We start from the raw sequence: 114,316 nt of genomic DNA on the forward strand, positions 1-114,316 counted from the left end.
GATGGCCTTCATCTCCTACATCAGCCGCTTTTATGGCCGGCTGGACTCGATGAGCCGCATTGTCTCGGTGACCGAAAAGTCGGCATCAGCGGCCAAACGCATTTTTGACATTCTGGACCATGTCTCCAGCGTGCCGGAGCCGACTCAGCCGGTGAAACTGACGCATGTGCAAGGCCGCATCGACATCACCGACGTGAGCTTCCGCTACGGCAACCGCGAGGTCAACAAAGGCATCAACCTGACGATCAACCCCGGTGAAATGATTGGCCTGGTCGGTCACAGCGGCTCTGGCAAAAGCACCCTGGTGAACCTGATCTGCCGTTTTTACGACGTGTCCGAAGGTTCGATCAAGGTCGACGGTGTCGATGTGCGCGCCTTGCCGGTGGCCGACTACCGGCGACACATCGGGCTGGTGTTACAGGAGCCCTTCCTGTTTTTTGGCACGATTGCCGAGAACATCGCCTACGGCAAACCCCATGCCACCCGGGCCGAAATCATTGCCGCCGCGCGCGCCGCGCACGCCCATGAGTTCATCTTGCGCCTGGCACAAGGTTACGACTCGATGGTGGGTGAACGCGGCCAAGGCCTTTCAGGCGGGGAACGCCAGCGCATCTCGATTGCCCGAGCGTTGCTGATCGACCCGCGCATCCTGATCCTGGACGAAGCCACCTCCTCGGTCGACTCTGAGACCGAGAAGGAGATCCAGAACGCGCTGGAAAACCTGGTCAAGGGCCGCACCACCATCGCGATTGCGCACCGGCTCTCGACCCTGCACCGCGCCGACCGTCTGGTGGTGCTGGACCGTGGCCAGGTGGTCGAGGTCGGCACCCACGACGCCCTGATGGCAGCACAAGGCGCCTACTTCAACCTGTACGAAGCGCAGGCACGCAACATGGATGTCGACATGGATGACCGCTCGCAAGTCCGCTTGAACGACAGGAAAAACGACAAATGACCACCAGCCCCCCTTTTACCCTGGTCCGCAACCCTTTTGGGCGGCTGACTCTGACGACCTCTGTTGGTGAGGTCGTCGAAGCTGTGGTGCCTGTGCGTGCGTTTCCGATCCAGTCACCCGAGGTCGGTATTTCGCTGGTGCACACCGATGGCCACGAGGTGGCCTGGATTGAGCAACTGGCCGATGTGCCCGAACCCGCACAAAGCCTGATCCGCGAGGAGCTGCAACTCCGCGAGTTCATGCCCACCATCCTGAGCATCGAGAGCGTCACGAGTTTTTCCCCCCCCTGCACCTGGCGCGTCAAGACCGACCGTGGCAACACCAGTTTTGTGCTGCGGGGTGACGAAGACATCCGCCGTGTCGGCCCCAGCATGTTGCTGGTCACCGATTCACACGGCATCCAGTTCCTGATCCGTGATGCCAGCGACCTGGGCCGCGACAGCCGCAAGATCCTGGACCGGTTCTTGTAGGCAAGAATGTGCCTGATCGCCTGGCACTGGCAGCCTGACAGCCCCAACAAGCTGCTGCTGGTGGCCAACCGTGACGAGTTTTACGCCCGCCCCACTGCCGCGCTGCACTGGTGGGAAGACGCGGACATCCTGGCCGGGCGCGATCTACAAGCCGGTGGTACCTGGCTCGGGGTCAGCCGCTCGGGCCGACTGGCCGCGCTGACCAACCACCGCGACCCGGCCCAACAACGCGCTGACGCCCCCTCACGCGGTGAACTCGTCAGCGCTTTTTTGCGCAGTGATCTCAGCGCCGAGGCTTATCTGAGCGAACTGCGTCCACACGCCAACAACTACAACCCGTTCAACCTGCTGGTCTACGATGGCAGCCATTTGATGGGATTGGAGAGCCGCCACGCCCGGGTGCTGGCCCTGCTGACAGGTGTGGGCGCGGTGTCCAACGCCGATTTTCAGACACCCTGGCCCAAGCTGTACGGTTTGACCAAGGGCCTGCAACACCAACTCACACAAGGCCAAACCAGCGACGCCGCTTTGCTGGCACTTCTGCAAGACCGGCGCACCGCTGACGACGCCGATTTGCCCACCACCGGTGTGCCACTGCCGCTGGAGCGCGCCCTGTCCGCCGCTTTTGTGGCCCTGCCCGACTACGGTACGCGCGCTTGCAGTGTGGTGCGTCTGGGCGTCGACCACGTCGACTTCACCGAACAGGGTTTTGACGCCAAGGGGCCACTCCAGGCGCGACACCTGCGAGCGAAACTCGCACCCAGAGTCTGATAACAAATGTGGCTCCAGCCCTTATTCAATAAGCCCAAGTCGCTACAACGTCTGTAGTATGTCGGCCATATCCATCAACCTTGTCCTGTTGCTGCTGTGCCTGAGTGCCGCGATGCTGCTGCGCCCATGGCAGCTGTTGAAAGGTGCCACCCGCTTGACACCAATGCTCGCGGCACTCACCCTGCTGCCCTGGTTGTGGGCATTACCCAGCCTGCACCAGATGCCGCTGCAGTTGCAGGGCTCGGGCGCCTGCCTGCTGGTGCTGATGCTGGGTTGGCCGTTGGCGGTGCCGGTCTTGTGTGCTGTGGGTGTGCTGGCCGCCCTGATTTCACCGATGGGCTGGGACACCGCGCTGGACCTGACCGTCTGGCTGGGCCTGGTGCCTGCCACGCTGGCCTTGGGTCTGGGCTTGGCCGTGCGCCGCTGGATCGGGCACCATCTGTTTGTCTACATTCTGGGGCGGGGCTTTCTGGGCACGGTGGTGTGTATGTTTACCGCCGGTGTGCTGGGCCAGTGGGCAGGTCACAGCCTGCCGGGGGTGGACAACGACCTGAGTCTGGTGGCGCATTGGCTCATTGCCTGGGGTGACGCGTTTTTGACCGGCCTGGTCACCGCGATCCTGGTCGCTTACAAACCCGATTGGCTGGCCACTTGGTCGGACCAGCTGTACCTGAAAAAGCCGTGACACACACGACGCTGCGTTTTTTCAAGGAAAATCGGCACCTAGCCCTTTGATACACGGCACTGTTAGCTACTTTATTCATAGTATTTTCCATTCCATGACCTCCACCGAATTTGCTCCCGGCCTGCGCATCGCAGGTATCACACCGCCGCTGCGCCTGTCCGACTACAAGCTCATCGCTTTTGACATGGACTCGACCCTGATCAACATCGAGTGTGTCGACGAAATTGCCGAAGCGGTGGGCCGCAAGGCTGAGGTGGCCGCCATCACCGAGGCCGCCATGCAAGGCCACATCAGCGACTACAAGGAGAGCCTGCGCCAGCGCGTGGCCCTGCTCCAAGGTGTGACGCTGGCCCAGATGGACCAGATTTACCACGACCGTCTGCGTCTGAACCCCGGCGCGGCCGAGCTGGTGGCCGCCTGCAAGGCCGCCGGGTTAAAAGTGCTGCTGGTCTCGGGCGGCTTCACCCATTTCACCGACCGCATCCGCGACCGCCTGGGCATCGACTTCACACGTGCCAACCAGCTGGAGGTGGCCAACGGTGCCCTCACCGGTCGTATGGTGGACCAGGCCTGGGGCGACATCTGCGACGGCGCCGAAAAACGCACCATGCTGTTACACACCTGCGCCCAGCTGGGCATCAACCCGAGCCAGGCGATTGCCATGGGCGACGGTGCCAACGACCTGCCGATGATGGGTGTGGCCGGCCTGTCGGTGGCTTACCACGCCAAACCCGCCGTGCGCGAGCAGGCCAAGGTCTCCATCGAATCCGGCGGGTTGGATAGGCTGCTGGCGCTGATGCAGGCTTAAACGCGGCTTGCCGAGCAGCCTCAACGTGGCAGTCGGCTGAAAAAGTCCCACATCACCGCATTGGCCGAGATGGCTTGAGAGGGCTGCTCGTCACCACGCGTCTTGTGCCCTCCGGGCCAGGCATGCCCACCGGTATCGGTCACACACAGCTGCACCTGGGCGCCGCCCTGGCACGGTGCATAAGACTCACACAGGGCACCGGCCTGGTCCAGCACCCGCTTCGGTACCGGGCTGCAGCCATTGAGCTGGGTCCACTTGGCCATCGTGTTGGGCGCCGAGCTGTAGTCGGCTTCGGCTGACCTGTTGACCGCAGCGGGCCCGGCACCGCCATGGAACAAGACATGGTCATCGTTTTTGGCATGGACGTGCAATACCGACACCGGTTTGCCCGGCTGGCATAAGCGGGTGTTGTCGGTGCCCGCCACAGCGGCAATCGCGCTGAACACATCGGGCGCCTCACAGGCCAGCCGGTAGGCCATCATGGCACCGTTCGACATGCCGGTGGCGTACACAAGGCGTGGATCTATCGGCAGCTGGGCGCTGATCTGGCTGACCATCTGGCGGATGAAGCCAACGTCGTCCACCTGCCCGTCACGGGCCGCACCACAGCAGTTGCCAGCATTCCAGGTCGCCAGTTTGCCACCCGCAAACCGACTGTACCCGTTGGGGAACGCCACCACAAAACCGTCACGTTCAGACGCACTGATCAGCCCGTAACGGCTGTCGTCTGCCTGGAACTCCATGTTGCCACCACCACCATGCATCGCCACCAGCAGCGGCACCGGCTGGCCTGCCAGACCACGTTGCGGCACATGCACCAGATAACTGCGCGACAAGCCCTGATGCACCAGGCTCAGGCGGTAGTCACCCGGCTGGGTGATGCTGGTCGTGTTGGGCGGCGCAGGAACGCGCTCGGTCTGGCGTTGCTGCAGCCGCTCTTTGAGGCGTTGGCGTAGCGGGCCGTCCTGTGCCACGGCGGATGAGGGCAACAACACACTGGCACAGAGCAACCAGAGCATCAGCTTGAGCGGCGACAGCTTGGGCGGGCAGCAAAACATGGGCAAACCTCCACAGTGGCATAAAAGCCGCGTTCTGCCCATCACCTGCTGACAGATGGCCCTGTTTTGAGCGGCTTTACCTCAGATTCACACGCACTTGATGCAACTTCAAACCCGGCTTGGACAATCCATCACAAGACCTCTTTACCAAGCCAACACACAAGGATACATCATGACTCTGAACGCACAACGCCCTTGGATCACCCCGCTGGTGACCGGCATTTTTCTGCTCATGGCTGTCACGGGCAGCCTGATGTTTTTCCACATGGACATTGGCCTCAACAAAACCGCGCACGAATGGCTGGGCTGGGCCATGGTGGTGGGGGTATTGTTGCACGTGGCACTGAACATCAACGCCTTCAAGCGGCACCTGGCCAACACCACTGGCCGCTGGGTGCTGGGCGCCAGTGCATTGGTGCTGGCAATCAGCTTTGTGCCGCTGGGGGGCGCGGCTGGCGGCAAACCGCCCTTTGTGGCGCCGGTGCAGGCCCTGGCCAGAAGCTCCTTGAGCACGGTGGCCGACGTGGCGGGCATCCCCGTGACAGAGCTGCGCGCCCGCCTGACGGCCGCCGGTGTGGCCAGCCAGAGTGACGAACAAAGCATCCAGGACCTGGTGGGCAAGGACATGGGTCAGCAGATGCGTATCCTGGGCCAGGTGTTCGCCAGCAACACCAACGGGGCCGCGCGTTGACTTGATACATCTCAATGTGTCTTGGCGGCATAACTTCTATGCTTGCGGCAGGCCTTGCGCAAGCATTTAAAATCCCGTCCTTTTAATACAACCGTAGACCACTCAACATGACCCATGTCGTCACCGAAGCCTGTATCAAGTGCAAATACACCGATTGCGTCGACGTGTGCCCCGTGGACTGTTTCCGCGAAGGCCCGAATTTTTTGACGATCGACCCGGACGAGTGCATCGACTGCGCTGTCTGCATCCCGGAATGCCCGGTCAACGCCATCTACGCCGAAGAAGATGTGCCCAAAGACCAGCGCCACATGACTCAGCTCAACGCCGAGCTGGCCCAGTTGCCCAGCTGGAAAACCATCACCAAGCGCAAGTCGCCGCTGCCCGAAGCCGAAGAGTGGAAAGACAAAACCGGCAAACTCTCCGAGCTGCAACGCTGATTTTTCACGTCTGACACCCCACCGTGATCGAAACCGACGCACTGGTCATCGGCGCCGGACCCGTTGGTTTGTTCACGGTGTTTCAGCTGGGGCTGCAAGGCCTCCAGGCCCAGGTGGTGGACGTGCTCGACGCGCCGGGTGGCCAATGTGCCGCGCTGTACCCGGACAAACCCATTTACGACATACCCGGTGTGCCGGTGTGCAGCGGGCGTGAGCTGACGCAGAACCTGCTGCGGCAAATCGCACCGTTTTCACCCGGTTATCACTGGGACCAGCTGGTCAGCTCGCTGGCGCCACAGGCCGATGGCGGCTGGCTGGTGAGCACCGAGCGCAACAATCAACCTTGCCAGCAGTTCCTGGCACGCACCGTGGTGGTGGCAGCTGGCGTGGGTGCGTTTGTGCCCAAAGAACTCAAGCTCGATGGTCTCGGCGCGTTTCTGGGCCAGCAGCTGTTCTACAAATCACCGCCGCCCGAGCTGGTCAGCGGCAAAGACATCGTGATAGTGGGTGGTGAAGACGAGGCCGTGGCCCAGGCTGTCCATCTGGCCCAAGCTGGCCAGGTCCGCAGCATCACCCTGGTCTACCGGCGTGAGGTCTTGCAGGCCAGCGAAGCCGCCCTGGCTGAATTTGCCGCATTACGCGATGCCGGTCGCATCCACTTTCAAGCCGGCCAAATCACCGGTATCCAGACTGACACCCAGCGACTGACGGGTGTGACGGTCAGCACCCCGGACGACCAGACCCTGAACCTGCCGTTGGACCTGTTGCTGGTGTTCCAGGGCATCAGCCCCAAACTTGGCCCGGTTGCGCAGTGGGGCCTGGCCATGGAGCGCAAACAGCTCACGGTGGACACCGCCACCTTTGCCACCAGTGCGCCAGGCATTTTTGCGGTGGGGGATGTGATCACCTACCCGGGCAAAAAGAAGCTGATCGTCTGCGGTTTCCATGAGGCCACCTTGGCCGCGTTTGGAGCGGCCGCGCTGGTCCACCCGGAGGCTTCGACGGTGCTGCAGTACACCACCAGCAGCGCGCTGTTGCAGCAGCGGCTTGGGGTTTTGCCAGCGCCCTGAGAAAGGCTCGGGCCTCACCCAGCTTGATGCCCAACACCCTCGAGCCAACACAGCGGCCCTTGGCCAGATTTATCACTTTTGATAGCTATCCACCCAGATACCATAAGGGCCAGAGGCCAATTTTGCATCTAACATGTGATGTCAGCCAGGTGCACGCTCACGCAGGCTAGAATCCGCCACGCGCCAGTCACCTGGCGCACACGCTAGGGGTGTTGGCCCGCAGTACACGCTGTGGGCCGACTGAGAGAGTCCCTTTGAACCTGATTGAGGTAATCCTCGCGCAGGGAAGCTGGTCCAAGCACGGGGGTTGCCGCCTTCTCAGACAACGTTTACCCGTCACGATCGACGCTGACCTGCCAACTTTTTGCATGGAGCAAACGGATGGCAAACACACACATTTCACCCAACCCGGCGTCGAATTCGGCGCTCTCACCCATCGCCGCCAGCGAGCGGGTTTTCAGCTGGCGCGACCACACCGCCCTGTGGTTCAGCCTGGGTGTGGGCCTGCTGGTGATGCAGATTGGCGCCTACCTGGTGCCCGCCGTGGGCAGCCGCGACGCGGCGGTGGCGATTGTGCTGGGCTCGCTGGTCGGCGCCGGCCTGCTGGCCTGGACCGCGCGGCTGGGCTGCAGCACCGGTCTGTCGAGTGCGGGCCTGATGCACGCCAGCTTTGGCAGCCAGTTTGCGCGCCTGCCGGTGCTCTTGAACATGGTGCAACTGATCGGCTGGACCACCTTTGAGCTGGTGATCATGCGCGACGGCACCCGCGCGATCAGCCTGCAATCTTTTGGGTTGGACCTGGGTGGCACTTCAGGCCTGCTTGTCAGCACCCTGCTCTGGGGCGGCGTGCTGATAGCGCTGCTGGCGGGGTCCATGACCCGGCTGGTACGCCAACTCATCAGCCGCATCGCCCTGCCGCTGGTGATTGCCTCGCTGCTGTGGCTGACCTGGCAATTTGGCAGCCAATTGCAGGCGCAGGGGCTGGCAGCGTTTTGGGCACGCCAAGGGGATGGCAGCATGGGCCTGCTCTCGGCGATGGACCTGGTGATTGCGATGCCGGTGTCCTGGTTGCCGCTGGTGGCCGACTACGCGCGCCACGGCAAAAACGGCCGCAGTGCGATGAGTGGCACCTGGCTCGGTTATGCGCTGGCCAACATCTGGTGTTACGCCCTGGGTGTGATGGTGGTGAGTGTGGCGCAGCCGGGCACCGACCTGGTCACCGCGTTGCTACTGGCACAAGGTGGTTTGCTGGCCCTGAGCCTGATTCTGGTGGACGAAATCGACAACGCCTATGGCGATGTGTACTCCGCTTCGGTGTCGGGCCAAAGCCTGCGCGGCAGCTGGAGCATCCGGCAGTGGGGCCTGGGTCTGGCCGTGGTGTGTACCGCACTGGCGCTGGTGTTGCCGATGCACAGTCTGGAGCCGTTTTTGCTGCTGCTCAGCTCGGTGTTTGTGCCGCTGTATGGGGTGATTCTGGGGCGGCTGGCGCTGGGTACACCCAGCCTGGCCGTCTCCAACAAAGCCGTGGACTGGATGGCCGCTGGCCTGTGGTTGCTGGGCATCACTTGTTACCACCTGTTGGCCAACTACGCGCCGCAATGGGGTTCTGCCCTGCCCACGCTGGCCCTGACCTTCACCCTGGCCTGGCTGACGCGCCCAGCTGCCGCTGCCTTGCGTGAGGTGCACGCATGAACATCACCATTCTTGGTGCCGGCCTGATGGGTCGGCTGCTGACGTGTTCACTGGCACGCGCAGGCCACACTGTGACGGTGTTTGAGGAACGCGCGGCCGATTCGCGCGGTGCGGCAGCCTTTGCCGCTGCCGCCATGTTGGCGCCACTGGCCGAGTCGGCCGTGGCCGAGGACGAGGTGGTGCGCCTGGGCCAACACAGCCTGACGCGTTGGCCCGAGCTGATTGCCGCGCTCGACACCCCGGTGTTTTTCCAACGCGAAGGCACACTGGTGGTCTGGCACCGCCAGGACGCGCCGGATGCGCAACGTTTTGGCCAGCTGCTGGCCGCCACTGGCTCACGCCTGCCCGAGCTGCCGCAGCCACAAACGCTGGACTCTGCAGCGCTAGAGTCGCTGGAGCCCGGCATGGGCAGCCGTTTTGCCCACGGCCTGTACCTGCCCGGTGAAGGCCAGCTCGACAACCACCAGCTGGTGGATGCGCTGCTGTTTCAGATGCTGCGCCTGGGTGTGGACTTGCACTGGGCCAGCCCGCGTAGCCCGCTGGACTTTGAGCCCGGCCAGGTCGATCAGCCTGACTGGCTGCTCGATTGCCGTGGCCTGGGGGCGCAGCCGCAGTGGCCTGAGTTACGCGGTGTGCGTGGTGAGATCGTCACCTTGCACGCACCCCAGGTGCGCCTGTCGCGTCCGACCCGGCTGATCCACCCGCGTTACCCGATCTACATCGCGCCCAAGCAAGAGGGCTACTTTTTGGTCGGCGCCACCGAGATCGAGTCGGACGACACCTCACCGATGAGTCTGCGATCAGCACTCGAGCTGCTCAGCGCCGCCTACACCGTGGACAGCGGTTTTGGCGAGGCCCGCATTGTGGAGCTGGTGGCGCAGTGCCGCCCCGCCCTGCCCAACAACCTGCCCACGGTGCGCTGGCTCGGCCCACGCAGCTTGCAGGTCAACGGCTTGTACCGCCACGGCTATTTGATCGCCCCTGCGATGCACGACGTGGTGCTGGAGCTGATGGCCAGCGGCAGCTCGCCCCTGGCACAAGGCCTGGGTTTGGCACTGGAGGCCGCGCCATGAAGGTGTTCCTCAACCAACAAGCGTGTGAGTTGCCCGAAGGGGCCACGCTGGCCCAGGCGGTGGCGATCAGCCAGTTAACACCGCCTTTTGCGGCCGCGCTAAACCGGCAATTTGTGCCCAACACCCAGTATGCACAGACCCCGCTCCAAGAGGGTGACCAGATTGAATTGATCGCCCCAGTGGTGGGCGGCTGAACCCATCGTTAACCCCATGAACACAAATCACATGTCCCCTGACACCCCACCGAGCGACCCGCTGGTCTTGTACGGCGAGTCATTCGCCAGCCGCCTGATGCTGGGCACCGCGCGTTACCCCTCTCCCGGCATCTTGCAGGCGGCCGTCAAACGCGCCCAGCCTGCCATGTTGACCGCCTCACTGCGTCGGCAAAACCTGGACAGCAGCAACAGCCCCAACCGCTTCTGGCAACTGCTGGCCGAGCTGGGTGTGCCGGTGTTGCCCAATACCGCCGGTTGCCACACGGTGGCTGAGTTAATCACCACCGCGCAGATGGCGCGTGAGGTGTTCAACACGCCCTGGCTCAAGCTTGAACTCATTGGCGACGACTACACGCTGCAGCCCGACACCCTGAACATGGTCGACGCCGCCCGCCAGTTGATCCAGGACGGCTTCAAGGTGCTGCCCTACTGCACCGACGACCTGGTGCTGTGCCAGCGGCTGGTGGATGTGGGTTGCCAAGCCCTGATGCCCTGGGCCGCACCGATTGGCACCGGCAAAGGCCCGATCAACCCCTACGCCTTGCAGACCCTGCGCGCACGCCTGCAGGTGCCAATGATTGTGGACGCGGGCCTGGGCCGGCCGTCCCACGCGGCGCAGGTGATGGAATGGGGTTTTGACGGCGTCTTGCTCAACACCGCTGTGGCGCTGGCCAACGACCCGGTGCGTATGGCCGGTGCCTTTGCCGCCGCCACCCAGGCCGGGCGTGATGCTTTTCTGGCCGGCACCATGGCCGAAAAAGCCTCCGCCGAGCCCAGCACGCCGGTGCTGGGCACACCGTTCTGGCACCAGGCTTGAACCCTCACCATGACCAACACCGCGACAAACATGGCGCAAGCCATTCTCAGCGCCCATGCCGCGTTGGCACTTGGAACTCCCAAAACTTCCAAGACTTTTGAGCCTCCAGCCCTTATCAATCAAGGGCTAACAGCTATCAAAGATGAGGCAAGCACCGAGGTTTACCAAGCCGCGCACCTAGCCAGTTTGGCGCTGAACTTTGACGAGGCCGACGCCGATGTGATTGCCAGCGCCTGGCAGGCCCAAACGCGACGCACCGGCCAGTTTGACGCCAACCAGTGGCCCACCGAGCCCGAGGACTTTGGCCTGCGCCACCGGTCAGACGCCGAAGCATTTGCCCCCTGTCCGCAGCAACTGGGCCTGTACGCGGTGTTGCCCGACGCAGCCTGGGTCGGGCGTTTGGCGCGCGCCGGGGTGCCCACGGTGCAGCTGCGCTTCAAGTCCGACGATGTCCAGGCCATCCGCCATGAGGTGCGTGCGGCGGTCGAGGCCGTGCGCGGCACCCAGGCCCTGCTGTTCATCAACGACCATTGGCAAGCCGCCATCGAGGCCGGAGCTTACGGTGTGCACCTGGGCCAGGAAGACCTGGACAGCCTGAGCGAGGCCGACCTGGGTTCCATCCGCCGCGCTGGGTTGCGCCTGGGCATCAGCAGCCACGGGTATGCCGAGATGCTGCGCGCCGCCCACTATGGCCCCAGCTACATCGCGATGGGTGCGGTGTTTGCCACCACCCTCAAACGCATGGCCACCCCACCGCAAGGTCTGGCGCGGTTGCAGGTCTACACCCGTTTGCTGCGCCACTACCCCACGGTGGCGATTGGTGGCATTGACCTGGATCACCTGGGCGCGGTGCTGGCGTGTGGGGTTGGCTCTGTGGGTGTGGTGCGGGCACTGGTGGCGGCAGACCTGCCCGAAACGGCGGTGCGCGCGTTTCAAGCCGCCTGGGAGCAGTCGCTCAGCCGGGTTCCCAAGGGTTAAGGATCAACACGCCGCACGATTCAAAATCGGCGACGTTGCGGGTGACCACGGTCAAACCATGGACCAGTGCCGTGGCGGCAATCAGGCTGTCCATGGCCGGGCGAGGGTCTGGGACATGCAGGGCTGCGCTGCGTTTGGCCACAGCCGCATCCACAGGCAGGATGCGGCCCGCAAAGGCTGGCAAAACATGGCTCTCGAACCAGACGCGAAACATGGCACCCTGGGGTGGGTCGCGGCGCTCAGCCAGCAGCACGCCCATCTCCAGTTCTTGCACGGTGATTGCCGACAAGTACAGGTCTGTGGCGTCCACGCTGTCGGCCCAACGTGCCACGTTGGGATCAGCGCGGCCAAGGCGGACTTTGCGCAGTTCAGACACCACGTTGGTGTCAAGAATGAACATCAGGACAAGTCCGCAGGTCGGGCAAGATCAGGCAGGCGAGGTATCTCAAAATCAAGCTCCTCGCTGCCCGGCATCGCCAGCAAGTCGGCGATCTTCGACTGGCTGGCGGTAAGGCGCTGGTAGAGCGCCATGCTCATCAACACATGGGCTGGCCTGCCCCGGTCTGTGATAAACACCGGCCCCTTGTTGGCAGCCCGCTTGGCCTCACTTGCGGCCTGGTTGAACTCTCGGCTTGACAGGGTCGTGATGGTCATATCCGCACCTCACTTAAAAAATATGTAGAAATGTTACTACATACTCAAAAACCAAGGCAGCGTCAGGGGCGCGGATTAACCCGCATCACCACCGGCGCAAAGCCGTGGTTCAGTGGGCCGCTGCCTTGGCCGGTTTTGACGGTGGCCCCGGCTGCCATGGCTTGGCGCACAAATGCTCTGGCCTGTTGCACCGCGTCTGGCAGGGTGTGGCCCAGGGCAAGATGGGCGGCCACGGCGCTCGACAAGGTGCAACCCGTGCCGTGGGTGTTGGGGCTGTGGATGCGGGGGCCGTGCATCCAGATCGGCTCGGCGCCCGATGCCAGCAGCAGGTCCACCACCTCTTCACCGGGCAAATGGCCGCCTTTGAGCAACACCGCCCGCGCACCCTGGCCCAGCAGCAGCTGGGCGGCGGGCAACATGTCTTGCACACTGCTGAGCGGCTTACCAACCAGCAAACCGGCCTCGTCCAGGTTGGGGGTGATCAGCGCCACACGGGCAAACAGCTCGGCCACCAGCACATGGATGGCCTCAGCGTCGATCAGCACCGCGCCGCTGGTGGCCACCATCACCGGGTCAAACACCACATGCGGCGGCTGGTGTTTGTCCAGCGCCTGGGCCACGGTGCGCACAATGTCAGGCGCGTGCAACATGCCGATCTTGACCGCGTCCACGCCAATGTCTTCGATCACCGCGTCGATCTGGTCACGCAGAATCTGCGGCGGCACACCGTGGATGCTGCGCACCCCACGGGTGTTTTGTGCGGTGAGTGCGGTGATCGCCGTCATGCCAAAACAGCCCAAGGCGGCAAAAGTCTTCAAGTCCGCCTGGATGCCCGCGCCGCCGCCGCTGTCCGAACCCGCAATCGACAACACATGCGGGTAGCGCTGATTCAGTTCAAAAGTCATAACAAACTGTCCTTATGCCACAAGGGCTAGAGGCTAAAAAGGCTTACAAGATATGAGAAACCTGGGCGCTGTCTGTTAGATCAAAACAGCGCCCGAAAAGCCCGCGCCGCCGCTGCCGGGTCATCCGCTGAACACAGCGCACTGACCACCGCCAGCCCGTTGGCCCCGGCGGCCAACACCTCGGCCGCATTGCTCAGATGGATGCCACCAATGGCCACCAGTGGCAATTGGGTCACAGCCCGCACGGCAGACAAACCAGCCAGCCCCCAGGGCGGCGCGGTGTCACTTTTGGTGGGGGTCGGGAACACCGGGCTGACACCCAGGTAATCCACTGGCAAGCTGGCTGCGCGATGCACATCGTCCAGTGTTTCGACCGACAGGCCAATAAACACCTGCGCTGGCAGCAGCTGGCGCGCCAACCCAACGGGCATGTCCGACTGGCCCAGGTGCACCCCCTGCGCGCCGCAGGCCAGCGCCACGTCAATGCGGTCATTGATCACCAGCGGCACACCCAAAGGCGTCAACAAATCGTTGAGAGCACAAGCCAACGCCACAAAGTCGCGCGTGTTACTGGTCTTTTCACGCAGCTGCACACAGGTGGCACCGCCCTGCACCGCCGCCATCACCACGTCCGTCAGGTTTCGACCGCGTAGCGCCTGCTGGTCGGTCACCAGATACAGCCGCACCAGATCGGCCACGGCTGCCCGGTCTGGGCGCGCAACATCGCTACTGAAAGCAGAGTGCATGGCTCAGGCAGAGATTGGGCTACAGGCCATTTTGAGCACAGACTCAAAGGTCACCCGGTCCAGCAGCTGCAACTGGTCCAGCAAAGCGATTTGCAGACTACCCACGCCCAAGCCCTGGGCCTGCACCTGCTGTGTAGCTACCTGCCCCACCACACCCAGGTACGCCATGGCCGACACCGTGGCGCGCCAGGCATCGGGCTGCACCGCACAAAACGCCCCCACCAGCGCGGTGGCAGAACAGCCCACACCGGTGATACGCGTCATCCACTCATGGCCGTTGGCCAAGCTGATGTGGCGGCCACTGGCGTCCAGCACATGGTCCACCTCACCACTGACGCACACCACACCGCCGGTACTCTTTGCCAGGTCGCGTGCGGCTTGCAGGGCGTCGCTGACGGCAGCGCCGCTGTCTACCCCGCGCGTCTGCACCGCCACACCTGCCACACTCATGATCTCAGACGCATTGCCACGAATCACCGACGGGCTGGCCTGGGCCAGCAAGGCCGCGATGCTCTGGTTACGATAGCTGGTAGCCCCCGCACCCACTGGGTCCAGCACGGTTTTGATGCCACGCTGTGCGGCAATGGCCAGCGCCTGGCGCATGCTCTCGATCCAATAGGGCTCGAGCGTGCCGATGTTGAGCACCAGCGCCTGCGCAATGGCCGCCATGTCGCGCACCTCTTCGTGCGCGTGCGCCATCACCGGCGAGGCGCCCATGGCCAGAAGGAAGTTGGCGTTGTAGTTCATCACCACCAGGTTGGTGATGGAATGCACCAGCGGGCGCTGCGTGCGCACAGCGAGCACGTCGGCCCAGATGTCAGAAGGTGTTAAAGCGTTGGAAGAAGTCGTCATGGCCGTCACAGGTTAAAGACCCGAAGTCGCACGACGCTAAGCAAGTTTTTGACGCTTTCCTACGCTGGCACGACCCAGATCAGGTGATGGGTCAGTTCAGCACTGACCCTAAGAGTATTTCTCAGCCACCCCAACCGGGCGGCACCTCTAGCGGGGGGGATTATGACGGATGCGGAAGTGCGGTCCAAGGAAAAGCGCTCAGCTACATTACGACAAGTATCGATTCTTCATTCTTTTGCCCTGACCGTCATGACATCATCAATACTTGAGGTGGACCCTTCGCTTTCAGAAGACACTGTCTTGTACCGAACGCTTGATTTTTTCGGAGCTGCGGCCATTGTTCGAAACAAACAGCTAATGTTCTCACGGGCGGACACCTTCTCGGACAAGAACGAGGGTATTGACCGACTATTGGTTCAACTTGAAGCAGCAAAACCGGCCAGTGGTTGCGGTATGGGTTGGCACGACGGATACACCGCGCGTACACATCATGAGCAAATCAAGCAAAGCCACTTCATCAGCTGTTGGAGCCGTAACCCGGAGTCCGTCGCAATGTGGTCACTTTATTCCCCCGACTACTGCTCCGTCAGAGTTTCCACCACAATTTCGAAACTGCGACGCCCAATCGAAGAACTTCTTGAAAAATACAGCATTTCTCGCCTCTCCGAGAGAAATTTGAATCAAAGAGTATTAGTGTCGTCCGCTGGCTACATCGCACCAGTTGAATATGCTTCACTGCAATGGATTGCCCAAAAAATTACTAGGCGAGCAAAGGCACACCGTCGTATAGCCGAGCGATACTCCCGAAAAGGAAAATCTTTACCACTATTCAATGACGTTGATCCTCGTTACTACCAGCGAGAACAACAGCGCCGCTTTAGCGAACTTAGAACTACCTGCCGACTAAAGGACAAGAGTTTTGAACACGAGGATGAAGTCAGATTATTCGTTCGACTGGGGGAGGAGGTTTGTTCAACGTCAGTACTTGAAGATCAAGCATATTTAGATCCGAATCACAAATACCATTTAGTACTAAAGGAAGACCTTAAAGCTTGGGGCTTCGTTAAGCTGGGAAAATTGCCGCTCCGAGAATTTGCACCGTGTTCCGAAGACTTAGTTGAAACGGTTGCAATTGATCCACGTTGCCCACCGCATAAAGCAGACTTCATGCGCCGATGGTTTCAGAATTATGGAGTTCGTATTGTGGAATCGGCATGTTTTGGGTATCTGCCTGATTCATTCGAGGTATATCCAGAATGGTGATAGTTCGCCACCGAATCATTCAACACGAACTGGCCCGATGAAGCCGCCCAGCAAGCTACTTCATCCATTAAAGTCACTCCGCCGCCACCGGCTCCAACACCCGCCAAACCGTTTTCCCCTTGCTGTCTTTGTCGATCTGTTTCAGCACGGTTTCGTGGGCGGCCAGTTCCTGTTCGTTGGCGCTCAGCACCGGCAGGTTGAACACCCGCAGGTCCATCAGCGGGGAGCCGTTGCCCGACGCCTCGTTGGCCGAGCTGTCATCCATCAGCAACACGTCCTGACCGCGGGTCAGGTTGATGAACACGTCGGCCAGCAGTTCGGCGTCCAGCAGCGCGCCGTGCAAGGTTCGGCCCGAGTTGTCGACTTCGAGGCGGTCACACAGGGCGTCGAGTGAGTTGCGTTTGCCCGGGTACAGCTCCTTGGCCATGACCAGGGTGTCGGTCACGCTGGCGACGATCTCGCGCACCTTGGGGTGGCCGAGCTTGCCAAACTCCATGTCCAGAAAACCCAGGTCAAACGGCGCGTTGTGGATGATCACCTCGGCACCGCTCAGGTAGGCCAGCAGGTCGTCGGCAATTTCCTCGAACTTGGGCTTGTCCTTGAGGAACTCGGTGGTGATGCCGTGCACCTTGAGCGCTTCTTCGTGGCTGTCACGCCCCGGGTTCACATAGATGTGGCGGTTGTTGCCGGTGAGTTTGCGGTTGACCATCTCCACACAGCCGATTTCGATGATGCGGTCGCCGTTGTCGGCAGACAGGCCAGTGGTTTCGGTGTCGAGGAAGATTTGGCGCATAGGTTCGGATCAAAAAAAGGAGTCTAACTCTCTAAGACTGCCGCCAGTCAATCTGCCAAAGGAGGCTAGCAGCGTGCGTTGGGTGTCTGACGCAGCGGCATCAAGGAGGAGGCTTAAGGCGCAGCCGCAAGCCGGGGGACAGTCGCGGAGTCAGATACCCAGCGTGCGCTGCGGGCTAAACCAAGATGCTAATCAAGGCCCCGCCAAACCTCAGTGGTTTTCCTTGGCGTGGTTGATCGAATACTTGGGTATCTCAATCACCACGTCTTTTTGCGCCAGGATCGCCTGGCAGCTCAGGCGCGATTGGGGTTGCAGGCCCCAGGCGCGGTCCAGCAGGTCGTCCTCTTCTTCTTCGGACGGTGCCAGCGACTCAAAGCCCTCGCGCACCACTACATGGCAGGTGGTGCAGGCACAACTCATCTCACAGGCGTGTTCGATGTTGATGTGGTTTTCCAGCAGCGCCTCGCAGATCGAGGTGCCAGCCGGAGCAGTCACCTCGGCGCCTTGTGGGCAGTATTCGGCGTGGGGCAGGATCTTGATGATGGGCATGGTGGCGGCAGTTCAAAAAGGGAGATTCGGCTCAGACGGTGGCGATGTTTTTGCCAGAGAGCGCGTTCTGGATGCCCCGGTTCATGCGCAGGGCGGCAAAAGCTTCGGTGCCCTTGGCCAGCATCGCGGTGATGGCTTCGATGGCGGGCGCGTCGTCCAGATCACAGGCGGCACGCACCTGGCGCATCAGCTGTTCGATCTCGGCACGCTGGGCCCCGGTCAACAGGTCACCATCGGCGGCCAGGGCACTTTGGGCGGCCAGGATCATGCGGTCGGCATCGACGCGGGCTTCGACAATCGCACGCACATACATGTCGCGCTCGGCCGAGGCAAAACTGTCTTGCAACATGCGGGTGATCAACTCGTCACCCAGGCCGTAAGACGGCTTGACGGTGATGTGGGCTTCGACCCCGCTGGTCTGCTCCAGCGCAGACACACTCAGCAAGCCATCGGCATCGACGGTGAAGGTGACACGGATACGCGCCGCACCGGCGGTCATCGGCGGGATGCCGCGCAGGGTGAAACGTGCCAGGCTGCGGCAATCAGACACCAGGTCGCGTTCACCCTGCACCACATGCAGAGCCAGCGCGGTTTGGCCGTCGACATAAGTGGTGAAGTCCTGCGCCTTGGCAGTGGGAATGGTTTCGTTGCGCAGCACAATGCGCTCGACCAGGCCCCCCATGGTCTCAACCCCCAGGCTCAGCGGGATCACGTCGAGCAGCAGCAAGTCACCACCGGGGTTGTTGCCAGCCAGCTGGTTGGCCTGGATGGCGGCGCCAAGCGCCACCACTTCGTCGGGGTTCAGGTTGTTGAGCGGCGGCTGGCCAAAGAACTCGCCCACGGCTTGCTGGATCTGTGGCATGCGGGTGGAGCCACCGACCATAACCACACCTTTGACCTCGTCAGCGCTGAGTTTGGCGTCACGCAGCACCTTGCGCACCGCACTCAGGGTGCGTGCGGTGAGTGCGCTGGTGGCGGCATCAAACTCAGCACGTGTCACGTTAAATGTGACCTGAGCCCCCGTCAATACAGCGCTGAATGTGACGGAATCTGTAGCAGTGAGGGCCTCTTTGCAGGCGCGGGCAGCGGCCTTGAGGGCGGCTTTGTCAGCCGGGCTGCGGCTGTTGGTGCTGCCGAAGTTGGCACACGTGCTGGCACATTGGGGCTCGGCGCCCAAATTGCTGCACACATTGGCCACACTGCCCGACTGCGCCGCCAGCTGGGCCAGCACCCAGTCGGCCAGGGCGTGGTCGTAATCGTCGCCACCCAGGGCCGAGTCGCCGCCGGTGGCCACCACCTCAAACACACCTTGTGTCAGACGCAGGATCGAGATGTCAAAGGTGCCGCCACCCAGGTCGTAAATCGCGTAAACGCCTTCGCTGGCGTTGTCCAGCCCGTAGGCAATGGCCGCTGCGGTGGGTTCGTTGATCAGGCGCAGCACGTTGATGCCGGCCAGTTGCGCGGCGTCTTTGGTGGCCTGGCGCTGGGCGTCGTCAAAGTACGCGGGCACGGTGATCACCGCGCCAAACAGGTCGGTATTGAAGGTGTCTTCAGCGCGGTAACGCAGGGTGGCCAGAATCTCGCCACTGACTTCGACCGGCGACTTCTCACCGTGGGCCGTCATCAGGCCCAGCATGCCGGGGTGGTCGACAAACTGGTACGGCAGTTTGGCGGCCAGCGCCACGTCCTTGAAGCCACGGCCCATGAAACGTTTGACCGAGCTGATGGTATTGACCGGATCATCCACCCCCGCTTGCAGCGCATCCCAACCAATCTGACGACCGCCACCAGCCAGGTAACGCACCACCGAGGGCAGGATCACCCGGCCCTGGTCGTCGGGCAGGCATTCGGCCACACCGTGGCGCACCGAGGCCACCAGCGAATGGGTGGTGCCCAGGTCAATGCCCACGGCAATACGGCGTTGGTGTGGGTCAGGCGTCTGGCCTGGTTCAGAGATTTGGAGTAACGCCATGGTGTCTAGAGGGTGACAGGCCGCGTGACGGCCTGGGGAAACTTAAAGTTCAAGTTGGTCAAGCCGCTTGTCCACATCGGCCGCAAAACGCTCAACAAACATCAGCGCCCGGACCTGGCCCACGGCCTCGGTGTAAGCCTGCTGCTGGTCGATCAGCTGCTCTATTTTTTGCAGCACCTCACGGCTGGCTTGCTGGACCTGCTGGCTGATTTGCTCAAGATCGTCGGCACCTTCGGCCTCGTCCAGCGCTTCGCGCCAGGCCATCTGCTGCATCAGGAACGCAGGCGGCATGGCGGTGTTGTTTTCGGCATTGACCGGGGCACCGTGCAGCTCACACAGGTAGGCCGCGCGTTTGAGCGGGTCTTTCAGGCGCTGGTAGGCCTCGTTGATACGCACCGACCACTGCATGGCGATGCGCTGGGCGGCAGCGCCCTGGTCCGCAAACTTGTCGGGGTGGGCCTGACGCTGCAGGTCTTTCCAGCGCGCATCGATCTGCGTTTTGTCCTGGGCAAAAGTCTGCGCCAGGCCAAACAGCTCAAAGTCGTTGGATTGAAGAGATTTCAATTGAAACAGCCCTTTTCGTGATGGAAAGCGTAGCGAGCAGCTGTCAGGCTAGGCGCACGGAGCGCAGAAACCGGAACGTACTTTCGGTACGTGAGGATTTCGAGCACCGAGCAACGACGCATGGCAACTGCGCAGTAGCTTTAAACACGAAAAGACTCGCCGCATCCGCAACGGTCTCTCTCATTCGGGTTGTTGAACTTGAAACCTTCGTTCAAGCCTTCACGCGCAAAGTCGAGTTCGGTGCCATCGAGGTACACATAACTCTTGGGGTCGATCATGATCTTGACGCCGGGTGCGTCGAGCACCATGTCGTCCTCCCCCACGGAGTCCACATATTCCAGCGTGTAGGCCATGCCTGAGCAGCCGGTGGTTTTGACACCCAGGCGCACACCCACCCCCTGGCCACGCTTGGTCAGGTAGCGGGCAAGCTGCGCGAGCGCCTTGTCAGTGAGCGTAATTGCCATGATGTCTTAAGAGGTCTGTTCAGGCTGACACCGCTGCCGGGTCAGGCCGGGTATCGCCAGGAAGAATTAAGCCGCTTGTGTTTCTGTGTGTTTTTGGCGGTAGTCATTGACGGCCGCCTTGATGGCGTCTTCCGCCAGAATCGAACAGTGGATTTTGACAGGTGGCAGGGCCAATTCTTCGGCAATCTCGCTATTTTTCAGCGCAGCGGCCTGGTCCAGCGTTTTGCCCTTGACCCATTCGGTGACCAGGGAGCTTGACGCGATGGCCGAACCACAGCCGTAGGTCTTGAAACGTGCGTCTTCGATCACGCCGGTTTCGGCATTGACCTTGATCTGCAACTTCATCACATCACCACAAGCCGGTGCACCGACCATGCCGGTGCCCACCGAGTCATCACCCTTGTCAAACGAGCCAACATTGCGGGGGTTTTCGTAGTGGTCGACTACTTTTTCAGAATATGCCATGGTGTTTCTCCTTCAAATCTGTTTCAAAAACGCGGCCTAAACCAGAGATGCCGTGGAACCGGCTTTGCCGGGCCGCTTGCATCGCCCCTTAAGGGGGAGGCGGCGCCAGCCGACACAGGGGTGCTCTTTTTTAATGAGCGGCCCACTGGATGGTGCTGATATCGATGCCTTCTTTGTACATGTCCCACAAGGGGCTGAGTTCGCGCAGCTTGGCCACATTGACTTTGATGGTCTCCACCGCAAAGTCGATGTCGGCCTCGGTGGTCCAGCGGCCAATCGTCATGCGCAGGCTGCTGTGGGCCAGTTCGTCGCTGCGGCCCAGGGCACGCAGCACATAACTGGGTTCCAGGCTGGCCGAGGTACAGGCCGAACCGCTTGACACGGCCAGGCCCTTGATGCCCATGATCAGCGACTCACCTTCGACGTAGTTGAAGCTCATGTTCAGGTTGTGCGGCACACGCTGGGTCAGGTGGCCGTTGATGAACACCTGTTCAATACCTTGCAGCCCCGCGAGCATGCGGTCATGCAGCGCCTGAATACGGGCGTTTTCGACCGCCATTTCTTCCTTGGCGATGCGGTAAGCCTCCCCCATACCGACGATCTGGTGCGTGGGCAAAGTGCCTGAGCGCATGCCGCGTTCATGGCCACCGCCGTGCATCTGCGCTTCGATGCGGATGCGTGGTTTGCGACGCACAAACAGGGCACCAATGCCTTTGGGGCCATAGGTCTTGTGGGAGGTCAGGCTCATCAAGTCGACCGGCATCTGGCTGATGTCAAAGGCCACACGGCCGGTGGCCTGGGCCGCGTCCACATGGAACACCACACCCTTGCTGCGGCAAATGGCGCCGATGGCGGCGATGTCCTGGATCACACCAATCTCGTTGTTGACAAACATCACGCTGGCCAGGATGGTGTCGGGGCGAATGGCGGCGGTGAAGGCATCCAGATTGACCAGACCATCGGACTGGACGTCGAGGTAAGTCACTTCAAAACCTTGGCGCTCCAGCTCGCGGCAGGTGTCCAGCACCGCCTTGTGCTCGGTTTTCACCGTGATGATGTGTTTGCCCTTGGTCTGGTAGAAGTGCGCCGCACCTTTGAGGGCCAGGTTGTTGGATTCGGTGGCACCCGAGGTCCAGACGATCTCGCGCGGGTCGGCACCAATCAGCGCGGCCACATGGCCACGGGCTTGTTCAACGGCGGCTTCGGCCTCCCAGCCCCAGGCGTGGCTACGCGAGGCCGGGTTACCAAAATGCTCACGCAGCCAGGGGATCATCGCGTCAACCACCCGCTGGTCGCAGGGGTTGGTGGCGCTGTAGTCCATATAAATCGGGAAATGTGGGGTGCTGTCCATGGGTGACTCTCTTTCAGGTTGAAGAGACAACTTACATTTTTGAGAAGGCGTTGCCCAGGGCAAACACCGAATTGGGCGCGTTGACGCGCATCGGCTTGATCACCGGCAGGCTGGAGATAGCGCGTTTGAGCGAGGGTTTTTCTTCCATCTGGAAACCCTTGGCCAACTGGTCGTCCACCAGTTTTTGCAGGCTGACCGAGTCCAGAAACTCAACCATCTTGACGTTGAGCGAGTCCCACAAATCATGGGTCATACAACGGTGGCCTTCACCCAGGCAGTTGCTTTTGCCGCCGCACTGGGTGGCATCCATGGGCTCGTCGACTGAGCTGATGATCTCGGCCACGGTGATGTTGTTGGCGGGTTTGGCCAATGTGTAACCACCGCCGGGGCCGCGGGTGGACTCCACCAGAGCATGGCGGCGCAGCTTGCCAAACAGCTGCTCCAGATACGACAGGGAAATTTGTTGGCGCTGGCTGATGGCCGCCAGGGTGACCGGTCCGTTGGCCTGACGCAGGCCCAGATCAATCATCGCGGTGACCGCAAAACGGCCTTTGGTGGTGAGACGCATGGCAAACTCCTGACATTCGGTTGAAAACCAGCCGACTGGGTTGTCGACTAACGGAGTCAAGTATAGCAAAAACCCAGCGCCGCAGTCGGATAAGTAGACTGAATGGTAATTTAATAAGGTTATTCCGCAACCCAGTGCAACTTTAATAGCAACTAGCCCTTGTGATAAAAGGGCCGGAAGCTAATTTGGCACTTATTTGCCTGCAGGCACCAGCAGCGCGATGTTGTCGCTGCCCGGGGCGCCAAAGGCCTGTTCTTTCAGAATCGCCAGCTGGTCGCGCACCCGCGCCGCCTTTTCGAACTCCAGATTGCGGGCGTGTTCCATCATGAGTTTTTCCAGGCGTTTGATCTCGCGTGAGATGTCTTTTTCGCTCATCTCTTCGACCTGGGCACGCTGCATCGCATCGCGCTCGAGCTTCTCGGCCTCTTTGCCCGCCTTTTCACTGTAGACGCCGTCGATCAGGTCGCGGATCTGTTTAACGATCGAGCGTGGTGTGATGCCGTTCTTGAGGTTGTGCGCCACCTGTTTGGCGCGGCGGCGCTGGGTTTCACCGATGGCGCGTTCCATCGAGTCGGTAATCTTGTCGGCGTACAAAATCGCCCTGCCCTCCAGATTACGCGCGGCGCGGCCAATAGTCTGGATCAGCGAGCGCTCGGAGCGCAAAAACCCCTCCTTGTCAGCATCCAGAATCGCCACCAGCGAGACCTCGGGGATGTCCAGGCCTTCGCGCAGCAGGTTGATACCCACCAGCACATCAAATGCGCCCAGGCGCAGATCTCGCAAAATTTCAACCCGCTCCACGGTGTCGATGTCGCTGTGTAAATAACGCACCTTGACGCCGTTGTCGCTCAAATAGTCGGTGAGCTGCTCGGCCATGCGTTTGGTCAGCGTGGTGATCAGCACCCGCTCGTTTTTCTCGACACGGATGCGAATCTCTTGCAACACATCGTCGACCTGGCTGGTGGCCGGGCGCACTTCCACCTCGGGGTCCACCAGACCGGTCGGGCGCACCAGTTGCTCCACCACCTTGCCTGCGTGGTCTTTTTCCCACTGCGCGGGGGTGGCCGAGACAAAAATCGCCTGGCGCATACGTGTCTCAAACTCTTCAAACTTGAGCGGCCGGTTATCCAGCGCACTCGGTAGTCGAAAGCCGTACTCCACCAGCGTGGTCTTGCGCGAACGGTCGCCGTTGAACATGCCGCCAAACTGGCCAATCAGCACATGGGATTCGTCCAGGAACATCACCGCGTCTTTGGGCAGGTAATCGGTCAAGGTGGCAGGCGGCTCACCGGGGGCTGCGCCACTCAAATGCCGGGAGTAGTTTTCAATGCCCTTGCAGTGGCCGACCTCGGACAACATTTCCAGGTCGAAGCGGGTGCGCTGCTCCAGCCGCTGAGCCTCGACCAGCTTGCCCTGTGAAACAAACTCTTTGATGCGGTCCGACAGTTCAATTTTGATCGCTTCCACCGCCGACAACACCTGCTCCCGGGGCGTGACGTAATGGCTGCTGGGGTAAACCGTGAAGCGCGGGATTTTCTGGCGGATGCGCCCAGTGAGCGGGTCAAACAGCTGCAACGACTCAATCTCGTCGTCAAACAGCTCGACGCGGATCGCCATCTCGGAATGTTCGGCCGGAAAAATGTCGATGGTGTCACCACGCACCCGAAACGCACCCCGGCTGAAGTCCATGTCGTTGCGCTGGTACTGCATACGCACCAGCTGGGCAATCATGTCGCGCTGGCCCATTTTGTCGCCTGCGCGCAGTGTCATCACCATCTTGTGGTACGCCTCGGGCTGGCCAATGCCGTAGATAGCCGAGACGGTGGCAACGATCACCACGTCGCGCCGCTCCAGCACACTCTTGGTACAGCTCAGACGCATTTGCTCGATGTGTTCGTTGATCGCCGAGTCTTTTTCAATGAACAGGTCACGCTGCGGCACATAGGCCTCGGGCTGGTAGTAGTCGTAATAACTGACGAAATACTCCACCGCGTTTTTCGGAAAAAACTCGCGAAACTCGCTGTACAGCTGCGCTGCCAGGGTTTTGTTCGGCGCAAACACAATCGCCGGGCGCCCAAGCCGGGCAATCACATTGGCCATGGTGAAGGTTTTGCCCGAGCCGGTCACACCCAGCAGGGTCTGGAACACCTCACCGTCTTCTACGCCTTCGACCAGCTGGTTGATGGCCTCGGGTTGGTCACCAGCGGGTGGGTATGGCTGGTACAGCTCAAACGGTGAACCAGGAAAACTGACAAACTGCCCGCTGCGCGCGGGCTCGGCATCGTCAGGGGAAACCAGGTTCAGCGGGCTCGGTGCGGACATCTTGGGGTTTTCACTCGGTCAAACAACAGACGGCCATGTTATCCAATCCCGATCACCGGCCTGGGTTAGCAGCTCGCCGGACATCAAACAACCAGGGTTTTGGTCAGCCATACCCCTGATAACAACATGTGTTTGATCTGGCAAAAACACCCTCCTTTTTGGGCTTGGCGTAGGGTGCGAGTTCATCAATGAGCATGGTGTTCATTGGTTTCCCATCCCTTTCAGCGAGGTGTTTATGCGCTCTGACCTGAACGAATTTCTGACCAAGTACCTAGCCGTCGTGGGGGCTGCGGTGATGGTGGTGGGTTTTGTGGCTTTTGTGGTTACCGCCTACGATGAAGATCGCGTGGACAAGCTGCCCACAGCCCTGCAGAACACCAACACACAGACCAGCAGCGCAGGGTCCTGAGCCGCTGCACGGCAGTTGGTAGCGCGGCAGCGGGCCGCGTGACATTTTTGGGGTTCTCAGTGGGGCCACTGGGCTGTTGGGTCAGTTGATGGAGGCTAGGTGCGCAAAAAGCAGCTTGGGGCGCCTCACCTTGTCAGTAAAATGCTTGGCTGGCCGGTCACTGGCTGACCGCGTCACCTCACCCCACTCCACAGGACTTTTCCATGTCACTCTTTTCCGCTGTCGAAATGGCCCCCCGCGATCCAATTCTGGGTCTCAACGAGCAATTCAACGCCGATACCAACCCCGCCAAGGTCAACCTGGGTGTGGGTGTCTACTTTGATGACAACGGCAAGCTGCCGCTGCTGCAATGTGTGCAGGCCTTTGAGAAAACCATGATGGACAAACCCACCGCACGTGGTTACCTGCCCATCGACGGTATTGCTGCTTATGACGCAGCGGTCAAAAGCCTGGTGTTTGGCACCGACAGCGAGCCCGTCAAGAGTGGCCGTGTGGCCACCATCCAGGCCCTGGGCGGCACCGGTGGCCTGAAGATTGGCGCTGACTTCCTGAAGAAACTCAACCCCACGGCCAAGGTGCTGATCTCTGACCCGAGCTGGGAAAACCACCGCGCCTTGTTCACCAACGCTGGTTTCACGGTGGAAAGTTACCGCTACTACGACGCCACCACGCGTGGTCTGAACTTTGCTGGCATGCTGGCCGACCTGAACGCTGCCGCCGCTGGCACCGTGGTCGTGTTGCACGCCTGCTGCCACAACCCGACCGGCTACGACATCACCGCAGCCCAATGGGACGAGGTGATTGCGGTGGTCAAGGCCAAGAGCTTGACCCCATTCCTGGACATGGCTTACCAAGGTTTTGGCTACGGCATTGCCGAAGACGGCGCGGTGATTGGCAAGTTTGTCGATGCGGGCCTGGACTTCTTTGTCTCGACGTCTTTCAGCAAGAGCTTCAGCCTGTATGGCGAACGTGTGGGCGCCCTGTCGGTGTTGTGCGCCAACAAGGAAGAAGCCAGCCGCGTGCTGAGCCAGCTCAAGATCGTGATCCGCACCAACTACAGCAACCCGCCTACCCATGGCGGCGCGATTGTGGCCGGTGTGCTGGGCAACCCCGAGTTGCGCGCCCTGTGGGAAGCTGAACTCGGCGAGATGCGCGTGCGCATCAAAGCCATGCGCCAGAAACTGGTCGATGGTCTCAAAGCCGCCGGTGTCAAGCAAGACATGAGCTTCATCACGCAGCAAATCGGCATGTTCAGCTACTCTGGCCTGAGCAAGGACCAGATGGTGCGCCTGCGCAGCGAGTTTGGTGTGTACGGCACCGACACCGGTCGCATGTGTGTGGCCGCGCTCAACAGCAAAAACATCGACTACGTCTGCGCCAGCATCGCCAAAGTGGTCTGATTCACACATTTAAGTAACAAATCGCTGCCTAGCCCTTATGCATTAAGGGCAGGCAGCTATTTTTTTATGAGTCAACAACTGCCATGACCAGTCTCAACATCGTCGGCGCAGGCCGTGTGGGCCAGACGCTGGGGCGGCTGTGGGCAACCACTGGTGTGTTCCAGATCCAGGGCGTGCTGGCCCGCTCGATGGCCAGCGCACAACAGGCGCGGGACTTCATTGGCGCAGGCCAGCCAGTTGCCGACCTGGGCACCTTGCCGCCCGCAGATGTCTGGATGTTGTCGGTGCCCGACAGCCAGATCACGCCGGTGGCCCGGGCTTTGGCGGCCCTGGACAAGCCCCCTGCCCTGGTGTGCCATTGCAGCGGCGCGCTGGGCTCGTCAGAACTGGCGCCACTGGGCCAACTCGGCTGGCAATTTGCAAGTGCCCACCCCTTGCTGAGTTTTGCCCAGCCCGAACGGGCGCTGGCCCAATTTGGCGGCACACCGTGTGCGCTGGAGGGCGACACGACCGCACTGGCCGTGCTGGAGGATGCCTTCAGCCGGATCGGTGGGCATTGTTTTACCCTGGCGCCACAAGACAAACTGCTCTACCACGCTGGTGCGGTGTTGGCCACCAACTTCTTGCCGGTGCTGCAAGACCTGGCCGAACAACTGTGGCAACACAGCGGCATGCCCGAAGACCTGGCGCAGCAGATGCGCCGCACCCTGCTGCAAAACGCGGTCAACAACATCGTGGCACTGGGCCCGCAGGCGGCACTGACCGGCCCAGCCGCCCGTGGTGACACGGCCCTGGTGGCCCGGCAACAGCAGGCGCTGGTGGACTGGCAGCCGCAGGTCGGTGAGGCTTATGCGGCCCTGAGCCAGCTGGCAACCCGGCTGGCCCGGCGTTCAACCCCCTGAACAGGCTGGACAAACACAGCCCGACATGCTGGGTGGCCTTTCTTTGACCGCTTGGTGATTCAACCGATGTACTTTTTGGCCAGCCCTGCTATATTGCACTGCAACATAAATTAACCCAAAGGTGACGCCGTGCTCTACAAACTTTATGAAACCCAGCGCTCGCTGATGGAGCCACTGACCGACCTGGCCGCATCGGCTGCCAAGCTGTACGCCAACCCGCGCTCGATCTGGGGCATGCACCCGATGTCGCAACGCATTTCTGCGGGTTATGACCTCTTGCACCGCCTGGGCAAGGACTATGAAAAGCCGGAGTTTGGGTTGCGCACCGCCGATGTGGACGGTGTGGACGTGGCGATCCATGAACGGGTTGAGCTCAAAAAACCATTCTGCGAGCTGCGCCGATTCAAACGCTTCACCGACGACCAGGCCACGCTGACCAAACTCAAGGACCAGCCTGCGGTGCTGATTGTGGCGCCGCTGTCTGGCCACTACGCCACCTTGCTGCGTGACACGGTGAAAACCATGCTCAAGGACCACAAGGTCTACATCACCGACTGGACCAACGCACGCCTGGTGCCACTGTCTGAGGGGGACTTCCACCTCGACGACTACGTCAACTATGTGCAGGAGTTCATCCGCCACCTGCAGGCCCGTTACGGCAACTGCCATGTGATGAGTGTCTGCCAGCCGACCGTGCCGGTGCTCGCAGCGGTGTCGCTGATGGCCAGCCGGGGTGAACTCACGCCTTTGAGCATGGTCATGATGGGTGGCCCGATTGATGCCAGCAAGTCACCGACCAAGGTCAACAACCTAGCGATGAACAAGCCACTGAGCTGGTTCGAGAACCATGTGATCTACCGTGTGCCCAGCCGCTTTCCTGGCGCCGGGCGCAAGGTTTACCCGGGCTTTCTGCAGCATTCGGGTTTTGTCGCGATGAACCCGAGCAACCACGCCCGTAGCCACTACGACTATTTTCAAGACCTGATCAAGGGCGACCGCTCCAGCGCCGAAACCCACCGCAAGTTCTACGACGAGTACAACGCGGTGCTCGACATGGACGCGCACTACTACCTGCAAAACATCCAGACCGTGTTTCAGGACCTCAAGCTGGTCAACGGCACCTGGGATGTACGGGGTGTGGACGGTCAGATCGAACATGTGCGCCCGCAGGACATCACCAAGACCGCGCTGCTCAGTGTGGAAGGTGAACTCGACGACATTTCCGGCTCAGGCCAGACCGAGGCGGTGCACGGCATCTGCAGCGGTGTGCCCAAAAGCATGCAGGAACACTACGAGGTCGAAGGCGCCGGCCACTACGGCATTTTTGCCGGGCGGCGCTGGCGCGAAATGGTCTACCCGATGGTCAAGTCCTTTATCCTGCGTTACCAGCCACCGGTGGTGAGCAGTGTGCTCGCGCTGACCGCCAGCCCTGCTGTGACGGCATCGCCTCTGGCACCCGCCAGCGTCGCACCTGCAGTGCTTGTGGCTGCCACTGCGCCCCAAAAAGCAGACGCAGCAACGACTGTCGCACCAACATCCGCCCCCAAACCAGCGGCCAAGGCCAAAACCGTCAAAGCCAAACCTGCCGCACCCGTCGCCAAAACACCGGCTGCCGACGTGCCACCAGTTGCAAGCAAACCCGCTGCCCGAAAAAAGGCAATACCCCGTACCGCATGACCCCTCTGGCACAAGACATTCTGGCGGCCCTGCCGCAAACCCAATGCACCCGCTGTGGCTACCCTGACTGCGCCGCCTACGCGCAGGCGGTGGCCAACAACGAGGCCGACATCAACCAGTGCCCCCCGGGTGGCCAGGAGGGCGTAGCGCGCCTGGCGGCCCTGACCGGTCAGACGGCCAAGCCGCTGAACCCGGTGCATGGTGTGGAAGGCCCACGCAGCACGGTGTACATCGACGAAGACTGGTGTATTGGCTGCACCCTGTGTATCAAGGCCTGCCCGGTGGACGCGATTGTGGGCGCCAACAAACTGATGCACACGGTGATCGAGGCCCACTGCACCGGCTGTGAACTGTGCCTGCCGGTGTGCCCGGTGGACTGCATCCGGGTCGAGAACGCCAGCGGCACGGCCACCGGCTGGGCCGCCTGGTCACAAGCGGATGCTGACAAGGCCCGCGACCGCTACGCCTTTCATAGCTATAGGCTAAAGCAGGACGAGGGCCTCAATGAGAAAGAGCTTGAAACCACGGCGCCAGTGGAGCGGAAGCATCCGGCACCCGCCAGCGAACCCGTGGTACCCGACAAAAAACGCGCCGTGATCGAAGCGGCGCTGGCCCGCGCCCGCGCCAAACGCGAAACCAGCCCGGCGCCTTGAGGCTTAAGCCGCCAGCTTGGCGAAGGCCTCGATCACTTCGGCTGGGGCTTGCACCATCTCGATCAACACACCTTCACCCGAGATCGGGAACTCGTCGTTGCCCTTGGGGTGCAGGAAGCAGATGTCAAAACCGGCTGCACCCTTGCGGATACCACCCGGGGCAAACCGCACACCTTGGGCGGTGAGCCATTCCACGGCTTTGGGCAGGTCGTCGATCCAGATGCCGACATGGTTCAGCGGGGTGGCGTGCACGGCGGGCTTTTTCTCGATATCCACCGGCTGCATCAGATCCACCTCGACCTTGAACGGGCCTTTGCCCATGGCGCAGATGTCTTCGTCGACGTTTTCACGCTCACTCTTGAATGTGCCAGTCAACGTCAGCCCCAGCATGTCGACCCACAGTTTTTGCAGGCGGGTTTTGTCTGTGGCGCCAATGGCGATTTGCTGGATGCCCAGCACCTTGAATGGACGAACTACTTCAGTCATGGTGATTACCTTCTCAAAAAAACTATCAAAAACAGAGCTATCTGCCCTTTTTATATAAGGGCTAGAGCCCTATTTCTTATGCAAACTCCACAATCGGCTGGTCCACCGCGAGGCTGTCACCTTTGAGAGCCAGCACCTTGCCGACCACACCGTCGGCGGTGGCAAACAAGACGTTTTCCATCTTCATGGCTTCGATCACCGCCACACGCTCACCCGCCACCACCTTCTGGCCGGGCTGCACCGCAACCTCGACCAGTAAACCGGGCATCGGTGACAACACATAACGGCTCATGTCCGGCGGCGCCTTGTAAGGCATCAGCGCATGCAGTTGCGCGGCATAGGGCAGCAACACCATCATGTCGACCTGGGTACCGTTGTGGATGACCCGGATGGCCAGCGGTTTTTTGGCGGTACCACGTTCCACCTGGGCAACAAAGGGCTTGTCATTGCAGGTGCCCACCATGCGCACATGGCCAAACTTGGTCTCGCTGTGAATGCGGTAACTGTTGTTGCCCACCTCGATCGTGCCGGTGCGGGTGCGGTCGTTGAACTCAGGGATATGCGCCTTGTAGGACTGGCCGTTGCCGTTTTCACCCAAGGTGACTGCCACAAAATCTGCGCCGGTACGCAACTCGTGGCCTTCCATCTGCCCGGTGATCGAAGCCGCGCGATTGAGGTAACGCCGGTTCACAAACACCGCCAGCGCCACCAGAAACTCGATGTTGCTGTGCGGCACGTCTTCGGCGCGGAAGCCTTTGCCGTAGTTTTCGGCAATAAAACCGGTGTTGAAGTCACCGGCAACAAATTTCGGATGGGCCAACAGCGCGGCCTGGAACGGAATGTTGCTGGAGACACCACGGATCACAAAACCGTTGAGCGCTTCGCGCATCTTGGCAATCGCTTCCAGGCGGTCTTTGCCGTGCACGATCAGCTTGGCGATCATCGAGTCGTAAAACATCGGGATCTCGCCACCCTCTTGCACACCGGTGTCGACGCGCACACCCTGCCATTTCGTCACGTCAGAAGCAAACATGCTCTCCTGCGGCGGCTGGAACTTGACCAGGCGGCCGGTGCTGGGCAGGAAGCCGCGAAACGGGTCTTCGGCATTGATGCGGCACTCCATGGCCCAGCCGTCACGTTTGACATCGGCCTGGGTCAGGGGCAAGGCCTCACCGGCGGCGACACGGATCATCAGTTCCACCAGATCTAGCCCGGTGATGCACTCGGTGACCGGGTGCTCCACCTGCAGCCGGGTGTTCATCTCGAGGAAATAGAAGCTCTGGTCCTTGCCGACCACAAACTCGACCGTGCCGGCGCTCTGGTACTTGACCGCCTTGGCCAGCGCCACTGCCTGCTCACCCATGGCTTGGCGGGTGGCATCAGAGATGAAGGGTGACGGTGCTTCTTCGATGACTTTCTGGTGGCGACGTTGGATCGAACATTCACGCTCATTGAGGTAGACCACATTGCCCTGACTGTCGCCGATGAGCTGGATTTCGATGTGGCGCGGCTCTTCAACAAACTTCTCGATGAAGACGCGGTCGTCACCAAAGCTGTTGCGGGCTTCGTTTTTGCAGCTGGTGAAACCTTCGAACGCTTCCTTGTCGTTGAAGGCCACACGCAGGCCCTTGCCACCACCACCGGCGCTGGCCTTGATCATCACCGGGTAACCGATGCCCTTGGCGATCTCGACCGCCTGCTCAGATGTGTCGATGGCGTCGTTGACGCCCGGAATGCAGTTGACACCGGCCAGACCGGCCAGCTTCTTCGACTCGATCTTGTCGCCCATGGCAGCAATCGAATAGTGCTTGGGGCCGATGAAGACGATGCCTTCTTCTTCGACCCGTTTGGCGAATTCGGCGTTTTCACTCAGGAAACCGTAGCCCGGGTGAATGGCCTGGGCGCCGGTCTGTTTGCAGGCCGCGATGATCTTGTCGGCCAGCAGGTAACTCTCGCGGCTGGGCGCCGGGCCAATCAGCACCGACTCGTCGGCCAGCGCCACATGGCGGGCGTCGCGGTCGGCTTCAGAAAACACAGCGACGGTCTGGATGCCCATCTTGCGGGCGGTGAGGATGACGCGGCAAGCGATCTCGCCCCGGTTGGCGATCAGAATTTTGGTAAACATGTTCTTGTGCTCCTCAGGCCTTACAGGGGGATGTTGCCGTGTTTGCGCCACGGGTTCTCGATCTTTTTCTCGCGCAACATCACCAGGCTGCGGCAGATGCGTTTGCGCGTTTCGTGCGGCTGGATCACATCGTCGATGAAGCCACGTGCACCGGCCACAAACGGGTTGGCAAAACGGGCTTTGTATTCGGCTTCTTTGGCGGCGATTTTGTCGGGGTCACCCTTGTCTTCGCGGAAGATGATCTCCACCGCACCCTTGGCACCCATCACCGCAATCTCGGCATTGGGCCAGGCAAAGTTGACGTCACCACGCAGGTGTTTGGAGCTCATCACGTCGTAGGCGCCGCCATAGGCCTTGCGGGTGATCAGCGTGATCTTGGGCACGGTGCATTCGGCATAAGCGTAGAGCAGCTTGGCGCCGTGTTTGATGATGCCACCGTATTCCTGGGCGGTACCAGGCATGAAGCCAGGCACGTCAACAAAGGTGATCACCGGGATGTTGAACGCATCACAGAAGCGCACAAAACGCGCGGCCTTGACCGAGCTCTTGATGTCCAGGCAACCCGCCAGCACCAGCGGCTGGTTGGCGACAAAACCGACGGTCTGGCCCTGCATGCGGCCAAATCCGATGATCATGTTCTTGGCGTATTCGGGTTGCAGCTCGAAGAAGTCGCCGTCATCCACCGTCTTGGTGATCAGCTCCTTCATGTCGTAGGCCTTGTTGGGGTTGTCTGGGATCAAGGTGTCCAGGCTGAACTCCTGGCGGTCGGCCGGGTCACCACTTTTGCGCACCGGGGGTTTTTCGCGGTTGTTGAGCGGCAGGTAGTTGTAGAGGCGGCGCATCAGCAGCAGCGCCTCCACATCGTTCTCAAACGCCATGTCGGCCACACCACTCTTGGTGGAGTGGCTGATGGCGCCACCCAGCTCCTCGGCGGTCACGTCCTCGTGGGTCACGGTCTTGACCACTTCGGGGCCGGTGACAAACATGTAGCTTGAATCTTTGACCATGAAGATGAAATCGGTCATGGCCGGTGAATACACCGCACCACCGGCGCAAGGGCCCATGATCAGGCTGAGCTGCGGAATCACACCGCTGGCCATCACATTGCGCTGGAACACGTCGGCATAACCACCCAGGCTGGCCACACCTTCCTGGATGCGGGCGCCGCCAGAGTCGTTCAGGCCAATCACCGGTGCACCGACCTTCATGGCCTGGTCCATGATCTTGCAGATTTTTTCGGCATGCGCCTCAGACAAGGCGCCACCAAACACGGTGAAATCCTGGCTGAACACAAACACCAGGCGCCCGCTGATCATGCCGTAGCCGGTGACCACCCCGTCACCCGGGATCTTGTTGTTCTCCATGCCGAAGTCGATGCAACGGTGCTCGACAAACATGTCCCACTCTTCAAACGTGCCTTCATCGAGCAGCATCTCGATACGCTCACGCGCCGTCAATTTGCCTTTGTTGTGCTGGGCGTCGATGCGTTTTTGGCCGCCTCCCAGGCGGGCCAGTTCGCGCTTTTTGTCGAGAAGTTCAATGATGTCGTGCATGGTGTGGTATCTCTGAGGTCAGTAACAGTGACAAGGAGCAAACAATTTAATAGCAAGCAGCCCTTATTTTGTCTGGGCTGCAAGCATATTCCGCGCTGCAGTCGAAGCAGCCATCCGGCCCTCTAGCACCTCGTGGGTCAACTTGGGCAACAGGGTTTGTACATCCGGATGCTGTCGGAAAGCTTGCTTGAGCCCCGCATCGATACGTTCCCACATCCAGGCCAGCGCCTGGTTCTGGCGGCGGGTGACCTGTTTGCCGCTGCTGACTTGCAATTTTTTGAACTCCAGCACCTTGGCCCAGAAGGCATCCACACCCAGACCTTGCAGGGCACTGAGCTGGATCACCTGCGGGTGCCATACCTGTTCGTTGTGATGGGCGTTGTCCGGGTTGCCATGTAAGCCCAGTAGACGCAGGCTGGAGGAGATCTGCGCCTGCGCCCGGGTGGCGGCATTGGCATCCAGATCGGCCTTGTTGATGACCACCAGGTCAGCGATTTCCATCACGCCTTTTTTGATGGCCTGCAAATCGTCACCCGCATTGGGCAACTGCATCAGCACAAACATGTCGGTCATGTTGGCCACCGTGGTCTCGCTCTGACCGACACCCACGGTTTCGACAATCACCACGTCGTAACCAGCCGCCTCACACGCCAGCATGGACTCGCGGGTTTTCTCGGCCACACCACCCAGCGTGCCACTGCTGGGGCTGGGGCGGATGTAGGCGCGCTCGTTGACTGACAGGTGTTCCATACGGGTTTTGTCGCCCAGGATGGAACCACCCGAGACACTGCTGCTGGGATCCACCGCCAGCACTGCCACCCGGTGCCCCTGGCCAATCAGGTACAAGCCCAGCGCCTCGATGAAGGTGGATTTGCCGACACCCGGCACACCGCTGATGCCGAGCCGAAAGGCCCGGCCGGTGTGCGGCAGCAGCGCCGTCAGCAGCTCATCGGCCTGCTGGCGATGGTCGGCCCGGGTGGATTCGAGCAGGGTGATGGCCTTGGCCATGGCGCGGCGTTGAACCGGGGCAGAACCATGAAGAATCGCTTCAAACATACTCAAACTGACACTCCCTACGACTGGAACCAACGGTAATCCAGATCAAATTCAGATTCACCCACCTGAACAAACGCGTGACGCAGGTAGAAGCGGTTGGCATCACTGTGTTTCAGTGCCGACAAGGTGATGCCGCAAGCTTGCGCCACAGCCTGCGCTTTGGCCCACGCCATCACCCAAGCACCAATGCCTTGGCCTTGGTATGTGGGCCGAACATACAAATGGTCCAGGCGCAAGGCGGGCGGCTCAGAAGCTGAGTCCTGGCGCAGGGTGACAAAACCGACGCGCTCACCATCACGCACGATGTGTTTCATGGACTCAGGTTTGAACCCGGCCATCAGACGTTCGCGTGCCCGAGCCGGGTCGAAGCGCCCGAGACGCTCCAGGCTATCGCGCAAAGCCTCCACGCGAATCGCCAGCATGGCCTCGAAGTCTCCCCAGACAACGGGAGCGAACGACAGCACAGCAATACTCAGCCTTGCAGGGACTTCTTGATCTGCTCCAGCACGTCCTTCGCACTGACCGGGATCGGTGTGCCAGGGCCGTAAATGCCCTTGACACCAGCGGCATACAACATGTCGTAGTCCTGGCGCGGGATCACACCACCGACAAACACCACGATGTCATCGGCACCCTGCTTTTTCAGCTCGGCCATGATGGCGGGCACCAGGGTTTTGTGGCCTGCGGCCAGGGTCGACACACCCACCGCATGCACGTCGTTTTCAATCGCCTGGCGTGCACATTCTTCGGGTGTCTGGAACAGCGGACCAATGTCCACGTCAAACCCCAGGTCGGCAAAAGCGGTGGACACCACCTTGGCGCCACGGTCATGGCCGTCCTGGCCCAGCTTAGCGATCATCACGCGGGGGCGGCGGCCCTGGGCCGTGGCGAACTCGGCGATTTCACCCTTGAGAATGTCCCAACCTTCGGCACTTTCATAAGCGGCTGCGTACACACCGGTCACCTTTTGTGTATCGGCGCGGTGGCGCCCGAACGTTTTTTCCAAAGCGGCACTGACTTCACCCACGGTGGCGCGTGCTCGCATCGCCTGGATGGTCAGGTCGAGCAAGTTGCCGGTGCCGCTGGCAGCTGCATTTTCGAGAGCAGACAAGGCTTGTTGCACAAGGGCTGGATCGCGTTTTTGCTTGATGGCGTTGAGACGGGCAATTTGGGAGTCACGCACCGCCACGTTGTCGATATCACGCGCCTCAATGGCGGCTTCGGTCTTGAGCTTGTATTTGTTGACACCCACAATCACGTCTTTACCCGAATCGATGCGCGCCTGCTTTTGTGCGGCAGCGGCCTCAATCTTGAGCTTGGCCCAGCCCGAATCCACGGCCTTGGTCATGCCCCCCATGGCTTCGACTTCTTCGATGATTGCCCAGGCGGCGTCCGCCATGTCTTGCGTAAGCTTTTCCATCATGTAGCTGCCGGCCCAGGGATCGATCACACTGGTGATGTGGGTTTCTTCCTGGATGATGAGCTGTGTGTTGCGCGCAATCCGGCTGGAAAACTCGGTCGGCAAGGCGATGGCTTCGTCAAATGAGTTGGTGTGCAGCGACTGCGTGCCACCAAAAACCGCGGCCATGGCTTCGATGGTGGTGCGCACCACGTTGTTGTAGGGGTCTTGTTCGGTCAAGCTCCAGCCGCTGGTCTGGCTGTGCGTGCGCAGCATCAGGCTCTTGGGCTTTTTGGCATCGAACCCCTTCATGATCCGGCACCACAACAAGCGTGCCGCGCGCATCTTGGCCACTTCAAGGTAGAAGTTCATGCCCACCGCCCAGAAGAAGCTCAGGCGCCCGGCAAAATCGTCCACGTCCATGCCCTTGGCAATCGCGGTTTTGACGTATTCCTTGCCGTCCGCCAGCGTGAAGGCCAACTCCAGTGCCTGGTTGGCACCGGCTTCCTGCATGTGGTAACCGCTGATCGAAATCGAGTTGAACTTGGGCATGTGGTGCGCCGTGTACTCGATGATGTCGCCAATGATTTTCATCGACGGCTCAGGCGGGTAGATGTAGGTGTTGCGCACCATGAACTCTTTCAGAATGTCGTTCTGAATGGTGCCGGAGAGTTTGTCCTGGCTCACGCCCTGCTCTTCTGCCGCCACCACATAACCGGCCAATACCGGTAACACGGCGCCGTTCATGGTCATCGAAACCGAGACCTTGTCGAGCGGGATCTGGTCGAACAAAATCTTCATGTCCTCGACCGAGTCGATGGCCACACCGGCTTTGCCCACATCACCAGTCACACGCGGGTGGTCCGAGTCGTAACCACGGTGGGTAGCCAAGTCAAACGCCACGGAAACACCCTGACCACCGGCTGCCAGCGCCTTGCGGTAGAAGGCATTGGACTCTTCGGCGGTCGAGAAACCAGCGTACTGGCGGATGGTCCAGGGACGCACCGCGTACATGGTGGCCTGGGGACCACGCAGATAGGGCTCGAACCCCGGCAGGGTGTTGGTGTAATGCAGGGCTTGTGTGTCTTCAGCGGTGTACAGCGGCTTGACCGTGATGCCATCGGGTGTCAGCCAGTTGAGGGCCTCCACATCACCATCGGGGGCCGACTTGGCGGCGGCTTTGGCCCAAGCCTGCATGTCAGCGGCTTGAAATTCAGGATATCTTTGTGTCATGAGTCATGGCTCCAGTCGGCGATTCAAACAGTACACCTGCACTGCCCAACATACAGTGACGAGGCTTGCTAAAAAGCCCCTTGAGTTTACGTTATTTATAATTATTGATACAAAAAAATCTACCCAGCTTACAATTTCCACATGACTGCAAACGCTCTGGCTCCCCGTGCACTCTACGAAGAGGTAGCGGAACTCCTGCGCCAGCGTATTTTTGAACACGATCTCAAACCTGGCAGCTGGATCGACGAATTGAAGATCGCCGAGGCCTATGGCATCAGCCGCACGCCTTTGCGTGAAGCGCTCAAGGTGCTGGCGGCCGAAGGGCTGGTCACCATGAAGGTGCGCCGTGGCGCCTATGTGACCGAAGTCTCAGAGAATGATCTGGAGGATGTCTACCACTTGCTGGGCCTGCTTGAATCAGACGCAGCGGCGGTGGTGGCCCGCAAAGCCACCGACGAGCAAATGCTGAAATTGCAGGCACTTCATGACACGTTGGAACAATCGGTGCAACCAGAGCAAGTCAACCGGGAGCAATTTTTCATCATCAATGAGGAATTTCACATGCTGTTGCTGGAGATCGCCAACAACCGCTGGCGCAACCAGGTGGTGTCCGACTTGCGCAAGGTGATGAAGTTGCACCGCCACGACTCCTTGTTGAAATCTGGCCGAGTGGAAGCATCCTTACAAGAGCACCGTGGCCTGATGACGGCCTTGCTGGCGCGTGATCCCGCTTTGAGCCAGCAGCGTATGCTGGATCACTTCAAATTCGGCCTGAAAGCCGCTAGCTGATTTTTTGGGATGTTGGGGGCAACTGCGTTGATGGCCTGCCCGGAGGGGATCGAACCCCCGACCCACAGCTTAGAAGGCTGTTGCTCTATCCAACTGAGCTACGGGCAGAGATCACGAGAGATGAATGGTCGGGGCGAAAGGATTCGAACCTTCGACCCTCTGGTCCCAAACCAGATGCGCTACCAGGCTGCGCTACGCCCCGACCTCGCCATTGTAATGGCTCGAGAGCGGCTTTTTGCCCAAAACCCGGTCAGTTACCTCGTTGACCCAGACTTTTTTGTAGATGAACTGAGGTGTTTGACACCCGGTGCATCCCAATCCCACGCAGCATGAGTGAAAACGCACTGAGCCTTGCATGGCTGGAACCGGATGACGCGTTCCCTCCCGTGCACCACGCCTGGGGACACAGCTCGGACGCTCCCGGCTTGTTGTGTGCCGGTGGAGATTTGTCCGTAGACAGCTTGGTGCGTGCTTATCGGGCTGGCATCTTTCCGTGGTTCAGCCCGGGGCAACCCATTTTGTGGTGGAGCCCGGACCCCAGAATGGTGCTGAACCCCGCCGCATTTCGTCTACACACCTCTTTGAGAAAGACGCTCAAAAAGTTTGCCCACTCACCCCATTGCGAGATCCGGGTGGATTACGCCTTTGAAACCGTCATCCAGGCTTGTGCAGACAGCGGGCGTGGTGGGCAATCCGGAACCTGGATCGTACCGACCATGGTGCAGGCCTATGTGGCTTTACATCGGGCTGGCCTGGCACACAGCGTGGAAACCTGGGTACACGGAGAACTGGTGGGTGGTTTGTACTTTGTGGCGATCGGACGCGCCGTGTTTGGCGAGTCCATGTTTCACCGGGTGACCGACGCCTCAAAAATTGCCCTGGCTGCGCTGATCGCGTTGTGTCGCCACGCCGGGGTGCCGCAGATTGATTGCCAACAGAATACGCGGCACCTGGCTTCCTTCGGCGCGGCGGAAACGCCCAGGACAACATTTGTGCAAGCTGTCACTGAGACCTTGCGGCAACCTGCGCCCGATTGGCGGTTCTCGCCCCTATACTGGAATGGTCTTCTGACCCCTGCGGCTGCCAACACGTGACCCATTCCCAGCGATTTGTCTCAGACATTCAGTACTACTCGACTGCTGTTTACCCTTGCAGTTATATGGAAGGCCGCCTGGCCAGGTCCCAGGTGGCAGCCCCCAGTGAGGCCATAGACGCTGAAAAATACGACGTGTTGATACAAGCTGGTTTCCGGCGTAGTGGTTCTTTTGTGTACCGGCCACAGTGTGACAACTGCAAGGCTTGTTTGTCGATCCGTTTGCCTGTTGCAGATTTCAAGCCCAACCGAAGCCAAAAACGGGCCTGGGCCAAACACCAATCACTGACTTGCACGGTGATGAAACCCACTTTTTTGCCTGACCATTACGCCTTGTACAAGCGTTACCAAAAATCCCGACATCCGGGTGGTGGCATGGACATTGACGATGAAGCACAGTACACCGACTTTCTTGTGCGCTCCAATGTCCGGTCTTGGATGGTGGAATTCCGCGCGACCGTCCCGGGGCAGTCTGCGACGGAGCTCAAGATGGTGTCCATCATCGACCAGTTGAAAGACGGTCTGTCGGCTGTTTATACCTTTTACGCGCCCGAGCCGGGGCAAAACTATGGCACGTTCAATGTGCTGTGGCAGATCCAGCAGGCAAGGTCATTGGGTTTGAACTACCTCTATCTGGGCTACTGGATCGAAGGCTGCCAGAAAATGGACTACAAATCCTGTTTCAAACCCTATGAACTGATGCAAAACGGGCTCTGGTTGCCCACACACCCTTAAATTTCATAGGATAAAATATTCTGTTCATTTGTAGGAAGTCTCATGCAAAAAACAGACTCGGGGATACCCTCTGTACCCACCGTGCAAGTCATTGAGAGAATGTTCACATTGATTGACATTCTGGCGTCCCGGGAAGATGCAATGTCCCTCAAGGAAATCAGCGAAAAAGCTGGTTTGCACGCCTCAACGGCGCACCGCATCCTCAATGATCTGGCCACTGGACGGTTTGTGGACCGGCCACAAGCGGGCAATTACCGCTTGGGCATGCGCCTGCTGGAACTCGGCAATCTTGTCAAAAATCGGCTCAATGTGCGTGACGCTGCACTGGAACCCATGCGGGAATTACATCGCGTCACCCAACAAACGATCAATTTGAGCGTGCGTCAAGGGGATGAAATTGTGTATGTGGAGCGGGCCTACAGCGAACGCTCAGGCATGCAGGTGATTCGCGCCATTGGCGGCAGAGCACCCTTACACCTGACCTCGGTTGGCAAGCTTTTTCTGGCGTCTGACGAGCCACAAAGGATTCGAACATATGCCACCCGCACAGGTCTGAGTGGCCACACCAAAAACAGCCTGACCCAATTACCGGCACTTGAAAAAGAACTGGCCAAAGTCTGCCGCGACAATTACGCAACAGACAACGAAGAGCTTGAGTTAGGTGTGCGTTGTATGGCTGCCGGTATCTACGATGACCAGAGGAAATTACTGGCCGGCTTGTCTATTTCGGCACCTGCAGGACGAATGGACGAAGCATGGCTACCCAAACTGATGGCCACCGCCGCAGAGATATCCAGAAACCTGGGCTATCACTCGACCTGAGTTAGCCTCCGACGACGGGCACACCCACTTTGGCGGATACGCGCCGTTCACCCGATTCGAGCCAATGCCGAACGCGTTCAGCGTCACCGAGACGGCTGAGCTTGCCTGCTGAATCCAAAAACACCATGATGAGTTTGCGCCCTGCCACACTGGCCTGCATTACCAGACAGCGGCCAGCTTCGGAGATATAACCGGTCTTTTGCAGCCCGATATCCCAAGTGGGGTTCTTTACCAAACGGTTGGTGTTGTTGTACTGCAGTGTGCGCCGACCAACATCCACCTCAAAACCAGGTGAGGTGGTCAACTCCCGAAGCAAGGGATGCTGGTGTGCCATGTCTACCAGTTTGACCAAATCATGGGCACTGGACCGGTTGCTGCTGGACAGACCAGTTGGTTCAACATAGACGGTGTCTGCCATGCCCAAAGAACGCGCCTTGGCATTCATATGTGCCACAAACGTGGACAAGCCGCCGGGTGAAGTTCTTGCCAAGGCATGTGCAGCACGGTTTTCACTGGACATCAAAGCTAGGTGCAACAACTCACCTCGGGTCAACACACTGCCTACTTGCAGGCGCGAGCTGCTGTGTTTTTCGGTATCCACATCTTCTGAGGTGATGGCAATGGATTCGTCCATCGGCAAATGGGCCTCACTGATCAGCAAGCCCGTCATGAGTTTGGTCAAAGAGGCAATCGGCAACACAGCCTTGTCGTTCTTGCTGTAAAGAATCTCATTGGTCTGCTGGTCAACCACCAAGGCCACGCTGGATTTCAGATTGAGTTGATCTGACGCGGAATGCAAACCGGCGATTTGTCCGAAGGATGCCCTATCCACCACCGCCAGAGGCTTGGCTTGCACCCGTTTTCTAGCAATAACCACGGCCACACGCCGCTTGCTCTGCGCAACAACTTTTTTGGACTTGCCCGCCTTTGCCTTGGCTACCTGTGCCTTGCTGACATGTGCTTTGGTTGCGTTGGCCTTGTTGGTTGCAGCGTGTGAGAGAGACAGCGGTGCCAATGCAAAAGCAACACAAAGGCCGATCAGGCAGACCAAGCTCCGTGACTTTCTGCCCAATAAACGCTGCTGATAAATTGTCATGACCTTGGCTCCTCACCGCGCTAAACCGAAGGCCGCAGTTTAATCTGAAAAGTCTCGCCGTACCAAGTACTTGCGAGACTTTCTTAAACCAATGTGCGGTGTTTAACCTTGCGCGGCGACCCGTTCGGCCTGACTGCTCAATTTGTTCAATGCACTCAGGTAAGCTTTGGCCGATGCCACCACAATGTCCGGGTCAGAACCCACCCCATTGACCACACGACCACTGTTTTGCAGTCGCACCGTCACCTCGCCCTGACTCTCAGTGGAACCACTGATGGCATTGACCGAATACAGCACCATGTCGGCACCACTTTTTACATGAGTTTCAATGGCTTTGAGTGAAGCATCCACCGGGCCATTGCCATCCGACTCACCTGTCACTTCTTTGCCATCCACCGTCATCACCACCTTGGCATGTGGCCTCTCGCCAGTTTCACTGTGCTGCACCAGAGACACAAAACCGTAGCGGTCATGGCTTTGGGCCACATTTTCTTCACTGACCAGGGCCAGGATGTCTTCGTCAAAAATCTCGCTCTTGCGATCAGCCAAATCCTTGAACTTGATGAACGCGTTATTGATCTCCGCTTCACTCTCCATCGTGACACCCAGCTCCTGCAGGCGTAACTTGAACGCATTGCGACCACTCAACTTGCCCATGACAATCTTGTTGGCGCTCCAACCGACGTCTTCAGCTCGCATGATTTCGTAGGTATCCCGCGCTTTCAGAACACCATCCTGATGGATGCCGGATGCGTGAGCAAAGGCATTGGCGCCCACCACCGCCTTGTTGGGTTGGACCACAAAACCGGTGGTCTGGCTGACCAGGCGGCTGGCCGCAACGATGTGTTTGGCATCAATGCCCAGCTCCAGACCAAAGTAATCCTTGCGGGTTTTGACCGCCATGACGATCTCTTCGAGTGAACAGTTGCCGGCACGTTCACCCAAACCGTTGATGGTGCACTCGACCTGGCGGGCACCACCGATCTTGACCCCTGCCAGGGAGTTGGCCACCGCCATGCCAAGATCATTGTGGCAATGCACCGACCAGATCGCCTTGTCGCTGTTGGGAATGCGTTCGCGCAAATCCTTGATGAAGTTGCCGTAGAGCTCCGGTATGGCGTAACCCACCGTGTCAGGCACGTTGATGGTCGTCGCGCCTTCGTTGATCACAGCCTCAAAAACACGGCACAAAAAATCAGGGTCTGACCGATACGCATCCTCCGCACTGAACTCAATGTCGTCCATCAGGTTGCGGGCAAAACGAACCGCCAGTTTGGACTGTTCAAACACCTGATCCGGCGTCATGCGCAACTTCTTTTCCATATGCAACGGACTGGTGGCCAGGAAAAGATGCAGTCGGCCGGAATTGGCCGGTTTCAGAGCCTCTGCGGCCCGTGCGATATCACGGTCACTGGCGCGTGCCAACGAGCACACGGTCGAGTCCTTGATGACTTCGGCAATCGCCTTGATACATTCAAAGTCACCATTGGAACTGGCAGCAAACCCAGCTTCAATCACATCCACTTTCAGGCGTTCCAGTTGACGTGCAATGCGCAACTTTTCGTCGCGGGTCATGGAAGCACCTGGAGACTGCTCGCCATCGCGCAAGGTGGTGTCAAAAATCACTAACTTATCTGCCATGTTGTCACTCCTAAGTTCTCAATGAATTCGCAACTTCAATGTGTTCAAGCCAACAAAAAAGCCCGTTGCGAATGGCATACGGGCTTTTCAGGGTTGATGCACTCAAGCGCTAACAACTCCACCCGTCAGGTGATAGTAGTAGTGCCAGAGCTAGATTTTGCATAGAAACAATGTACCACAGGTCATTGGCGCCAATACACAAAAGGAGAGGCCTTGCAGCAAGTCTAATGGTGCAATCCGCGCTCTTCCGGTTCTTGCGTCGAGGTACTGATCACACTTGTCGGGATGCCTTTGGTCTTGCGCCAAAAGTAAACAACATAACCACTCAGGCCGTAGACCACAAAAATACCGAACAGCACGGTCGGTGGGTCAATGTTGATCAACGCAATAGCGATTGCGATCAACACAATCACCACAAACGGCACACTGCGCTTCATACGAACATCCTTGAAGCTGTAAAACGGCACGTTAGTCACCATGGTCAAGCCAGCATACAGTGATACCGCAAACATGGGCCAAGCCAGGCTGCTGCCAGAAACCCCCAGATCCGTTGCCACCCAGATCAAGCCAGCGACCAATGCCGCCGCCGCCGGTGACGGCAAGCCCTGAAAATAACGCTTGTCAACAACAGCGGTGTTGACATTAAAACGGGCCAGACGCAAGGCAGCACAAGCGCAATACACAAAAGCTGCCAGCCACCCCCAGCGGCCCAACCCCTTGAGCGCCCAGACATAGCTGATCAGCGCCGGAGCAGCACCAAAAGACACCATGTCTGACAAGGAGTCCATCTGCTCACCAAAAGCACTTTGGGTGTTGGTCATGCGGGCCACCCGACCATCGAGGCTGTCCAGAATCATGGCGCAAAACACACCGATGGCAGCCAGATCAAAACGCCCGTTGATGGCCATCACAATGGCATAAAAGCCACCAAACAGGGCGGCCAGCGTGAACAGATTGGGCAAAACGTAAATACCCTTGCGACGCTTTTTGGGCGGCACGTCGAGTTCGGCAAAGTCAGAGGTAGTCACATCATCCATTTAAGCGGCCTTTTGAGGGCGTCCATAATAACAAAAGGCCACCAAGGTGGCCTTTTGACAGCTTGGCGTACGCCTTAGTTGCGGGTCTGGTCCACCAGCTTGTTCTTGGCAATCCAGGGCATCATGGCGCGCAATTGTGCACCCACCACTTCGATCTGGTGATCGGCTGTGTTGCGGCGACGTGCGGTCATGCTGGGGTAGCCGGTGCGGCCTTCCAGAATGAACATCTTGGCGTAGTCACCATTCTGGATGCGCTTCAAAGCGTTGCGCATGGCTTCACGGCTTTGGGCGTTGATGACTTCGGGGCCGGTCACGTATTCGCCATATTCGGCATTGTTCGAGATCGAGTAGTTCATGTTGGCGATGCCGCCTTCATAAATCAGATCAACGATCAGTTTGAGCTCGTGCAAGCATTCGAAATAAGCCATTTCGGGGGCGTAACCGGCCTCAACCAGGGTCTCATAACCCATCTTGATCAACTCCACAGCGCCACCACACAACACGGCCTGTTCGCCGAACAGATCGGTTTCGGTTTCTTCTTTGAAGTTGGTCTCAATGATGCCAGCCTTGCCACCACCGTTGGCCATGGCATAGCTCAGGGCCAGGTCACGGGCCTTGCCAGACTTGTCCTGGTGCACAGCGATCAGGTGGGGCACGCCGCCGCCCTGGGTGTAGGTGTTGCGCACAGTGTGGCCAGGCGCCTTGGGCGCCACCATCCAGACATCGAGGTCTGCACGGGGCACAACCTGGTTGTAGTGCACATTGAAACCGTGGGCAAACACCAGCGAGGCACCAACCTTGATGTTGGGCGCCACATTGTTGGTGTAAACCTCGGCGATTTGCTCATCTGGCAACAAGATCATGACTACGTCAGCGATCTTGACCGCGTCATTGACTTCCATGACGTTCAGGCCAGCTTTGCCAACCTTGTCCCACGAAGCACCACCCTTGCGCAGACCAACCACGACCTTCACGCCGCTGTCGTTCAAATTCTGGGCGTGGGCATGACCTTGGCTGCCGTAGCCAATGATGGCAACGGTTTTGCCCTTGATAAGGCTCAGATCACAATCTTTGTCGTAAAAAACTTTCATCTATCTCTCCGTTGTAAAAAATTCAAACTCGCAAAATCCGCTCACCGCGACCAATGCCACTCGCGCCGGTGCGCACGGTTTCCAGAATCGCACCACTTTCAATGGCACTCAGAAATGCGTCGTTTTTGGACTGATCACCCGTCAGCTCAATGGTGTAACTTTTTTCGGTCACATCAATGATCCGGCCCCGGAAAATATCGGCCATACGCTTCATCTCCTCACGCTCCTTGCCCACAGCGCGCACCTTGACCATCATCAACTCGCGCTCCGTGTAAGCCCCCTCGGTCAGGTCAACCACCTTGACCACTTCAATCAAGCGGTTCAGGTGTTTGGTGATTTGTTCTATCACCTCTTCCGAGCCTGCCGTCTGAATGGTCATGCGCGACAGGCTGGGGTCTTCTGTCGGCGCCACCGTGAGGGATTCGATGTTATAGCCGCGGGCAGAAAACAGCCCAACCACGCGGGACAAGGCCCCAGCTTCGTTTTCCAGCAAAACTGCAATGATATGTTTCATGTGAATGACTCCTCTTTTCGCCAACGCGACAGCTTGCACTGTCGCCGCCCTCATCCACACACGGTAATGCGCGGACCTGGCGAGCAATAGATTTGTTCAGGTTGGGTTGAAATTAAAGATCTTCGGAGCCCATCAGCATCTCGGTGATGCCGTGGCCTGCGCGCACCATCGGGAACACGTTCTCGGTCGGATCGGTGCGGAAATCCATGAACACCGTGCGATCCTTGAGCTTGCGGGCCTCGCGCAGAGCGGGTTCCACATCTTCGGCGCGTTCAATCAGCATACCAACGTGGCCATAGGCCTCCGCCAGCTTGACAAAATTGGGCAAGGCGTCCATGTAGCTGTGGCTGTAGCGACCGGAGTATTCGATCTCCTGCCACTGGCGCACCATACCCAGATAGCGGTTGTTGAGCGAGCAAATCTTGATCGGTGTGTTGTATTGCAGGCAGGTCGAGAGTTCCTGGATACACATCTGCACCGAACCTTCACCGGTGATACAGAACACCTCGCTCTCAGGCTTGGCCAGTTTGATGCCCATGGCGTAGGGAATACCGACACCCATGGTGCCCAGGCCACCCGAGTTGATCCAGCGCCGGGGTTCGTCAAAACGGTAATACTGCGCGGCCCACATTTGGTGCTGCCCCACATCGGAGGTGATGTAGGTGTCGGCATCCTTGGTCATGTTCCACAGCGTTTCCACCACATACTGCGGCTTGATCACACCGTTGCTGCCATGATCGTACTTGAGGCAATCGCGTTTACGCCAACCTTCAATCGTGTCCCACCAGGCGCCCAGTGCGTGGGCGTCGGGCTTGAGGGTGCTTTCCTTGATCATGGCGATCAGTTCGGTCAACACCTCTTTCACGTCACCCACAATCGGAATATCCACGCGAACCCGCTTCGAGATGCTTGACGGGTCGATGTCGATGTGGATGATCTTGCGCTCGTTTTGCGCAAAATGTTTGGGGTTGCCAATCACCCGGTCATCGAACCGCGCACCCACCGCCAGCAGCACGTCACAGTTCTGCATCGCGCTGTTGGCCTCAAGTGTGCCGTGCATACCCAGCATGCCCAGGAACTTGCGGTCACTCGCCGGGTAAGCACCCAAGCCCATCAGCGTATGGGTCACCGGGTAACCCAACATGTCCACCAACTGGCGCAGTTCGTTGGAAGCATTGCTCAGCAACACACCGCCACCAGTGTAGATGTAGGGCCGCTTGGCCGTCAGCAACAGTTGCAAAGCCTTGCGGATCTGCCCGCCATGGCCTTTGCGCACCGGGTTGTAGGAGCGCATCTCCACCTTGTCGGGATACCCGTGGTAAGGCACCTTCTTGAAAGATACGTCCTTCGGGATGTCCACCACCACCGGGCCGGGGCGGCCGCTGCGTGCAATGTGGAAAGCCTTTTTCAGGGTCATCGCCAGATCACGGGCGTCTTTCACCAGGAAGTTGTGTTTGACCACCGGGCGGGTGATGCCCACCGTGTCGCACTCCTGGAAGGCGTCCATGCCAATCGCCGCTGTGGGCACCTGGCCGCTGATGATCACCATCGGGATGCTGTCCATGTAGGCGGTGGCAATGCCGGTGACTGCGTTGGTGGCACCCGGGCCGGATGTCACCAGCGCCACACCCACATCACCGGTCGCACGGGCATAACCATCGGCGGCATGCACTGCAGCTTGTTCGTGGCGAACCAGGATGTGCTGAACCGTGTCCTGCTTGAACACCGCGTCATAAATGTGCAGTACCGCGCCACCGGGATAACCCCAGATGTACTTGACGTTTTCGGCCTGCAGGGCCTTGATCAGGATTTCTGCGCCACGAAGCTCTTGCACACCCGAGTCATGGGCAGCTTTGCTGGAGGTTGCGGCTGAAGTGTTTGACACCGAAGTGGTTTCGGCTTTTGATATTTCCATGATGAACCTTTGTGAATTTCTCTGACGAAAAACCTTGGGTGCTTCTTTGCAAACACTTGTGGCGTTGCATCGAAACTTAAGACCAAAGCCACAAGCGTTATGAATAATTCGCCAGACTTTGATCCGTTTGCTTTAATTTGCAGCGTCGATTATGGCACCGCGCCGATCAATAACTCGAAAACTCAGCAAAATCAAGTAAAGTCATCAGCTTGCGGAACACCTTCCGCGTCTTGTCCGCCTATGTCAGCCATGTCTTTGCCATCCCCACAATCCCCTGAATCAGCCCCCCTCGCCACCCCCAGCCTGCGCCGACGCATGGCGTGCTGGCTGTATGAAGGTATGTTGCTGTTTGGTGTGGTGTTTATTGCTGGTTATCTGTTCAGCGCCCTGAGTCAGACCAAAAACGCGATGGACAACCGCCATGCACTGCAGGCCTTCATTTTTGTGGTGTTTGGCATTTACTTTGGCTGGTTGTGGTCCAAAGGGCAGACTCTGGCCATGAAAACCTGGCACATCCGTGTGGTTGATCGGCTGGGTCAACCCTTGACACAAGGCCGCGCCCTGATTCGTTATCTGTGCAGTTGGCTGTGGGTGCTGCCGCCGCTGCTGCTGGCCTGGATGTTTGATCTGCCTGGCGCTGAGGCCACGGTGATCACGCTGGGCTGGGTGGCGGTGTGGGCCATTCTGAGCCGCTTTCACCCGCGCCAGCAGTTCTGGCACGATGCGCTGGCGGGCACCCAGCTGGTGACTGCCCTGCCCCGCAAAAAGTAAGGCGGGGCCTGCCCAGACAGACGCGTTAAATCGCGGACTGGTCCAGTTCACCGGTGCGGATACGCACCACCCGCTCCACCGGGGTGATAAAAATTTTGCCATCACCAATCTTGCCGGTGTGGGCTGCCTTGACGATGGCATCCACACAACGCTCCACGTCCTGGCTGTTCACCACCACCTCGATCTTCACCTTGGGCAAAAAGTCGACCACGTACTCCGCCCCACGGTACAGCTCGGTGTGGCCTTTTTGACGGCCAAACCCTTTCACTTCGGTCACGGTCAGGCCGGTCACGCCACATTCGGCCAAACCTTCACGCACCTCTTCGAGTTTGAAGGGTTTGATGATGGCGGTAATTTGTTTCATGGATGTCCTCGTTGATGGTTAGATACGCAAGTTCCTGGTGCAACCGGCCGGGTGTCGGCGGCTGACATGCACCTTGATTGTGCATGAGAGCAGCTCTCTCAGGCCCGAAAGCGGTTGGTGATGGGGTAACGCCAGTCTTTGCCAAAACTACGGTGGGTCACCCGAATGCCCACCGGCGACTGGCGCCGTTTGTACTCGTTGATCTTGATCAGGCGGGTGACCCGCTCCACATCGGCACGCTCAAACCCGGCGGCAATGATCTCCTCGATGCTCTGGTCGTTCTCCATGTAACGCTCCAGGATCGCGTCCAGCACCTCGTAAGGAGGCAGGCTGTCCTGGTCGGTCTGGTCAGGCCGAAGCTCGGCACTCGGCGGGCGGGTGATGATGCGCTCAGGGATCGGTTCAGCACCGGTGCCATACGGGTCGTGCGCATTGCGCCAGCGCGCCAGACGGAACACCGTGGTTTTGGCCAAGTCCTTGATCACCGCAAAACCACCGGCCATGTCGCCGTACAAGGTGCAGTAGCCGGTGGCCATCTCGCTCTTGTTGCCAGTGGTCAACACGATGCTGCCAAACTTGTTGCTCAAAGCCATCAGCAGCGTGCCACGGATGCGGGCCTGGATGTTTTCCTCGGTGGTGTCCTCTGCCAAGCCCTTGAATTCACCGGCCAGCGTGGCTTTGAATGCCTCAAACTCGGGCACGATGGACAACTCGTCGTAACGCACACCCAGGCGCTTGGCCATCTCACGCGCGTCGATCCAGCTGATGTCGGCCGTGTAGGGCGAGGGCATCATCAGCGCGCGCACCCGATCTTTACCGAGCGCATCCACCGCAATCGCCAGCACCAAGGCCGAGTCAATGCCCCCCGACAAGCCCAGCAACACCGACGGAAAGCCATTCTTGCCAATGTAGTCACGCACACCCAGCACCAGCGCGTCCCACAGGTCTTCGTCGGGGGTCCGGTCGGGTGCGATGCTTGATACGATATTCATAGCTTCCTGCCCTTTATCTATAAGGGCTAGAAGGCTATTTTCTACAAAACTAGGGGCGCGCCCGGCCAACGAGCCGTCAGCATTCAGGATGAACGAGTGGCCCTCAAACACCACCTCGTCCTGCCCGCCGACCAGGTGGGCGTAGACCAGCGGCAGACCACACTCCAGCGCACGTTGACGCATCATCAACTCGCGCTCCTGCCCTTTACCCACATGGAACGGTGAGGCATTGATCACCGCCAGCAGCTCCGCGCCTGCATCACGCGTCTGGCGTGCGGGCTCAGCAAACCAGGCGTCTTCACAAATCAGCAGGCCGACCTTGACGGTGTGGCCCGCCTCCCCGGCCTCAAACACACACACTTCCTGTCCGGGCGAGAAATAACGGCGTTCGTCAAACACCTGATAGTTGGGCAACTGGCGCTTGGCGTAACTCGCCACCACCTGCCCCTCACGCAGCACACTGGCAGTGTTGAAGCGCTGCTGCACTGCCACTGACTTGGTGCGGCTGTCACCGCCAGTCGGGTGGCCCACCACCACAGAGAGGTCTTTCAACGGGGCCAGCGCCGCAGCCACGGCTTTCACGGCATCATCACAGGCAGCAATAAAAGCTGCGCGCAAAAACAGGTCTTCGGCGGCATAACCACAAATCGAGAGTTCGGGTGTCAGCACAAGGCGGGCGCCATCTTGGTAGGCCTGTTGGGCGGCCTGGATGATTTTTTGCGAGTTACCGGCCAGATCACCCACCACCAGGTTGAGTTGGGCAATACAGAGTTTGAGCGTCATGGAAAGCTTGGTGCAATGAAGGAAAAAAGAACAGATGTCCGAGTCAAATGATTATGTCATCCGGGTGCTGGATTCACCCCTGGAGGTGGACGCCCGGGCCTGGGATGGGCTGCTACTTACCCAGAGCCAGCCCACACCGTTCATGCGCCACGCTTTCTTGAGCGCGCTGCACAGCACCGGCTGCGCCACCACGGCCACCGGCTGGACACCGCGTTTCTTTCTGCTGGAGCGCCAGGGCCAGTTGCACGCGGCCTGCGCGATCTACATCAAGTCCCACTCGCAGGGTGAGTTTGTGTTTGACTGGGGCTGGGCGCGCGCCTACCACCAGCATGGTTTGTCCTACCACCCGAAAGCGGTGTGTGCCGTGCCCTTCATCCCGGTGCCCGGTAGCCGCTTGCTGGCTCACACGCCAGAAGACCGCCTGGCATTGGTCCATGCGGTGCTGGACTGGTGCTCAGCCGAGCAACTCACCGGCTTGCACGCGCTTTTTGCCAGCGACGAGGATGTGACGGCACTCAGCCAGGCTGGCCTGCTACTGCGCCACACCATTCAGTTTCACTGGTCCAACAGCCAACCCGGCTACGCCAGTTTTGAGGACTTTCTGGCCAGCCTGTCACAAGAAAAACGCAAGAAGATCCGCCAAGAGCGGCGCAAGGTGATGGAGGCTGGTGTGACTTTTAGGGTGCTGGAAGGCGCGGCCATCACGCCGACCGACTGGGACTTTTTCTACCACTGTTATGAGCGCACCTACCTGGAGCACGGCAACCCACCCTATTTCAACCGCGCCTTCTACCGCCACATGGCGAGCGACATGCCCGAGGATTGGGTGCTGTTCATCGCTGAGCGCGAGGGACGCCCCATTGCTGCAAGTTTGCTAGCTATCAACACAAGCAGCATGAGGGCCAGAGGCCAAGATAGCTCAAAACTCTCCACAGATCAGGAAGTCACTGTCGCAGCTGGCATCACACGCCCGACAGAGCGTGTGGCCTATGGCCGCTACTGGGGTGCGCTGGAGCGGGTGGATTGCCTGCACTTTGAGGCCTGTTATTACCAGCCGCTGCAGTGGTGTATTGAACACGGTTACCAGCGTTTTGAAGGCGGCGCCCAGGGTGAACACAAACTCGCCCGAGCCTTGCTGCCCGTCACCACCACCAGCGCCCACTGGCTGGCGCACCCGCAGTTTTTTGCGGCGGTGGACAACTTCCTGACGCAGGAGCGCGAGGGCATTGGTGAGTATGTCGATGAACTGGTGCGGCACAGCCCGTTCAAGGTCGATGCCAACCGCTGAGGCCTTATCGCGCTTTCAACTTATGTGTCCATAGGTGCCAAGCCTAGGGCCGTGCGACAGCGCGACCTCGGTTTACATGATGGAGACATGCTGCGAGCCACTGTCCGAGTGGTGGATCAGTGGATTTGCATCTGGCTGGCGGCCCTACAAAGCCTGATCCAACGCATCGAACAGAAAACTCGTATTGAAATGCGCAGAAACAATCCCAGCTACCGGTCTTGTCTAGGACTGGACCAGAAGGGATACACGTGGCGTTTTATTTGTTGTGTGCCTTGGCCTTTGGTTTTGTCCTTGTGCTTCTGGGACAACCGTGGCTTCGCGCTTACCGTCAGCGCCGGGTGTTGACACATCCTTTTCCGGCGCATTGGCGCAAGGTACTGCGGCGCCGTGTGCCCATGCTGCGGCGTCTGCCGGTGGACTTGCAGCTGCAACTGAAAAAGCGCATCCAAGTCTTCATTGCAGAAAAAGCCTTCATCGGGTGTGATGGCTTGCAAGTGACTGAAGAAATGCGCGTCGTGATTGCGGCGCAAGCCTGTTTGCTGGTTTTGAATCGCTCCATGGCGCATCTCGCCCATGTGCGACAGATTCTGGTCTACCCTGGCGCGTTTGTCGTTCAGCGCACGGTTACCGACGGTATCGGTGTGCAGCAAGACCAGCGCCAAGCCTTGTCTGGTGAATCATGGGAACAAGGACAGGTGGTCTTGTCATGGCAAGACACTCTGGAGGGTGCGGCGGTGATCGATGATGGCCGCAATGTCGTGCTGCACGAGTTTGCTCACCAGTTGGACCAGGAAAACGGCGCCGCCCAGGGCGCGCCACCACCAGCGGCAGGCGATACGCAGCACAACCCGCAGCGCTGGAAACAGGTGTTCAGCCAAGCCTATGCCCAACTGCAAAGCCAAGTGCAGCGCGGCGAACAGGGACTGTTCAACCATTACGGCGCCCAGAGCCCGGCAGAGTTTTTTGCAGTGGCCACAGAAACCTTTTTTGAGCAGGCCACAGAGACGGCTGAGCAATACCCCGCGCTGTACGACGAGCTCAAGGGCTACTACAAGGTGGACCCCGCAAGTTGGCATTGAGTTGGACCCAGCCATTGGTGGCATGAATGAGGCGACAAGCGCCGCAGTGGAAGCAAAAACCTCATAAGTCGCTGATTTGGCAAAGAAAAAAGGTCGTTTGCTGGACTTCTGTGGAGTTAAGGGCACCTGTTGCATCCATCGGACAAACTGCCCCATGGTCTGCATCATCTGGTCTCACGCATCGTGTACATCTGGTGCGCTGGCGCACGTCTGGTCGTCCACGAATAGCCCATACTGACATCCCATAACCCTAAGGACCATCGCACATGAAGATCAACAGCCAACTGCGACGCGGCGTACGAACCAGTCAAAGCCTGAGGTACGGCGTTGCTGCCGGGGCAGTACTGTTTGGCCTCGTCGCGTTTGCACTTCCCGTGGCAAGTCACGCCACCGAAGAACCCAGCTACAAGGTCGTCCGGAAGTTTGAAGACATCGAGGTACGCGAATACGAGGCCTATGCGGTTGCTGAGATCGTGGTACCCGGCCCTGCGGCAGACGCTGGCGGTCAGGCTTTTCCTGTCCTGGCTGGCTATATCTTTGGCAAAAACAAAGGTGAGCGCAAATTGGCAATGACCGCGCCAGTGACGCAGGCTGCTGAACCGGTCAAATTGGACATGACCGCGCCCGTTACCCAAACAGCTGCACTTGGTGGCTTTAGGGTGCAGTTCGTTCTGCCCAAAGGCGTCACCATGGCCAGCGCGCCTGAGCCTCTGGATGGGCGGATCACGCTGCAAGACATCGCGCCCAGTCGCGTGGCGGTCATCAGCTACTCAGGGTTTTGGTCAGATGCCAACTATGACGAGCATCTGAGCCAACTACAGGCTGCTTTGCGCGCGGCTGACCTGGTTTGGGTGGGTGAAGCTGTGTATTCCCGCTACAACGCGCCGTTCACGCCATGGTTCTTGCGGCGAAATGAAATTTGGCTGCATTTGGAAAACACACCGTGAACGTGTTGACACGGAGAGCTGATTGACAAACTTTCCTCAAATCTGCCGATGGTGGATTAACCACACTGGCGCGGCCGCACGCCATCACCAGATATCGGGTTTGGACAGCAAAGTCACCTCATGTTGTCCCGCATGCACAATAAAAAACCCCTAAGTCGTTGATTACTTAGAGGTTTTTCGTCGTTTTGTGGTCCTAAGTGGAGCCGTATATGGGCTGGCGTCAATTGAAAGATGCCTTTAAACCCGCATGAATGCTGGATTTCAGACTTTCACACTTGAATTTGTTCCCCGGTTTGTTCCCCGGTCTTGTGTTTGATACCCCCTTTTTTTGGGATTTTCACGTCTGGCCAGACGCCACCAGACTGACCAGCATCAAACCCCCCAGGGGTAGTTTCGTGTTTCCATAAAAATCAGGCTAACCGGTCGGTTTCCGGCGGGCATTCGCTGGACTTTTGACCCGCCCCTCCCCTTGGGCTTGGTCACCAGCCACCAAGGCAGCGGGCGGCACCCCTCCCCCCTGCCCATTACGCGGCGGTGCGAACAAAGGTAACCGGTCGGTCTAGGCCCTATGTCGCCCAGACTTTTGACCACCCCCCGGCCACCCACACGCGGCCCGGATCAGCCCAGGCGCTGCGCACCGTGGCAGGCTGGCGCCACTGTGCAGGCGTGTGCCACGTCGGGCCGGGCGGTCGGTCGGTCGGTGGCAGTTGGTGCGCCAGTGTTGGGCACCTGAACCACGGGGCCAGGTGGTCAGGGTGCTGGCCACCAGCTCAGGCCAGGCGCTGCGCAACATGTCGAGGTGATGCCAAAAGCGCACCCAACACCCACCCGCCGGGCTGGTTTGGCCGGGCTTCGGGCGGGTGTTTCCTCGGGGTGTCGACATAAAAAAGTGGGGGCACTGGGGGCAAACCGCAAAAGCGCTTGTAAGTCGTTGTCACCATTGAATAAATCTGCCCCCAAACCAAGTGGGGGCAGATCGTTTTTTGAGTGGGGGCACTGGGGGCAGTCGGTGCCGTGAACGTCCGTTAACGTCCGGTGGCTTGTTGGTTTGGTGCCTGGTGCCTGCATCGCAGCGGCTTTTGTAGCGCGGAAGAAGCTCACCCGCCCGCCCCCTTTGGGCGGCCCGGCACCCGCTCACGCGGGGCGGTTACGGCTCACAGATCAAGCTCAAAGATAGCGGGTGTCACCCGGTAGCACCACGAATTGCCTAGCCCAGGCAGGCGGGCCTTGCAGTCAAACGCCCGGCCCTTGTCGGGTGCCAGGCAGCCGTGATCCAGCAGCACGCGGGAAACAGCCTTGTAGTCAAAGCCTTGGCACACCTCACCCCTGAAGCTCTCAGCCAGGATGAAGTATTCAAACGACACACCTTCACCCAGGGCCGGGGGCATCCGTTCGCCGTACTCTCGCTGGTGGTCGCTGTCGGTCTTGATGGGGTTGCCATCGGCGTCCAACATGCGCCGCACACCGGCACGCTGCAAGGTCTTGGGGGCGTGGTCATCGCTCCCCCGGTGCCACATGGCAAAGCGGCCTTCACCGTGCGTTTCCAGAAAGCGCCGCACCTGTCGCAACATGGCCACAATCTCACCGTTACCACAGCCACCCCGGCCCGCCAGCCAGGATTCAAAGCAGGCACGGGCGGCCCGCTCACTCTCACCCGCTGGCCAGCCAGTCAGCCCCGCCGCCGTGGCCAGCTCACCGGCTGCGCCCACCAGCGCAAAGCGTGCGCCTACCCGCTCAACCTGTCCGCTGGCATGGGCTGGCATCATGGCCGCTGCCAGGGTGTTGGATGCGTTGCGAATGCTGGCCTTGAGGGTGTCGGCATGGTCTACCAGCCACTGCAGCCAGGCGCGGCCCGGGGCACCGTACACGCTTTGGGCCTGCCCGGTGATGTGTTTAGCAAAGGCAGCGCCGCCCGCCATGCTGTGCAGTTGCTCAAATGCTCCCAGGCCAGCACCCGCATCGGCGGCAATGTCCACCATGCGCACTTCCTGCCCTACGCGGGTGCGCTTTTGACCCTCTGCCATGTGGTCAGCCAGGCCCAACTCACCAGCGGACAAGAACAACAGCCGCCAGGCCTGCCGGGCGCGGGGTGTGCCGGTGCGGGTAGCACGGGCCTTGCCTGATTCATTGGCCAGCATGTAGGCGCATTCGCCCGCCGTCTTGGGGTCGATCTGTGCGAGTTCGTCCAAGATCAGCAAACCGTCACAGTGTTGGGCGGCGATGGCCTCCAGGGCGTTGTCTGTGGCCCGCCAGCGCTGCAGGTAGTTGGCACCGCCGTACACGCTGGCGGCCAGCTTCAGGGCGGTGGTTTTGCCGCTGGAGCTGTCGCCCCGGTAGTGAAACCCGCCCGACTCCATACCCGCCGGGCGCAACAGCGGCCCGGCAAAAGCGCAGGCCACCGCAAACACCAGCCGGGAATTGCCCGCACACAGCGCCCCCACACGGTCGCGCCATTGGTCGGGCGTGCCCTTGGCTTTGAAGGTGTTTTCTATCGGGGCGTCTGACTGGAAAACGATGCGCTCGGCATCCGTGCCGCTGGTGATGGTTTCACGGGGCAGCACAAAGGCGGAGCCATGCCAGCCGATGCGGTCGGTACAGCTGGCGAATTCTTCAGGCTGGCGGCTCTGCAGGTACTGGGTCAACAGGTTACGGGCGCGGGGTGTAGTGCCAATGCGCAAACCCATGTTCAACAGCGTGGCGCGGTACTCGCCACCATCGGCGGACAACATGCGGGCAGGCATGGCCCAGTTCTTTTGCACACCCAGCGGGTCAGCAAACGCCAGGTAGTAGCCCCAGCCGCCGCCGTCCTGGTCGCGGGTGAAAGCCTCTACCGTCAACGGGCTGCAGATCCATTCGGGCGGCTTGCGTTTGCCGTCTTGGTCAGCACCACAGAACCACACGCCCGTTTCATCAATGACGAAGGGGTCATAAACCCGGTCAGCATCGCCAGGGGTGGCGCCGGGACCAGCATTCGCCCCGCTGGGCTTGTCTTGTCTGCGCTGGGCACCGTTGGCAGGCTTGGGCGCGGTCGTTGACTGTACGGGCGTTTGGGCTTGCGGTTGGGGTGGCTCGTAGAAGTCAATCGCCTGGTTCACGATGGTGGCCACCGCGTCATATCCGGCGGCCTGGTGCAAGTCGTTGAAGTCGGTAACGCCATCGGGCAAGGGTTCGGGGAACACCGCCAGGCCAGCCACCGCACGGGCGGCCGCTGTGGCTTTCTCACGGCCAGGGTTGCGCCCGGTTCGGGCTTGGGTGGCGGCATCATCATCACCACAGATCACGATCAGCGCCGCCGGGTATGCCTGGTGCAGTGCTTTGGCCACCGCTGGCAGATTGCCCGCGTCAAACGCTACCGCGCAGGGGCGGCCCGTGCATTCGTGCAGGCTGGCCGCTGTGGCATAGCCTTCAGCCACCAGCAGCGCAGCGGCGCCCACCGGATCACCGCACCAGTGAAACAGTCCAGACTTGGCGCCGTCCTTGAGATAGTCCTTGTCACGGCCGCCGATCTTGGCCGGATAGATCGCCTGCAAACTGTGAATACGATTGGCAGCGTCATGGATGGATACAAGCAAGGCCTGCTTGGTGATCAACTGCAATTCACCGGTGTCCTCGTTGAGGATCTCCCAAGCGCCGACACGAAGACCATGCGCGGCTACAGCCTTACGCGTCAGATACGGGTGTTCTGTGCACTCAGTGGCGCCATTCCAAATTGCATTGGCTCGGGTTGCTGCAACTTCTCGAGCGGCCTGCAGTTGGGCTTGGTCGGCTTGCTGTTTGGCAGCTCGTTCGCTGGCCAGCCGTGCCACTGTTGCGGGGTCGGGCTGGGCTGGTGCCTGGCCGGGCTTGGGCAAGGTGAATCCGTTTTGCTTGGCCAAGTGCAGCAACGTGCCAATGCCGACACCGCCGCCGGGCTTGATGCTTTTCCAAGTGGAACGGGCGGCCTTGAGGTCAAAGCCATCCGCCGTAGCGCTCCAGTCGGTGAACAGGTCACGTCCTGTTTCGTCGGGGAATTCGCTCTTGATGGCCATACCCACGCGGGCCCATTCGTCGCGCGGTAGGTTCGCGGGGATGTGCTGCAGGGCGGCCCGGATCAGGTCGGGGGTTATTGTTGTTTTCATGGGGTTGTGAACTGGTGGGGCGGGTCACTTCAAAGACCTATCAGCCGCTTGAAAGGCTTGTGTGGCCAGGTCAATGACACGGTTTGATGTGTCTTTGCGGGCCAGCAGCGTGGCCAGAATGTCGCCTTGCGTGAAGCCGCCAGCATGGGCGGCCTTCAACAGTGAGGCTATCGCCCACCGAATGCGCCCCTGGTCGAGCTCGGAAAGCTTGCAAGGGTCTGCGTACAACTCACCCGCCAAAAATAGCAGGGTGCCAACACACAGCGGGGCGTGGTTCGACGCGGGCGCACTCATAGATTGCGCCCCGCTTTGGTCTGAATTGGTCGACATGGTTAGCCACCGTATGTGTTGGATCGGTTGTAGGTGGCCGCTATCCGGCGCTCTGAGGCCGCAATGGCCTGCTTGACTGTGGTGACGCTGGCGACATCACCAACGGTGAAGTTGTAGTTGTTGACAACACTGGTGCCGCCGCCAGCGCTTTGGCCTTTGGTGTGGTCAGTGACGGTTTCTTGCGGATGCATCACAGCCAAAAACCCGCCCTTGCCATCCAGCCCGCCAGAGCGCGAGCCCGACCCGGTGTAACCGCCGCCGTCAAAACTGAACAAGCTGGACAAACCAACGGCCTTACCCAAGCTGCCCAGGCTGCTGCTGATGTAGTTACCGAGCGGCTCGGTGATAACTTTGCGGGTGACAATTCTCAAGATGTCTTGTTCAAGGCCCGCCAGGACGTCGCTTAACCCTTTCCAATTCACGATGGCATCTTCTGCGGCACTGGTGAAGGTCAGGCCCAGCTCTTCCGCAAGTGACTTGGTTTCTTTGATCTTTTCATTGTTCAGGTCAAAGCGTTCTGCCACCGCCTCAGCGTAGACCTGTTCGCTGATCTGGCCCTGTGCGTAGGCTTCTTGCAGGGCGGCCAAGTCATCTTGTTGCTGCTTGAATTTGACCGTGGGGGTGTTGGCGGTCAGTTGGCTGATGATGGCGGCGAATTCATCGTCAAGCTGCTTGATTGTGTCTTGCTCAGCCATCAGACGCTCTGCCAAGGCTTTGGACAGCTCTTTTTCGGCCTCTGTCTGGGCCTTGGTGATATCGACCTTTTGCGCCAGGCTGACCAGCTCGTTTTGCTGGGCGGTGGACATCTTGCCCAGGCGCCCGGCGTTGATGTCGTAGCCCAGCTGTTGAACGGTGGTCAACTCTTGGTTTTTTTCAAGTGCCTTTTGCAAGTTTTCGAGGTACTTACTGAAATCAGACTGTGGGGCCTTCAGCGGCTTTTCGTTGGCCTTTTTCAACTTGTCCAGCCGCATCGCCGCATCAATCAGGCTTTGCTGCTGTTGGGTGGTCAGCGCCCCCAGGCGGCCCGCGTTGATGTCCATGCCGATCTGCTGCACAGCCGTCAGCTCTTGAGTTTTTTCGATCTGCTTTTGCAGGTTTTCAAGGTACTTCTCAAACTCTGCATTGCTGGTCAAACGCAGGTCTGGGTTAACCTTTCCCCGTCCGGCGTTGCCAACATAGGGCGCGGTCATGTCGTCAAGTTCTTTGTAGTAGGCCACCCGCTTGCGGGCCTGTTCAATGGCCAAATCAGTTGCCTTGCCAAGCACCGCCGCCTCGACGGCGGTCATGTTTTTACGCTGTTCTTGCAGGTCTGCCAGATCCTGCTTGTAGTCAATCAAATTTTGGTGGGCGGTGGCGAATGGATTGCTTGTGCCGATTGCCAAAGTGGCATCAAATAACCCACCGCTGACTTTCAAGCCTGCCGCCATTTCCCTGCTAGTTTCAATCAACGTCGGAAGCAAAGATGTCGCCAAAGATCGGCTCGCGTCTTGCGCGTTTTTTTGCAGCGAAAGGAGTTGTTTATTGAACTTCTCAGCTTCTTCTGCCTGTTGGGTAGTGACGGTGGCCACCAGTTTGCCTTGCTCTCCCAGATCTTTCAAAAACGCTGCCACCTCGCGGGTGGATTTGCCGAATAGATCTTCCACCACGCGGCCCCGGGCAACCTCGTCGCTCAATCCAGATAGCGCCACGGCGGTCTGGCGCATGGCTTCTGCAGGGTCAAGGCGCTTGAGGTCTTCCACACTCAAGCCCAGTTGCTCCAACGACTTGGCGGCGTCGCTTCCGGGTTTGGCATTGTTCAAAATGCTGTTGAACTTGATCAGTCCAGCGCTGGCGGTGTCCCAGCTGGTGCCGGTGCGGGCGGCCACGTCCTCAAGGGCGCTGATGTTCTCGATGCTGGCCCCTGTGGCGTCTTTCAGGTCGTTCAGGGCGTCGACGCTATCGATAGCTGACTTAGCCAGGTTGACCAAGCCAGCCACCGAGATACCGGCCGCCAGGGGAGCAAGCGTGGCCTGCATGGTGCTCATTGCGGCGTTGATACGCTGTGCAGTTTTCTCGCCAGCGCGGGCGGCCTTGCCCATGTCGTCTTCAAATTTGGCGATCTTGGCAACAAGATCAATGGATAGGGTGGCGAGTGCCATGGTGAATCCTTTGGAAATTAGTTAAACGGGCGCTTCAAGCGTTTGTGAATAGGTCGGGCTGGGCTGTTGGGCGGTGCTGTTGGGGTGCAGTTCCAGAAAATTGGCCGCCCGGGCCGCTTGGGCCGGGCGGGTGTCGGTTGTGGGCGGTGTCGTCATGGTCACCGCCTCAAGGTCTCTGTGGCTCGCTGCTTGATATCCCCAGCATGTCAGCCATGCGATAAACCAGACTGTCTTTTATGGATTCAGACCGCCCCGCCGCTCTGTGTAAATCAAGGAAAGACGCCAGCATTTCATCCAAGTTTTTGACTTGCGCGGCTGTCATACAACGGTTGGCCTTGGCAAAGCCAGCCACGAAACGCAGCGCAATATCCAGATGATCAAAAGCCTTGAGGTAGACCTCAGTTGAATAGTCGTCGGCGGCTTCAAAATCAGCGTAAAGATGCTGTGCGGCATTTTTGAGCTGCTGGGCCTCCAGCTTCAAGGCTTGGGCCTTGAGGTAGTCGGGGCCGTGGCTCATGATTGAAGCCCTTCCCCTGTCGTGGTGGCTGAATTGATACGGTTCTGCACCCACTGCAGCACTGATGCTTCTGACCATCGCACCATGCGGGCGCTCAAGCGCACTGGTCGAGGGAAATCAGACTTCGGGTCTTTCAACCAAGCGTAAATGGTTGACTTTTTGACACCGCAAATTCCGCATACGGGGTGTAGGTCTATGAGTTTGTCGCGAGGGACAACAGGTTTTGACTGGTGAGCAAGTTGCATGGCTGGTTCCATCGTTGGCCGCGCTTTCCCGGAATGGGTTGTGCGAACGGTGATGGAACTTTGAATTGGCTACTCGGTAGCCTGCAACTTGGCTACCGTGGTAACCAGCGCAAACCCGCATGAATGCTAGGTTTGGGCCGAGGTCACTGGCTACTGCTATGTTTGACAAGCTGAGAATACATAGCGGCTGACTTAGTATTTTTTTCCGCTTTGGCCAAGTACTTTTTCACGTTTGCAGGACTACATTTCCACTTATCGGCCACGATTTGACGCCGGGCTGCAACAGTCTTACCGGTAGTTTTCCTGAAGTCCTCAAGCAGCTGAGCAAGGCGTTCGTCAGTCCATTTGCCGACTGTTTGTAACTCAGTTTGAGTGTTGGCTGATGCCAAAGGCACGGAATGCAACTGCACAACCTCCGTCACGCTTCCCCAGCCCCACAGTTCATAGGCCAATTCAATAGGGGCGGCAAGCCTACCAAGCAGCTTTTTCAGATCTTCATCTTTCGGCCAGCTGATGGCGTACTTTTCGTCTTGTTCTCGGTCGTGCCGATCCTTCAAGACCGCAAGGTGATCTGAATGAATGTCGACGGTGCCGCGCCAGACACGCAGGGCCCCTTCACCGATAGCATAGACAAGACCACCAATGCTGCCATCTTCAAGCCGTATATGGCCCAGCTCAGGGAAAGCCGAAGCGAAGAACTTGACAGCCTGGACTTTGCTTTGATTTGTACCAATCACAAGGCTATCAGGTGGGGTGAGTGCATTCATTACAAAAATGCTTTGGGTCAAACTCAGTGAATCTTTATCACCATCTACTGCAGCACTCAGGCATGCCTTGTAAAACGGGGAAAAAATCTTATAGACGGCATTGTTCGGAGATTCGCCATTGCCACACATCCAGGTGTGAACATCCTCAAGTCGCACTAGGTGAACGCCAGACCGGGTTTTAAGGGTGCCGTATGGGGTTTGTATCGTCCAGCCATCCAAAGGTTTTATGGTGGGCTTTTTGGTGTCGTCTGACATGCTTGGCCTTCACGCAAAGCCTTCATTGGGTGCCGCCGCCAGGTCGGTGAAGGTGTCCGACTTTTCCCCCTTGCTGATCAGGCGCAGGGTAGGCGGGGCAAAACTTGCAAGCGTTACATCATCCCCCGCTCTGCCATGCTCAGGGTCTCGGTGGGGCTCACAATTATGTGATCCAGAACCCGCACATCAATGAGTGCCAGCGTGGTTTTGAGGGTTTGCGTCAGCATTTCATCGGCCCGGCTGGGCTTTACGGTGCCGCTCGGGTGATTGTGGGACAGCACTACAGCCGACGCGCCTTCCATGAGGCATGTGTGCGCAACTTCACGTGGGTAAATGGCGGTTTGTGTCAGGGTGCCAACGAACATTCTTTGAAAACAGATCAGGCGGTTTTGCACATCCAAAAACAACACCGCGAAGTGTTCTTTTTGCTCACCCGCCAGCTGCAGCTGAAGGTAGGTTTTCACGGCGCCGGGCGTATCAAATACGGTGCGGCCTTGTATTAGGCAGCGTCCCACGATGGCCAGCGCCTTGTCTATGGCGTTGCGCTCGCGGACCTTGAGCCCGTGTCGGAATGACAGCACGCCATCGCCCGCGCCGTAGGCTGTAACGCAGTCACTGGCGTTGACTCTTGCGGGGCCATGGGCACGCGATGCCGGGTGGGTTTGTGTGGTGGTGCCAGCCATGGCTCAAGCCCTCCCAGTGGCGTTAACGGGTTTGACCGTGGCAGCGCCTTCGCTGGCTTGTTTCAGCAGCGTGAATGCCCGATTGGTGCGGGCGGTGGCGGCCCAGACGTTGGCCGCTGTGTTGCCAGGCTGCCGTACAAAGTACAGCGCCATGCTCAGGGCGTTTTCAATGGCTTGCTGGCGGGCAATGCCATCACGGGCGAGGGTGGTTTGCTTGAGGGTGCGTGCAGACAGTTGCACACGGGTGCCAGCGCTATGGCGTGGCAGATGAATGACCATGGTCATGGCTTTTTGCTCCTTAACGAGACTTCAAAACCCATCACTTGCGTTCTTACGCGCAAATGGTGGACGGGATGTTAAGAACACGTGTTAAGACGTGCGCCAGGCGTTACCGCTGTGGCCATCCCGTCCGTAAACTCTCAAACACGGCGCGGCGCCGCATTTGCAATGTTTGGACGTGACAAAACCTCGCTATCGGGGAGGTTGCACCGCTTAACAAAATGGTGTTCTTACGCACCGGGCCTTTCGGCTTGCATGCATTATTGCACGATGCCCGGGCGTTTGGTCAAGCACCAGAAAGCTGTTTTGCTTCCTTCCGTGCGGCCGCCCGGCGTACATCAATGTAATGGGTCAATCTAGCTATTTCATATCGCGCCAGCATGCGTTCCCGGCTGCATGTTTCGCAGGCGCAACCCAACACGCAACGCCAAGAAAAAAAGCAGGATCAGCCAATGCGGGCGGCTCAATGCCCCCGCCCTTGCTCCCACCGTATGACGTCGGCCAGGGCCCACTTGCCATCGTCTGCGGGTTTGGGGAAGTCTTTACCTCTGGCGCGGGTGCGCAGGGTGTTGCGGTGGATGCCAAGGCGAGTGGCCATCTGGTCTTTGTTCAAGCGGGTGCCTAGCGCCTGGGTCAATAAGCACACCGCACTGGTCAGCTGGTCGATGCGGGTCAGTAGGGCGGTGGTGTCGGTCATACTGCTTGTCTCAATTATTTGCCGTGGGTGAAACGCGCCACGGCTTCGCGTTGGTCAATCGGTTGCGGTGCCTTTGGGGGTTTCCAAATACTTGCGGTGCAGAGCTGCCAAATCCAGCATGGCACCAAGGTAAGCAGCCACCCACGGCGGGATGGGTGTTTTCAACGTCATCCAGTTGCTAGGCGTTGATTTGTTCAGGCCTGTTTTTCGGCAAAAGTCGGTTTGCTTCCAATGCAGTGCGGTCAGGGCCGCCGAAAATTCATCAGGTGTCATTTGTGCGTTCCTTTGGTCTGCTTTGATTGTGGCACAAATCCGCTATTTCGTACGTTTACGTTAAAAACGTACGACTATTTAACATAACACCCGTCGTACAAACTACACAAAATGATATCTTTCGTACGAATTAGCGGATTATTTAACGATATCAAACACTTACAAACCTTATCCACAATGCCTATTTTTTCAGCAGTTGGCAGAATGCTGGCGCTATAAAAGTTATCCACAGGGGCAGATTTAAACGATACCGGGCCGCCCGTGTCACGGCGCCGGACGGTCACCGTGCTGGCGCTGGCCACCAGACCACGCCAGGCGGTGCGCAGCGTGTCGAGGTGATGCGCAGTCACGTCGCAAAAAGCGGCCCGGGTAGCTGGTTCCAAGGGGATACCCCCTCGCGCTCAAATCCGGTAGCGTTTGCAATAGCCCGGCAAAGTGCGCAGCGGGCTGGGCTGGGCAGTGGGGCAAGGGAATAGGTAGAGTGAATGAATCATTTTCATCATCTAAAAACGTCCCCACTTTGCCCCCACTCTGACCCCACTTTGTCCCCACTGCCAAAAACACCGCAAACCCGCATGGCTGCTGGGTTTCGCCCGTTTGCCCCCAGTGTCCCCACTTTTTCAGCGGGTAGCAGCCTGGAAACGTGGCAAAACGTGCCGGGCGTGATCCTATCGGGCGGCCCGCTGGGGCAGTGGGATCACGTCTGCACCCTTGCGCAGCTTGTCGAGGTAGTCGGCCCAGGCCTGGATCTGCTCAAACCGTTGTTTGAGGTACTGGGTGCGGTTGTAGCTTCGCCCGTTGGCATCTTTGACCGCGTGCGCCAGGTTGGCTTCAATGGCCAGGGGGTCTAGGTTCAACTGATCAACCATCATGGTGCGGGCGCTGGCCCGCAAACCGTGCCAGGTCTGATCCTTGCCAAAGCCCAGCGCATACAAGGCGCTGCGCACCGAGTTGTCAGAGATGGGGCGGTCGTGGCTGCGTTCACCGGGGAACACGTAGCGCCCGTGGCCGGTGACGGGCTGCAGGCTGCGCAACAGGTCCACCGCCTGGGTGGGCAGCGGTACCGTGTGGGCCTCGCCTTGCTCTTTCTCCAGCTTGGTGCGCTTCATCTTTGCGCTGGGGATGGTCCACAGCGCCGCATCGAGGTCAAGCTCTGCCCATTCCATCTCGCGCAGATTGCCGGGGCGCTGGTACAGCATCGGGGCCAACTGCAAGGCTGTGCGCACAATCACCCCGCCTTTGTAGCCGGTGATGGCCCGCAGCAGGTCACCAAAACGCACCGGATCAACAATGGCCGCAAAGGTTTTGCCACGGTACGGGGTCAGGCGGCCCTTCAGGCCCTCGGTGATGTTGCGCTGCTGGACGGTGGCGGTAGGCAGCCAGTAGTCCCAGATCTGGCGGGCAAGCATCAGAACCCGGTCGGCTGTTTCCAGCGCCCCGCGTTCCTCCTCCTTCTGCAGGGCGGCCAACAGCTCCATGGCGTGAATGTCGGCAATGGGCCGGGCGCCGATCACCGGGAACAGATCGCGCTCAAGCTGGCGGCGTGATCGCTCTGCATGGCTTGGGCTCCACTGGGGTGCCTGTTTGGCGTACCACTCCAGGGCAACGGCCTTGAAGGTGTCGCCCTCGGGGCGAATGGCCCGGAGCTTTTGCACCTTGCGCATCTCCACAGGGTTGCGGCCCTCTGACTTGTGGTGCTTGGCAGCGTCACGGGCTTTGCGTGCGTCGCTCAGGCTGATGGCGGGATAGGCCCACAGCGCCATGCGCCCTTCTTTGCCGTCTGCGTAGGTTTTCCAGAACCAACGCTTTGACCCGGCGGGGCTCACCTCCAGGTAAAGGCCGGCGGCATCGGTGAAGCGGGCGCGGGCCTTGTCAGGCGGACACTTGGCGTTTTTGCATTGGGCATCGGTCAACATGTTGGCGGCTCCTACCGGGGAACAAAGGGGCTGACCGGGGAACAATGCCCATAATTTGAGCAATTACCCCCGGTTGTTCCCCTGTATGTTCCCCGGTTTTGCGCTGGATGTCAACGAACGAAAGCGAACGACATTGGAAGTGAAACCCGTATAAGTCGCTGATTTGGCAAAGAAAAAGGCCGTTTGCTGGACTTCAGCGAACGGCCTTGGACTTATATATGGTGGAGCTGGCGGGATTTGAACCCGCGTCCGCAAACCTTCTTCGAACAGTTCTACATGTGTAGCCGTCTGATTTGGATCTCGCTTTTCACATCGCGCAGTGGCACGCTATGCAAATCGCCAGCAACCTATTTTCTCGACCTGCCCTAAGTTACCCAAGGCAGACCCAGCCGAATGAAATTACCCCACAGCCTGGACAGCTTGCGCCGCCCTTGCCCAGCCTATCGGCTTGCTGTTGTGAGGCTCACTAGCAATTAAGCAGCGAGTGCGAAACGTTCGTCGTTTGCAGTTAGTTTTTTTGAATCAGTTTTACGAGCGCATTCAGCTCGACATGCCCTGCTGCGCGTCCGAATCCACGTCGAAACCAGTGCAGCCCCAAGCCTGACATTTTAGGGCCGACTGATCAATTGCAAGAGCTCCAGGGCAGAATTAATCGTGGCGTGGGCGCCCCACTGCCTGGTGTCGGACTTTTGCCCCAGATAACCGTAGGTGGCTGCGACGGTTTTCATGCCCGCGGCCAAGCCCGCCACGATGTCACGTTCGTCATCACCCACATAAACACAGCTCTCAGGAGGCACATCCAGACGCTTGGCTGCCTCCAGCAAAGGCAAGGGATGGGGCTTTGCATGAGCGGTGGTGTCGCCACTGATGATGGTGCCGGCTGAGGCAAACAGTGGCATGGCCTGGGTCAGCGGTGTGGTGAAGCGGGCCGATTTGTTGGTGACCACACCCCACGGGGTGCCTTGTTGCACCAAATCATCAAGCAGCCGCGCCACACCTGGAAACACCAGCGTGTCTTGCGTCAGCCGTTGCTCGTAGTTGATGAAAAACTCTTCCCGATAACTGTTGTACTCGGGGTGGTCCGGGTCCATGCCAAACGCGATGTTCAGCATGCCGCGCGCTCCGGCACCGGCCATGGGCCGGTAGGCCGCCAGGTCCATCGAGGGCAAACCCCGTGTGGTGCGCATCAAGTCTGCAGCTGCGCCCAGGTCTGGGGCGCTGTCGATCAAGGTGCCGTCCAGGTCGAACAGCACCGCCTTCACACCGGTGAATCGGTTGAGGGAGCTCATCAAGGGCAGCGGTTCAGGCGGTTTTTTGGGCTGCCAGCATGTAGTTCACGCTGGTGTCGGCATTGAGCCAGAAGCGCTGGGTGAATGGGTTGTACGACAGCCCTTTGCTGTGTGACACCGTGAGGCCAGCCCGGCGACAGAAGCCCGCCAGTTCGCTGGGACGAAGCAATTTGGCGTATTCATGGGTGCCACGCGGGACCATGTTGAGCACGTACTCGGCACCCACAATGGCCATCACAAACGACTTGGGATTGCGGTTGATGGTGGAGAAAAACACCCAACCACCGGGCTTCACCAGCGTTGCACAGGCTTGTACGACCGAGGCCGGGTCGGGCACATGCTCCAGCATTTCCATACAGGTCACTGCGTCAAAACTCCCGGGTTGCTCGGCAGCCAAGGCTTCGGCACTGATTTCACGGTATTGCACGTTCTGGGTTTGTGCGTCCAGCGCGTGCAACTGCGCCACGCGCAAGACCTTGGTGGAGAGATCAATGCCAGTGGCTGTGGCACCTGCACGCGCCAGAGAATCGGTCAGGATACCGCCGCCACAACCCACGTCCAGCACATTCAGGCCAGCCAGAGGGCACAGGCCGTTGATCCAGCCCAGGCGCAAGGGGTTGATCTTGTGCAAGGCGTGCATTTCACCCTCTGCGTCCCACCAGTGGTGGGCCAGCTCAGAAAATTTGGCCAGTTCAGCCGCGTCGGCATTGATCGTTGTATTCATGGTTGAATTATCGGAAATTTATGCTGGAAAAAGCCGTGCAGGTACCAGGTACCCATAAAAAACAAAACCCACCGCAAGGGTGGGTTTTGTGGGGCATGTGAGCTTATGCCTTCTTGGCCCAGGCGCTGCACCAGCCCTTGGCAACAACTTCCTTGCCAGCGAACAAAGGACAAGCTCCTTGGGGAGCGGTTTTGCCTTGGTACAAGGCGCAGGTGGCACAGGATTGATCCTTGGTGTGCTTGGGGTACTTGGTCTTGTCCGCTTTTGTTGTGTCAGCTACGTAGCCCAAGCTCTTGGCGTTGGCATCTGTTTCAGCGACCAAGGGTGCTGCGGCCATTGCCATGCCCGAAGCCAATGCGCTGGTGCCGACCACTGATTGCAGAATAAATACGCGACGATTTGTCATAGGTCTGTTTCCTGAGTAGTTGATAAAACTGCGGCTGGCATCCCGTGTTGGCAGCTGCGCCAAAGATTATCGGCTCACCGTCAAAAAAAACACCCGGATTAGCTCAAAAACCCATTAAATAAGTCAAAAGCCAAGGCCCCCAAAAAAGCGTATCAAGCGACCTGGGCAGCGCTGCTGGCGACAAACCCCGCAAACGACGCCTTGAGCTGGTCCATGTCTGCCTGGGGCAAACGGTTACCCACCTGCGACACCACGCGACCGGCACACTGGTTGGCCAGCCAGGCCGCCTGGGCGTGGTTGTGGCCATGGGTGACGGCATACAAGAATGCACCCGCAAACATGTCGCCTGCGCCATTGGTGTCGATGGCTTTGACCTGGGCGGCAGGCACTTCGGTGCGCTGCTCACCTTCCAGCACCACACAGCCTTTGGCACTACGCGTCAGGCACACCACCCTCGCCTGCTGGCTGAGTTGGCGGCAGATCTGCGCCAGATCTTTGCTACCGCACCAGACCTGGGCTTCCTCTTCGTTGCAGAACAGGTAGTCCAGCTGGCCGGTCTCGGCATTGCCGACCATGGCGTCGAGCCCTGGGCGGCAGAAGTTGATCATGGTCATGTCGCTCAGTGTGGTGGCCAGTGCCACACCGGCCTCGCGTGCGATGGCCCGGCCTTTGATGGCGGCGTCCAGCCCGGTGGGCGACGCTGCCAGGTAACCTTCCATGTAATAAACCTTGGACTTGGCAATGTCGAGCGGGTGCAAGGCGCTGGCGTCGATGTCGGCTGTGGCACCTAAAAAGGTGCTCATGCTGCGTTCTGCATCCGGTGTCACCATCACCATACAGCTGCCGGTCTGGCCCTGTGGTGCGCGGGTGTGTGTCAAGTTGGTGGCGACACCGTGTGAGATCAGATCCTGGGTGTAAAACTCGCCGAGTTCATCGTCCGCCACCCGGCAGGAGTAAAAGGCCTTGCCACCCAATTGGGCCACGGCCACCACCGTGTTGCCAGCCGATCCGCCGCCCGCACGGAGCACCGGCAGGCCATACACATGGCTGAGCAGCTCGGTGCGACGGGCCGCGTCGATCAAGGTCATATGACGTTTTTCAACACCCGCAGCTAACAACTGCGCATCGGACACCTCGTACTGCGAGTCCACCAGCGCATTGCCGATGGCGTAAACGTCATGGTGACTCATGTTTATTGCTCCACAAAAGCGCGTTCAACCACAAAGTCACCGGGTTTGGTGGTGTTGCCTTCCAGGAAACCACGGGTTTCCAGAATGTGCTTGAGGTCTTTCAACAAGGCAGGGCTACCGCACATCATGGCGCGGTCGTATTCGGGGTCAAACTTGGGCAGACCCAGGTCCTTTTGCAGCTTGCCGGACTCGATCAGGTCGGTGATACGGCCCTGGTTCTTGTAGGGCTCGCGGGTCACCGTGGGGTAATACAGCATTTGGGCAGTGACCATCTCGCCGAGGAACTCGTGGTCGGGCAGCTCTTGTGTCAGATAGTCGTGGTAAGCCAGTTCAGCCACCTCGCGCACACCGTGCACCAAAATCACTTTTTCAAACTTTTCGTAGGTTTCGGGGTCACGCACGATGCTCAAAAACGGCGCCAGGCCGGTGCCGGTGCCAAACAGATACAGGTTTTTGCCGGGCAGCAGGTAGTCAATCAGCAAGGTGCCGGTGGGCTTTTTGCCAACCACAATCTGGTCACCCACTTTGATGTGCTGCAGCTTGGAGGTGAGCGGGCCGTCTTGCACCTTGATGCTCAGAAACTCCAGGTGGTCTTCGTAGTTGGGGCTGACGATGCTGTAGGCGCGCAGCAGCGGTTTGCCACCCTCCAGGCGCAGGCCGATCATGGTGAAGTGGCCGTTTGAAAAGCGCAAAGCCTGATCACGTGTGGTGGTGAAGCTGAACAGTCGGTCTGTCCAGTGGTGAACGCTTAAAACGGTTTCATTCAGAAATGCACTCATGGGTCGCCTTGAATTGTGGATAAAACAAAAGTGTGCGAGTGTAAAAGGCCAGGCCACGGCGGGCCTGACATAAATCAACTCGGCGAGAAAAATCACATGATAAATTGGCCTCTAGCCCTTTTACCATAAGGGCTATTAGCTACGACTTAAATAGCGCTTAGAGCTTCGGCTCAACCCATGCCAACACACTCGCAAGTGCGTCTGCCAGCTTGGCGGGCTCGGTACCGCCAGCCATGGCCATGTCAGGCTTGCCGCCGCCTTTGCCACCGACTTGCGCCGCGACAAAGTTCACCAGTTCACCAGCCTTGACCTTGGCCGTGGTGTCAGCGGTCACACCCACGGCGATCTGCACCTTGGCACCGTCGACCACACCCAACACCACCACGGCGGTCTTGAGTTTGTCCTTGAGTTTGTCCATGGTGTCGCGCAAGGTCTTGACGTCGGCGCCATCCAGGCGTGCCACCAGCAGCTTGACACCTTTGATGTCCTGCGCCTGGCTCAGCAGCTCGTCACCCTGGGCGCTGGCCAATTTGCCTTTGAGGGCGGCCAGTTCCTTGTCCAGGGTTTTGACGTGTTCGAGAACAGAGATGATCCGCTCATTCACCTCAGCCACCGGGGTTTTGAGTGTGGCTGCGGCATGGCTCAGGCTGTCTTCCAGGTGCTGCAGATAGTGCAAGGCGTTGTCACCGGTCACCGCCTCAATGCGACGCACACCAGAGGCAACACCACTCTCGGTCACCACCTTGAACAAACCGATGTCACCGGTGCGCTGCACATGGGTGCCACCGCACAGTTCGCGGCTGCCGCCGATGTCAAGCACCCGCACCGATTCGCCGTATTTCTCGCCAAACAACATCATGGCGCCGGTTTGCTGGGCCGATTCGATGTCCATCACACGCGCTTGCGTCGCGGCGTTGCTGAGGATTTCGGCGTTGACACGGGCTTCGATCTCGCGGATTTCGGCGTCGGTCACCGGGGCATTGTGGGCGAAGTCAAAACGGGTGCGCTCGGCGTTGACCAAGCTGCCCTTTTGCTGCACATGGCTGCCCAGCACCTCGCGCAGCGCCTTGTGCATCAGGTGGGTGACCGAGTGGTTGCGCTGGGTAGCGACGCGCAAGCTGGCGTTCACATGCGCGGTGACACCGTCGCCCACTTTGAGGCTGCCGGTTTTGAGCACACCGTGGTGGCCAAACACATCGGCCTTGATCTTCTGGGTGTCGGCCACCTCGAACAAAGCGTGGTCCGAGAAGATGGCGCCAGCGTCACCCACTTGACCACCACTTTCGCCATAGAACGGGGTGGTCGCCAGCACCACCACACCAGACCGACCTTCTTTTAGCTCGTCAGCCCTTGTACCGTCTACATAGATAGCTACAACTTCGCTAGTGGTTGTGAGATGTTCGTAACCGACAAACTCGTTGCCGTCACCGGTGTACTCCAGCGCCTTGTCTTGTTTGAACTTGCCAGCGGCGCGGCCCTTGGCTTTTTGGGCTTCCATGGCGGCGGCAAAACCTGCTTCGTCCACGGTCACGCCACGCTCGCGGCAGACATCAGCCGACAAGTCCAGCGGGAAACCAAAGGTGTCGTGCAATTTGAACGCCACCTCGCCGGGCAGCAGCTTGACATCGCCAGCCAGGGCTTCGTCCAGAATCTGCATGCCGGTGGCCAGCGTCTCGTAGAAGCGTTCTTCCTCGACCCGCAGCACGTCCATGATGCGTTCCGCCTGCGAAGCCAGGTTGGGATAGGCCACACCCATCTGCACCACCAGATCAGGCACCAGTTTGTGGAAAAACGGCGTTTTTTGGCCGAGTTTGTAGCCATGACGGATGGCGCGACGGATGATGCGGCGCTGCACGTAGCCGCGCCCTTCGTTGCTGGGCAACACACCGTCGTTGACCAAAAACGCGGTGGCGCGGATGTGGTCGGCAATCACCTTGAGTGAGGGGTTGGCCAGATCGGTGGTGTGGGTTTCGCGTGCAGCAGCTTTGATCAGCGCAGCAAAGATGTCGATTTCGTAGTTGCTGTGTACATGCTGCAAGATGGCGGCCAGGCGCTCCAGGCCCATGCCGGTGTCCACACAGGGCGCGGGCAGCGGTGTGACCGAGCCGTCTTCAGCCATGTTGAACTGCATGAACACGTTGTTCCAGATCTCGATGAAGCGGTCGCCGTCTTCGTCGGGGCTGCCCGGGGGGCCACCTGGGATGTGGTCACCGTGGTCGTAAAAGATTTCGGAGCATGGGCCACAAGGACCGGTGTCAGCCATCATCCAGAAGTTGTCGCTCTTGTAGCGTGCACCCTTGTTGTCGCCGATACGGATCACACGCTCGGGCGGCAGACCAATCTCTTGGGTCCAGATGTTGTAGGCCTCGTCGTCTTCGGCGTACACCGTGGCTAGCAGGCGCTCTTTAGGCAGCTTGTAGACCTCGGTCAGCAACTCCCAAGCCCACTTGAGCGACTCACGCTTGAAGTAGTCACCAAAACTCCAGTTGCCCAGCATCTCGAAAAACGTGTGGTGGCGTGCGGTGTAGCCCACGTTTTCCAGGTCATTGTGCTTGCCACCAGCACGTAGGCAGGCTTGCACCGAGGCGGCGCGCACATAAGAGCGTTTGTCAGTGCCCAGGAACACGTCCTTGAACTGCACCATGCCCGAGTTGGTGAACATCAGTGTCGGGTCGTTGCCGGGGACGAGCGGGCTCGACGCGACCACGGTGTGGCCTTTGGAGGCAAAGAAGTCGAGGAAGGTCTTGCGGATGTCGGCAACACTGATGGTTGGTGTGGTCATGGCAAATGGGTCAAGCGGTAAAGGGTGAAATGGTTGGCCCGAGGGCGGTCAAAGCCTGGACACAGCCTGCCATTATCGCCGCTGCTTGCAGCAGCCTGGCACTTGGCCCATCTTCCCCTGCATCAAGCACTGCGTCGCTGGCGACACAAGCTTTGTCAGCGGCGGTTTCTTGTGACCCCATCAACAGCCGCGCCGCGTGTGTTGCGCAAGCTTGACGTATGTCAACGGGTTGAGACAAACATCAAAAATCTTTCGTGGCTTGCGTTTTTTTAACTTCTTCAGATATAGTGCTAACACGTATTAGCTACTCCATCGGACAAAACATGAGCGATGAACTGTTTGTAGGTATTGACGTTGGCTCAGCCAGTGTCCGGGCCGGGATTTTTGATCGACAAGGCCAGCGCTTGGCTTTTGCCACACGTGCCATCCAGCAGTTCAAACCCTTGCCTTTGTTTGTCGAACAGTCGTCCGCCGACATCTGGGCACAAACCTGTGCCGCGCTGCATGAAGCGTTAGCCACCCCGGGTGTCGATGCCACAAAGGTTGTGGCGTTGGGTGTGGATGCCACCTGTTCCCTGGTGGCGGTGGATGCCGATGGCCAGCCGGTCTCTCTGGCTCAGGACGGTGCCCCCGATCACGACATCATCATGTGGATGGATCACCGTGCAGCCCAGCAAACAAAAGCGATCAACGCTACAAAAGACGAAGCTTTGAAGTACGTCGGCGGCGAAGTCAGCATCGAGATGGAGCTGCCCAAGGTGCTGTGGTTCAAACAGAATTTCCCGGAGCGTTACGCCAGCACCTGGCGCTTCTTCGACCTGGCGGACTACCTGGTCTGGCGCGCCTGCGGCAACGACGCGGCCAGTGTCTGCACCCTGACCTGCAAATGGAACTATCTGGCCCATGAGGACCGTTTCAGCGAGAGCTTGCTCAAGGCGGTGGGCCTGGACGATCTACCCGGCAAACTGCCAACCCGTGTGTTGCCCCTGGGCTCGGCGGCGGGCAAGCTGGGCTTGCTGGCAGCACGCGAACTGGGTTTACCTGCGGGCACCGTGGTGGCCACTGGCATCATCGACGCCCATGCGGGTGGCCTGGCCCTGGTCGGCACCGCACCACAGGGCAGTCTGGCCATCATTGGCGGCACCTCCAACTGCCATATGGTGGTGAGCCAGGCACCGGTTTTGGTGCCGGGTGTCTGGGGCCCATACTGGGGCGCCATGTTGCCGGGCTATTGGCTCAATGAAGGCGGCCAAAGTGCGGCAGGCGCCCTGCTCGACTGGACTTTGCGCCAAAGCGACGCCTGGCCGTTACTGGAGTCGACCGCGCAAGCACAGCAAACCAACGTCTACGCTGTCTTGAATGGGTGGCTGGCCGACCTCGAAGCGCGTGAACCCTGGCCCACGCGCCACCTGCATGTGCTGGGTGACCACCACGGCAACCGCTCTCCCCGCGCCAACCCGGACGCAAGGGGCCTGGTGGTGGGTCTGACGCTGGAGTCCGGGCGCGACGCCCTGGCACGCCTGTACCTGGCCACCTTGCAGGCGCTGGCGTATGGCACCCGCCACATCATCGAGAGCATGAACAACGCTGGCCACCAGATCACCCGCATCCTGATGTGTGGCGGTGGCACCAAAAACCCTTACTGGCTGCGTGAACACGCCGATGCCACCGGTTGCGAGATCCATCTGGTGAGCGAAGAAGACGCTGTGACCCTGGGTGCTGCCCTGCTGGGTGCGGCGGCCAGCGGGGTGTTTACCTCCCTGCCTGCGGCTGCTGCGGCCATGGTGCAAGCGGGTGGCAGCCTGGCTGCCCGCCCCCAAACCAAAGCCTTCCACGACGCCAAATACGCGGTGTATTTGCAGCTGTACCAAAACATGTTGACCAGCCGTGCCGCGATGCGCGACTGGTCTTGAATACCCCTCACCCTGACAACCCATTTTGATCAAGAAAAGGACCCCCCTATGCTGACCCTGACCCTGCCCCCCTCCAGCCCGGTGCTCACCGTGGCCGACAAAGAAGTACTGCTGGTCACCAACGCTGACCTGCGCGAATCGGCCAATGTGGAATGCTGGCCGATACAGGCCAAGTTTGAAGTCCGGCTCGAAGAAGCTGTGACCCAGCGCCTGGGCTACAAGATCAAACGTGCCCACCTGTACAAAGGTGACAAGGGCCATGGCTTCATCAGCAGCCAGCGCGAAGGCAGCGACCTGTTTGCCAAGATTGACCCGGACGCGCCTGTGATTGTGCTGTTGACTGCCTGGCAATACTCGCACCATCTGGCCCCCAGCCTGGCCAAACATCGCGGCCCGGTGCTGCTGCTGGCCAACTTTGACGGCACCTGGCCCGGCCTGGTAGGCATGTTGTGTATGGCTGGCACACTGACCAGCCTGGGTAAGTCCTACTCGCGCCTGTGGTCTGCTGAATTCAATGATGAATTCTTCTACAGCGGCCTGAGTTCCTGGCTGACCACCCAACAGATCACCCACGACACCTCTTACCTCAAGGCAGTGGACCAGAACCATCCGTCCAGCACCACGGCGGCCTGGGCCATGGGTCGCCAGGTGGGTAACTATGTGCTGAAACACAAGGAGATCATGGGGCTGTTTGACAGCTTTTGTATGGGCATGATCAATGGCGTGTTCCCGCAAAAAGCCCTGGTTGACATCGGCATGCCGATGGAAAGCCTGTCGCAGTCCGCCCTGCTGGTGGAAATGGCCAAGGTGCCGCAAGCACTGCGCGAGGAATGTCTGGCCTGGTATGAAGCCCGTGGCATGAAGTTCAACTTTGGCACTGATCCGGCCAAGGAGCTGACACGCGACCAGGTGCTCGAACAATGCGCCATGATGATTGCCATGGGCCGTTTCACCCAGCGTTTTGGCTTGTCTGCGGTGGGTGTGCAGTACCAGCAGGGGCTGGCACACTCGTGCGCAGCCTCCGACTTTGCCGAAGGCGCCATCGGCTCCAGCGAACGTTTCCCCATTCCCGACGAAGCTGGCAACATCATCCGTGCGGGCAAAGCCATTCCCTGCATCAACGAGGTGGACATGGGCACCGCGATTCCGCAGACCATGTTGTGGCGCCTGCTGGATTCTTTTGGTCTGCCTGCGGAAACCACGCTGCACGACATCCGTTGGGGCAGCGAGTTTGAAGGCACCTTCTACTGGGACTTTGAAATCTCGGGCTCGGTGCCGTTTGAACACCTCAAAGGTGGTATTGCCGGTGCCACCGGTTATCGCCAACCTGCGATGTATTTCCCCAAGGGGGGCTCGTCGATCCAAGGTCAAGGCAAGGCCGGTCGGCTGATTTGGGCCCGTGCCCACTACGAAGGCACCAAGGTGGTGATGCACATCGGCACCGGCACGGCGGTGGAACTGCCCACTGCCGAATTCGAGCGCCGCCGTCGCGCCACCACCTATGAATGGCCGCTGCTCAACTGCGTGTTGGACGGTGTCAGCCGTGATGAACTGATGGCGGGTCACCAAAGCAACCACATCACCATCGCTTATGTCGACCCGGACAAGTTGCAGGATGTGCTGCGTGCGTTTGTGGCGCAGGCGTTGACACAAAATATCCGCGTTTTTGTAGCGGGTGACGCCAACGCTTGCCTTTGAGCTTCAACCCAGGATTTTTGAATGAACCATAACGATAAATACACAGGTGTCTGGCCGGTCATGCTGACCCCGTTTGACGAACAGCGCAACATCGATTGGGCGTCGTTGGAAAAACTCATTGACTGGTACATCCAGGCGGGCGTGAATGGCTTGTTTGCCAACTGCCAGTCGAGCGAGATGTTTTTTCTCTCGGAAGCAGAGTCGCTGCAGCTGACACGTTTTGTGCTGGACTATGTCGATGGGCGTGTGCCGGTGGTGGCCTCCGGCCACACCGCCTGTGGCCTGCCGCAGCAGATCGACCAGGTGGGCCAGATGGCTGAGACCGGTGTGGACAGTGTGATCCTGATCAGCAACCGTCTGGCCTCGCCCAGCGAGGGAGACGATGTGGTGCTGGCCAATCTGCAGACCCTCACGGCGGCCATCCCCAGCACAGTAGGCCTGGGCATTTACGAATGCCCGCACCCCTACAAACGCCTGCTCTCGGACGAGGTGGTGAGCTGGTGCGCCCAGAGCGGGCGTTACACCTTCATCAAGGACACCTGCTGCCAGATCGAGAAGATCCGCCAGCGTCTGGATCTCATCAAAGGCAGCCGTTTGCACATCGCCAATGCCAACGGCCAGACCCTGCTGGCCTCACTCCAGGCAGGCGCGCATGGCTACAGCGGTGTGATGACCAACTTCCACCCCGAGTTGTATGTCTGGTTGTGTGACAACTGGGACACCGCGCCGGAGAGTGCACAGGTCGTCTCGGACTACCTGTCGGCCGCATCCCTGCTGGAGTACCTGGACTACCCGATCTGTGCCAAGGACTATCAGCTCAGCCTGGGCAACTTCAAATCGGTCGCCAGCCGCACCCGCGAAGCTGGCAATTACTACTCGGCACACTTTCAATCTACGGTGCAGCAAACACTGCGTCTGGGCGAAACATTGAAAAACCAGCTGGGCATCTGAACTGACAAAAAAAGCGGCAGTGACCACGAGACAATGGGTGCTTGACATGAAATCTATCAACTCTGAGAAGTGTTTTCTGCTGCCGCAGGACCATGGCTACTTCAACAACTGCCATGCCTCCACCCTGGTGAAGTTACCCAATGGTGAACTGCTGGTGGCTTTTTTTGCGGGTGAGCGCGAAGGCGCAGGTGATGTGGCCATCTGGCTGGTGTCGACACGAGGCGGTGCCTGGCAAACGCCGTTGCGGTGCATCGCCGAGGACGGCTTGGCCCACTGGAACCCGGTCCTGCATGCCGAGGGCAACACGGTCTGGCTGTTCTACAAGGTGGGGCCAACCGTCCACAACTGGGTAACGCGCTGGACGGTGTCACTCGACGGCGGACAGACCTGGGCAGCTGTGCAGGAACTGGTGCCCGGTGACAAGCTGCCACGCGGTCCCGTCAAGAACAAGCTGATCGTGATGAGCAACGGCGAGTGGCTGGCACCAGGTTCAATTGAAACAGAAGCCACCTGGGATGTGTTTGCCGACATCTCGGCCGACAAGGGACAAAGCTGGCACAAGGTGGATGTGCCGTTCACCCACCTGCAGCCTGTTAACGCGGGCAGCACCGAAGTCTGGAGCGGACTGGCCGCCAATGCGTTATGGGAAACCGATGTCAAACGGGTGTTCCAGTGGGACGGTGTGATCCAGCCAACGCTTTGGGAGTCGGCGCCGGGCCAGGTCCACATGCTGATGCGCAGCACGCGCGGCTTCATCTACCGCAGTGATTCCAGCAACTATGGCCGCAGCTGGTGCGCCGCATATGCCACCGGTTTGCCCAACAACAACAGTGGCATCGACCTGGTGCGCTGTGACGGCGGGAGCCTCGCCCTGGTGTCCAACCCGGTGGCAGGCAACTGGGGGCGGCGTTACCCGATTTCCTTGTCACTGTCCAACGACAACGGAGCCAGCTGGACAACGGAGCTGGACATGGAAACACAGGAAGGCGAGTTTTCTTACCCGGCCATCATTGCCGATGGTCGCCACGTGCACCTGAGCTACACCTGGAACCGGCGAAACATCGTGTACCAGCACCTGGTTTTGCCTTGAACACGCAGACAGCCAAGCTGACCACAAATTGAGAGATTGAACGATGAAGGTATGAGTTGTTTTGCTCGCTCCAAGTAGCAAAAAAAGAGAGAGAACTTTTTATCAAAGAAGGAGATCGCGTCATGAGAAAAATGTCATTGGTGTTGGCCGCTGTGCTGTCGGTGGTGGTAGGGCAAAGTTTTGCCCAGACCCTGACTTACCCGACCAAAAACATCGAGGTGGTGATTCCCAAAAACCCGGGCGGGGGTACCGACACCTCCGCACGAACCCTGATCGAATACAGCAAAAACGCCATGCCCAAAGGCCTGATGTTTGTGCCTGACAACAAACCCGCTGGCAACGGTGTGGCTGGGTTGATCGAAGTGGCTCGGGCCAAGCCGGATGGCTACAAGCTGGTGATGACCACGGTTGAACTGGCGATGTTCCCGCATGAAGGCAAGTCGCCCGTCACCTACGCCGACTTCACACCGCTGGTGGCCGCCATTGCCGACCCGTGCGCCGTGGTGGTCAAGGCCGACTCTCCTTACAAAACTCTCAAGGAATTTATTGACGCCACCAAAGCCAACCCCGGCAAGATCAAGATGGGCAATTCCGGCATGGGTGCGATCTATCATCTGGCCGCCCTCAACATCGAACGCAAGCTGAGTGTCAAGTTCAACCACATCCCCTACAACGAAGGCGTTGGCCCAGCTATTGCCTCGCTGGTGGGCGGACACATTGACGCGGTCATCACCACCCCCGGTGCTGCCAAATCCCAGGTGGATGCTGGTGTCTTGCGCTTTCTGGGTGTGATGGACACCAAGCGTTTTGATCTATTCCCGAAAGTGCCTACCTTCCAGGAAGCGCTGGGGCAGGATCTGGGCTTGAACATGCGCGCCTGGGCCGTGTTGGCGGCACCCGCCAAGCTGCCTGCAAACATCACCAAAGAACTGGTTGCAGCATTTACCACCACGGTGAAATCGCCAGACTTCCAGGCTGCCATGATGAAACAAGGGATCATGCCGGTGGTGATTGCCGGTGATGCCGCTGCGGCCATGATGAAAGAAGACCACGACACCTATAAAGACCTGATCGAAGAGTCCAAGAAAAAATAAATTCTGATCAAACTGGCCCGGCTGCGCTGTTGCCGGGCCAGCATAAAGAGGATTCAACATGAAGAAATACAACTTGGTCGTGGCGGCAGTCTCGGTGCTGCTGGGTCTGCTGATTATTTACCTCAGCCGCAATCTTGCCGGCTGGGATGACAACGGTGTCCCGGGCGAGAACTACTGGCCAAGCATCATCGCTTACCTGTTTGTGGGCCTGGGTGTGCTGCAGTTCCTGGAGGTTTGGCTGTCTCCACACATCAACAAAGACAAGACCGTGGATCTGGGCTCTGCGGTGGTTCGCAAAGCCTACTTGGCTGCAGCGGTTTCGGTGGTTTACGGGGGACTGTTAACAGCGGCTGGTTTTGTGCTGGCCACACTGGCCTTTGTTCCGACGATGAACCTGTTGATGGGGGAGCGTCGCTTGTGGGCTTCCGCGCTGCTTGCTGTTGGGGTGGTCGGGGTCATTTACGTCTTCTTTGCCCTCGTCTTCAACACCACGTTGCCGACCTCGGTGTTTCTTGAATAAACAACGACGGTGAAACCATGAACGATATTCTTTCTGCCTTCTCGGTCGTCTTCAGCTTCAACGCCATGCTGATGATTTTTCTGGGCACACTGGCTGGCGTCATCATCGGCGCCCTGCCCGGACTCACCGTCAACATGGGTATTGCCTTGTTGATGCCTCTGACCTTCTCCTTCCAGGGTATGACCGGTATCCTGATGCTGCTGGGTGTGTATTGCGGCGCCATTTATGGCGGCTCGATCTCCGCCATCCTGATCAACACACCGGGCACCCCTGCGTCTGCGGCCACCATCCTCGATGGTTACCCGATGGCGATGAAAGGGGAAGCTGGCCGCGCACTGGGTCTGTCCACTACCTCGTCGGTCTTTGGCGGCGTCTTCAGCACCATCTGCCTGATCCTGATCTCGCCACTGCTGGCCAAGGTGGCCGTGGGGCTGTCGGCACCCGAGTACTTTGCGCTGGCTGTGTTTGGCATCAGCATCATCACCAGCGTCTCGTCCCACTCGATCATCAAAGGCCTGATGGGTGGCTGCCTGGGTCTGGCGATTGCCACTGTGGGTCTGGATCCGATGACCGCTGGTTTCCGCTTCACCTTTGATTCGGTTTACCTGATGGGTGGCATTTCCTTTGTGCCGATTCTGGTGGGGCTGTTCGCCTTTTCACAAGGCATGATCAGCATGGAAGACAACTTCCGGGGTGGCGAAAACCGCAAGGTGCAGGTGGCCATCAAACGGATTCTGCCAACCTGGGCCGACCTGAAACGCGTGTTCCCGACGCAACTGCGCTCCTCGGCCATTGGCACCGTCATCGGGGCCATTCCAGGCACCGGCGGCGACATTGCCTCTTACATCTCCTACACCGAAGCCAAACGCTGGTCCAAACACCCCGAGGAATTTGGCCACGGCTCGATTGAAGGCACCTCGGCGCCTGAAGCCGGTGCCAACGCAGTTGCCGGGGGTGCCATGGTGCCATTGATGACCTTGGGCATACCGGGAGACGGCGCCACCGCCATCATGATGGGTGCCTTCATGGTGCAAGGCTTGTCACTCGGCCCACTGTTGTTCACTGAACATCCGGTGGAAGTCAACACCATCTTCATCGGCCTGTTGGTTGCCAACATCGTGATGGGCTGTATTGGTTTTGCCGGTTTGCGGCTGTCTACCAAGATCATGGATGTGCCACGCCGGGTTTTGGTGCCGATCATCCTGACACTGTGCGCCGTGGGCTCCTACTCGGTGAACCACACCATGATTGACGTGTTTGTCATGATGGCGGCGGGTGTGCTCGGTTACATCCTGATCAAGCTGGACTTCTCGATGTCGCCCATCGTGATCGGGATCATTCTGGGGCCGATGGCGGAAACCAATCTGCGCCGCACACTGGCCATGTCCAACGGTGACTACTCGGTGTTTTTCACCCGTCCGATCTGCCTGAGCTTCCTGGTCATCGCGGTGTTCACGCTGTTCATTCCCATCGTGGGTCCGAGAGTCTGGGCCTGGTGGAAAAAACGCAGCAACGGCCCGGTCCTCGCCCAGGTCAACTCACCCGAATAACACAGCAGGCGGTGTCGTCACTGCCTGTTGTACCCAGCAAAAAGCGGCCGTTCTGGCCGCTTTTTTTTGCGCTGAGGAGGAGCTGCTCTGAGCGTCTTCAGGCCTTGCGGCTGCGCCAGTGCAAATGGGCGGGCACGGTCTGGGAAACCGGTGTCTGTTTGTTGATCAAGCCAATCAGGCCTGCCAGCGTGGCCTGGGCCAGGGCCTGGCTGTCCTGCTCGATCGAATCTATTTTCAGAGGCAGGCAGTCCAGCAGCGAGTGGTCATCAAAAGTGATGATGCGCTGCGGAGCAATGCTGAAATGCTGGTTGTGGCTGATAAAGGCCAGCGCCCCCTCCAACAGCGTCATCGACCCGGTGAACAACACGCGCGGATAACGCCCCAGCTCTTGATAACAATCCTGCATCATCGCGTAACCACTGCTGCGGCGGTAGTCCCGCGCACGTACCCAGCCAGGCTGCTCCTCCAGGCCAGCCGAAGCCAGGGCCGCACGAAACCCTTTGAGCCGGTCGATGCTGGGAGACAGATAGGGTTGCCCGCCAAAGTAATACGCCTCACCGGCACCGTCCTTGAGCGCGTCAGAGACCATGTCGGTCACCGCGCCGGTGGCGTCTGTGATCACATGGGTCAAGAACTTGTCGTTCACCCGACGGTCGGCCAGACACAAGGGCAAACGTGTACGCCATTTGAGGTAAACCTTGGGGTCGGGAGAACAGGGCATGACCATCAAGCCATCCACCTGCCTGGCAATCAGATGTTCAATACCCGCGCGTTCCTGTTCAGGGTCATCGTTGCTCGACACCACCAGCAACTGGTAACCAGCCTGGTGACAAATCGGCTCCATCGCCTGCGCCAGACTGGCCAAGGCCAAGTTGGTCAATTCGGGAATCACCAGACCCAGTGTGTTGCTGTAACCCGAGCGCAAGGCCCGCGCCGAGTGGGAAGGCTGGAAATTGGTTTTCTGGGCAGCCTCCAACACACGCTGTTGGGTGGCTGCCGCAATCCGGAACTCCTTGGCGCGACCATTGAGCACCATGCTGGCGGTGGTGCGGGAGACACCCGCCATGCTGGCGATGTCATGGATGGTCAGGCGTGTGTAGTCGCTCATGGGACGGTGTTTGGTGACAGATCAACAGCCGCTGTTTTGGCAATACTTAGAGCACGCTCTGAAGGCTTTTCCCTAGGGACTCTACCACAGGCAGACCCCAAAAACCGGCTTTGCGGTGGGCAAAAAAGCCCGCTTTGACACCACATCTGGCTGGCCAAACAAGTTCACCGAGTGCAGCCCTCCAGAAAGCTGAAGATGGCCGGGTCGTCACAAAAAATGACGTTAAAACGTATCCAGGCACTGGTGCGCAAATCCGGGCTGAACAGGTGCCCGGGGCCCAGCAAAATGTCCTGTTCAGCCGCTTTGTAAGCCAGCTCCGCCGAGTCCTGCAGCGCTGGATGCCTGGCCCACAAGAAGATGCCGGCCTTGGGTTCACAAAATATCTCAAACCCGGCCTTGAGCAAGAGGGAGGCGGTGGCCACATGGGCCTTGGCGAGGCGTTCGCGCAGACCCTTGACATGTTTGCGACAGCGGCCATCGGTCAATGCACCGTGAGCCAGGCGTTCACTGAACTCGCTGGAGGTCAAACCCGAAATCATCTTGAGCTGGGCCAGATCTTCCAGCAGGTCCGGGCTGGCCGCCACATAACCGACCCGGATATTAGGTGAAATGGTTTTGGAGAAACTGCTGATGTAGATGACGCGGTTGAGTTGGTCCAGACTGGCCAGGGACGGACGAGGCTCCGGGTCCAGATCGGCGTAGATGTCGTTCTCGACCACCAGAAAGTTGTGTTTGTCAGCCAGCTGCATCACCCGGTGCAGATGCGAGAGCTGGGCAATCGATCCCGTCGGGCTGTGCAGCCGTGGCTGGGTGAAAAACACCTTGGGTTGTTCTTCGACCACCAGCCGCTCCAACTCGGCCAGATCGTAGCCGTTAGGTGTGCGTGGCACACCAATCAGGCGCGCGCCCAGGAACCGCAGTGAAAACAGCAGGTTCGGATAACCCGGGTCATCCACCAGCACCGCGTCGCCCGGGCGTATCAGTCTGCGCGCCACCAAGTCCATGGCCTGGCTGGAGCCCTGGGTCAATAACACCTGCTCGGGCGGCACCGAAATTTCCTGCTCGGCCAACATCTCACACACCAGTTGGCGCAAAGGTGGGTATCCCTTGGGTTCACCATAACCACTGAGCTCCGTCTCTTCGGTGGCCAGACTGCGCAGCGCCCGGCGCACGCCGTCCTGAAACAACCAGTCCCCCGGCAGCCAGCCGCAGCCCGGCTTCAGCCGCAGTGCCCGGTTCTCAAAAATGCGGCGCAGGTACCACATCGAATCAAAGTTGAAGTTCGGGCCGTCACCTGCCACCGCCGCCACCGACAGCGGTCGGTTCTTGACAAAAAAACCCGAATGCGGCCGGGAAGAGAAATAACCCTGGGCCACCAGACGGTCATACGCATCGACCACGGTGAACACACTCACATTGTGGGCGTGGGCAAACTGGCGGATGGACGGTGCCTTGGAGCCGGGCCGCAGTGAGCCGTCTTCGATGTCAGCGCGAAAACCTGCCACGATCTGCAGGACCAGGGGGGTGGAACTCTGGGGGTTCAGTGTCAACATGAGCAATCTGTTGGGTGAGCGGACGACGGCCACATTGTCCAGGCTCGTGCCCCGATACGGTGTGTTCAATGTGTGCATCCAAAGGAAATAGCGCGGCCTGTGCCAAGTGTGTTTGTCATAGGGTTGCACTGTATTGTGTGCGGGACCTGCACAGTACATCCTCAAAATAAGCCTGACTGTATATGGTTGATCCAGATCAACAACTCTACAGTGCATCAACTGTGTTTTCTAAATCACCCACTGCTTAGGAGAAGTATGTTGACCAAAACCCTCAAAACCAATGCCGACCTGATGGCCCGCCGCAGAGCCGCCATTCCCCGTGGTGTGGGTCAAAGCCACGAAGTGTTCATTGCGCGGGCCGAGAACGCCGAAATCTGGGACGTGGAGGGCACACGCTACATCGACTTTGCCGGTGGTATTGCGGTACTCAACACCGGCCATGGTCGCCCCGAGATCAAGGAAGCCGTCAAGGCGCAGATCGACCTGTTCACCCACACCTGCTTCCAGGTGCTGGCCTACGAGTCGTATGTGGAACTGGCCGAACGTTTCAACGCCCTGGCGCCCGGCGACTTTGCCAAAAAGACGCTGTTCTTGACCACCGGTGCCGAGGCCGTGGAAAACGCGATCAAGATCGCCCGCTCACACACCAAACGCAGCGCGGTGATTGCCTTCACCAGCGGCTACCACGGCCGCACCCTGCTCACCCTGGGGCTGACCGGCAAGGTGGCACCGTACAAAACCGGCTTTGGCCCCTTCCCTGGCGAAATTTTTCACGCCCAGTTCCCTAACGAAACCCACGGCGTGAGTGTGGATGACTCAATCGCCTCAATTGAATCGATCTTGAAGAACGATGTCGAAGCCAGCCGCGTGGCAGCCATCATTGTGGAACCAGTGCAAGGTGAAGGTGGCTTCAATGTGGCGCCCACAGACTTTTTGCAGCGGGTTCGTACCCTGTGTGATCAACACGGCATCCTGATGATTGTGGACGAGATCCAGACCGGCGCTGGCCGCACCGGCACCTGGTTTGCCATCGAACACAGCGGTGTGGCACCCGACATGATCACCATGGCCAAGTCCATGGCGGGTGGTTACCCGATCTCCGGGGTAGTGGGCCGCGCCGAGGTGATGGACGCCCCGGCTGCCGGTGGTCTGGGTGGCACCTACGCCGGTAGTCCCATCGCCTGCGCCGCCGCCCTGGCGGTGCTGGATGTGTTCGAGAAAGACAACTTGCTGGAACGCAGCCGCAGCATGGGCGCCCACTTGGTGACGCGTCTGGAAGCGATGGCAGCCAAGGACAAACGCATTGCCGCCGTGCGCGGTCTGGGTGCGATGGTGGCCTTTGAATTGTGCAAAGACGGTGATCCGCACCAACCCAGTGCAGAACTGGCCAAAGCGCTGGCAGCGGAGGCCACCAAGCGTGGCTTGATCCTGCTGACCTGCGGCACGTATGGCAATGTGGTGCGTATTCTGGTGCCTTTGACCGCCAGCGACGCCATCGTGAATGAGGGCCTGGACATCATCGAAGCCTGCCTGGCAGCAACGGCCTGACTGGCACACTATTTGCATAGATAAAACAGCTTGTAGCCCTTATTTCATGGGCTTAGAGTGCTTTTGAAAGAATAGCAAATAATGGCCTTATCCGAACCCCTGGTCCGCTTCTCCGGCATTCAAAAGACCTACGACGGCAGCACCCTGGTGGTGCGTGACCTGAACCTCGACATCCAGAGTGGTGAATTTCTATCGCTGCTCGGGCCATCGGGTTCCGGCAAGACCACCACCCTGATGATGCTGGCCGGTTTTGAGTCGCCCACCGCCGGAGACATTTTGTTGAATGGCCGCCAGATCACCGGCACGCCACCGCACAAACGCAACTTTGGCATGGTGTTCCAGAACTACGCGCTGTTTCCCCACATGAACGTGGCGCAAAACGTGGCCTACCCGCTCACGGTGCGCGATGTGCCCAAGGCCGAGCAGGAACAGCGTGTCAAGAAGGCGCTGGACATGGTGCGCCTCTCGGGCATGGGGGACCGGTTGCCGGCCAGGCTCTCGGGCGGCCAGCAACAACGAGTGGCGCTAGCGCGGGCGCTGGTGTTCAACCCGCAAATGGTGCTGATGGACGAGCCGCTGGGTGCGCTGGACAAGCAGTTGCGTGAACACATGCAGATCGAGCTCAAGGAGTTGCACCACCAGCTGGGTGTGACCTTTGTCTACGTGACCCACGACCAGGGTGAGGCCCTGACCATGAGTGACCGCGTGGCGGTGTTCAACGAAGGCATCATCCAGCAGCTGGCCGATGCCCAGTCGCTGTACGAGACCCCCTCCAACCGCTTTGTGGCCGGTTTTGTGGGTGACAGCACGGTGCTGCGCGGCACGCTGGGGCAGGATGCCGACAGCATCCACCTCACTGGCCTGGGGGTGAGCCTGCGCGGACTCAACATCAACCAGAGTACCAGCGGCGCAAAGGTAGAGGCCTGTGTCCGCCCTGAACGTATTGCCTTGTCCCTGGACGCACCCAGCCAATCCAACTGCCTGACGGCCCATGTGGTAGACATCGTTTATTACGGTGACCACGTGCGCCTGTTGTGCAAGCTGGGGCCCGAGCAGCCCCAGGCGGTGGTCAAACTCGCATTGATCCACCCCTGTGCCCAACACCCGCCCGAGCCTGGCAGCACGGTGTACCTGGCGTTCCCGCCCGAATACACCCGCATCTACGCCGTGTGAGCTGTTGGCACTTCCGTTTTCCCTCCCTGCCCTTCACCCACTACCCAAAGGAACTGTTCCCCATGAAAAAAAGCCTGATCGCACTGGCATCCCTGTCAGCCTGCCTCACCCTGTCGGCGCACGCGCAAGAAGCCATCACCGTGGTGAACTTCGGTGGCGCCAATGCCAATGCCCAGAAAGTGGCCTACTACGAACCGATTGCCAAAGAGGGCATCAAGGTGACCGCGGTGGAATACAACGGTGAACAAGCCAAGATCAAGGCCATGGTCGACACCAAGAACGTGACCTGGGACGTGGTCGAGGTGGAATCCCCCGACGTGGCCCGTGGCTGCGACGAGGGCCTGTTCGAAAAACTCGACTACAGCAAGATTGCCCCCAAGGCTGACCTGTTGCCCTCCGCTGTCAGCGAGTGCGGTGTGGGTGTGTTTGTCTGGTCCACCGTGATGGCCTACAACGGCGACAAACTCAAGAGCGCCCCCACCAGCTGGGCCGATTTCTTTGACACCAAAAAGATCCCCGGCAAACGCGGCATGCGCAAAGGTGCCCGCTACAACCTCGAATTTGCCCTGCTGGCCGACGGCGTGAAACCGGCTGACGTGTACAAGGTGCTGGCGACCAAAGACGGTGCCGAACGTGCCTTCAAGAAGCTGACCGAACTCAAACCCAGCATCCAATGGTGGGAAGCCGGTGCCCAAGCACCCCAGTTCCTGGTAGCCGGTGACGTGGTTCTCTCGACCGTCTACAACGGCCGTGTCGACGCCGCCAACCGCGAAGGCCGCAACCTGCAGATCTACTGGCCCGGTGGCATTTATGACCTGGACTACTGGGTGATCCCCAAGGGCACGGCCAAAAAGGACGCTGCCTACAAGTTCATCGCCTACGCCTCCAAGCCGGAAAACCAGGCCGTGTACGCCCAGAACATCGCCTACGGCCCGACCAACAAGAAGGCCCTGGCCAAGCTGGACAAGAAGGTGCTTGACAACCTGCCCACCTCGGACAAAAACGCCAAGGATTCGCTCCAGTTCAACACCACGTTCTGGGCTGACCAGGGCGAGGCTTTGGAAAAACGTTTCGCCGCCTGGGCCACCCAGTAAACCGCCGCAGCTCAGGAGCAGCCCACCATGCCGATGCCAACCAGTGCCAACCCGCCCTTGGGCGACCTGCGCGCCGCACTCGCGCGTGCACAGTCACGCCGCAAATGGCGGGCCTTCACGTTGACGGTGCCTTTGCTGGTGTTTCTGCTGCTGACGCTGCTGGTCCCAATAGCTGCGCTGCTGATGCGCGCGGTGGAAAACCCTGAGGTGGCCAAGGCCCTGCCCACCACGGTGAAGGCCTTGGCCACCTGGGACCGGCAATCCCAACCCAGTGCTGGCGCTTATGCCGCGCTGGTGAAAGACCTGTCCCACCTGCCTGACACGTCGGACGCGGGCGCCCTGGCGCGCCGCCTCAACACCGAAGCGCCCGGTGCCCGCTCCCTCATCATGGGCGCCTACCGGGCCCTGCCGATCGAAGGGGATGCAGAAGCGGTGCGCCAACAACTGCTGGACAAAGACCCGCGCTGGGCAGAAACAGAATTCTGGCAAGCCATCGCCAAAAACGGCTCACGCTGGACACCCGACTACCTGCTGGCGTCGGTCGATCTGCGCCGCGATGCCCAGGGTGATCTTGCGCGCATGCCCGAAGAACAACGCGCCTACGGCGGCATTTTGCTGCGCACCTTCCAGGTCAGCCTGATCATCACCGTGATGTGCTTGCTGCTGGCTTACCCGCTGGCCTACTGGCTCTCCACCCTGCCCGAGCGCCAGGCCAATCTGCTGATGATTGTGGTGCTGGTGCCGTTCTGGACCTCGATCCTGGTGCGCGTGGCCGCATGGATTGTGCTGCTGCAATCCGAAGGGCTGATCAACACCGCCTTGATCGACATCGGTGTCATCAGCAAGCCGCTGGAGCTGCTGTTCAACCGCACCGGCGTGATCATTTCCATGACCCATATCCTGCTGCCTTTCATGATCCTGCCGCTCTACAGCGTCATGAAAAGTGTGCCCCCGACCTATGTGCGCGCCGCCGTGTCGCTGGGCAGTGCGCCGCTGGCCGCCTTCGCGCGGGTGTATGTGCCACAAACCCTGCCCGGCGTCGGTGCAGGTGCGCTGCTGGTGTTCATCCTGTCGATTGGTTACTACATCACACCGGCCCTGCTCGGTGGTGCCGACGACCAGATGCTGAGTTATTACATCGCCCGCTACACCAACGTGGAAGTCAACTGGGGCATGGCCTGCGCACTGGGCGCCTTGCTATTGGCCACCACCATGCTGCTCTATGGTGTGTACCGCCGTCTGGGCAAGACCGACCTGGCCCTGGCATAAAAAGCACCGCGATCGGAAGACCCCCATGTTCAAGCTGCCCCAATTTCCCCTGTACTACACCCTGGCCGACAAACTGGGCTGGTGGGCGCTGCGCCTGGTCTGCGTGGCGGTGCTCATCTACCTGCTGGCCCCGATCCTAGCCATCATTCCGCTGTCGTTTTCCAGCAGCTCCTTCCTGAGTTACCCCATGCCGGGTCTGTCGCTGCGCTGGTATGAAAACCTCTTCAACGCGCCCGAATGGGCCAACGCCACCCGCAACAGCTTCATCGTGGCACCTGCGGCCACCATCATCGCCACCGTGCTGGGCACACTGGCCGCCGTCGGCCTGGCTCGTACCGACTTCCGCTTCAAGGGCCTGCTCATGGCGGTGCTGATCGCGCCGATGGTGGTGCCCATCATCGTGGTCGGTGTGGCCACTTACCTGTACTTCGCGCCGCTGGGCCTGACCGACAGTTATGTCGGGCTGATTGCGGTGCATGCCGCCTTGGGCGCACCCTTTGTGTTGACCACGGTGCTGGCCACGCTGGCCAACTTCAATGACAACCTGATCCGCGCCTCACTCAGCCTGGGCGAAACACCGTTCAACACCTTCAGGCGCATCACCCTGCCGGTGATTGCGCCAGGCGTGATCTCGGGCGCGTTATTTGCCTTTGCCACCTCGTTTGACGAAGTGGTGGTGACCCTGTTCCTGGCCGGGGCCGAACAAACCACCCTGCCGCGCCAGATGTTCACCGGCATCCGCGAAAACATCTCGCCCACCATCGCGGCCGTGGCCACACTGCTGATCCTGTTCACCACCAGCTTGCTGCTGGTGCTGGAGTGGTTGCGTGGGCGGCGGCGTTAGGCCTATCTGTGGTCTCTACCATGGTATTGGATTGATAGCTGTTAGTCCTTATTTCATAAGGGCCAGAGAGCAATTCCATTCATATCACTACCTGCTGAATGTCCAAGTAAAAACAAGCTACCCATGACCCCAGCCGCTCCCAAAAACCAGCCCTTGTCTGGCAATGCCATGCCGCGTTGTGGCGGCATCGCCTGCAAGATGCGTCTGCCGGTCGCCACAACGCCGCAAGGGCTAGACGCCCCGTATGTTGGTGTGCCGCTCGACATTGGCAACACCCCGTGTGACCCGAGTTTTGACATCGACGGCATCGACCCGGCCTATACCGGCACACCGGAGATTGATGGCCTGAGCCTGCCACAGGCGCTGGAGATCAACCGCGGCTGTCACGGGCTTAACATGGTGGGCTGTGATCTGGTCAAGGTGTCGCCACCGTATGACACGTCCGGCAACACCGCGTTGCTGGGCGCCAACCTGCTGTTCGAGATGTTGTGTGTGCTGCCGGGGGTACTCAAACGCTAGCAATTCAGAAGCTATTCACCCTTATTGAATAAGGGCTAGAGCCATATTTTTTATAGATTCAGGAGTTTTCATGTCAACCACGCTTTCCCCTCTGTCCCAGCTCAAAGACTCCAGCCTGCTCAAGACGGACGCCTTGGTTAACGGCACCTGGGTCACGGGTGCCGGCCGCTTTGATGTGCTCGACCCCGCCACCGGCCAGAAATTGGCCGATGTGGCCAACCTGGGCCCCTTGGATGCCGAAGCCGCCATCGCCGCCGCCAACGCGGCCTGGCCGGCCTGGCGCAGCAAAACCGCCAAGGAACGCAGCATCATCCTGCGCAAATGGTTTGATTTGCTCATGGCCAACCAGGACGATCTGGGCCGCATCATGACCGCCGAACAAGGCAAACCCCTGCCCGAATCCAAGGGTGAAGTCGCCTACGCCGCGAGTTTTGTGGAATGGTTTGCCGAGGAAGCCAAACGCGTCAACGGCGAAACCCTGCCCCAGTTCGACAACAACCGCCGTTTGCTGATCCTGCGCCAACCGATTGGGGTGTGCGCTGCGATCACGCCCTGGAACTTCCCAATTGCGATGATCACGCGCAAGGTGGCCCCGGCCCTGGCTGCGGGTTGTACCGTGGTCATCAAACCGGCCGAACTTACTCCCTTGACCGCGCTGGCCGCCACCGAACTGGCGATCCGCGCTGGCATCCCGGCCGGTGTGCTCAACATGGTCACTGCCGACGCCGACAACTCGATTGCGGTGGGCAAGGTCTTGTGTGCCAGCGACATCGTGCGCCACATCAGCTTCACCGGCTCCACCGAAGTGGGCCGTATTTTGATGGCGCAGTCGGCCCCCACGGTCAAGAAGATGTCGCTTGAACTCGGCGGCAACGCGCCCTTCATCGTGTTTGATGATGCCGACATCGACAGTGCAGTCGAAGGCGCCTTTGCCAGCAAATACCGCAACGCAGGCCAGACCTGTGTCTGCTCCAACCGGATCTATGTGCAGGCCGGTGTCTACGACGAATTCGTGGCCAAATTTGCGGCCAAGGTCAAAACTGCCAAGGTGGGCAACGGCTTTGACGACGGTGTTAACCAGGGCCCGCTGATCGAAGAAGCTGCGCTGCAAAAGGTGGAGCGCCATGTACAGGACGCGCTGGCCAAAGGTGGCCGACTGGTCGCAGGTGGCCAACGCCTGACGGGCCAGTTTTTCGAGCCCACTGTGGTGGCCGACGCCACGGCTGACATGTTGTGCGCCCGAGAAGAGACGTTTGGCCCGTTTGCCCCGGTGTTCAAGTTCAACACCGAGCAGGAGGCCATCGACGCGGCCAACGCCACCGAATTTGGCCTGGCCAGCTACTTCTACACTCGGGACGTGGGTCGCATCTGGCGCGTCAGCGAAGCGCTGGAGTACGGCATGGTCGGTGCCAATGTCGGCATTCTGGCGACCGAACACGTGCCCTTTGGTGGTGTCAAACAGTCCGGCCTGGGTCGTGAAGGCTCACACCACGGCATGGATGACTATGTGGAAATCAAGTACCTGTGTATTGGTGACATCCTGAAGTAAACACCGAGCTTGTTTAACCCGGTTGGCCAACCGGGTGCATGGGCGTTATTGCAGCCTCTGGCGGGTGGTGGCGCGGCGAACCTTGGCAAACAAAACCACTTGGGTGGGTACCTCCTGTGTGCCAAAACGTGTTTTGTAACGGGACAGGAAAGATCGGTAGAGCCCGTACTTGAAGTAGATGCCCGCGCCCGACGTTGTGCTGCCAGCGGTCTCGTATCGGAGGTCACCGTTGACGTAGACCCTGAAAAACCCGTCGAGCTTGTCCCATTTGGCATGCACCTCGATGTGATGCCAGCGCCCGAGCAGATCGTCCTGACTGATCAGCGGCACGCGCTCGGTGCTGTGGCCAAAATTCTTGTCGATCAGCAAACCCCCTGCGTCGTTCTGGAACATGAACGCGGGTGATCTGCTGTTGCGCTGGTGAAATTGCCCGAAGGCCACTTTGGCTGGGTAGATGTTGGGGTGGTTGGGCGGTAAATAAAAATACCAGCCATACCAGTATTCGCTGCCAGGTGGCGCGCTGCCGTTTTCAGACAACTCGGAACGTTCACGATCGGTGTCGCAGTCCGACCAGCCGGTTTGCGCGCCACAGTCACCTGACCTGACTTCAAACCGCTCGACCTTGGCGCTGAGTGCACCACCGGTGTTGTCTTGCACCAGCGTGTAGCCATAAGCCGAAGTGTTCAAGCTGCGCTTGAAGGACCAGGCGGCAAACTCCTGCGCCTGCGCCTGCGCTGTCAAAGTAAAAGTAACTGACAACACCATTGCCAAACAGGTGATCCAACGGGTCGGTCTCACGGTGGCTGAGCTGTCAAGCGTTGGCTGGGTTGTGTGGTGCTGTTTCAAAATCACATCAACAGGCTTGCCTGGGCGCTCTGTACTTGCAGGTTAAAATACGCAACTAAGCGGGTGTAGTTCAATGGTAGAACGGCAGCTTCCCAAGCTTCATACGAGGGTTCGATTCCCTTCACCCGCTCCATATCTAGATAAGTCATTGATTTTGATCAAGAAATCAAGATTTTACACCTCAGCTACAGCACACTCATACAAAGGTGTGCAGTGCAAAATCTCTTTCGTCGCCCATCAGGGACCTACGTTCTCCGTCTAGCCGTACTGTTTCAACTGCGCTCAATTTTCGGCAAACGCGAAGTTGTCGTCACCAGGGGCAGCTGTGAATTGTCCATCGTGTTTCTTCCTTTCGTTTGCTTGGCGGCGCACGCTTGGAAGTCTCTACGATGGACTACCTCTTGAAAAGTCGAACTTCTACTGCCACCCGGCAGAGCCGAGGGCCTCCCTTGCTGGCCAGCGCCGCATCACTCGCCAAACCTTTGCCTGGATGCCGGTCTGGCGCGGTATCCACTCTCGCTAGAATAAAGGGATAACCCTGGAGCCAGCTCGCAAGATGACCTCTCTATCCCGACCCATCACCGGCAGCATCGTTGCCCTGATCACCCCCATGCTGCCAGACGGCGCGGTAGATTACCCGGCCTTGCGCAAACTCATCGACTGGCACATTGCCGAAGGCACTGACTGCATTGGTGTGGTCGGCACCACCGGTGAATCCCCCACGGTGAGTATTCAGGAAAACTGCGAAGTCATCCGCGTCTCGGTCGAGCAAGCTGCAGGCCGGGTGCCGATCATGGCCGGTTGTGGCTCCAACTGCACCGCCGAGGCGATTGAACTGGCCGGTTTTGCCAAAAAAGTCGGGGCCGACTGCCAATTGCAGGTCGTGCCTTACTACAACAAACCCACCCAGGAAGGTCTGTACCAGCACTTCAAGGCGATTGCCGAAGCGGTGGACCTGCCAATGGTGCTGTACAACGTGCCGGGCCGCTCGGTGGCAGACATGTCGGTTGAAACAAGCCTGCGCCTGGCCCAGTTGCCGGGCATCATCGGTATCAAGGAAGCCACCGGCAATCTGGACCGTGCCCAGTGGCTGATCCGCGAAGCGCCCCAAGGGTTTGCGGTCTACTCAGGTGACGACGCCACGGCGGTTGCCCTGATGTTGTGTGGTGGCCAAGGCAACATCAGCGTCACCGCCAACCTGGCACCCCGCCTGATGCATGAGTTGTGCATGGCGGCAACAGCCGGTGACGTGAAACGCGCCATGGCCATTCAGTTCAAACTGATGCCGCTACACAAAAACCTGTTTTTGGAGGCCAACCCGATCCCGGTGAAATGGGCTGCGGCCCGCATGAACCTGTGCGGCCCGACCCTGCGCTTGCCCCTGACCGAGCTCAGCGCAAGTTACCAACCTGTCGTTGAAGCGGCCCTGCGCACCGTGGGCCTGCTCTGAGCTGACCCTGCCAACCTCTCTTCCTGAAGGATATTTTGTGAACCATTCCCCAAAATTTGTGTTGCTCGGTCTGACCCTGGCGCTCGGCGCCTGCTCGATGCTGCAGAGTGAAAAGATTGACTACAAAAGCGCGACCACCAACAAAACCCCGTCGCTGGAAATCCCGCCTGACCTGACACAGATTTCCAAGGACACCCGCTACACCGTGCCTGGCTCGGCGGTGACCGCATCGAGTTACCAACTCGCTCAAAACACGGTGGTGGCTACACCCACGGCAACCGCATCCTTGGGTGATGTGCGCATCGAGCGCGCAGGTGACACCCGTTGGCTGGTGATCAACCGCCCGGCCGACAAGTTGTGGGAGCCGGTCAAGGAGTTCTGGCAAGACAACGGTTTCCTGCTCGCGATGGACCAGGCCAACCTGGGCATCATGGAAACCGACTGGGCCGAAAACCGCGCCAAGATTCCTCAGGATTTTGTCCGCGCCACCTTGGGCAAGGTGTTTGATTCGCTCTACTCCACCGGTGAGCGCGACAAGTTCCGCACCCGCCTAGAACGCGGTGCCGACGGCAGCACCGAAATTTTCATCAGCCACCGCGGTATGGTCGAGGTGTATGACAGCAAGGAAAAGGAACGCACCGTGTGGCAACCCCGCGCCGCCGATCCCGAGCTGGAGGCCGAATTCCTGCGCCGCCTGATGGTCAAGCTGGGCGTGGGTGAGGAACAATCCAAAGCCCTGTTGGCAGCCGGTGTGGTCAAGGAAAACACCCAAGTTACTACCGTGAGTGGACAACCCGTGGTGCAGCTGGCGGACGGTTTTGATCGCGCTTGGCGCCGGGTAGGTCTGTCACTGGACCGTACCAACTTCACCGTGGAAGACCGTGACCGCAGCAAGGGCCTGTACTTTGTGCGTTATGTGGCCCCCAACGCCGACATGGAAAAAGACGAGCCGGGCTTCTTTGGCAAACTGTTTGGCAAGTCCAAACCGGATGCACAACCGTCGAAATTCCGCGTGGCCGTGCTCAGCCAAGGCAATGCCACCACGGTGTCGGTGCAAAACGCCGACGGCACTGCAGCCGCCATGGCCGATGCACAACGCATCATCAAGGTGCTGGCAGAAGACCTGAAATAAACCCGCTGAGGGAAAAGCCACCTGCCGTGACCGGTAGGTGGCTTTTTTTATGGCCAAATTGGCTCCAGCCCTTAAACAAGAAGGGCAAGTAGCTACAAAGACTGCAGCGCCTGAGTGATTGCCCGGCCCAGATCCTGAGTCTTGTCGCAACCACCCAGATCGGGCGTGCGCGGTGCGCCACTGCCGGGGGCCAGCACCTGTTCGATGGCTTGCAACACCGCGTCATGCGCTGCGCGGTAGCCCAGAAAGTCCAGCATCAGCGCGCCACTCCAGATCTGACCAATCGGGTTGGCCTTGGCCTGGCCGGCAATGTCGGGCGCCGAGCCGTGCACCGGCTCAAACAGCGAGGGGTGGGTTCGCCCGGGATTGAGGTTGGCACTCGGTGCAATCGCAATCGTGCCGGTGCAGGCTGGGCCCAGGTCACTCAGGATGTCGCCAAACAGGTTACTGCCCACCACCACGTCAAAAAAATCTGGCCGCTGGACAAAATGCGCGGTCAGGATGTCGATGTGGAACTTGTCCACGGTAACGTCTGGGTAGGCTTTGGCCATCTCGGCGACACGCTCGTCCCAGTACGGCATGGTGATGGCGATGCCGTTGGATTTGGTGGCGCTGGTCAGGTGTTTTTTGGGGCGAGATTGGGCCAGCTCAAACGCAAACTTGAGCACCCGGTCCACGCCAACGCGTGACATCACCGTCTCTTGCATCACGATTTCGCGCTCGGTGCCGGCAAACATGCGCCCACCGATGCTGGAGTATTCACCCTCGGTGTTTTCACGCACGATCACCATGTCGATCTCACCGGGCGCTCGGGCGCTGCCATCACGCCGCACCACCGGGCAGGTGATACCTGGCATCAGGCGCGCCGGGCGCAGGTTCACATACTGGTCAAACTCTCGTCGAAACAACAGCAGCGAACCCCACAACGACACATGGTCTGGGATTTTTTCCGGCCAGCCCACTGCACCGAAGTAAATCGCGTCGTGGCCGCCGATTTGATCCTTCCAGTCGTCAGGCAGCATCTGGCCGTGCCGCTCGAAGTACTGCCAGCTGGAGAAATCGAAGTGGTCCATCTGCAGTTGGATGCCAAACTTGTCGGCCGCAGCTTCAAGCACCCGCAGGCCTTCTGGCATCACCTCTTGGCCAATGCCGTCACCGGCGATGACAGCAATTTTGTGCTGGGCCACGTGATCTCCTTACTTGACCTTGGCGCGGATTTCCGGAAGGGCTTTTTGCAGGTAATAGACCATCGACCAGACGGTCATGATCGCGGCCAGCCAGATCAACCAGACACCCCAGAGGTGGGTGTCGATGAGTCCGAACAACAGGCCGTCATAGAGCAGGAACGGGATCGCCACCATTTGGGCGGTGGTTTTGAGTTTGCCGATCATGTGCACCGCCACACTGCGCGAGGCACCAATCTGCGCCATCCACTCGCGCAGCGCCGAGATCGCGATCTCGCGGCCAATGATGATCAGCCCAACAAACACGTCAGCGCGCCCCAGGTGTACCAGTACCAGCACACAGGCACACACTAGAAATTTGTCGGCCACCGGGTCCAAAAAGGCGCCAAAAGCCGACACCTGGTTGAGCTTGCGAGCCAGAAAACCGTCGAGCCAGTCGGTGGCGGCAAACACCACAAACATCACGGTGGCGATCAGGTTACGGCTGGCGGGCTCGATCGGCAAATAAAACACGCCAACGATCAAGGGAATGGCCGCAATACGCGCCCAGGTCATGAGGGTAGGAATGGTCCAGAACATGTCTCGATTGTGGCATGCAGCCACCGGCCTACAGCCAGCGTTCAGTGCAACGCCCGATAGATTTCTTCCGCCAGTTCATGTGAGATGCCTTCGACACTGGCCATGTCGTCCACCGAGGCCATCGCCACCCCGCGCACACCGCCAAAACGCTGCAACAAACGGGCACGCCGTTTCGGGCCAATGCCCGGGATGTCTTCGAGCTTGCCACCGTCCATTCGCACCTTGGCACGTGCGGCACGCATGCCGGTGATGGCAAAACGGTGCGCCTCGTCGCGGATCTGCGCCACCAGCATCAGCGCGGCTGAATCCTTGCCCAAGTAGACCTTCTCGCGCCCATCGGCAAACACCAGCTCTTCCAGACCAATGCGCCGGCCCTCACCTTTTTCGACACCAACGATCAGAGACAGATCCAGACCCAGCTGCACAAACACCTCGCGCGCCATGCTGACCTGGCCTTTTCCACCGTCCACCAACACCAGGTCCGGCAAACGGCCGGTGCCCGGCGGGGTTTCACCGCTGCGTTTGGCTTCCTGCAACACCTCGGCGAGTTTGCCGTAGCGGCGCAGCAGCACCTGGCGCATCGCGGCGTAATCGTCACCGGGCGTGATGTCGGTGATTTTGTAGCGCCGGTACTCGGCGTTTTGCATCTTGTGGTGGTGAAACACCACACACGAGGCCTGGGTGGATTCCCCGGCAGTGTGTGAAATGTCAAAACACTCGATGCGCAGTTCGTCCAGGTCGTCCAGCCCCAGATCCAGCGCCTCATACAACGCACGGGTGCGCGCTTGCTGAGAGCCTTCTTCCGACAGCAGACGGGCCAGTTGCAGGTTGGCATTGGTTTGCGCCATCTCCAACCAGACCCGGCGCTGTTCACGCGGCGCATGCACCGCCGTGACCTTGATGCCGGTTTGTGCGGTCAAGGCTTTGAGCAGCGCCTTGTCCACTGGGCTGCTGACCACCAGCGAGGGCGGCACCGGCACATTCAGGTAATGCTGGGCGATGAAGGCGTCCAGGATCTGTGATTCGACTGAACGGACCTCAGCGCCGTCTTCTTCCAGCTCCAGCGCGGCGCCGTCCTGCACCTGCACCGGAAAGTAGGGCCGATCCCCCAGATGGCGCCCGCCGCGCACCATGGCCAGGTTGACACAGGCGCGCCCGCCCTGCACCTTGACCGCGAGGATGTCGACATCGCGGTCGCTGACGTTGTCCACACTCTGCTGGTGCAACACACTCGAAAGCGCGGCGGTCTGGTTGCGCAACTCGGCTGCCTGCTCGAATTCAAGCTTGTCGGCGTGCGCCATCATGCGTGCCTGCAGGCTGCTCATCACCTCTTGTGCATCGCCATTCAAGAAACGTTCTGCGTCCGCCACATCCTGGGCGTAATCAGTTGGTGAAATGTGACCCACGCACGGGCCGGAGCAACGTTTGATCTGGTACAGCAAACAGGGCCGGGTGCGGTTGGCAAACACCGACTCCTCACAGGTGCGCAGTTTGAACACCTTTTGCATCAGCAAAATCGCTTCCTTGACCGCCCAGGCACTGGGGTAGGGGCCAAAGTAGTGGTGTTTTTTCTCGACCGCACCTCGGTAATAGGAGACGCGGGGGAACCAGTCACCATTGATGCGGGTCACCGACGATGGTGTGTCTTTTTGGCCTGTAGCCCTTACAGATAAAGGGCCAGGCGCTCCTTTTTTTGCAAGAAGGCTGCTGTCTTTGGGCAGCGGTGCCGGGGCGCTGATCTTGAGGTAGGGGTAACTCTTGTCGTCCCGAAACAGGATGTTGTACTTGGGGTTGAGCGTCTTGATCAGGTTGTTTTCAAGCAGCAGCGCCTCGGCCTCGGAGCGCACTACGGTGGTCTCCAGCCGCACAATCTTGCCCACCATGTGGCCAATGCGGGTGCCGCCGTGGTTCTTCTGAAAATAACTCGACACCCGTTTTTTGAGGTTGATCGCCTTGCCGACATAGAGCACCTGGCCCTGCGCATCAAAGTAGCGGTAAACCCCCGGCAGCGCGGGCAGGCTCGCCACATCATTGAGCAGTTGCTCGGGGTGGACACCGGCAGGAGCCTCAGGCTCGGCACCATCGGAGCTGAGGGTCACAACGAGCGGCAGTTCGGCAGGCAGCTTGACGGGGTCAACGGGTGGCACGGGGTTTTCAGGCAAATCGGACATAGGGCGCTATTGTGGACAATCCCGATCATGAATTTGCCACCTGCTCAGCCCAAATTGCATTGGGACATTTTTTGCCGCGTGATCGACAACTTTGGTGACATCGGTGTCTGCTGGCGCCTGTGTGTGGATCTGGCGCAACGCGGTCAGACCGTGCGGCTCTGGGTCGACGATGCGTCGGCCCTGGCCTGGATGGCGCCAGATGGCGCACCCGGGGTGACGGTACTGGCGTGGAGCACCCCTTTTGCCCACCACAGCCAGACGCCCGGCGATGTGCTGGTGGAAGCCTTTGGCTGCGAAGTCGATCCTGAATTCATAGCTGCATACGCCCACAAGATCAGGGCTACAGGCCAGACAAGCCAGTGGATCAACCTCGAATACCTGAGCGCCGAGGCCTACGTGGCGCGCTGCCACACCCTGCCCTCACCCGTGATGTATGGGCCAGGCCAGGGGCTGGCCAAGCATTTTTTCTACCCTGGCTTCACACCCGACACCGGCGGCCTGTTGCGCGAAGCCGATCTGCTGCAGCGCCAGGCCAGTTTCGAGCGCAGCGCCTGGTTGACAACACAAGGCATAGCCTGGCAAGGCCAGCGTCTGGTCTCGCTGTTTTGTTACGAACCTGCAGGCCTGCCCGCCTTGCTGCACACATTGGCTGCGGACGACAGACCCACACAGCTGTTGGTGACCGCAGGGCGGGCCAGCGCCGCGGTGCGCCGCTTGGTTGAGCATGAAATTAGCCTCCAGCCCTTTATTAACAAGGGTCAGAAGCTCTCAATTTCATATCTTCCATTGCTATCGCAGGCCGACTATGACCACCTGCTGTGGGCCTGTGACATCAACTTTGTGCGCGGCGAAGACTCGCTGGTGCGCGCTTTGTGGGCCGGCAAACCCTTGATCTGGCAGATCTACCCGCAAGACGATGACGCCCACCACCACAAGCTCCACGTCTTCCTGGACTGGCTGCAGGCCCCGCCCGCATTGCGCCGCGCACATCAGCGCTGGAACGGTTTGCCGGGTAGGGGCACCGACGACGTCAACGCGCCATTGTTCACGACCGAAGACGAGCGAACTTGGCAAGCTGCCTGCCAGCGCGCCAAGCAAACGCTGCTGCAGCAAAACGATCTGGCAAGCCAGTTGCTCGATTTCATGACAAAAACCCACTAAAATAGCGGGCTTTGCGGCATGTGGTCGATTTTTCATCGAGTGCTCCAGCCGCCCTCGCCGCCAGATGGGCGGCCTAACTTCACTCTCTGACTTTATGAAAATCGCTCAAGAAATTCGCGCCGGCAACGTCATCATGCAAGGCAAAGACCCGATGGTCGTCCTGAAAACCGAATACGCCCGCGGTGGCCGCGGTGCCGCCACCGTGCGCATGAAGCTCAAGAGCCTGATCGCCAACTTCGGCACCGAAGTCGTGTTCCGGGCCGACGACAAGATGGACCAAGTCATTCTGGACAAAAAAGATTGCACCTACTCCTACTTTGCCGACCCGATGTACGTGTGTATGGATGCCGAGTACAACCAGTACGAAGTTGAAGCAGAGAACATGGGCGACGCGCTCAACTACCTCGAAGACGGCATGGAAGTCGAAGTAGTGTTCTACGACGGCAAGGCCATCTCGGTTGAACTGCCCACCACCGTGGTGCGTGAAATCACCTGGACCGAACCCGCTGTCAAGGGTGACACCTCTGGCAAGGTTCTGAAACCGGCCAAGATTGCAACAGGTTTCGACGTCGGTGTGCCGATTTTTGTGGCCCAAGGCGACAAGGTCGAAATCGACACCCGCACTGGCGAATACCGCAAGCGCGTCTAAACACCCGTGGCTGGCTTCACTGCCAAAAACAAGCAGGGCTTCACTCCGTGAGGCCCTTTTTTTTAACTGACAATTCGGACCATGGAACACACCCAACCCCTGACCCAACACGTCACCGAACACAAGCTGGCCGATGCCCTGGCCGACCTGCTCAACCACCCGGCCGACGAGACCGTCCTGCACCCCAACGCCTACCGGCTGGCTTTTGCCGACCCCGAATTCCTGCTGCGCCGGGAATCACGCGGCATCCGCATCCAGTTGGAGATGCTCAAACCCGACCTCGACCAGAGTGAACAAGGCATTGACAACACCATTGTGGTGTTTGGCAGCGCGCGTTTTCCGTCCCCCGAGACCGCCAACGCCGCCATGCAAGCCGCCCTGGCTAGCGCCGACCCGGCGGCGATCCAGCTGGCCCAGCGCCACCTGCGTAACGCCCAACATTACGACCAGGCGCGCCTGTTTGCCCGGCTGGTTGCCAACTACAGCAACGACCAGGCGCACAGCGCCAAACTCTACATCTGCACCGGCGGTGGCCCGGGCATCATGGAAGCCGCCAACCGGGGTGCCCACGAACTGGGTGCACCCACCGTGGGCCTGAACATCGCGCTGCCGCATGAGCAGTCGGCCAACCCCTATGTCACCCCGGCGCTGAGCTTCAAGTTCCACTATTTTGCGATCCGCAAGATGCATTTCATGATGCGCGCCAAGGCACTGGTGGCCTTCCCCGGCGGGTTTGGCACACTCGACGAGCTGTTTGAGGTGATCACCCTGGTGCAAACGCGCAAAGCCCAGCCGGTGCCCATCGTGCTGTTTGGCAGCGACTACTGGAAGCGCCTGCTCAACATCGATGTGATGGTGGAAGAAGGGGTGATCTCCCCCGAGGACCTGAAGCTGTTCCACTATGTCGACACCCCGGAAGCCGCCTGGGACGTGATCCGGCATTTCTACGCGCTGTAAAACCGCGCGAAGCGCCCTCTTCCCCGGGCAGGGGCCTGGGATGAGGGTCAGGCCTTGGGTGGCGGGCGCAAAAACCACGCCGAACGGGCACCCAGCCCCACCGCCGTGCCCACTGTCCAGAACACCAGCGACACGCCCAAGGTGGCACCGGCGGTGCCAAACAACATCGGCATGAACACACTGGAGGCATTGATCGCCATCAGCCGGAAGCCCAGCGCCTCACCGTGGCGTGACTCCGGGGTGATCTGGTGCAAGGTGCTCATGATCATCGGCTGTACCGAACCCAGGGACACCCCCAGCAGCGCCGAACACACGGCCATGGCCCAGGCCGAGTGTGTCAGCGGGTAGATGGCAAACAACAGCGCGGTGCTCAGCATGGCGCCGGTCACCACCACCCACTCCCGCAGATGGGCCACCAGAAACGGCAACACCACCCGCACGGCCGTGGCCGCCAGCGCAAACCCACCCAAAATCGCGCCAATGGCCGAGGCGCTGACACCGCGCTCATGCCCGAGCACCGGCACCACAAAGGTGTGCACATCCCAGCAGGACGACAGCAACCAGTTCACCAGCATCAGGCGGCGCATCATGGGCTCACGCATCAGGTCCCAGGCGCGGCCTTTTTTGCCACCCGGCTGGGCCACCACCGGCGGCAACTCCAGGGTGTGACGCACCCACAGCCAGGTCATCAGCGGAAAACACGCGAGACAGGCAAAACTCAGCCTGAAACCGCCCTGGTCAATCAGGATACCGGCCACCAGCGGACCGACAAAGTTTGCCAGCGCCGGACCAATCGACAACCAGCTGAACATCGACTTGAGCTGCGTCGTGTCTTGCGCCGAGCGCCCGACATGGCGCTGCACACAGATAGATGCCACCCCGGTGGCGCCACCGGTCATCAAGGCACTCAGGCACAAGACCGGAAACACCGGGAACACGAACGCCAACGCCGCACCCGCACTGGCCATGCCCACCGCCAGCCTCATCGGCCGTTTGAAGCCATGGCGGTCGGTGTAGCGCCCGGCGGGCATGGCCAGGAAAACCTGCGTCAGCGCAAACAAGGCCAGCAGCGTGCCCACCGCCAGGGCACTGTAACCCTCACGCAGGGCTAGCAGGGGTGACGCGAGCCGCATACCGGCCATACAGGCGTGCAGACAGATATGGCCACCAATCAGCCGCGCCAGACCCACTTGGGTCAACACTGGTTGTGGCGCGGTGGACTCACTCAAAGGGGCAGAACTCACGCGCCGGGTGTCCCTTCGCTGCTGTCAAAGTCGCGGTCCAGAGTGATCAGCGACTGGGCCTGGGTCTCGGGCAAGGCCTCTACGGTTTTAAGAGCACGCCCCATCGCACGGCTGCGGGTTTGGGCGCTATCCAGCGTTTTAAGCACGGTTTCGGTCTGGGCCTTGACCTTGGCCAGCACATCGCCAAACTTGCCGAACTCGGTTTTGACCGCACCGAGCACCTGCCAGACTTCGCTCGAGCGTTTTTCGAGCGCCAGGGTTCTGAAACCCATTTGCAGGGAACTCAGCATCGCCAACAACGTGGTCGGCCCGGCCAGCGTCACACGGCAGTCGCGTTGCAATGCCTCCATCAGGCCGGGACGACGCAGCACCTCGGCGTACAGGCCTTCGGTGGGCAGGAACAAAATCGCAAAGTCGGTGGTGTACGGCGGCTCCAAGTACTTGTCGGCAATCGACTTGGCTTCCAGGCGGATGCGTTGCTCGAGCGCGCGCGCGGCCAGCTCAGCGGCCACCACATCGGCAAGGCCCTGGGCGTCAAGCAGGCGTTCGTAATCTTCGTTGGGGAACTTAGCGTCAATCGGCAGCCACAGCGGCTCGCCTGAATCGGAGCGCCCAGGCAGTTTGATGGCGAAGTCGACCACATTTTTGCTGCCCGGACGCGTCGCCACCTGGGCCGCGTACTGGTCCGGTACAAACACCTGCTCCAACAGACTGGCAAGTTGCGCCTCACCAAAAATACCGCGGGTTTTGACGTTGGTCAGCAGGTGCTTGAGGTCACCCACACCCTGCGCCAGCGTCTGCATTTCACCCAGGCCTTTGTGCACCTGTTCCAACCGGTCCGCAACCTGTTTGAAACTTTCACCCAGGCGGGCTTGCAAGGTGGTCTGCAATTTTTCATCGACGGTGGCACGCATTTCGTCGAGTTTGGCGGCGTTGTTGGTTTGGAGCTGCGCCAGCTGTTTTTCAAGCGTTTCGCGGATCTCGCTCATGCGCCGCACATTGGATTCACTCAAACCCGAGAGCTGGGTCGACAGCGTGTCAGACAGAGTTTTTTGCAACAGGGCCAGCTGCTGGCCAAACGCGTCGATCTGGGTGTTTTGCGTGCGGGTGGCTTCGGCGCCCTGCTGCACCAGCGTCTGCTGGAAGGTGGCCAGGTTCTGCGCCAGTTCCTGGCGCGCGCTGCGAGAGGAGTCGCTGATGTCGCGCTGCAGGTCACGCGCCAGTTTGTCGGTGTTTTGGGTGATATGCGCCAGCAGCGCCTGATGGCGGGCCAGCTGGGCTTGCTGCTCCTGCTGTTGTTTGGCCAGCTCGGTTGCGTCGGGCTGGGTGGCCCGGCCAAGGCGCTGCAACAGCACCAGCAACAACAACGCATTCACCCCACCCAGCGCCAGCGCGCCCCACATTGCAAAATCAGTCACGTTCAAAGCTCTCCTGGGTACCGATTGTGGTTCAAAACCGAATACCCCTGGCAATCGGTTTTGACATTTTTATATAAGAAATTGGCTTCCAGCCCTTGTATTAAAAGGGCAGACAGCTATCACATTCATAACATTTGACAAGCGCCAGCATGCCCGCCAAGTCGCCCCGAAGCGTGGCATAAAACCAGCGCCGGGGCACAACAAAACACCCACTCAGGCGGCCAGCACCTGCGGGTTCAAGGGTGTCAGCGGCTTGCCGTTCAGCAAAAACCCGATCAGGTTGTCTGCCGCGAGTTGCGCCATCGCCAGCCGCGTGGGCCGGGTGGCACTGGCGATATGCGGGGTCAACACCACATTGGAACAAGCCAACAGGTCCGGGTGCACCGTGGGTTCACCCTCAAACACATCGAGCCCGGCGGCGGCAATCTGGCCGGCACGCAAAGCTTCAGCCAGGGCCGCGTCATCCACAATGCCGCCCCGTGCGATGTTGACCAACGTGGCTGTGGGTTTCATCAGCGCCAGCTCCGGTGCACCAATGCTGTGGTGCGACGCGGCGCTGTAAGGCAGCACCAGCATCAGATGGTCACAGGTTCGCAGCAATTCCTCCTTGCTGACCCAGCGCGCTTGGCACGCGGATTCGGTGGCTTCGTCCAGCCGCGAACGGTTGTGGTAGATCACCTTCATGCCAAAACCCAAAGCGCCGCGTTTGGCAATGCCTTGCCCAATGCGACCCATGCCCAGAATGCCCAGGGTGCTGCCAAACACCTCGGCCCCGGTGAACATGTCGTAGCGCCAGCGGTTCCACAAACCCGCACGCAAAAAGTGCTCGGACTCGGTGATGCGCCTGGCCGTGGCCAGCAGCAGTGCAAAACCAAAATCGGCGGTGGTCTCGGTCAACACGTCGGGGGTATTGGTGGCCAAGACCCCGGCTGCGGTCATCGCATCCACATCAAAATTGTTGTAGCCCACCGCCATGTTGGCGCAGATCTTGAGGTCAGGGCATGCTGCCAGCACCGCCGCGTCGATGCGCTCGCTGCCGGTGGTGAAAGCGCCCTGTTTGCCCTGGAGCTGCTGCATCAACTCGGAGGGTGTCCACAACACGTCCTCCTGGTTGGTGGTGAGCTCAAAATGCTGCGCCAGCTTGTCCAGAACCTCGGGGAAAACGGCGCGCGCGACCAGAACAGCAGGTTTCATGACCGACTCAGTGTCCAAACAGGCGCATTTCAACGATGTAGAACAAGGCACCGCCAAAATACCCCAGCAGCGCCAGCCCGCTGATTTTTTTCATGTACCAGAAGAAATCAATTTTCTCCAGCCCCATCGCGGCCACACCAGCTGCTGAGCCAATGATCAGGATGGAACCACCGGTGCCCGCACAATAGGCCATGAACTCCCACAGGAAACTGTCCGGCGGGAACTGGGCCAAGTCATACATGCCCATCGACGCAGCCACCAGCGGCACGTTGTCCACCACCGCGCTGACCAAACCAATGATCATCACGATCACATCCTGGCGACCCACCGCCTGATCGAGCCACTGCGCCAGCGAGGTCAGAATGTGGGTGTGTTCCAGAGAGGCCACGGCCAGCAGAATGCCGATGAAAAACACAATCGAGCCCATGTCGATCTTGGACAAGGCATGGACCAACGTGAAGTGGTCCTTGTCCTCGTCACACTTGTCGCGGTGCAACAGGTCGCCCACCAGCCACAAAATACCCAGGCCAAACAGAATGCCCATAAAAGGTGGCAAATGGGTCACCGTTTTGAACACGGGCACCGCCACCAGAATCCCCAAACCCAAACAAAACATGATGTTGCGCTCAGCGTTGGTGGAGGCCACAGCATTGGACTCGGCCTGGCGCTCAGGCGACACCACGGGTTTGCCTTTCAAAATAAAAGCGGTCACCGCCAGTGGCACCAACAGGTTGATCAGGGACGGCACAAACAGCCCCTTCATGATGTTCAGTGCGGTGATCTGGCCACCAATCCACAACATGGTGGTGGTCACGTCGCCAATCGGCGTCCAGGCGCCGCCCGAGTTGGCGGCAATCACAATGATGCCGGCAAAAAACAGGCGGTCTTCCCGCTTGTCGAGCAGCTTTTTCATCAGCGACACCATCACGATGGTGGTGGTCAGGTTGTCCAGAATCGAGCTCAGAAAAAAGGACACAAAACCCACCATCCACATCAGGGTGGCAAGCTTGGTGGTTTTGATGCGCGAGGTGATCACCTCAAACCCGTTGTGGGCGTCAATCACTTCGACAATGGTCATGGCACCCATCAAAAAGAACACAATTTGTGCGGTGCTCATCAGCGATTCGGACAGGTTTTCACCCACCAGATGGGCGTCCGCACTCGACACCGCATAGATGGTCCACAACAAACCAGCGCCAATCAGGGCCGAAGCTGACTTATTGATTTTGATAGGGTGCTCAAGTGCAATGGCTGCGTACGCCAGCACAAAAACAATGACCAGAGCTGTCAACATGAAATTACCTTTGTTATTGATGGAACGACAGCGCGATTATCACTGGTGGTTTTGTCGACAACCCGACTTTCAGGCAGCTGCAAACCGGCACCCAACACCGCGACCCCAGTGACTAAGCAAAAAAAAGCCACCCGAAGGTGGCTTTTTTTGACTGGGTCCAATTACTTGGAAGCAGCTGCAGCGGCGGCTTCAGCAGCAGCGGCGGCTGCAGCATCAGCGGGGGCAGCAGCGGCTGCATCAGAAGCGGGAGCAGCAGGTGCTTCAGCAGCGGGAGCGGCAGCAGCAGGTGCTTCAACAGCGGGTGCAGGAGCTTCTTCCTTTTTGCCACAGGCGGCCAAAGCAGCAGCAGCGATCACAGCGGCGAGTACGAGAGTTTTGTTCATTTGTAATTACCTAAAAAAAAGACAATTTCCGGAAATCCTTGATGCAGTTTCCTGCATCCCAACAAGCATACATCGCTGTTGCGAAAGTTGCTTGGGGCTTGATTATAGTCACCTTACCAATGGTTTCTACCATTGACATACCACAAATCTTATGCTTCAGCTTCAAACCAAGTGCAACCAGCCCGCCGCCGCCCAAGCAGCCAGCAACTCCTGGGCCTGTTTGCTGAGTTTTTGCAGCTCTTTGGCGCTCAGGCTTTTCTGATTGGCCAGCAAACGCATCAACGCGGCATCGCGACCAGTGGCCAAAAAACTTTCGCCGTTGATAAAAATGTGATGCTGATCGAACATCATCCGGGTGCGACGATCCAGCTGCACCGCGCAGTCGGCCAGCTGGACCCCATCGTCCTCCGGCAAGGCTTCAAACCAGACATGGGGTTTGGGTTCGGTCATGTATTCACCCAGTCCGCGTGCCAGCGCCAGTGGGTCCTTGAGCGCGTCCTCGACCGCTTGGTGGGCAAACGCCAACATAGCGGCCGGTATCTCGGCCGCTTGTGCCACCGCTGGCTGGCTGGCATCGCGATACAACACCTCACCAACTTCATCCTCGGCCTGCTCCGCCACACGCTGCAGCAGTTCACGCGCCAGCTCGGCTTTTTTGGGGATGCGAAAACCAATCGAGTAGGTCATGCACTCACCCTGGGCGATGCCATCATGGGCATAACCTGGCGGCAGGTACAACATGTCTCCGGGCTCAACCACAAACTCCTGTTCCGGCTCAAAGTTGGTCAAAATCTTGAGCGGCACACCGTCTTGCAGCACCGGTTTTTTCTGGCGCCCGATACGCCACAACCTGCGGCCCTGGGCCTGCAATAAAAACACGTCGTAACTATCGATGTGCGGCCCCACACCCCCACCGTCCGTGGCATAACTGATCATCACGTCATCGAGCCGGGCATCGGGCACAAAACGGAACTGGTTCATCAGTTGGTGCACAGACTCGTCATGCAGGTCCACACCCTGCAACAGAATGGTCCAGCCAGCTTGTTTGAACGGTGGCAGGGCTTTGCGCTGAAACGGCCCGTGTTTGAGTTGCCAGCCGGGACTCTTACCCGGCTGTTGCACCACCAGACGTGAGGCCACATCCTCATCTGCGGCCACGGCCATCAGCTCGGATCGATTCAACAGCGGCTTGAACTGACGCAAGGCGTGACGCACCAACAGGGGCTTTTTTTGCCAGTAGCGTTTCATGAACTGCTGCGGGCTGATGCCGCCCAGCAAAGGCAGGGCTTGGGTGATGTCCATGGAATGCTCCTCTAATGCGACAATTCTAGGTATGAAAATTACTGAACAATGCGTAGCCGCTTTAAGCTGGACCCTCAGCGACACCCTGGGTGAAGAACTGGACGTGCTCCAGGACCCGGTTGAATTCCTGATCGGCGGGGATGACCTGTTTCAGATCATTGAAGACGCGTTGCAAGGCTGCAGCGCAGGCGACACCGTCAAACTGCAGATCGAACCCGAACAAGGTTTTGGCGAGTACAACGAACAACTGGTGTTCCTGGAAAGCCGCGCCCTGTTCCCCGATGAACTCGAAGAAGGCATGAGTTTTGACGGCAGCGCCCTACCCGCTGGCTGCAACCCCGATGCACCACATGACGCGCTCTACACCGTGACCGAGATCTATCCGGAACATGTGGTGCTGGACGGCAACCACCCGCTGGCAGGTATTGCCTTGCGCCTGAGCCTGACCGTGCGTGCTGTGCGTGAAGCCACCGAGGAAGAAATTGGCAGCGGCACCGCTGGCACCGGTTTTTTCAAGATCACACCGATGCTGCAGGCACCCGGCAGCAACAGCTTGCACTGAGATCACACAGCGCCCGCAAGCGCCTGTTGAACTCAGGCCTTGCCGGTTGAGCCGTAACCGCCCTCGCCACGCTCGCTGGCGGGAAACTCGTTCACCAGGTTAAAACGCGCCTGCATCACCGGCACCACCACCAGCTGGGCAATACGCTCCATCGGCTCGATGGTGAACGCGTTACTGCTGCGGTTCCAGGCGCTGACCATCAGCTGCCCCTGGTAGTCGCTGTCAATCAGTCCCACAAGGTTGCCCAGCACAATGCCATGTTTGTGGCCCAGGCCCGAGCGCGGCAGGATCAATGCCGCGTAGCCAGGATCCTTGAGGTAAATCGCCATGCCCGTGGGCACCAGTTGCCAGGCATTGGGCTCTAAGGTCAATGGCGCGTCCAGACAAGCGCGTAAATCCAGCCCGGCACTGCCCGGTGTGGCATAGGTGGGCAGCTGGTCGACCAGCCGCGGGTCGATGATCTTGATGTCAATATCTAGCATTTTTAGCCTGTAGCCCTTGTTTTATGTGCGATTTCCGCTATTAATTTACGAGCCAGTGTCAGCTTGGTGTCACGCGACAACTCGCGCACACCCTGCTCATCCACCAGCAGCAAGGTGTTGTCATCCTGACCAAAGGTGGCCGGACCGATGTTGCCCACCAGCAGTGGCACACCTTTGCGCAGGCGTTTGGCCTGGGCATTGGTCAGCAAGTCATGGCTTTCCGCCGCAAAACCGACGCAAAACAACTCGCCGCTTTGGCCGCGTGGTGATTGGGCCAGCGTTGCCAGGATGTCGGGGTTCTCCACAAAGCTCAGCGTGGGCGCTTGGCCCGAGCCGTCTTTCTTGATTTTGTGCTCAGCCTCTTGCGCCGGGCGCCAGTCGGCCACCGCCGCAGTTGCTACAAAAATATCAGCTACTGGCGCTTTATCCATCAAGGCTGCAAGCATATTGGATGCTGAACGCACATCTACCCGGGTGATGCCACGCGGCGTCGGCAGGCTGACCGGACCGGCCACCAGCGTGACCTCGGCACCCGCCTCGCGCGCGGCACGGGCAATGGCAAACCCCATCTTGCCACTCGACAGATTGGTGATGCCACGCACCGGGTCCAGCGCCTCGTAGGTCGGCCCGGCGGTCACCAGCACATGCTGACCTGTGAGTAACTTGGGCTGAAAAAATGCAATCAATTCGTCCAGCAGGTCCTGGGGTTCCAGCATGCGCCCGTCACCCGTTTCACCACAGGCCTGCTCGCCACTGCCCACCCCCAGCACCACCGCGCCATCGGCCACCACCTGCGCCAGATTGCGCCGGGTGGCCGGATGAGCCCACATTTCGCGGTTCATGGCCGGCGCTAACAAAAGAGGTACTTTGTCAGCGGGTCGCGCCAAGCACATCAGGCTCAGCAACTCATCGGCCTGACCGTGCGCCAACTTGGCGATGAAATCGGCACTGCAGGGGGCAATCAGGCAGGCATCGGCTTCGCGACTCAAGTTGATGTGTGCCATGTTGTTGGCTTCGCGCGCGTCCCACTGCGAGGTGGCCACGGGGCGCTGGCTCAGCGCCTGCATCGTCACTGGGGTGATGAACTGCTCGGCAGCGGCCGTCATCACCACCTGCACCGTCGCACCTGCTTTGATCAGCAGTCGGCACAGCTCGGCCGACTTGTAGCAGGCAATTCCCCCAGTGAGTCCCAGAACAATGTGTTTTCCAGCAAGATCATTCATGCGCCGCAATGTAACAGAGCCGTACTCGGTTACATGGCCGAAACAAGGCGGCCTTCTATAATCCTTTTTTACCAGCTCCATGAGCGTGCAGCTCCCCTCGACATGACCAAATTTGTCTTCGTCACCGGCGGCGTGGTGTCTTCCCTGGGCAAGGGAATCGCCTCAGCCTCACTCGCCGCGATCCTTGAATCACGTGGCCTCAAAGTCACTCTGATCAAATTGGATCCCTATCTGAATGTCGACCCCGGCACGATGTCGCCATTTCAGCATGGTGAAGTGTTTGTGACCAATGACGGTGCGGAAACCGACCTTGATCTGGGCCACTACGAGCGTTTTATTGAAACGCGCATGAAGAAGGCCAACAACTTCACCACCGGCCAGATCTACAAAAGCGTGCTCGAAAAAGAGCGCCGTGGTGACTACCTGGGCAAAACCGTTCAGGTGATCCCGCATGTGACCAACGAAATCCAGGACTTCATCAAACGCGGTGCCGACTTTGGCACGCCCGACGCGGTGGATGTGGCGATTGTGGAAATCGGCGGCACCGTGGGTGACATCGAGTCGCTGCCGTTCCTGGAAGCAGTGCGCCAGCTCAGCCTGCGCTTAGGTCCGAACCAGGCCGCTTTTGTGCATCTGACCTATGTGCCATGGATCGCTGCAGCGGGTGAACTCAAAACCAAGCCAACACAACACACGGTGCAAAAGCTGCGCGAGATTGGTATCCAGCCCGACGCCCTGTTGTGCCGCGCTGACCGCTGCATCCCCGATGACGAGCGCGAAAAGATCTCGCTGTTCACCAACGTGGCGCAATGGGGGGTGATCTCCATGCCCGACGTCGACACCATTTACAAAGTGCCGCGGGTGCTGCATGAACAAGGCCTGGATGGTCTGATTTGTGACAAGTTGCGCCTGAACACACCACCTGCCAACCTCAAACGCTGGGATGACCTGGTGAATGAAACCGAGCACCCCAAGGGCAATGTCTCGATTGCGATGGTGGGTAAATATGTGGAGCTGAGCGACAGTTACAAGTCACTCAACGAGGCGCTGCGCCACGCGGGCATGAAAAACCATGTGCACGTCAACATCAGTTACATCGACTCGGAAACCCTCTCGCCTGACAACGTGGCGCAGTTGGCAAAGTTTGACGCGATTTTGGTGCCTGGTGGTTTTGGTGTGCGAGGTG

108 protein-coding genes, 3 tRNA genes, 1 other RNA gene, 2 pseudogenes and 2 riboswitches (2 of these 116 cut by a window edge) are annotated in these 114,316 nt (G+C 59.4%); of the genes and pseudogenes, 49 read left to right on the forward strand and 65 right to left on the reverse strand.

Translation table 11 applies throughout. The features are described from left to right. From FDG13_RS09780 to serB, 5 genes are all read left to right on the forward strand, one after another. Positions 1-955, forward strand: the final stretch of a protein-coding gene (locus tag FDG13_RS09780; RefSeq protein WP_180127141.1) for an ABC transporter ATP-binding protein. Its footprint begins 1,340 nt before the window's first position; only the last 955 of its 2,295 coding nucleotides appear in the window; its start codon lies off the left edge, out of view; it ends in the stop codon at positions 953-955. Continuing rightward, a complete protein-coding gene (locus FDG13_RS09785) occupies positions 952-1,425 on the forward strand; it encodes a DUF1854 domain-containing protein (protein ID WP_180127143.1) in 474 nt (157 codons plus the stop codon). Before FDG13_RS09780 ends, FDG13_RS09785 begins: the two co-directional genes overlap by 4 nt. A gap of 6 nt (positions 1,426-1,431) precedes the next feature. Continuing rightward, positions 1,432-2,196 carry an NRDE family protein gene (locus FDG13_RS09790; RefSeq protein WP_180127145.1) on the forward strand — a complete coding sequence of 255 codons (765 nt, stop codon included), beginning with the start codon at positions 1,432-1,434 and terminating at the stop codon, positions 2,194-2,196. Between the two features lie 67 nt (positions 2,197-2,263). Then, the gene (locus FDG13_RS09795) at positions 2,264-2,881 is read left to right on the forward strand and encodes an energy-coupling factor ABC transporter permease (RefSeq protein WP_370528204.1); all 618 of its coding nucleotides are present in this window, start codon (positions 2,264-2,266) and stop codon (positions 2,879-2,881) included. Between the two features lie 94 nt (positions 2,882-2,975). Beyond that, positions 2,976-3,689, forward strand: a complete 714-nt coding sequence (gene serB / locus FDG13_RS09800; protein WP_180127149.1) for a phosphoserine phosphatase SerB — start codon at positions 2,976-2,978, stop codon at positions 3,687-3,689. Positions 3,690-3,709: 20 nt separating this feature from the next. Here the strand turns inward: serB and FDG13_RS09805 are convergent, their stop codons facing one another. Beyond that, positions 3,710-4,747, reverse strand: coding sequence for a PHB depolymerase family esterase (locus tag FDG13_RS09805; protein ID WP_218942685.1), 1,038 nt, complete (start codon positions 4,745-4,747; stop codon positions 3,710-3,712). A 172-nt stretch (positions 4,748-4,919) separates the two neighbouring features. Here FDG13_RS09805 and FDG13_RS09810 point away from each other — a divergent pair, with 172 nt between their 5' ends. From FDG13_RS09810 to FDG13_RS09845, 8 genes are all read left to right on the forward strand, one after another. Then, positions 4,920-5,438: a DUF4405 domain-containing protein gene (locus tag FDG13_RS09810; RefSeq protein ID WP_180127151.1), complete on the forward strand. Its 519-nt coding sequence runs from the start codon at positions 4,920-4,922 to the stop codon at positions 5,436-5,438. Positions 5,439-5,545: 107 nt separating this feature from the next. Then, positions 5,546-5,875: a ferredoxin FdxA gene (gene fdxA / locus FDG13_RS09815; protein WP_180127153.1), complete on the forward strand. Its 330-nt coding sequence runs from the start codon at positions 5,546-5,548 to the stop codon at positions 5,873-5,875. A 23-nt stretch (positions 5,876-5,898) separates the two neighbouring features. Then, positions 5,899-6,945, forward strand: coding sequence for an NAD(P)/FAD-dependent oxidoreductase (locus tag FDG13_RS09820; protein WP_180127155.1), 1,047 nt, complete (start codon positions 5,899-5,901; stop codon positions 6,943-6,945). A 195-nt stretch (positions 6,946-7,140) separates the two neighbouring features. Then, positions 7,141-7,249: riboswitch (TPP riboswitch) on the forward strand. A gap of 77 nt (positions 7,250-7,326) precedes the next feature. Beyond that, complete coding sequence (locus FDG13_RS09825) at positions 7,327-8,637, forward strand: cytosine permease (RefSeq protein WP_180127157.1); 1,311 nt, start codon at positions 7,327-7,329, stop codon at positions 8,635-8,637. Next, positions 8,634-9,710, forward strand: a complete 1,077-nt coding sequence (locus FDG13_RS09830; RefSeq protein WP_180127159.1) for an FAD-dependent oxidoreductase — start codon at positions 8,634-8,636, stop codon at positions 9,708-9,710. Before FDG13_RS09825 ends, FDG13_RS09830 begins: the two co-directional genes overlap by 4 nt. Beyond that, entirely contained in the window at positions 9,707-9,904 is a 198-nt protein-coding gene (gene thiS, locus FDG13_RS09835; protein WP_180127161.1) for a sulfur carrier protein ThiS, read from the forward strand. Before FDG13_RS09830 ends, thiS begins: the two co-directional genes overlap by 4 nt. A gap of 31 nt (positions 9,905-9,935) precedes the next feature. Further along, positions 9,936-10,742, forward strand: a complete 807-nt coding sequence (locus tag FDG13_RS09840; RefSeq protein ID WP_180127163.1) for a thiazole synthase — start codon at positions 9,936-9,938, stop codon at positions 10,740-10,742. 9 nt (positions 10,743-10,751) lie between these two features. Then, positions 10,752-11,720 (forward strand): thiamine phosphate synthase, encoded by a 969-nt coding sequence (locus tag FDG13_RS09845; RefSeq protein ID WP_255435185.1) that lies wholly within the window; start codon positions 10,752-10,754, stop codon positions 11,718-11,720. On the opposite strand, the gene FDG13_RS09850 is transcribed toward FDG13_RS09845, so the two are convergent. From FDG13_RS09850 to thiM, 5 genes are all read right to left on the reverse strand, one after another. Further along, positions 11,698-12,123 carry a type II toxin-antitoxin system VapC family toxin gene (locus tag FDG13_RS09850; RefSeq protein WP_218942693.1) on the reverse strand — a complete coding sequence of 142 codons (426 nt, stop codon included), beginning with the start codon at positions 12,121-12,123 and terminating at the stop codon, positions 11,698-11,700. The genes FDG13_RS09845 and FDG13_RS09850 overlap by 23 nt on opposite strands. Continuing rightward, positions 12,120-12,374: a type II toxin-antitoxin system Phd/YefM family antitoxin gene (locus FDG13_RS09855; RefSeq protein ID WP_180127167.1), complete on the reverse strand. Its 255-nt coding sequence runs from the start codon at positions 12,372-12,374 to the stop codon at positions 12,120-12,122. The genes FDG13_RS09850 and FDG13_RS09855 overlap by 4 nt, the downstream gene beginning before the upstream one ends. 62 nt (positions 12,375-12,436) lie before the next feature. After that, the gene (thiD, locus tag FDG13_RS09860; protein ID WP_180127170.1) at positions 12,437-13,279 is read right to left on the reverse strand and encodes a bifunctional hydroxymethylpyrimidine kinase/phosphomethylpyrimidine kinase; all 843 of its coding nucleotides are present in this window, start codon (positions 13,277-13,279) and stop codon (positions 12,437-12,439) included. 80 nt (positions 13,280-13,359) lie between these two features. After that, entirely contained in the window at positions 13,360-14,025 is a 666-nt protein-coding gene (thiE, locus tag FDG13_RS09865) for a thiamine phosphate synthase (protein WP_180127172.1), read from the reverse strand. Between the two features lie 3 nt (positions 14,026-14,028). Beyond that, positions 14,029-14,877: a hydroxyethylthiazole kinase gene (thiM, locus tag FDG13_RS09870; protein WP_180127173.1), complete on the reverse strand. Its 849-nt coding sequence runs from the start codon at positions 14,875-14,877 to the stop codon at positions 14,029-14,031. Positions 14,878-14,916: 39 nt separating this feature from the next. Beyond that, positions 14,917-15,036: riboswitch (TPP riboswitch) on the reverse strand. A gap of 3 nt (positions 15,037-15,039) precedes the next feature. Here thiM and FDG13_RS09875 point away from each other — a divergent pair. Beyond that, on the forward strand, positions 15,040-16,140 hold the full coding sequence (locus FDG13_RS09875) for a DUF2971 domain-containing protein (protein ID WP_180127175.1): 1,101 nt from the start codon (positions 15,040-15,042) through the stop codon (positions 16,138-16,140). A gap of 73 nt (positions 16,141-16,213) precedes the next feature. Here FDG13_RS09875 and dnaQ read toward each other — a convergent pair whose 3' ends face one another. The 9 genes from dnaQ to uvrB form a co-directional block, all read right to left on the reverse strand. Next, positions 16,214-16,933: a DNA polymerase III subunit epsilon gene (gene dnaQ, locus FDG13_RS09880; RefSeq protein WP_180127177.1), complete on the reverse strand. Its 720-nt coding sequence runs from the start codon at positions 16,931-16,933 to the stop codon at positions 16,214-16,216. Positions 16,934-17,143: 210 nt separating this feature from the next. Beyond that, positions 17,144-17,482, reverse strand: coding sequence for an ISC system 2Fe-2S type ferredoxin (gene fdx, locus FDG13_RS09885; RefSeq protein WP_180127179.1), 339 nt, complete (start codon positions 17,480-17,482; stop codon positions 17,144-17,146). Positions 17,483-17,513: 31 nt separating this feature from the next. Next, positions 17,514-19,454, reverse strand: a complete 1,941-nt coding sequence (hscA, locus tag FDG13_RS09890) for a Fe-S protein assembly chaperone HscA (protein WP_180127181.1) — start codon at positions 19,452-19,454, stop codon at positions 17,514-17,516. 42 nt (positions 19,455-19,496) lie between these two features. Beyond that, positions 19,497-20,018 (reverse strand): Fe-S protein assembly co-chaperone HscB, encoded by a 522-nt coding sequence (gene hscB / locus FDG13_RS09895; protein WP_180127183.1) that lies wholly within the window; start codon positions 20,016-20,018, stop codon positions 19,497-19,499. A gap of 140 nt (positions 20,019-20,158) precedes the next feature. Further along, complete coding sequence (gene iscA, locus FDG13_RS09900) at positions 20,159-20,482, reverse strand: iron-sulfur cluster assembly protein IscA (RefSeq protein WP_078365744.1); 324 nt, start codon at positions 20,480-20,482, stop codon at positions 20,159-20,161. A 66-nt stretch (positions 20,483-20,548) separates the two neighbouring features. Then, a complete protein-coding gene (gene iscU, locus FDG13_RS09905; protein ID WP_078365745.1) occupies positions 20,549-20,947 on the reverse strand; it encodes a Fe-S cluster assembly scaffold IscU in 399 nt (132 codons plus the stop codon). 130 nt (positions 20,948-21,077) lie between these two features. Beyond that, on the reverse strand, positions 21,078-22,298 hold the full coding sequence (locus FDG13_RS09910) for an IscS subfamily cysteine desulfurase (protein ID WP_180127185.1): 1,221 nt from the start codon (positions 22,296-22,298) through the stop codon (positions 21,078-21,080). 31 nt (positions 22,299-22,329) lie between these two features. Continuing rightward, positions 22,330-22,866, reverse strand: coding sequence for a Fe-S cluster assembly transcription factor (locus FDG13_RS09915; protein ID WP_078365747.1), 537 nt, complete (start codon positions 22,864-22,866; stop codon positions 22,330-22,332). A 192-nt stretch (positions 22,867-23,058) separates the two neighbouring features. Beyond that, positions 23,059-25,188: an excinuclease ABC subunit UvrB gene (gene uvrB / locus FDG13_RS09920; RefSeq protein WP_255435186.1), complete on the reverse strand. Its 2,130-nt coding sequence runs from the start codon at positions 25,186-25,188 to the stop codon at positions 23,059-23,061. 235 nt (positions 25,189-25,423) lie between these two features. On the opposite strand from uvrB, the gene FDG13_RS09925 reads away from it, so the two are divergent. The 5 genes from FDG13_RS09925 to rsxB all read left to right on the forward strand — a co-directional run bounded on the left by FDG13_RS09925 (position 25,424) and on the right by rsxB (position 30,229). Next, positions 25,424-25,597 (forward strand): hypothetical protein, encoded by a 174-nt coding sequence (locus FDG13_RS09925; protein ID WP_180127187.1) that lies wholly within the window; start codon positions 25,424-25,426, stop codon positions 25,595-25,597. A 203-nt stretch (positions 25,598-25,800) separates the two neighbouring features. Continuing rightward, positions 25,801-26,997: an amino acid aminotransferase gene (locus tag FDG13_RS09930; protein WP_180127189.1), complete on the forward strand. Its 1,197-nt coding sequence runs from the start codon at positions 25,801-25,803 to the stop codon at positions 26,995-26,997. Positions 26,998-27,080: 83 nt separating this feature from the next. Next, the gene (locus tag FDG13_RS09935) at positions 27,081-27,899 is read left to right on the forward strand and encodes a Rossmann-like and DUF2520 domain-containing protein (RefSeq protein ID WP_180127191.1); all 819 of its coding nucleotides are present in this window, start codon (positions 27,081-27,083) and stop codon (positions 27,897-27,899) included. Between the two features lie 129 nt (positions 27,900-28,028). Next, on the forward strand, positions 28,029-29,576 hold the full coding sequence (gene phaZ, locus FDG13_RS09940; protein WP_180127193.1) for a polyhydroxyalkanoate depolymerase: 1,548 nt from the start codon (positions 28,029-28,031) through the stop codon (positions 29,574-29,576). Further along, on the forward strand, positions 29,573-30,229 hold the full coding sequence (gene rsxB / locus FDG13_RS09945) for an electron transport complex subunit RsxB (RefSeq protein ID WP_180127196.1): 657 nt from the start codon (positions 29,573-29,575) through the stop codon (positions 30,227-30,229). The genes phaZ and rsxB overlap by 4 nt, the downstream gene beginning before the upstream one ends. Positions 30,230-30,232: 3 nt before the next feature. On the opposite strand, the gene FDG13_RS09950 is transcribed toward rsxB, so the two are convergent. The 6 genes from FDG13_RS09950 to scpA form a co-directional block, all read right to left on the reverse strand. Continuing rightward, complete coding sequence (locus FDG13_RS09950) at positions 30,233-30,715, reverse strand: VOC family protein (RefSeq protein WP_180127198.1); 483 nt, start codon at positions 30,713-30,715, stop codon at positions 30,233-30,235. Between the two features lie 76 nt (positions 30,716-30,791). Continuing rightward, on the reverse strand, positions 30,792-32,840 hold the full coding sequence (locus FDG13_RS09955) for an acetyl/propionyl/methylcrotonyl-CoA carboxylase subunit alpha (protein ID WP_180127200.1): 2,049 nt from the start codon (positions 32,838-32,840) through the stop codon (positions 30,792-30,794). Between the two features lie 20 nt (positions 32,841-32,860). Further along, a complete protein-coding gene (locus FDG13_RS09960) occupies positions 32,861-34,393 on the reverse strand; it encodes an acyl-CoA carboxylase subunit beta (protein WP_180127202.1) in 1,533 nt (510 codons plus the stop codon). Between the two features lie 63 nt (positions 34,394-34,456). Continuing rightward, positions 34,457-35,449 carry a methylmalonyl Co-A mutase-associated GTPase MeaB gene (meaB, locus tag FDG13_RS09965; RefSeq protein ID WP_180127545.1) on the reverse strand — a complete coding sequence of 331 codons (993 nt, stop codon included), beginning with the start codon at positions 35,447-35,449 and terminating at the stop codon, positions 34,457-34,459. Positions 35,450-35,466: 17 nt separating this feature from the next. Further along, entirely contained in the window at positions 35,467-35,871 is a 405-nt protein-coding gene (locus FDG13_RS09970; RefSeq protein WP_180127547.1) for a GNAT family N-acetyltransferase, read from the reverse strand. 50 nt (positions 35,872-35,921) lie between these two features. After that, complete coding sequence (gene scpA, locus FDG13_RS09975) at positions 35,922-38,081, reverse strand: methylmalonyl-CoA mutase (RefSeq protein ID WP_180127204.1); 2,160 nt, start codon at positions 38,079-38,081, stop codon at positions 35,922-35,924. Between the two features lie 141 nt (positions 38,082-38,222). Here scpA and FDG13_RS09980 point away from each other — a divergent pair, with 141 nt between their 5' ends. Then, positions 38,223-38,870: a GntR family transcriptional regulator gene (locus tag FDG13_RS09980; protein WP_180127206.1), complete on the forward strand. Its 648-nt coding sequence runs from the start codon at positions 38,223-38,225 to the stop codon at positions 38,868-38,870. A gap of 31 nt (positions 38,871-38,901) precedes the next feature. Here FDG13_RS09980 and FDG13_RS09985 read toward each other — a convergent pair. Together FDG13_RS09985 and FDG13_RS09990 are read right to left on the reverse strand one after the other, a co-directional pair. Beyond that, positions 38,902-38,978, reverse strand: a tRNA-Arg gene (locus FDG13_RS09985). A gap of 17 nt (positions 38,979-38,995) precedes the next feature. Beyond that, a tRNA-Pro gene (locus FDG13_RS09990) sits at positions 38,996-39,072 on the reverse strand. Between the two features lie 127 nt (positions 39,073-39,199). Between FDG13_RS09990 and aat the strand changes: the two genes are divergently transcribed. From aat to FDG13_RS10005, 3 genes are read left to right on the forward strand one after another with little or no spacing between them, the layout of a single operon-like run. After that, positions 39,200-39,964, forward strand: a complete 765-nt coding sequence (gene aat / locus FDG13_RS09995; RefSeq protein WP_180127208.1) for a leucyl/phenylalanyl-tRNA--protein transferase — start codon at positions 39,200-39,202, stop codon at positions 39,962-39,964. Beyond that, a complete protein-coding gene (locus tag FDG13_RS10000; protein WP_180127210.1) occupies positions 39,961-40,698 on the forward strand; it encodes an arginyltransferase in 738 nt (245 codons plus the stop codon). The genes aat and FDG13_RS10000 overlap by 4 nt, the downstream gene beginning before the upstream one ends. Positions 40,699-40,740: 42 nt before the next feature. After that, positions 40,741-41,520, forward strand: a complete 780-nt coding sequence (locus tag FDG13_RS10005; RefSeq protein WP_180127211.1) for an IclR family transcriptional regulator — start codon at positions 40,741-40,743, stop codon at positions 41,518-41,520. Between the two features lies 1 nt (position 41,521). On the opposite strand, the gene pbpG is transcribed toward FDG13_RS10005, so the two are convergent. The 6 genes from pbpG to FDG13_RS10035 form a co-directional block, all read right to left on the reverse strand. After that, on the reverse strand, positions 41,522-42,616 hold the full coding sequence (pbpG, locus tag FDG13_RS10010; protein WP_180127213.1) for a D-alanyl-D-alanine endopeptidase: 1,095 nt from the start codon (positions 42,614-42,616) through the stop codon (positions 41,522-41,524). A gap of 102 nt (positions 42,617-42,718) precedes the next feature. Then, positions 42,719-44,257: a 2-isopropylmalate synthase gene (locus FDG13_RS10015; RefSeq protein WP_180127215.1), complete on the reverse strand. Its 1,539-nt coding sequence runs from the start codon at positions 44,255-44,257 to the stop codon at positions 42,719-42,721. A 224-nt stretch (positions 44,258-44,481) separates the two neighbouring features. After that, entirely contained in the window at positions 44,482-45,294 is an 813-nt protein-coding gene (gene pssA, locus FDG13_RS10020; RefSeq protein ID WP_180127217.1) for a CDP-diacylglycerol--serine O-phosphatidyltransferase, read from the reverse strand. 74 nt (positions 45,295-45,368) lie between these two features. Beyond that, complete coding sequence (gene ilvC, locus FDG13_RS10025; protein WP_180127219.1) at positions 45,369-46,385, reverse strand: ketol-acid reductoisomerase; 1,017 nt, start codon at positions 46,383-46,385, stop codon at positions 45,369-45,371. Positions 46,386-46,407: 22 nt separating this feature from the next. Then, complete coding sequence (ilvN, locus tag FDG13_RS10030) at positions 46,408-46,899, reverse strand: acetolactate synthase small subunit (protein ID WP_078365766.1); 492 nt, start codon at positions 46,897-46,899, stop codon at positions 46,408-46,410. Between the two features lie 112 nt (positions 46,900-47,011). Next, positions 47,012-48,814 (reverse strand): acetolactate synthase 3 catalytic subunit, encoded by a 1,803-nt coding sequence (locus FDG13_RS10035; protein WP_180127221.1) that lies wholly within the window; start codon positions 48,812-48,814, stop codon positions 47,012-47,014. A gap of 240 nt (positions 48,815-49,054) precedes the next feature. Here FDG13_RS10035 and FDG13_RS10040 point away from each other — a divergent pair, with 240 nt between their 5' ends. Further along, positions 49,055-49,585 carry an RDD family protein gene (locus FDG13_RS10040; RefSeq protein ID WP_180127226.1) on the forward strand — a complete coding sequence of 177 codons (531 nt, stop codon included), beginning with the start codon at positions 49,055-49,057 and terminating at the stop codon, positions 49,583-49,585. 25 nt (positions 49,586-49,610) lie between these two features. Here the strand turns inward: FDG13_RS10040 and FDG13_RS10045 are convergent, their stop codons facing one another. Beyond that, positions 49,611-49,949 (reverse strand): P-II family nitrogen regulator, encoded by a 339-nt coding sequence (locus FDG13_RS10045; protein ID WP_078365769.1) that lies wholly within the window; start codon positions 49,947-49,949, stop codon positions 49,611-49,613. A gap of 98 nt (positions 49,950-50,047) precedes the next feature. Then, on the reverse strand, positions 50,048-51,724 hold the full coding sequence (locus FDG13_RS10050; protein WP_180127228.1) for an NAD+ synthase: 1,677 nt from the start codon (positions 51,722-51,724) through the stop codon (positions 50,048-50,050). Positions 51,725-51,758: 34 nt separating this feature from the next. Between FDG13_RS10050 and FDG13_RS10055 the strand changes: the two genes are divergently transcribed. The 3 genes from FDG13_RS10055 to FDG13_RS10065 all read left to right on the forward strand — a co-directional run bounded on the left by FDG13_RS10055 (position 51,759) and on the right by FDG13_RS10065 (position 55,038). Continuing rightward, positions 51,759-53,012, forward strand: a complete 1,254-nt coding sequence (locus FDG13_RS10055; protein WP_180127230.1) for a GNAT family N-acetyltransferase — start codon at positions 51,759-51,761, stop codon at positions 53,010-53,012. 248 nt (positions 53,013-53,260) lie between these two features. Next, a complete protein-coding gene (locus FDG13_RS10060; RefSeq protein WP_180127232.1) occupies positions 53,261-54,091 on the forward strand; it encodes a M90 family metallopeptidase in 831 nt (276 codons plus the stop codon). A 266-nt stretch (positions 54,092-54,357) separates the two neighbouring features. Beyond that, positions 54,358-55,038: a heme-binding protein gene (locus FDG13_RS10065; protein WP_180127234.1), complete on the forward strand. Its 681-nt coding sequence runs from the start codon at positions 54,358-54,360 to the stop codon at positions 55,036-55,038. A gap of 1,154 nt (positions 55,039-56,192) precedes the next feature. Here the strand turns inward: FDG13_RS10065 and FDG13_RS10070 are convergent. From FDG13_RS10070 to alaS, 20 genes and pseudogenes are all read right to left on the reverse strand, one after another. Next, entirely contained in the window at positions 56,193-59,156 is a 2,964-nt protein-coding gene (locus tag FDG13_RS10070; RefSeq protein ID WP_180127236.1) for a DUF927 domain-containing protein, read from the reverse strand. 24 nt (positions 59,157-59,180) lie between these two features. Continuing rightward, on the reverse strand, positions 59,181-59,450 hold the full coding sequence (locus tag FDG13_RS10075; protein ID WP_180127237.1) for a hypothetical protein: 270 nt from the start codon (positions 59,448-59,450) through the stop codon (positions 59,181-59,183). Between the two features lie 38 nt (positions 59,451-59,488). Then, positions 59,489-61,624: a hypothetical protein gene (locus FDG13_RS10080; protein ID WP_180127239.1), complete on the reverse strand. Its 2,136-nt coding sequence runs from the start codon at positions 61,622-61,624 to the stop codon at positions 59,489-59,491. 21 nt (positions 61,625-61,645) lie between these two features. Then, entirely contained in the window at positions 61,646-61,780 is a 135-nt protein-coding gene (locus FDG13_RS21100) for a hypothetical protein (protein ID WP_255435187.1), read from the reverse strand. A 10-nt stretch (positions 61,781-61,790) separates the two neighbouring features. Further along, positions 61,791-62,219 carry a hypothetical protein gene (locus FDG13_RS10085; protein WP_180126761.1) on the reverse strand — a complete coding sequence of 143 codons (429 nt, stop codon included), beginning with the start codon at positions 62,217-62,219 and terminating at the stop codon, positions 61,791-61,793. Then, positions 62,138-62,398 (reverse strand): helix-turn-helix transcriptional regulator, encoded by a 261-nt coding sequence (locus FDG13_RS10090; protein WP_370528201.1) that lies wholly within the window; start codon positions 62,396-62,398, stop codon positions 62,138-62,140. The genes FDG13_RS10085 and FDG13_RS10090 overlap by 82 nt, the downstream gene beginning before the upstream one ends. A 131-nt stretch (positions 62,399-62,529) precedes the next feature. Then, positions 62,530-63,408: a hypothetical protein gene (locus FDG13_RS10095; protein WP_180127242.1), complete on the reverse strand. Its 879-nt coding sequence runs from the start codon at positions 63,406-63,408 to the stop codon at positions 62,530-62,532. Positions 63,409-63,521: 113 nt separating this feature from the next. Continuing rightward, positions 63,522-63,899, reverse strand: a pseudogene (locus FDG13_RS10100) (JAB domain-containing protein); the annotation flags it as partial. A gap of 195 nt (positions 63,900-64,094) precedes the next feature. Next, entirely contained in the window at positions 64,095-64,376 is a 282-nt protein-coding gene (locus FDG13_RS10105; RefSeq protein ID WP_180127246.1) for a hypothetical protein, read from the reverse strand. 457 nt (positions 64,377-64,833) lie between these two features. Then, positions 64,834-65,067: a hypothetical protein gene (locus FDG13_RS10110; protein ID WP_180127248.1), complete on the reverse strand. Its 234-nt coding sequence runs from the start codon at positions 65,065-65,067 to the stop codon at positions 64,834-64,836. A 54-nt stretch (positions 65,068-65,121) separates the two neighbouring features. Then, a complete protein-coding gene (locus FDG13_RS10115) occupies positions 65,122-65,340 on the reverse strand; it encodes a hypothetical protein (RefSeq protein ID WP_180127249.1) in 219 nt (72 codons plus the stop codon). Between the two features lie 74 nt (positions 65,341-65,414). Beyond that, positions 65,415-65,723 (reverse strand): hypothetical protein, encoded by a 309-nt coding sequence (locus tag FDG13_RS10120; RefSeq protein ID WP_180127251.1) that lies wholly within the window; start codon positions 65,721-65,723, stop codon positions 65,415-65,417. A 285-nt stretch (positions 65,724-66,008) separates the two neighbouring features. Continuing rightward, the gene (locus FDG13_RS10125; RefSeq protein WP_180127253.1) at positions 66,009-67,256 is read right to left on the reverse strand and encodes an integrase arm-type DNA-binding domain-containing protein; all 1,248 of its coding nucleotides are present in this window, start codon (positions 67,254-67,256) and stop codon (positions 66,009-66,011) included. Between the two features lie 219 nt (positions 67,257-67,475). Next, positions 67,476-67,852: a transfer-messenger RNA gene (gene ssrA / locus FDG13_RS10130) on the reverse strand. A 12-nt stretch (positions 67,853-67,864) separates the two neighbouring features. Beyond that, on the reverse strand, positions 67,865-68,545 hold the full coding sequence (locus FDG13_RS10135; RefSeq protein WP_180127255.1) for an HAD family hydrolase: 681 nt from the start codon (positions 68,543-68,545) through the stop codon (positions 67,865-67,867). A 13-nt stretch (positions 68,546-68,558) separates the two neighbouring features. Next, positions 68,559-69,269: a bifunctional 2-polyprenyl-6-hydroxyphenol methylase/3-demethylubiquinol 3-O-methyltransferase UbiG gene (ubiG, locus tag FDG13_RS10140; RefSeq protein ID WP_180127257.1), complete on the reverse strand. Its 711-nt coding sequence runs from the start codon at positions 69,267-69,269 to the stop codon at positions 68,559-68,561. A 103-nt stretch (positions 69,270-69,372) separates the two neighbouring features. Continuing rightward, entirely contained in the window at positions 69,373-69,675 is a 303-nt protein-coding gene (locus FDG13_RS10145) for a high-potential iron-sulfur protein (RefSeq protein WP_180127259.1), read from the reverse strand. A gap of 152 nt (positions 69,676-69,827) precedes the next feature. After that, positions 69,828-70,865, reverse strand: coding sequence for an adenosine kinase (locus FDG13_RS10150; RefSeq protein ID WP_180127261.1), 1,038 nt, complete (start codon positions 70,863-70,865; stop codon positions 69,828-69,830). 2 nt (positions 70,866-70,867) lie between these two features. Next, complete coding sequence (locus tag FDG13_RS10155) at positions 70,868-71,644, reverse strand: ferredoxin--NADP reductase (RefSeq protein ID WP_078363118.1); 777 nt, start codon at positions 71,642-71,644, stop codon at positions 70,868-70,870. 157 nt (positions 71,645-71,801) lie between these two features. Further along, the gene (gene alaS / locus FDG13_RS10160; protein ID WP_180127263.1) at positions 71,802-74,426 is read right to left on the reverse strand and encodes an alanine--tRNA ligase; all 2,625 of its coding nucleotides are present in this window, start codon (positions 74,424-74,426) and stop codon (positions 71,802-71,804) included. A gap of 323 nt (positions 74,427-74,749) precedes the next feature. Here alaS and FDG13_RS10165 point away from each other — a divergent pair, with 323 nt between their 5' ends. The 7 genes from FDG13_RS10165 to FDG13_RS10195 all read left to right on the forward strand — a co-directional run bounded on the left by FDG13_RS10165 (position 74,750) and on the right by FDG13_RS10195 (position 83,242). Beyond that, a complete protein-coding gene (locus tag FDG13_RS10165; RefSeq protein WP_180127265.1) occupies positions 74,750-76,339 on the forward strand; it encodes an FGGY-family carbohydrate kinase in 1,590 nt (529 codons plus the stop codon). A 48-nt stretch (positions 76,340-76,387) separates the two neighbouring features. After that, positions 76,388-78,037, forward strand: a complete 1,650-nt coding sequence (locus tag FDG13_RS10170) for a signal transduction protein (RefSeq protein ID WP_180127267.1) — start codon at positions 76,388-76,390, stop codon at positions 78,035-78,037. A gap of 21 nt (positions 78,038-78,058) precedes the next feature. Next, a complete protein-coding gene (locus tag FDG13_RS10175; protein ID WP_180127269.1) occupies positions 78,059-78,988 on the forward strand; it encodes a dihydrodipicolinate synthase family protein in 930 nt (309 codons plus the stop codon). A gap of 46 nt (positions 78,989-79,034) precedes the next feature. Beyond that, positions 79,035-80,078 (forward strand): exo-alpha-sialidase, encoded by a 1,044-nt coding sequence (locus FDG13_RS10180; RefSeq protein WP_180127271.1) that lies wholly within the window; start codon positions 79,035-79,037, stop codon positions 80,076-80,078. A 122-nt stretch (positions 80,079-80,200) separates the two neighbouring features. Continuing rightward, a complete protein-coding gene (locus FDG13_RS10185; protein WP_180127273.1) occupies positions 80,201-81,172 on the forward strand; it encodes a tripartite tricarboxylate transporter substrate binding protein in 972 nt (323 codons plus the stop codon). A 58-nt stretch (positions 81,173-81,230) separates the two neighbouring features. After that, positions 81,231-81,692: a tripartite tricarboxylate transporter TctB family protein gene (locus FDG13_RS10190; RefSeq protein ID WP_180127275.1), complete on the forward strand. Its 462-nt coding sequence runs from the start codon at positions 81,231-81,233 to the stop codon at positions 81,690-81,692. Positions 81,693-81,709: 17 nt separating this feature from the next. After that, positions 81,710-83,242 carry a tripartite tricarboxylate transporter permease gene (locus FDG13_RS10195; RefSeq protein WP_180127277.1) on the forward strand — a complete coding sequence of 511 codons (1,533 nt, stop codon included), beginning with the start codon at positions 81,710-81,712 and terminating at the stop codon, positions 83,240-83,242. A 97-nt stretch (positions 83,243-83,339) separates the two neighbouring features. Here FDG13_RS10195 and FDG13_RS10200 read toward each other — a convergent pair whose 3' ends face one another. After that, complete coding sequence (locus FDG13_RS10200) at positions 83,340-84,350, reverse strand: LacI family DNA-binding transcriptional regulator (protein WP_180127279.1); 1,011 nt, start codon at positions 84,348-84,350, stop codon at positions 83,340-83,342. Positions 84,351-84,514: 164 nt separating this feature from the next. Beyond that, positions 84,515-85,903: a PLP-dependent aminotransferase family protein gene (locus tag FDG13_RS10205; RefSeq protein ID WP_180127281.1), complete on the reverse strand. Its 1,389-nt coding sequence runs from the start codon at positions 85,901-85,903 to the stop codon at positions 84,515-84,517. Between the two features lie 255 nt (positions 85,904-86,158). Between FDG13_RS10205 and gabT the strand changes: the two genes are divergently transcribed. The 7 genes and pseudogenes from gabT (at position 86,159) to FDG13_RS10240 (ending at position 93,899) form a co-directional block, all read left to right on the forward strand. Continuing rightward, entirely contained in the window at positions 86,159-87,451 is a 1,293-nt protein-coding gene (gene gabT, locus FDG13_RS10210; protein ID WP_180127284.1) for a 4-aminobutyrate--2-oxoglutarate transaminase, read from the forward strand. An 81-nt stretch (positions 87,452-87,532) separates the two neighbouring features. Then, positions 87,533-88,624, forward strand: coding sequence for an ABC transporter ATP-binding protein (locus tag FDG13_RS10215; protein ID WP_180127300.1), 1,092 nt, complete (start codon positions 87,533-87,535; stop codon positions 88,622-88,624). A gap of 62 nt (positions 88,625-88,686) precedes the next feature. Further along, on the forward strand, positions 88,687-89,718 hold the full coding sequence (locus FDG13_RS10220) for an ABC transporter substrate-binding protein (protein ID WP_180127302.1): 1,032 nt from the start codon (positions 88,687-88,689) through the stop codon (positions 89,716-89,718). Between the two features lie 27 nt (positions 89,719-89,745). After that, on the forward strand, positions 89,746-90,987 hold the full coding sequence (locus FDG13_RS10225) for an ABC transporter permease (RefSeq protein ID WP_180127303.1): 1,242 nt from the start codon (positions 89,746-89,748) through the stop codon (positions 90,985-90,987). A gap of 25 nt (positions 90,988-91,012) precedes the next feature. After that, positions 91,013-91,831, forward strand: a complete 819-nt coding sequence (locus tag FDG13_RS10230; protein WP_180127305.1) for an ABC transporter permease — start codon at positions 91,013-91,015, stop codon at positions 91,829-91,831. A 264-nt stretch (positions 91,832-92,095) separates the two neighbouring features. Next, a pseudogene (locus FDG13_RS21105) lies at positions 92,096-92,350 on the forward strand (arginase family protein); the annotation flags it as partial. A gap of 70 nt (positions 92,351-92,420) precedes the next feature. Next, positions 92,421-93,899, forward strand: a complete 1,479-nt coding sequence (locus tag FDG13_RS10240; protein WP_180127309.1) for an NAD-dependent succinate-semialdehyde dehydrogenase — start codon at positions 92,421-92,423, stop codon at positions 93,897-93,899. Between the two features lie 45 nt (positions 93,900-93,944). Here FDG13_RS10240 and FDG13_RS10245 read toward each other — a convergent pair whose 3' ends face one another. After that, positions 93,945-94,658, reverse strand: coding sequence for a heparin lyase I family protein (locus FDG13_RS10245; protein WP_180127318.1), 714 nt, complete (start codon positions 94,656-94,658; stop codon positions 93,945-93,947). Positions 94,659-94,804: 146 nt separating this feature from the next. Between FDG13_RS10245 and FDG13_RS10250 the strand changes: the two genes are divergently transcribed. The 3 genes from FDG13_RS10250 to bamC all read left to right on the forward strand — a co-directional run bounded on the left by FDG13_RS10250 (position 94,805) and on the right by bamC (position 97,327). Next, positions 94,805-94,878, forward strand: a tRNA-Gly gene (locus FDG13_RS10250). Between the two features lie 423 nt (positions 94,879-95,301). Beyond that, positions 95,302-96,195 (forward strand): 4-hydroxy-tetrahydrodipicolinate synthase, encoded by an 894-nt coding sequence (dapA, locus tag FDG13_RS10255; RefSeq protein WP_180127320.1) that lies wholly within the window; start codon positions 95,302-95,304, stop codon positions 96,193-96,195. A gap of 37 nt (positions 96,196-96,232) precedes the next feature. Beyond that, positions 96,233-97,327 carry an outer membrane protein assembly factor BamC gene (bamC, locus tag FDG13_RS10260; RefSeq protein WP_180127322.1) on the forward strand — a complete coding sequence of 365 codons (1,095 nt, stop codon included), beginning with the start codon at positions 96,233-96,235 and terminating at the stop codon, positions 97,325-97,327. A 92-nt stretch (positions 97,328-97,419) separates the two neighbouring features. Here the strand turns inward: bamC and FDG13_RS10265 are convergent, their stop codons facing one another. The 3 genes from FDG13_RS10265 to uvrC are packed head-to-tail and all read right to left on the reverse strand — an operon-like array spanning position 97,420 to position 101,261. Continuing rightward, a complete protein-coding gene (locus FDG13_RS10265; protein ID WP_180127324.1) occupies positions 97,420-98,514 on the reverse strand; it encodes a tartrate dehydrogenase in 1,095 nt (364 codons plus the stop codon). 9 nt (positions 98,515-98,523) lie between these two features. After that, on the reverse strand, positions 98,524-99,090 hold the full coding sequence (pgsA, locus tag FDG13_RS10270) for a CDP-diacylglycerol--glycerol-3-phosphate 3-phosphatidyltransferase (RefSeq protein WP_180127326.1): 567 nt from the start codon (positions 99,088-99,090) through the stop codon (positions 98,524-98,526). Positions 99,091-99,131: 41 nt separating this feature from the next. Continuing rightward, entirely contained in the window at positions 99,132-101,261 is a 2,130-nt protein-coding gene (uvrC, locus tag FDG13_RS10275) for an excinuclease ABC subunit UvrC (RefSeq protein WP_180127328.1), read from the reverse strand. 27 nt (positions 101,262-101,288) lie between these two features. Here uvrC and earP point away from each other — a divergent pair, with 27 nt between their 5' ends. The 3 genes from earP to FDG13_RS10290 all read left to right on the forward strand — a co-directional run bounded on the left by earP (position 101,289) and on the right by FDG13_RS10290 (position 104,028). Further along, positions 101,289-102,422 (forward strand): elongation factor P maturation arginine rhamnosyltransferase EarP, encoded by a 1,134-nt coding sequence (gene earP, locus FDG13_RS10280; protein WP_180127330.1) that lies wholly within the window; start codon positions 101,289-101,291, stop codon positions 102,420-102,422. A gap of 94 nt (positions 102,423-102,516) precedes the next feature. Continuing rightward, positions 102,517-103,071 carry an elongation factor P gene (efp, locus tag FDG13_RS10285; RefSeq protein ID WP_180127332.1) on the forward strand — a complete coding sequence of 185 codons (555 nt, stop codon included), beginning with the start codon at positions 102,517-102,519 and terminating at the stop codon, positions 103,069-103,071. Between the two features lie 81 nt (positions 103,072-103,152). Further along, positions 103,153-104,028 (forward strand): TIGR00730 family Rossman fold protein, encoded by an 876-nt coding sequence (locus FDG13_RS10290; protein WP_180127334.1) that lies wholly within the window; start codon positions 103,153-103,155, stop codon positions 104,026-104,028. Positions 104,029-104,075: 47 nt separating this feature from the next. On the opposite strand, the gene FDG13_RS10295 is transcribed toward FDG13_RS10290, so the two are convergent. The 6 genes from FDG13_RS10295 to FDG13_RS10320 form a co-directional block, all read right to left on the reverse strand. Further along, positions 104,076-105,170 (reverse strand): MFS transporter, encoded by a 1,095-nt coding sequence (locus FDG13_RS10295; protein ID WP_370528205.1) that lies wholly within the window; start codon positions 105,168-105,170, stop codon positions 104,076-104,078. Between the two features lie 98 nt (positions 105,171-105,268). Further along, positions 105,269-106,675, reverse strand: coding sequence for a DNA recombination protein RmuC (gene rmuC / locus FDG13_RS10300; protein WP_180127551.1), 1,407 nt, complete (start codon positions 106,673-106,675; stop codon positions 105,269-105,271). Between the two features lie 228 nt (positions 106,676-106,903). Continuing rightward, positions 106,904-107,884 carry a D-glycerate dehydrogenase gene (locus FDG13_RS10305; RefSeq protein ID WP_180127336.1) on the reverse strand — a complete coding sequence of 327 codons (981 nt, stop codon included), beginning with the start codon at positions 107,882-107,884 and terminating at the stop codon, positions 106,904-106,906. A gap of 7 nt (positions 107,885-107,891) precedes the next feature. Next, entirely contained in the window at positions 107,892-109,178 is a 1,287-nt protein-coding gene (nhaD, locus tag FDG13_RS10310; RefSeq protein ID WP_180127338.1) for a sodium:proton antiporter NhaD, read from the reverse strand. A gap of 161 nt (positions 109,179-109,339) precedes the next feature. Beyond that, positions 109,340-109,561, reverse strand: a complete 222-nt coding sequence (locus tag FDG13_RS10315) for a hypothetical protein (RefSeq protein ID WP_180127340.1) — start codon at positions 109,559-109,561, stop codon at positions 109,340-109,342. Positions 109,562-109,723: 162 nt separating this feature from the next. Beyond that, the gene (locus tag FDG13_RS10320; RefSeq protein ID WP_180127342.1) at positions 109,724-110,863 is read right to left on the reverse strand and encodes a cupin domain-containing protein; all 1,140 of its coding nucleotides are present in this window, start codon (positions 110,861-110,863) and stop codon (positions 109,724-109,726) included. A gap of 31 nt (positions 110,864-110,894) precedes the next feature. Between FDG13_RS10320 and FDG13_RS10325 the strand changes: the two genes are divergently transcribed. After that, positions 110,895-111,425: a peptidylprolyl isomerase gene (locus FDG13_RS10325; protein WP_180127344.1), complete on the forward strand. Its 531-nt coding sequence runs from the start codon at positions 110,895-110,897 to the stop codon at positions 111,423-111,425. Between the two features lie 32 nt (positions 111,426-111,457). Here the strand turns inward: FDG13_RS10325 and dut are convergent, their stop codons facing one another. Beyond that, positions 111,458-111,907, reverse strand: a complete 450-nt coding sequence (gene dut / locus FDG13_RS10330) for a dUTP diphosphatase (RefSeq protein ID WP_180127346.1) — start codon at positions 111,905-111,907, stop codon at positions 111,458-111,460. 2 nt (positions 111,908-111,909) lie between these two features. Continuing rightward, positions 111,910-113,130 carry a bifunctional phosphopantothenoylcysteine decarboxylase/phosphopantothenate--cysteine ligase CoaBC gene (coaBC, locus tag FDG13_RS10335; RefSeq protein ID WP_180127348.1) on the reverse strand — a complete coding sequence of 407 codons (1,221 nt, stop codon included), beginning with the start codon at positions 113,128-113,130 and terminating at the stop codon, positions 111,910-111,912. 102 nt (positions 113,131-113,232) lie between these two features. Between coaBC and FDG13_RS10340 the strand changes: the two genes are divergently transcribed. Further along, a protein-coding gene (locus tag FDG13_RS10340) for a CTP synthase (RefSeq protein ID WP_078363371.1) crosses the window boundary here: on the forward strand, positions 113,233-114,316 show its 5' portion. The gene runs 584 nt beyond the window's last position; only the first 1,084 of its 1,668 coding nucleotides appear in the window; the start codon lies at positions 113,233-113,235; its stop codon lies beyond the right edge, outside the window.

It is taken from the genome of Rhodoferax sp. BLA1 (assembly GCF_013416775.1).
Lineage (GTDB): Bacteria > Pseudomonadota > Gammaproteobacteria > Burkholderiales > Burkholderiaceae_C > Rhodoferax.

Coding starts and splice junctions, on each gene's coding strand:
- FDG13_RS09785 (WP_180127143.1), top strand. CDS start 952: ATGACCACCAGCCCCCCTTTTACCCTGGTCCGCAACCCTTTTGGGCGG.
- FDG13_RS09790 (WP_180127145.1), top strand. CDS start 1,432: ATGTGCCTGATCGCCTGGCACTGGCAGCCTGACAGCCCCAACAAGCTG.
- serB (WP_180127149.1), top strand. CDS start 2,976: ATGACCTCCACCGAATTTGCTCCCGGCCTGCGCATCGCAGGTATCACA.
- FDG13_RS09805 (WP_218942685.1), bottom strand. CDS start 4,747: ATGTTTTGCTGCCCGCCCAAGCTGTCGCCGCTCAAGCTGATGCTCTGG.
- FDG13_RS09810 (WP_180127151.1), top strand. CDS start 4,920: ATGACTCTGAACGCACAACGCCCTTGGATCACCCCGCTGGTGACCGGC.
- fdxA (WP_180127153.1), top strand. CDS start 5,546: ATGACCCATGTCGTCACCGAAGCCTGTATCAAGTGCAAATACACCGAT.
- FDG13_RS09825 (WP_180127157.1), top strand. CDS start 7,327: ATGGCAAACACACACATTTCACCCAACCCGGCGTCGAATTCGGCGCTC.
- FDG13_RS09830 (WP_180127159.1), top strand. CDS start 8,634: ATGAACATCACCATTCTTGGTGCCGGCCTGATGGGTCGGCTGCTGACG.
- thiS (WP_180127161.1), top strand. CDS start 9,707: ATGAAGGTGTTCCTCAACCAACAAGCGTGTGAGTTGCCCGAAGGGGCC.
- FDG13_RS09840 (WP_180127163.1), top strand. CDS start 9,936: ATGTCCCCTGACACCCCACCGAGCGACCCGCTGGTCTTGTACGGCGAG.
- FDG13_RS09845 (WP_255435185.1), top strand. CDS start 10,752: ATGACCAACACCGCGACAAACATGGCGCAAGCCATTCTCAGCGCCCAT.
- FDG13_RS09855 (WP_180127167.1), bottom strand. CDS start 12,374: ATGACCATCACGACCCTGTCAAGCCGAGAGTTCAACCAGGCCGCAAGT.
- thiD (WP_180127170.1), bottom strand. CDS start 13,279: ATGACTTTTGAACTGAATCAGCGCTACCCGCATGTGTTGTCGATTGCG.
- thiE (WP_180127172.1), bottom strand. CDS start 14,025: ATGCACTCTGCTTTCAGTAGCGATGTTGCGCGCCCAGACCGGGCAGCC.
- thiM (WP_180127173.1), bottom strand. CDS start 14,877: ATGACGACTTCTTCCAACGCTTTAACACCTTCTGACATCTGGGCCGAC.
- FDG13_RS09875 (WP_180127175.1), top strand. CDS start 15,040: ATGACGGATGCGGAAGTGCGGTCCAAGGAAAAGCGCTCAGCTACATTA.
- dnaQ (WP_180127177.1), bottom strand. CDS start 16,933: ATGCGCCAAATCTTCCTCGACACCGAAACCACTGGCCTGTCTGCCGAC.
- fdx (WP_180127179.1), bottom strand. CDS start 17,482: ATGCCCATCATCAAGATCCTGCCCCACGCCGAATACTGCCCACAAGGC.
- hscA (WP_180127181.1), bottom strand. CDS start 19,454: ATGGCGTTACTCCAAATCTCTGAACCAGGCCAGACGCCTGACCCACAC.
- iscA (WP_078365744.1), bottom strand. CDS start 20,482: ATGGCAATTACGCTCACTGACAAGGCGCTCGCGCAGCTTGCCCGCTAC.
- iscU (WP_078365745.1), bottom strand. CDS start 20,947: ATGGCATATTCTGAAAAAGTAGTCGACCACTACGAAAACCCCCGCAAT.
- FDG13_RS09910 (WP_180127185.1), bottom strand. CDS start 22,298: ATGGACAGCACCCCACATTTCCCGATTTATATGGACTACAGCGCCACC.
- FDG13_RS09915 (WP_078365747.1), bottom strand. CDS start 22,866: ATGCGTCTCACCACCAAAGGCCGTTTTGCGGTCACCGCGATGATTGAT.
- uvrB (WP_255435186.1), bottom strand. CDS start 25,188: ATGTCCGCACCGAGCCCGCTGAACCTGGTTTCCCCTGACGATGCCGAG.
- FDG13_RS09925 (WP_180127187.1), top strand. CDS start 25,424: ATGCGCTCTGACCTGAACGAATTTCTGACCAAGTACCTAGCCGTCGTG.
- FDG13_RS09930 (WP_180127189.1), top strand. CDS start 25,801: ATGTCACTCTTTTCCGCTGTCGAAATGGCCCCCCGCGATCCAATTCTG.
- FDG13_RS09935 (WP_180127191.1), top strand. CDS start 27,081: ATGACCAGTCTCAACATCGTCGGCGCAGGCCGTGTGGGCCAGACGCTG.
- rsxB (WP_180127196.1), top strand. CDS start 29,573: ATGACCCCTCTGGCACAAGACATTCTGGCGGCCCTGCCGCAAACCCAA.
- FDG13_RS09950 (WP_180127198.1), bottom strand. CDS start 30,715: ATGACTGAAGTAGTTCGTCCATTCAAGGTGCTGGGCATCCAGCAAATC.
- FDG13_RS09955 (WP_180127200.1), bottom strand. CDS start 32,840: ATGTTTACCAAAATTCTGATCGCCAACCGGGGCGAGATCGCTTGCCGC.
- FDG13_RS09960 (WP_180127202.1), bottom strand. CDS start 34,393: ATGCACGACATCATTGAACTTCTCGACAAAAAGCGCGAACTGGCCCGC.
- meaB (WP_180127545.1), bottom strand. CDS start 35,449: ATGTTTGAAGCGATTCTTCATGGTTCTGCCCCGGTTCAACGCCGCGCC.
- FDG13_RS09970 (WP_180127547.1), bottom strand. CDS start 35,871: ATGCTGGCGATTCGCGTGGAGGCTTTGCGCGATAGCCTGGAGCGTCTC.
- scpA (WP_180127204.1), bottom strand. CDS start 38,081: ATGACACAAAGATATCCTGAATTTCAAGCCGCTGACATGCAGGCTTGG.
- FDG13_RS09980 (WP_180127206.1), top strand. CDS start 38,223: ATGACTGCAAACGCTCTGGCTCCCCGTGCACTCTACGAAGAGGTAGCG.
- aat (WP_180127208.1), top strand. CDS start 39,200: ATGAGTGAAAACGCACTGAGCCTTGCATGGCTGGAACCGGATGACGCG.
- FDG13_RS10005 (WP_180127211.1), top strand. CDS start 40,741: ATGCAAAAAACAGACTCGGGGATACCCTCTGTACCCACCGTGCAAGTC.
- pbpG (WP_180127213.1), bottom strand. CDS start 42,616: ATGACAATTTATCAGCAGCGTTTATTGGGCAGAAAGTCACGGAGCTTG.
- FDG13_RS10015 (WP_180127215.1), bottom strand. CDS start 44,257: ATGGCAGATAAGTTAGTGATTTTTGACACCACCTTGCGCGATGGCGAG.
- pssA (WP_180127217.1), bottom strand. CDS start 45,294: ATGGATGATGTGACTACCTCTGACTTTGCCGAACTCGACGTGCCGCCC.
- ilvC (WP_180127219.1), bottom strand. CDS start 46,385: ATGAAAGTTTTTTACGACAAAGATTGTGATCTGAGCCTTATCAAGGGC.
- ilvN (WP_078365766.1), bottom strand. CDS start 46,899: ATGAAACATATCATTGCAGTTTTGCTGGAAAACGAAGCTGGGGCCTTG.
- FDG13_RS10035 (WP_180127221.1), bottom strand. CDS start 48,814: ATGGAAATATCAAAAGCCGAAACCACTTCGGTGTCAAACACTTCAGCC.
- FDG13_RS10040 (WP_180127226.1), top strand. CDS start 49,055: ATGTCAGCCATGTCTTTGCCATCCCCACAATCCCCTGAATCAGCCCCC.
- FDG13_RS10045 (WP_078365769.1), bottom strand. CDS start 49,949: ATGAAACAAATTACCGCCATCATCAAACCCTTCAAACTCGAAGAGGTG.
- FDG13_RS10050 (WP_180127228.1), bottom strand. CDS start 51,724: ATGACGCTCAAACTCTGTATTGCCCAACTCAACCTGGTGGTGGGTGAT.
- FDG13_RS10055 (WP_180127230.1), top strand. CDS start 51,759: ATGTCCGAGTCAAATGATTATGTCATCCGGGTGCTGGATTCACCCCTG.
- FDG13_RS10065 (WP_180127234.1), top strand. CDS start 54,358: ATGAAGATCAACAGCCAACTGCGACGCGGCGTACGAACCAGTCAAAGC.
- FDG13_RS10070 (WP_180127236.1), bottom strand. CDS start 59,156: ATGAAAACAACAATAACCCCCGACCTGATCCGGGCCGCCCTGCAGCAC.
- FDG13_RS10075 (WP_180127237.1), bottom strand. CDS start 59,450: ATGAGTGCGCCCGCGTCGAACCACGCCCCGCTGTGTGTTGGCACCCTG.
- FDG13_RS10080 (WP_180127239.1), bottom strand. CDS start 61,624: ATGGCACTCGCCACCCTATCCATTGATCTTGTTGCCAAGATCGCCAAA.
- FDG13_RS21100 (WP_255435187.1), bottom strand. CDS start 61,780: ATGACGACACCGCCCACAACCGACACCCGCCCGGCCCAAGCGGCCCGG.
- FDG13_RS10085 (WP_180126761.1), bottom strand. CDS start 62,219: ATGGTCAGAAGCATCAGTGCTGCAGTGGGTGCAGAACCGTATCAATTC.
- FDG13_RS10090 (WP_370528201.1), bottom strand. CDS start 62,398: ATGGAACCAGCCATGCAACTTGCTCACCAGTCAAAACCTGTTGTCCCT.
- FDG13_RS10095 (WP_180127242.1), bottom strand. CDS start 63,408: ATGTCAGACGACACCAAAAAGCCCACCATAAAACCTTTGGATGGCTGG.
- FDG13_RS10105 (WP_180127246.1), bottom strand. CDS start 64,376: ATGACCATGGTCATTCATCTGCCACGCCATAGCGCTGGCACCCGTGTG.
- FDG13_RS10110 (WP_180127248.1), bottom strand. CDS start 65,067: ATGACCGACACCACCGCCCTACTGACCCGCATCGACCAGCTGACCAGT.
- FDG13_RS10115 (WP_180127249.1), bottom strand. CDS start 65,340: ATGACACCTGATGAATTTTCGGCGGCCCTGACCGCACTGCATTGGAAG.
- FDG13_RS10125 (WP_180127253.1), bottom strand. CDS start 67,256: ATGTTGACCGATGCCCAATGCAAAAACGCCAAGTGTCCGCCTGACAAG.
- FDG13_RS10135 (WP_180127255.1), bottom strand. CDS start 68,545: ATGAGCTCCCTCAACCGATTCACCGGTGTGAAGGCGGTGCTGTTCGAC.
- ubiG (WP_180127257.1), bottom strand. CDS start 69,269: ATGAATACAACGATCAATGCCGACGCGGCTGAACTGGCCAAATTTTCT.
- FDG13_RS10145 (WP_180127259.1), bottom strand. CDS start 69,675: ATGACAAATCGTCGCGTATTTATTCTGCAATCAGTGGTCGGCACCAGC.
- FDG13_RS10150 (WP_180127261.1), bottom strand. CDS start 70,865: ATGAGTCACCATGACGTTTACGCCATCGGCAATGCGCTGGTGGACTCG.
- FDG13_RS10155 (WP_078363118.1), bottom strand. CDS start 71,644: ATGAGTGCATTTCTGAATGAAACCGTTTTAAGCGTTCACCACTGGACA.
- alaS (WP_180127263.1), bottom strand. CDS start 74,426: ATGACCACACCAACCATCAGTGTTGCCGACATCCGCAAGACCTTCCTC.
- FDG13_RS10165 (WP_180127265.1), top strand. CDS start 74,750: ATGAGCGATGAACTGTTTGTAGGTATTGACGTTGGCTCAGCCAGTGTC.
- FDG13_RS10170 (WP_180127267.1), top strand. CDS start 76,388: ATGCTGACCCTGACCCTGCCCCCCTCCAGCCCGGTGCTCACCGTGGCC.
- FDG13_RS10175 (WP_180127269.1), top strand. CDS start 78,059: ATGAACCATAACGATAAATACACAGGTGTCTGGCCGGTCATGCTGACC.
- FDG13_RS10180 (WP_180127271.1), top strand. CDS start 79,035: ATGAAATCTATCAACTCTGAGAAGTGTTTTCTGCTGCCGCAGGACCAT.
- FDG13_RS10185 (WP_180127273.1), top strand. CDS start 80,201: ATGAGAAAAATGTCATTGGTGTTGGCCGCTGTGCTGTCGGTGGTGGTA.
- FDG13_RS10190 (WP_180127275.1), top strand. CDS start 81,231: ATGAAGAAATACAACTTGGTCGTGGCGGCAGTCTCGGTGCTGCTGGGT.
- FDG13_RS10195 (WP_180127277.1), top strand. CDS start 81,710: ATGAACGATATTCTTTCTGCCTTCTCGGTCGTCTTCAGCTTCAACGCC.
- FDG13_RS10200 (WP_180127279.1), bottom strand. CDS start 84,350: ATGAGCGACTACACACGCCTGACCATCCATGACATCGCCAGCATGGCG.
- FDG13_RS10205 (WP_180127281.1), bottom strand. CDS start 85,903: ATGTTGACACTGAACCCCCAGAGTTCCACCCCCCTGGTCCTGCAGATC.
- gabT (WP_180127284.1), top strand. CDS start 86,159: ATGTTGACCAAAACCCTCAAAACCAATGCCGACCTGATGGCCCGCCGC.
- FDG13_RS10215 (WP_180127300.1), top strand. CDS start 87,533: ATGGCCTTATCCGAACCCCTGGTCCGCTTCTCCGGCATTCAAAAGACC.
- FDG13_RS10220 (WP_180127302.1), top strand. CDS start 88,687: ATGAAAAAAAGCCTGATCGCACTGGCATCCCTGTCAGCCTGCCTCACC.
- FDG13_RS10225 (WP_180127303.1), top strand. CDS start 89,746: ATGCCGATGCCAACCAGTGCCAACCCGCCCTTGGGCGACCTGCGCGCC.
- FDG13_RS10230 (WP_180127305.1), top strand. CDS start 91,013: ATGTTCAAGCTGCCCCAATTTCCCCTGTACTACACCCTGGCCGACAAA.
- FDG13_RS10240 (WP_180127309.1), top strand. CDS start 92,421: ATGTCAACCACGCTTTCCCCTCTGTCCCAGCTCAAAGACTCCAGCCTG.
- dapA (WP_180127320.1), top strand. CDS start 95,302: ATGACCTCTCTATCCCGACCCATCACCGGCAGCATCGTTGCCCTGATC.
- pgsA (WP_180127326.1), bottom strand. CDS start 99,090: ATGTTCTGGACCATTCCTACCCTCATGACCTGGGCGCGTATTGCGGCC.
- uvrC (WP_180127328.1), bottom strand. CDS start 101,261: ATGTCCGATTTGCCTGAAAACCCCGTGCCACCCGTTGACCCCGTCAAG.
- earP (WP_180127330.1), top strand. CDS start 101,289: ATGAATTTGCCACCTGCTCAGCCCAAATTGCATTGGGACATTTTTTGC.
- efp (WP_180127332.1), top strand. CDS start 102,517: ATGAAAATCGCTCAAGAAATTCGCGCCGGCAACGTCATCATGCAAGGC.
- FDG13_RS10290 (WP_180127334.1), top strand. CDS start 103,153: ATGGAACACACCCAACCCCTGACCCAACACGTCACCGAACACAAGCTG.
- FDG13_RS10295 (WP_370528205.1), bottom strand. CDS start 105,170: ATGGCCGGTATGCGGCTCGCGTCACCCCTGCTAGCCCTGCGTGAGGGT.
- rmuC (WP_180127551.1), bottom strand. CDS start 106,675: ATGTGGGGCGCGCTGGCGCTGGGTGGGGTGAATGCGTTGTTGTTGCTG.
- FDG13_RS10305 (WP_180127336.1), bottom strand. CDS start 107,884: ATGAAACCTGCTGTTCTGGTCGCGCGCGCCGTTTTCCCCGAGGTTCTG.
- nhaD (WP_180127338.1), bottom strand. CDS start 109,178: ATGTTGACAGCTCTGGTCATTGTTTTTGTGCTGGCGTACGCAGCCATT.
- FDG13_RS10315 (WP_180127340.1), bottom strand. CDS start 109,561: ATGAACAAAACTCTCGTACTCGCCGCTGTGATCGCTGCTGCTGCTTTG.
- FDG13_RS10320 (WP_180127342.1), bottom strand. CDS start 110,863: ATGGACATCACCCAAGCCCTGCCTTTGCTGGGCGGCATCAGCCCGCAG.
- FDG13_RS10325 (WP_180127344.1), top strand. CDS start 110,895: ATGAAAATTACTGAACAATGCGTAGCCGCTTTAAGCTGGACCCTCAGC.
- dut (WP_180127346.1), bottom strand. CDS start 111,907: ATGCTAGATATTGACATCAAGATCATCGACCCGCGGCTGGTCGACCAG.
- coaBC (WP_180127348.1), bottom strand. CDS start 113,130: ATGAATGATCTTGCTGGAAAACACATTGTTCTGGGACTCACTGGGGGA.